This is a genomic window from Streptomyces sp. NPDC046379 (genome assembly GCF_055587785.1).
In genome coordinates this window covers 1-113,085 of the sequence record NZ_JBVJFP010000001.1, presented here as the reverse complement: position 1 = coordinate 113,085, position 113,085 = coordinate 1, and the positions used below count along the sequence as shown (strand labels likewise).

Sequence of the window (113,085 nt, the reverse complement as noted above, 5' to 3'; positions counted from 1 at the left end):
GTCGCGGCCGCCTGCACCACGGCCCCCGCAACCGCACCCACCCGACCACGTCTCCTTACGCATAGGACGCCATGAGCCAGCACTCCGCCGACCCGGCACCGAACTCCGCCGTCGCCACCGTCGCCAAGCGCCGCGACTGGTGGCGGGACGCGGTGATCTACCAGGTCTATCCGCGCAGCTTCGCCGACAGCAACGGCGACGGCATGGGCGACCTGGAGGGTGTACGTTCCCGACTCCCGTACCTGCGCGACCTCGGCGTGGACGCCGTGTGGCTGAGCCCCTTCTACGCCTCGCCGCAGGCCGACGCCGGCTACGACGTGGCCGACTACCGCGCCGTCGACCCGATGTTCGGCTCGCTGCTGGACGCCGACGCGCTGATCCGCGACGCCCACGCGCTCGGCCTGCGCATCATCGTCGACCTGGTCCCCAACCACTCCTCCGACCAGCACGAGTGGTTCAAGCGGGCGCTGCGCGAGGGCCCCGGCTCCCCGCTGCGGGACCGCTACCATTTCCGCCCCGGCAAGGGCGAGAACGGCGAACTGCCGCCCAACGACTGGGAGTCCATCTTCGGCGGGCCGGCCTGGACCCGGGTCACCGAGCCCGACGGCACCCCCGGCGAGTGGTACCTGCACCTGTTCGCCCCCGAGCAGCCCGACTTCAACTGGGAGCACCCGGCGGTCGGCGACGAGTTCCGCTCCATCCTGCGCTTCTGGCTCGACATGGGCGTCGACGGCTTCCGCATCGACGTCGCGCACGGCATGGTGAAGGCCGAGGGCCTGCCGGACCTTGGATCCCACGAGCAGTTGAAGCTGCTGGGCAACGATGTCATGCCGTTCTTCGACCAGGACGGCGTGCACGACATCTACCGGCAGTGGCGGCTCATCCTCGACGAGTACCCGGGTGAGCGCATCTTCGTCGCCGAGGCGTGGACCCCGACCGTCGAGCGCACCGCCAACTACGTGCGCCCCGACGAGCTGCACCAGGCGTTCAACTTCCAGTACCTCGGCTCCTACTGGGACGCCGAGGAGCTGCGGTCCGTCATCGACCGCACGCTGGAGTCGATGCGCCCGGTCGGCGCCCCGGCCACCTGGGTGCTGTCCAACCACGACGTCACCCGGCACGCCACCCGCTTCGCCAACCCGCCCGGCCTCGGCACCCAGATCCGCAGCGCCGGCGACCGCGAGCTGGGCCTGCGCCGCGCCCGCGCCGCCACTTTGCTGATGCTGGCGCTGCCCGGCTCGGCGTACATCTACCAGGGCGAGGAACTGGGCCTGCCGGACGTCGTCGACCTGCCCGACGAGGTGCGCCAGGACCCGGCGTACTTCCGCGGCGCCGGCCAGGACGGCTTCCGCGACGGCTGCCGGGTGCCGATCCCGTGGACCCGTGAGGGGTCGTCGTACGGCTTCGGCGGCGGGGGCAGCTGGCTGCCGCAGCCGCAGGGCTGGGGCGAGCTGAGCGTCGAGGCGCAGCAGGGCGTGCCCGGCTCCACGCTGGAGCTGTACCGCGCAGCGCTGGCCGTGCGGCGGGAGCGGCCCGACCTCGGTGCGGGCGACTCGGTGGAGTGGCTCAAGGCGCCCGAGGGCGTACTGGCCTTCCGTCGCGGAGAGTTCGTGTGCGTGGCGAACACCACCGGCGAGTCGGTGACGGCTCCGGTGGGCAGCGGGCGCGTCCTGATCGCCAGCGACGAGGTGGCGGAGGCGGACGGCGAGATCAAGGTGCCCGGCGACACCACGGTGTGGTGGGCGACGGCCTGACGGCCCACGGTCTGACGGGCCTCGTGGCCCACGGTCTGCCGGCCTGACGATTCACGGTCTGTCGGCCGCGGTCTGTCGGCCGCGGCCTGTCGATCCGCGGTCTGTCGGTCCGCGGTCTGTCGGCACCGCGAAAGTTTTTTTCTTGAAGTTGGTACGGCCCGCTGCCTTTTGGGCGGCGGGCCTTTAACATCTGCGTCACAAAGGCTTGCTGAAGCTTTCAGCAAGAGCCTTCATCCAAGCCTTCAACGGAGAAGGAACCCCACATGGCACGCAGAATCCTCTCCGGCGCGCTCGCCCTCGCGGCCGCCGCCCTTGTCATGAACCCATCCACCGCACAGGCCTCCCCGCCCGGGACCAAGGACGTCACGGCCGTCCTGTTCGAGTGGAACTTCGCCTCCGTGGCGAAGGAGTGCACCAACCGCCTGGGCCCCGCCGGCTACGGCTACGTCCAGGTCTCCCCGCCCGCCGAGCACATACAGGGCTCGCAGTGGTGGACCTCCTACCAGCCGGTCAGCTACAAGATCGCCGGTCGGCTGGGCGACCGGGCCGCCTTCCAGAACATGGTCAACACCTGTCACGCGGCCGGTGTGAAGGTCGTGGTCGACACGGTCATCAACCACATGTCCGCGGGCAGCGGCACCGGCACCGGCGGCTCGTCGTACACGAAGTACAACTACCCGGGCCTGTACAGCTCCTACGACTTCGACAACTGCACCGCGCAGATCACCAACTACGGTGACCGCGGCAACGTCCAGAACTGCGAACTGGTGGGCCTGGCCGACCTGGACACCGGTGAGGACTACGTCCGCTCGGCCATCGCCAAGTACATGAACGACCTGCTCTCCCTGGGCGTCGACGGCTTCCGCATCGACGCGGCCAAGCACATGCCGGCCGCCGACCTCGCCAACATCAAGTCCCGGCTGAGCAACCCGTCGGCCTACTGGAAGCAGGAGGTCATCCACGGCGCCGGAGAGGCCGTCCAGCCCACCGAGTACACGGGCAACGGCGACGTCCAGGAGTTCCGCTACGCCTACGACCTCAAGCGGGTCTTCAACAACGAGAACCTCGCCTACCTCAAGAACTACGGCGAGGGCTGGGGCTACATGAACAGCTCCGTCTCCGGCGTCTTCGTCGACAACCACGACACCGAGCGCAACGGATCCACCCTCAGCTACAAGGACAACGCCAACTACACCCTGGCGAACGTGTTCATGCTGGCCTGGCCCTACGGGGCGCCCGACATCAACTCCGGATACGAGTTCACCGACCACGACGCCGGGCCTCCGAACGGCGGCCAGGTCGGCGCCTGCTGGCAGAACGGCTGGAAGTGCCAGCACGCCTGGCGGGAGATCATGTCGATGGTCGGCTTCCGCAACGCCACCCGCGGCCAGGCGGTGACCAACTGGTGGGACAACGGCAACGACGCGATCGCGTTCGGCCGGGGCAGCAAGGGCTTCGTGGCCATCAACCACGAGTCCGGCTCCCTCACCCGCACCTACCAGACCTCGCTCCCCGCGGGCACCTACTGCAACGTCCAGAACAACACCACCGTGACCGTGAACGGCTCCGGCCAGCTCACGGCCACGCTGGGCGCCAACACCGCGCTCGCGGTGTACGCCGGCAAGTCCAGCTGCTGACGTAACGCCGTACCGGTGGATGGAAGTTCTTACCGAGGGTTTCAGAACTCTTGCAGTAAGGCTTTCGCCACCGGTACGGTCACGCGGACGCCCGGTGACGGAGCCGAGCCGTGGCGCACGGGGCCTGAGCACAGGCCCCCTCTTGAGCCGTAATCGCAAGGAGTCCACGCCTGTGATACCCAGATGGCCGGCGCGCCCGAAGCGCCGCACCGCGCATGTCAGACGGGTCGCGGCCGTCACCGTCGCCGCGCTCGCCGCGGCCGTGGTCCAGCCGCTCGCCGCACGCGCCGAGACCGCGCCCCCGCCGCCGTCCGACGCCTCGCTGGCCAAGGCGCCGGCCCGCCACGACCTCACCCGCGAGCAGTTCTACTTCGTCCTGCCGGACCGCTTCGCCAACGGCGACACCGGCAACGACAAGGGCGGCCTGACCGGCTCCCGCCTCGCCACCGGCCACGACCCCACCGACAAGGGCTTCTACCAGGGCGGCGACCTCAAGGGCCTGACCCAGCGCCTGGACTACATCAAGGGCCTCGGCACCACCGCCATCTGGCTCGCCCCCATTTTCAAGAACCGCCCGGTGCAGGGCGAGGGCGCGAGCGCCTCGGCCGGCTACCACGGCTACTGGATCACCGACTTCACCCAGGTCGACCCGCACTTCGGCTCCAACGCCGACCTCGAGACCCTCATCGACAAGGCCCACGCCAAGGGCATGAAGGTCTTCTTCGACGTCATCACCAACCACACCGCCGACGTCGTGGACTACGAGGAGAAGTCCTACGACTACCTCTCCAAGGGCGCGTTCCCGTACCTGACCAAGGACGGCGAGCCGTTCGACGACGCCGATTACGCGGACGGCGGGCGCGACTTCCCGGCCGTGGACTCCGGCTCCTTCCCGCGCACCCCGGTCGTCGCCGAGGACGAGAAGGACGTCAAGGTCCCCTCCTGGCTCAACGACCCGACGATGTACCACAACCGGGGTGACTCCACCTGGGCCGGCGAGTCCGCCACCTACGGCGACTTCGTGGGCCTGGACGACCTGTGGACCGAGCGTCCCGAGGTCGTCGAGGGCATGGAGAAGATCTACAAGAGGTGGGTCAGGGACTTCGACATCGACGGCTTCCGGATCGACACCGTGAAGCACGTCAACATGGAGTTCTGGACCCAGTGGGCCACCGCCCTGGACGCCTACGCGGCCAAGAAGGGCCGGGACGACTTCTTCATGTTCGGCGAGGTCTACTCCGCCGACACCTCCGTCACCGCCCCGTACGTCACCGAGGGCCGCCTGGACTCCACGCTCGACTTCCCCTTCCAGGACGCCGCCCGCGCCTACGCCTCCCAGGGCGGCAGCGCCAAGAAGCTCGCGGCCGTCTTCGGCGACGACTACAAGTACACGACCGGCCGGGCCAACGCCTACGAGCAGGTCACCTTCCTCGGCAACCACGACATGGGCCGCTTCGGCGCCTTCCTGAAGCAGGACGACGCGGACGCCTCGGACGCCGAACTGCTGCAGCGGGCCCGGCTCGCCAACGAGCTGATGTTCCTCAGCCGCGGCAACCCCGTCGTCTACTACGGTGACGAGCAGGGATTCACCGGCGCGGGCGGCGACAAGGACGCCCGCCAGACGATGTTCGCGTCGAAGACCGCCGACTACCTGGACGACGACCAACTCGGCACCGACCGCACCCACGCCGAGGACGCCTACGACACGCGTGCGCCGCTCTACCGGCAGATCAGTGCTCTCGCCAAGCTGCGCAAGGCCCACCCGGCCCTCGCCGACGGCGTCCAGACGGAGCGGTACGCCGCCGACGGCGCGGGCGTCTACGCCTTCTCCCGCACCGACGCGAGGACCGGCGTCGAGTACGTCGTCGCCTTCAACAACGCGGACGACGCCAGGCCGGCCACCTTCGCCACCGGCTCCGCCGGCATGACGTTCCGCGGCATCCACGGCACCGACGACTCGGTGCGCTCCGACGCCGACAAGAAGGTCACCGTCACCGTCCCGGCCGGCTCCGCCGTCGTCCTGCGGGCCACCGGCCCCGTGGACAGGGCGACCGCCGCCCCGACCGTCACGCTGAAGGCCCCCGATGCCGGAGCCACCGGCACCGTCGAGATCACCGCCGACGTCGACGGCGGCCGGCTCAACCGGGTCGTCTTCGCCGCCCAGACCGGCAACGGCGCCTGGCAGACCCTCGGCTCCGCCGACCACGCCCCCTACAAGGTCACCCACACCATCGGCGAGGACGTGCCGCCCGGCACCGCCCTGCGCTACAAGGCCGTCGTCGTCGACTCGGCCGGCCGCACCGCGAGCGCCCTGGCCGCCTCCTCGACCGGCGTCCCGCCCGCCGAGGAGGTTCCCACCGCGTCCTCCCGCGACTACGCGATCGTCCACTACAAGCGCGAGGACGGGAACTACGACGACTGGGGCCTGTACGCCTGGGGCGACCTCGCCGACGGCGAGGCCACCGACTGGCCCGACAGCCACCCCTTCATCGGCCGCGACGCCTACGGCGCCTTCGCCTACGTCAAGCTCAAGCCCGGCGCCACCGACGTCGGCTTCCTGGTCATCGACAAGCACGGCAACAAGGACGTCGCCGCCGACCGCACGATCGACGTGACGAAGACCGGCGAGGTCTGGATCGAACAGGGCAAGGAGACCCTGCGCACCGAACGGCCCGAGTACCCGGCGCAGGACACCACCAAGGCCGTCCTGCACTACCACCGCGCCGACGGGAACTACGACGGCTGGGGCCTGCACGTGTGGTCCGGCGCAGCGCAGCCCACCGAGTGGTCGAAGCCCCTCATGCCGGTGCGCACCGACTCCTACGGCGCGGTCTACGAGGTGCCGCTCACCGAGGGCGCCACCAGCCTCAGCTACATCCTCCACAAGGGCGACGAGAAGGACCTGCCCACCGACCAGGCCCTCGACCTCAAGGCCAGTGGCCACGAGGTGTGGCTGCTCAGCGGCCAGGAGGACCACCTGCTCCCGCAGCCGGCCGGCTCCGCCGCCGCGCTCGACCTGAGCACCTCCAGGGCCGTCTGGATCGACCGCGACACCGTCGCCTGGAACGGCTCCGACGCCGCCGCCTCCACCCAGCTCCTCGCCTCCCGCGACGGCTCCCTCAAGGTCGAGAACGGCACCCTGACCGGCGACGCCACCTGGCTGCGCCTGAAGAAGGGCACGCTCACCGACGCGCAGAAGGAGAAGTTCCCGCACCTGAAGGAGTACACCGCCTGGACGGTCGACCCGCGCGACCGCGACCGGGTCCGCGCCGCCCTGCGCGGCCAGCTCGTCGCCGCCCAGCGGGCCGCTAGCGGCGCCGTCCTCACCGCGACCGGCGTGCAGATCGCCGGCGTGCTCGACGACCTGTACGACGCCACCGACGCCGACCTCGGCCCGACCTTCCGGCACGGCCGGCCCACCCTGGCCGTCTGGGCGCCCACCGCGCAGAGCGTCGCCCTGGAGATCGGGGGCGGCACCGTCCCGATGAAGCGCGACGCCGCCACCGGCGTCTGGTCGGTCACCGGCCCGGCGTCCTGGAAGAACAAGCCGTACCGCTACGCCGTCAAGGTGTGGGCGCCCAGCGTCCGCGAGGTCGTCGTCAACAAGGTGACCGACCCCTACTCGGTGGCGCTGACCGCCGACTCCGAGCGCAGTCTGGTCGTGGACCTGCGCGACCGGTCCCTCGCCCCGAGCGGCTGGAACACCCTGAAGAAGCCGAAGGCCGTGCCGCTCAAGGACGCCCAGATCCAGGAGCTGCACATCCGGGACTTCTCCGTCGAGGACGACACGGCGAAGCACCGCGGCACCTACCGCGCCTTCGCCGACAAGGACAGCGACGGCTCGCAGCACCTGCGCAGGCTGGCCGAGGCCGGGACGTCGTACGTCCACCTGCTGCCCGCGTTCGACATCGCCACCATCCCCGAGAGGAAGGCCGACCAGACCACCGTCGACTGCGACCTCGCCTCCTTCGCCGCCGACTCCGACAAGCAGCAGGAGTGCGTGGCGAAGGCCGCCGCCAAGGACGCCTACAACTGGGGCTACGACCCCTACCACTACACGGTCCCCGAGGGCTCCTACGCCACCGACCCGGACGGCACCGAGCGCACGGTCGAGTTCCGCGAGATGGTCAAGGCGCTCAACGAGGACGGCCTGCGCGTCGTCATGGACGTCGTCTACAACCACACCGCGGCCGCCGGCCAGGCCGAGACCTCGGTCCTCGACCGGATCGTGCCCGGCTACTACCAGCGGCTCCTCGCCGACGGCTCGGTGGCCAACAGCACCTGCTGCGCCAACACGGCCACCGAAAACGCCATGATGGGCAAGCTCGTCGTGGACTCCGTCGTCACCTGGGCCAAGGACTACAAGGTCGACGGCTTCCGCTTCGACCTGATGGGCCACCACCCGAAGGCCAACATCCTCGCCGTCCGCAAGGCCCTCGACGCCCTCACCGTCGAAAAGGACGGCGTCGACGGCAAGAAGATCATTCTCTACGGCGAGGGCTGGAACTTCGGCGAGGTCGCCGACGACGCCCGCTTCACCCAGGCCACCCAGAAGAACATGGCCGGCACGGGCGTCGCGACCTTCTCCGACCGGGCCCGCGACGCGGTGCGCGGCGGCGGCCCCTTCGACGAGGACCCCGGCGTCCAGGGCTTCGCCTCCGGCCTCTACACCGAGCCCAACTCCTCGGCGGCCAACGGCACCGAGGCCCAGCAGCGGGCACGACTGCTGCACTACCAGGACCTGATCAAGGTCGGGCTCTCCGGCAACCTCGCCGACTACACCTTCACGGACACCAGCGGCAAGGAGGTCAAGGGCTCCCAGGTCGACTACAACGGCGCCCCCGCCGGATACGCCGAGGCCCCCGGTGACGCCCTCGCCTACGCCGACGCCCACGACAACGAGTCGCTGTTCGACGCCCTGGCGTTCAAGCTGCCGTCCTCGGTGAGCGCGGCCGACCGGGCCAGGATGCAGGTCCTGGCGATGGCCACGGCCACCCTCTCGCAGGGCCCGGCCCTCTCCCAGGCCGGCACCGACCTGCTGCGCTCCAAGTCGCTGGACCGCAACTCCTACGACAGCGGCGACTGGTTCAACGCCATCCACTGGAACTGCGCCGACGGCAACGGCTTCGGCCGCGGTCTGCCGCCGGCCGCCGACAACGCCGCCAAGTGGCCGTACGCCAAACCCCTGCTGACCTCGGTCGGCGTCGGCTGCCCGCAGATCCAGGGCGCCTCGGCCGCCTACCGGGACCTGCTCAGGATCCGTACGACGGAGAGCGCCTTCCGGCTCGACACGGCCGCGCAGGTGCAGAACGCGCTGTCCTTCCCGCTGTCCGGCAAGGACGAGACGCCGGGCGTGATCACCATGCGCCTCGGTGAGCTGGTCGTCGTCTTCAACGCGACGCCCGAGCGGCAGGAGCAGCGCGTCGAGGCGCTGTCCGGCGAGCGCTACCGGCTCCACCCGGTGCAGGCGTCCGGCGCGGACGAGGTCGTGAAGGAATCGGCCCACACGGCGGATTCGGGCACGTTCACCGTCCCGGCCCGCACTGTGGCCGTCTTCACCCCGGCCGGCTGACGGGACTGCGGTTAGGGTGCTCCTGCCTACCAGAACAGGAGCACCCATGCCGCAGATCACCGTCGACTACTCCGCCACGCTGGCGGACGACTTCGACCGCCCGGCCTTCGCGCGTGCCCTGCACGCCGCGGTGGTCGAGGTCGCCGCCGCCAAGCCGCACGCGTGCAAGACCCAGTTCCGGCGGACCGAGGACACCGCGGTCGGCGAGGACGCCGACGGGCACGCCATCGTGCACGTCTCGCTCGGGCTGCTGACCGGGCGCACCGAGGAGACCAAGGCCCGGCTCACCGAGGCGGTCCTGGACCTGCTGCGCCAGTACGTCAAGCCCGCCGGGGGAGTCGCCCTGCACGCCTCGGCGGAGGTGCGCGAACTCGACGCCTCCTACCGGAAGTTCGACGCCTGAGCGGTGCCGGGGTGATCCGGGCCCCGTCGTCTTCCGATCTCGTCGTTCAGGAGGCCAGGGCGACCAGCCGGGCGGCCAGGTCGGCGAACGGCCCCCGGCCCGGCTCGTCCTTGAGGACCCGGCGCATCAGGGAGGCCAGCTCCTCGTCCCGCGCGGCGCTCACGGCGGTGAGCGCCGCGAAGTCGTGCACCAGCTGGGTCTCCAGCTCGGCGCGGGGGATGTTCCGCCCGTCCAGCCAGATCAGCGCCGTCGACTCGGCCAGCGAGATCCAGGACCGGACGACCAACTCCAGCCGCGGGGGCGCCTTCTCGACGCCCAGGTGGACGAGGATCTGTTCGTACGCCGTCTGCCGTACGCCGTTGACGAGGGCGTTGGCGGTGGACGAGCCGACCGCGGGGCCGCCGCGCATCAGGGCCGAGAAACCGGGGCCGTGGTCGTCCACGAAGTCGAAGTAGCGGCGCATCACGCGCAGCAGCCGGGCCCCCAGCGGACCCTCCCGCGGCTCCACGAACCGGCTCGCCAGATCGTCCGACGCCCGCTGCAACGCGGCCTCGTACAGGCTGAGTTTGCCGGGGAAGTAGTGGTAGACCAGCGGGCGCGAGATGCCCGCGGCGGCGGCTATCTCATCGATGGAGACGTCGTCGGGGGAGCGCCGGCTGAACAGTTCCAGGGCGACGCCGATCAACTGCTGCCGTCGCTCCTCGACCGCCATCCTGCGGCGTACCCCGGTAGACATACGAACACCTTACCGATTAATTCCAGCCCCGAACGGTCAGGATCGGTCAGCGGTGTGACGAGCCCCGAGTCGCCTACTTGAGCGCGTCGATCGACCGTCCGTCCGTCAGGGTCCCCTCCAGCCCGGGCTTCGCGCCCGATTGCGCGGGCACGGCGAGCAGGTTGCCCTGCGCGGTGTGCTCCACGCCGCCGGTCGCGCTGATCGTCGCGGTGTCCCGGCCGCCCGCCGCCAGCAGGTACCAGGACCCGTCCTGCGACTTCCACAGCACGCCCGCGAGCACCTGGGGATCGCGCGCCCCGCACGCCGGCACGCTCCGCGCCTGCGCGGCGACCGCGCCGTCCGGTCCGCCCGGCGTGTGGAACTGGGCCAGCACCCGCTCGCCGCCGCCCCGCCAGGTCTCCGCCCGGGTGCACACCCACGCCGCGATGCCGCTCGCGTCGGGCAGCGGCTGCTCGGCGTACTGCCAGGCGTTCACCGAGCGCACGCCCCGCGCCCGCATCTGCGACAGCGAGCAGGCGAACGGCGCCCAGGTGCGCAGCGCCTCCGCACCCGCCGCGTCGTGCACCTCGCCGGGACGGCCGGTGGTGAGGCGGGCCGGGATCAGCTCCCCGAGGTCGGTGAGCAGCCGGGCGCCGGAGGAGTCGGTCAGCTGGAGGACGTTCCACGAGGTGCAGGCGCCGGTGCGCAGGGCGGGGCTGGCCAGGGGCGAGGTGATGCCGTCGGTGAGGGTGAGGTCCATGGTGCCGGAGTTGGGGTTGCGCAGATCCCGCTCGGCGGCCTGCCGCACCCAGGGCGCCGTCAGATAGCGGACGTTGCCGTCGGCGCGGTCCAGCACCACCGCGCCCGCCTCGGCCCGGCCGGCCGCGTCGGCGCGGGCGAGGTCGAGGGCGGCGCCGGCCGTGCCGTCGTTCGGCTCGGCGTAGCGGGTGATGCGCAGCCCGTCGTAGAAGATCACCACGCGGGCCGTGCCGACGTCCCCGGCGTACAGCAGCTGGGGCGGGCCGGGCGGGCCGCCCGTGGGGGTGCCGGCGGTCGCGGAGACCTGGACGGCGTCGTGGGGGCGGGCCCAGACGGCGAGGGCGCGGCGCAGCAGGGCGCGGTCGCCGGTGAGGCCGCCGCGCGCGGGCCAGACGGAGAAGTCGGTGCGGGCGGAGGACCGCCAGGCGGCGGCGGGCACCCTGACCAGCCTGTCCGGGTCGAGGGCGGCGCGGGCGGCCGGGTTCTGCGCGGATGCGGGGGAGACGGGACCGTCGCCGCCCCAGCCGCCGACGGGCAGCGCGAACAGAGTCCCGCCCACGGCCAGCGCCACCGCCGCGGCGAGCGCCGCCTTCAGATGCCGGCGGCGGCGCATCAGGTCGGTGGGCCGGGCGTGCAGCCAGGAAGGGTCGAACGCGGGGGACTCCAGCAGTGCGTACCGCGCGGGCACGGCGGCGGCCTCCGCCAGCGCCCGCATCGGGTCGACGGCGCCCGCGGCCGCCAGGACCCGCAGCACGTCCGCGTCCGGAAGCCGTTCCAGGCCGCGCAGCACGAACGCGGCACGCCCCTCCGTGGACAGACCCGCCATCCGCTGCTCCAGGGCCAGCTCGCCGGCGCCGCCCGCACGCGGGAAGAGGCTGAGCCCCCACACCTGCGGCATCAGGGGCGGCACGGTGGACCGGCGGGGCAGTGAGAGCCGCCTGCGGGGCCGGTCCGCCTCCAGCGCCGCGCGTACGATCCGCACCCGCACGAAGGCGTAGCCGGGGTCGCCGTCGGGACCGGTGGACTGGGCCGGGATCACCGGTGTCCGGGTCCGTCCCCGGGGCAGCGCGCGCTGGGTGAGGGCGTGCGCGGTCAGGACCCGCCGGCCGCGGCCCCGGTCCGGGGGCAGCATCAGGTAGGCGAGGCGGACCAGGCGCGGATAGTGCTCGACGAGCGCGGCCTCCGCCTGTGCCACGCCGACGACCGGGCCGGCGGGGGAGGAACCGTCTTTCCTGTGACGCGGGGCTGCTTCCTGTGACTGCACGTTGAGCAGAACGAGCCGGCCGGTGGTTGGTCACCGGGGCCTGCCGTCCCGGGGCTCCGGGCGGCCGTCCCGACCGCTTCGTCCGGGCCGCCGCCCGACGGTTCCGGCCGGGCCCGGGGTCAGGGTTCGACGAGCGCGCGGGCGTAGTTCGCCATCGATCGCTGGTAGCGGGGCAGATGGGGCGCGAGGGCGCCGAGGACGAGGGCGAGGCCCTCGCGGTCGCGGCCCAGGGAGGCCAGGCACAGGGCGAGCACGGCCCGCACCGCGTCGTCCAACTCGTCGGACGGGGCGTCCAGTTCCGGCGTCAGCAGCTCGACGCCCTCCTCGGGCCGGCCGACGTTCCGCAGGGAACTGGCCAGCTGGATCCGCGCCCGGCGGGCACGGTACGGGCTCACCTCGCCGAGCCCTTCGGCCAGCGCCTCCCGGTACAGCGGCACCGCCTCCTCGGGGTGCCCGGTCGAGTCCCAGGCGCAGGCCCGCTCGAACGGGCCGAGCGGGCTGTGCTCGGGCAGCTCGGCGACGAGCGTGTCGATCACGGCCCGGAAGCCGGCCGGGTCGGCCTCGAAGCGGTCGTCGAGGGCGGCCCAGGCGGCGGTCGCACGGTCTTCCCAGTCCTGGTTCACCGGCCCAGCCTCGCACGGGCGTACGGGCCGCGGTACCGGAATGCGAGCGCCGGTACCGCTCCCGGATTGAGCGCCGGGGCGTTCCCAGCCGTATCCGATCCGGGGGCGTGCGTGCCCGCCGGGCGATGCGGCGAGGTGGGGGACAGGGATGAGGAGGAGGAACGGATGAGGCGGAAGCGACCGGCGCTCGTGCCGGTGAGAGCCGTGCCGACGGGCGTCGTGCCGATCGGCGCCGTCGTGGCGGTGCTGGTGTTCGCGGGCTGCGGTTCCGGTGGGGCCGGACGTGAGGATGCCGTGCCGCCGACGGCGACCGGCAGTCTGGAGCACCTGGCCGCCGAGGCGCGCTGCGAGCCGGACGTGCAGACGGACGCCGACGAGATCCGGCAGGCCCTGTGCGAGAACCGCGACGGGCGGTTCGTGCTCGCCACCTTCGCCACCGACCGCGGCCAGCGGGAGTGGATCAACGAGGCGAAGGACTACGGCGGCCACTACCTCGTCGGCCGCAAGTGGGTGGCCGTGGGGGAGACGCGGGTGATGACCGCGCTGCGCGCCACGCTGGGCGGCACGATCGAGGAGGGCGAGAGGCACGGGTCCCATTGACGGTGCCCGGGTCACATTGACGGCGCACGGGGCCCACTGACGGTGGGCGGGCAGGGAGGAGCCGGCGGTGCGTGCGGGGCGCACCGCCGGCTTTCCCGCCCGGACCTCACTGGCACTTGCGGCCGGTGTTGATGCAGTTGACCATCTTGTTCATCAGGCTCTCGTCGAAGACGTTGATGAAGTCGTCGTGATCGGTGATCGGCTTGTGCAGCTGCTCCGGGAAGCCGTCCACCGCGTAGGCGTTGGTCACCTGCCCGTCCTCCACGACCGGCGTCGGCACGTCGTACACCAGCCGCATCCGCACCTGCGGGATGGCGACGAAGCCGTTCTGGCAGCGCCCGCTCGCGTCGGCGAAGGCCACATGGGTGCGGTGGTTGGCGCTGTCGATGTTCTGCCCGTCCCAACAGCTCTGGAAGGCGAACGAGCGGACCACGTCGCTGCCCTCGGGGCAGATCGGGTACTTGTCGGTCAGCTGCACCCGGTTCTCGAAGCCCGTGCAGGACCAGTGCGCGTTGGCGTTGGCCGGGCCGTTGGTGAACGCCTTGGCGTCGCCGGTGATGATGCGCAGGAACCGCGGCATCGCCACGACCTTGCTCCTCGGGCTGCCGACGAACTTGATCTCCGCCTGCTTCGCCGTCAGGATGCGGCCGACGTTGCCCTCGGCGCCGCCGCCCGCGTCGTTCTGGTCGAAGTCCTGCGTACCGTCCTGAACGCGCAGCACCGGCCAGTAGTACGACGACTTGTCGCCCTGGTTCTGGCACGAGGTCTCGGCGTTCGCGAAGGCGTCGTTGTCGGAGAACGCGTCGTTGTCCTGGTTGCCGACGTAGTCGTGCAGGTGGTGCGCGCCGTTGGTGACGCCGGGGGCCACGATGACGTTGTCGGTGTTGTGGTTCTCGTTCTCGTTGACACCGCAGCGGGTGACGAACCGTCCGGTGGAGGCGGACCGGCTTCTGCGCGGGGGCGCCTGGACGTTGGGCTCGACGGTGGTGATGTCGACGAAGTCGTCGGCGACCGGGCCGTTGCCGGCCTGCCCGCCGATGCCGCCGCCCTGCTGACCGTCCCCGTCCCGGCCGTCGCCCTCCCCGCCGTCCTGCCCGTCGCCGTCCTGCCGACCGTCCCCGTCCTGACCCTGGTCCCCGCCGCCCTGGTCTCCGCCCTGCCGGCCGTCGCCGTCCTGTTGACCGTCGTTGGTCCGGGGCTGCTCCGCCGGGGTGCCGGTGCAGCCGGAGAGGTCGTCCAGGTTCTCGGGGGCGCTGCCCCCGGCTCGGTTGATCTCCAGTTGGATACGGTCGATGATCGCCTGCCGCCGGTCCTTCAGCGGCTGCAGGATGGTGTTCCCGACGAAACCCGCGTCGCTCGCCTGCGCATCCCGCGTCGCCGCGAGGCGCTGGTAGGCCTCGGTGATCTGCTGGTCGAGGGTGGCCAGCTCGCCGTCGACCTCGCCCCGGGCCCCGTCCGGCACGTCGGACAGCTGCTGGCCGACGTCGGGGCAGTCGATCGTGGCGATCTGCGCCGCCGCTGCCCGGATCCCGTTCTGCCGGCGGTTCTCCTCGTGCGCAGAGGCGTGGACGTTCGCCCAGATCAGCCCGCCCCCACCGAGGGCTAGGGCCGCCGATGCGGCAATGACCTTGGTGGCCGGCGGCGTACGGCGTTTTCGTGTGTTGCGTCCCATGGAACTCCTCTGACTTCCTTGCGGGGCAGCATCGAGGCGCCCGACAGGAGTGAAGCGGCTCCCTTCCATACGCGGCCGTGGGCGGCAGTGTTCAGCCGTGGCCGGAACTGGTCCTCAACTCGGCGGTGGCCACAGGGGTTCGCCCGGCATTCAGCGGCCGTGGTCCAGATAGGCCAGTACGGCCAGGACGCGGCGGTTGTCGTCGTCCGACACCTCCAGCCCGAGCTTGGCGAAGATGTTGGAGGTGTGCTTGGCGATCGCCCGCTCCGTCACCACCAGCTGCGCCGCGATCGCCGCGTTGGACCGCCCCTGCGCCATCAGCTCCAGCACCTCCCGCTCGCGGGGCGTCAGCCGGGCCAGGGGACGATCGTCGGCCGCCCGCCGGGCCAGCAGCTGCTGGATGACCTGCGGGTCCATCGCCGTACCCCCCGCCGCGACCCGGCGCACCGCGTCCACGAACTGCTCCGCGTCGAACACCCGGTCCTTGAGCAGGTAGCCGACCCCGCCGCTGCCGTCGGCGAGCAGCTCGCGCGCGTACAGCTGCTCGACGTGCTGGGACAGCACCAGCACCGGAAAGCCCGGGCGGGCCCGGCGCGCCCGCAGCGCGCACTGCAGGCCCTCGTCGGTGAGCGTCGGCGGCAGCCTAACGTCCACCACCGCCACGTCCGGCTCCGACTCGGCCAGTGCCCGGTCCAGTTCGGGGCCGGTCTCGACGGCGGCGGCGATCTCGAAGTCGTAGGCCTCCAGCAGCCGGACCAGCCCGTCGCGGAGCAGGAACAGGTCTTCGGCTAGGACAACGCGCACGGAATCTCCATGGTGACCATGGTGGGGCCGCCGGCCGGGCTGCTGACGGCGAGGACGCCGTCGAATGTACCCAGCCGCCGCTCCACCCCGGCCAGCCCGGAGCCCGCCTCGATCACCGCGCCGCCCCTGCCGTCGTCGGTGACGCCGATGCGCAGCCGCCCGTCCGTGTGGTGCACGTCGATCCAGATCCGCTCGGCGTCCGCGTGCTTGACCGCGTTGGTGAGCACCTCGCTCACGGCGAAGTACGCGGCCGACTCGACCGGCGCCTGCGCCCGCCCGTCCAGGTCGACGGTCACCTCGGTGGCGATGGGCAGCCGCAGCGCCAAGGCCCGTATCGCATCGCCCAGTCCGCGTTCGGCGAGGACCGGGGGATGGATGCCGCGCACCAGGTCGCGCAGTTCGGCCAGGGCCTCGGCGGAGGAGCGGCGGGCCTGCGCGAGCAGCGCCTTCGCCTGCTGAGGGTCCTTGTCGAGCAGCATCTCGACGGTGCCGAGGTCCATGCCCATGGCGACCAGCCGGGCCTGCGCCCCGTCGTGCAGGTCGCGTTCTATGCGGCGCAGTTCGGCGGCGGAGGAGTCGACGGCGACCTGCCGTGTCTCGGTCAGGACCTTGACCCGCTCGGCCAGTTCACCCTGGTGCGAACCGAGCACCGCCCGGGTGAGCCGGAAGTGCCCGGTCAATACGGCGGGCGCGAACCGGTGGGCGAGGATCAGCACCGCCGCGCCGAGCCCCGCGGCGCCCAGCGCGCTCGCCTGTCCGGTCACCGGCACGAAGCCGTACCAGTACGGGTCGGGCAGCACCCGCCACAACCCCGCCGCTATCGCGAACCCCTCCAGCGGATAGAGGAACATCATCGCCGGGAGCAGCGCGGTGAAGAACCCGGCCGTCGTGTCCACCCACAGCCAGCCCAGGTCCCGCCAGGTCGCCGGGTCGCGCAGCATGGTGAAGGTGCGCGCCCACGGGTTGGCGTCCGGCGGCACCGGCCGGTACCGCGCCGGGATCCGCACGCCTGCCCACTCCGCGGCCAGCACCCGCCGCCAGTTGGCGAACGCCCGCACGCCCGTCAGGATCCAGGGGGTGGTGACGATGCCGACGCCGACCGGTATCAGCGCGATGGACACCAGCGACAGTGTCAGACAGAACACCGCCACCGGCAACGACACCAGCGCCAGGCCAAGCCCCCGTACGGCGGCCAGCGCGGCGGCCCGCGTGTCCCTGCGGGCCGTCGGCGCGCCGCCGTTGTTCTTCTCCGTGGTCATGACGCCAGTCTGGTCGAGCGGCCGGGACCGGTCACTGGGCCGGGCCACCGGTCACACGGTGGTGCCAGCCCCACCCCAGTCCGCGGCGTCGTCCCCGGCGGCGAGGATCTTGGCCTCCAGCTCCGGGTCCAGGCCCTTCACGGTCCGGTCCGGGCGCTGCGGGGCACGGCCGCCGAGAGCGCACAGCCAGCTCCAGGTGTCGGCGACGGTCTCGGCGGCCGGACGGCAGCGCAGTCCCGCCGCGAGGGCGCGGGAGACGTCCAACCGGTGCACGCCGTCGTGGAGTTCGCTGTCCGGCGGCACCCAGACCGGCAGCTGCGTCCACGGCTCGACGCCGGCCGCCAGCACGGCCTCGGGCGAGGTCCAGCGCAGCTCGGCCGCCGCGCCGGTCGCCCGCACGCAGGCCTCCAGCAGCTCGCCGGTCGTGGTGTGTCCCTGGGGTCCGGCGAGGTTGTACGGTCCGCTCAGCCCGCCCTCGACCGCGTCCAGGGTCCACTCGGCGAGGTCGCGGACGTCCACGAACTGCAGGGGCAGGTCACGCGGACCCGGCGCGAGCACCGGGCCGCCCCGGGCGATCCGGTTCAGCCACCACGGCAGCCGGCCGACGTTCTCGTACGGCCCGAGGAGCAGCCCCGCCCGCACCAGCAGCGAACGCTCCGCCCCGAAGGCCTCCACGGCGCCCAGCTCGCCGCCCAGCTTGTCGCGCGCGTAGTCGGTGGCCACGGCGTCGGCGGACGCGCCCTCCACCAGCGGAGCGTCCTCGTCGTACCCGGCGGGGCGTGGCCATGCGTACACCGAGCAGCTCGACACGTACGCGTACCGTCCGGCCCGGTCCCGCAGCAGCCGCGCCGTGTCCCGCACCGCGCGCGGCTCGGCCGACCAGGTGTCCACGACGGCGTCCCAGTCCCCGGCCCCGCCCGCCTCGTCGAGGGCGGCGAGCCCGCCGGGGGCGGTGCGGTCGCCGTGCAGCACGCGCACGCCGGGCGGCGCCTGGTGCCGTCCCCGGTGGAAGACGGTCACGTCCCAGCCCCGGGCCAGCGCCGCCTCCACGACGGCCCGCCCCGCGAACTCCGTCCCGCCCAGCATCAGAAGTCTCATGCGGGTGACTCTGCCCGGTGGGGGAGGGCCGGGGAACGGGGATCTGCCGTCAGCAGACGAACGGGCGGCCGGCGGACGACCGGGCTGCGGCCGGACGAATGACCGTGCCTCACCGAATGACTGGACCGCCACCGAATGACCGTGCCGTCACCGGAAGACCGGGCGGTCGGCGGACGAACGGGCCGTCATTGGGAGACCGGGCCGCCGCCCGTCGGACGAATGACCGGGCCGTCGGCGGCGGTCAGGCCGGCGGGGCGTACTTGTAGCCGACCCGGCGGACGGTGCGGATGGTGTCGCGGTGCTGTGCGCCCAGCTTGCGGCGGATGCGCGCGATGTGGACGTCGACCGTGCGGCCGTCGCCGACGTGGCCGTACCCCCACACCGTGCTCACCAGATGGTCGCGGGTGTGCACCCGGTGGGGGTGCGCGACGAGGTGGGCGAGCAGCTCGAACTCCAGGTAGGTGAGGTCGAGTTCACGCCCGTCGACCTCGGCGGTGCGGCGCACGGCGTCGATGCGGACGGGCGGTTCGCCGCCGTGCCGGAGGCCGTCGTCGTCATGGGCGGCCGGGGGAGCGGGCGCGGGCGCCGGTGCGGGTACGGCGACGGGCCGGAACGGCGGGGCCTGGTCCGCCGGCACGAGGACCAGGTAACCGACCATGGGCGGCCGGCCGGGAAGGGCGGGCAGGGCGTGCTGCGGGGCGGGGAACCAGGTGGCCCCGGGCGGCAGGAAGGACGCCGGGGAGGACGTCGTCTCCGGGACGGCAGCGGGAACGGAAGCGGGAGCGGGTACGGAGGACAGGGAACGGACGGTCGCCATGACGGGTCAGCTCTTTCGCGCGAGAGGTGCGTCGGATGTGGACGTACGTCGTGTCGCGCAGGCCGGGGGCCGGTGGAACGGCTTCAGAGGGCCGGCGCGGTCATCGCGCGGCAACACACCCGGTCGAAGTCGTGGTGCTGACGGGAAGGCCAGAAGGGCTCGAGGTCATGGCGACCCGTCGCGTCGTACTTCTGGAAACTGGCCATGCCCCCCATTGAAGCAGATCCTCGTCCCCGGGAATACGCCGAAGAGGCGTCCACCGCAAGGGCGGACGCCTCTTCGAAGGAGCTGTGCGGGGCCCGGATCAGACCTGGCCGGCCTTCTCCAGCGCGGAGCAGCAGGTGTCGACGAGCAGGCGGGTCACCACGTACGGGTCGACGTTGGCGTTCGGACGGCGGTCCTCGATGTAGCCCTTGCCGTCCTTCTCGACCTGCCACGGGATGCGGACCGAGGCGCCGCGGTTGGAGACGCCGTAGGAGTACTCGTTCCACGGGGCGGTCTCGTGCAGGCCCGTCAGACGGTCGTCGATGCCGGCGCCGTAGTTCTTGACGTGGTCCAGCGGCTTGGAGCCCTCGCCGAGCGACTCGCAGGCGGTGATGATGGCGTCGTAGCCCTCGCGCATCGCCTTGGTGGAGAAGTTGGTGTGCGCGCCGGCGCCGTTCCAGTCGCCCTTGACCGGCTTGGGGTCGAGGGTGGCGGAGATGCCGAAGTCCTCGGCGGTGCGGTAGAGCAGCCAGCGGGCGACCCACAGCTGGTCGGAGACCTCCAGCGGGGACAGCGGGCCGACCTGGAACTCCCACTGGCCCGGCATGACCTCGGCGTTGATGCCGGAGATGCCCAGACCCGCCTTCAGGCAGTTGTCGAGGTGGGCCTCGACGACCTCGCGGCCGAAGATCTCGTCGGCGCCGACGCCGCAGTAGTAGCCGCCCTGCGGGGCCGGGAAGCCGCCCTCGGGGAAGCCCAGCGGACGCGAACCGTCGAAGAAGGTGTACTCCTGCTCGATGCCGAAGATCGGCTCCTGCGCGGCGAACTTCTCGGCGACCTCGGTGAGCGCGGCACGGGTGTTGGACTCGTGCGGCGTCATGTCGATGTTGAGGACCTCGCACAGGACGAGGACGTCGTCGCCGCCGCGGATCGGGTCCGGGCAGGAGAAGACCGGCTTGAGGACACGGTCCGAGGCGTGGCCCTCGGCCTGGTTCGTGGAGGACCCGTCGAAGCCCCAGATCGGCAGCTCCGCGCCCTTGGCGTCGTCCGCCAGGATCTTCGTCTTGGAGCGGAGCTTGGCGGTCGGCTGGGTGCCGTCGATCCAGATGTACTCAGCCTTGAAGGTCACGGGCCACTTCCTTCGGGGGTGGGTCAGGGCTTGCGGGTGCTGCGGCGCTGCGGCACTGAGGCGCCGCGTTGTGTGCCCGGAAGCCTGTCAACAGGCGATTTCCCGGTCATTGCCCGAATGTGAACCCCGTGTTACCTGGTAGTCGTGTGGCGCGTTTCACGCTGTGAGGCGTCCGCCGGGTGCACGGACGCGCGGAAGACGCCCCCGCGCGCCGGCGGACGGGCGCGGGGCGGCGGCTCGTATGCGATGGGAATGAGCCGGGAACGAGCCGTCGCGCCGCACCGGTCTCAGCGGCCGGACGTCACCCCGCCTTCTCGATCACGGCCCGGCGGATCAGGAACTTACCGGGTTCGCGGACCTGTTCGAAGGCGGCGCCGTCACCGAGGGCGGCCGACTGGGACGGCTGGTCGGGCTGCTCGGGCTGGGGCGGGCTGCCCGGTCTGGGAGTCCTGAGCCGACCCTCCGGCCGCTCCACCCGCCCCGGTCGCTCCACCCGCTCCGCCCGTCCCCTCCGTCGTCCCTCCGACGGCCTCTTCGACCACGCACCCGGAAGCCTCTTGCTTGCGCTCGATCTCGGCGATCACCGCCTCGCGGTTGGCGATCCGCGCCGCGGACTGCGCGTCCGGAGCGGCCCGCTGGCCGTCGATGAACCGCTGGCTGTTGCCGAGGGCGGTGGCGAGCCCTCGGCAGACATCGGAGTCGTCGGCGGACTGCGCCGCGTTCGAGGTGCTCGCGATGACGAAGGCGCCGCTGCCGGCCACCGTCGCCGCGTCGGCCGGCAGCGCCGGCTTTTCCCGCGTACTGAGAGTTCTCCTGCGCGACATGCGCGCCTCCTGGGAGGTAGGCGAGCGTACACCGTGATGTACGAGATCCCGAACGAGGTGCTCGGCGGTCACGGAAGCGGCGGAGCATAACGTGCGTCACACGCGCCTTGCACGCCCGTACCTCCCGAGCCCGCGCTGCCTGCTTTGCCTGCTTGCCCGCGCTGCCTGGGCGGTGATCCCCGCTCCCTCACGCTCCCCCGGCACTCTCGTGCCCCCCGCCCTCCTCGTACGCCGCCACCCCGTCGTTGACGTACTGGAGCAGCCCTTGCGTCTGCCGGGTGATCGCGGCTTCGTCGCGCTCCGAGCCGTCGCCCCACTGCCCGTTGGCGAACACGACGGACCGCACGGTCATCAGCCGCCGGAACACCCCCGCCGACCCGGGCGGCGCCGTCGGCATCCCGGCCTCGGGCGGCGGATCGAGCGAGACCACCCGGTACGTCACCGGGTCCAGGGATGCCATGGCGAACACCGTCGAGGCGTCCTCGACGCGCCGCATGCTCAGCACGGTGACCGTCACCCGGGAGCGCCGTTCCACGTCGGTGAACAGGGCGGCGGTGAGCCGGGCGCAGCCCTCGCCCCGGTCCAGGAGGGAGGCCAGCCCGGGGGAGACGGCGCGGGCGCAGTCGGTGGTGGTGACGAGGTCGACCCGGTCGTACCGGGAACCGTCCGCCAGCCGCACGCCGCGCTGCGGAAAGGCCTGTTCGGGTCTGATCGCGGGGCGGGCGAGCAGCGAGGGAAGCGCGGAGGGCGTGCCGGAGAGTCCGTCGGAGGGCGCGCCGGACGGCGGGGAGGCGGTGACGGACGGAACCGCCGCGGGCGAGCCGCCGTCCGCCTCGCCGGTGTGGAGAACGCCGCCCGCGACGAGGGCGGCGAGCAGCAGGGCGCAGGTCGTGCCGACGACGGTCCGGGCCGTTCCATGATCACCAGAGTCCATGGCGGCGGAGGGTAACAGCAGTGACCGCCCCAACTCCCGCCGCCCGGCAAACAGTTGCGAACCCGGTGTTCCCCTGCCTACCGGGACAGAGCATCCCGTACGGCGTCGTCCGTGCGGGCGACGACGGCCGTACCGTCGTCCGCGGTGATGATGGGCCGCTGGATGAGCCGGGGATGCTCGGCGAGGGCCCTGATCCACCGGTCGCGCGCGCCGGCGTCCCGGGGCCAGTCCTTCACGCCCAGTTCCCTGGCCTCGGCCTCCTGGGTCCGGGCGATGTCCCACGGCTCCAGCCCGAGCCGCTCCAGCACGTCCCTGATCTCGTCCTCGCTCGGCACGTCCTCCAGGTACCGCCGGACGGTGTACTCGGCCCCCTCGGCGTCGAGCAGCTTGACGGCGCTGCGGCACTTGGAACATGCCGGGTTGATCCAGATCTCCATGCGCCCCACGGTACGCCACGGAGTCCTCGACAGCCCTTGTGGCCAGGGGCTTTGTCGGTGGCGAAGAGGTGTGCCGGAGCGCTCGGGGAAGGTCGCCGTGCCCCTTCCCCGAAGTCGTGCCCCTCCCCTCCGGGCCGGCGCCTAGACGGTGGTGGCGATCCAGCCGACGGTCTCGGAGGCGTGCATGCCGTCGGAGATCGCCTTGCCGCCGCCCACGAGTTCGTTCAGGCGGATCTTGAAGCCCGTGGGCGTGACGTCGGCGATGCGCAGGCCCGGGGTCTCCGGACCGTTGAAGGTCTGGACGAACGGCACGACGATCACCGCCGCGTTGTCGGGGAAGGGCGCGGGAAAGGCGACCTGGGTGAAGGTCGAGGTGTCCCCGCCCGTCACCACCGCGGCGCTCGTGGAGTTCAGCTGCAGCTTGCCTGTCTGGATCATGCTCATGACGTCCGTCTCTCGCTCGGTGGCCGGCGGTTCGACGCGGTCTGGCCCTGCTGTCGGGCCCCTGGTCCGCCGCGGTCTGATCGCCCCCCTGCTGAAGCGATCCCTGGAGCGAGTTGCCCAAGGTTATGAGCGTTTAGAGCGGAAGTCGCCGGTGTGTGGCGACTGTTCCGGTTCACGTTGACGGGGCGACGGCACCCGCCAGAGGCCCTCTGTTCGAATTTGGCACCACCTCGCACTCCCCTCTCCAACCCTGCGCAACCCCGTGACAGTTGGCCGCTGAACAGGCGTTTCGCTGGACGTCCTGGACCCCCTGATTGTCAGTGCCGGGCACTAAACTGGAAGCAGTGTTCGAGGGTGCCGCCGGGACTTCCGGGCGGTGCCCTGACCGCGACAGGAGGATGCCTGTGCCCGCTGCCGCCCTGAAGCAGAAGCCGTTGTTCGACCTGCCCCACGCCCCCGTGAAGAAGCGTCCGCTGCCGCCCGGCAGGCCGCGCGAGTGGTACGTGACGCACAACCGCCGGCTGAAGGCGATGCGCCTGGCCATAGCCCTGCTCGACGCGGGCGTCTACGTGCCGAACCAGGCCCGCGACGAGACGATCCGCTCCACCGCGGAAGAGATCGGCATCCACCCGCCGTCGGACACGACGTGCCACATGGTCCGGGCCCTGATGCGTTACTCCCGCTGACCGAGGACACCGGGCGCCCCGCACGGGGGCGCCCCCGTCTCAGCCCGCCGCCAACTCCCGCTCCAGCGGCGTCCGGAACCGCGGCGTGATCCTGGTCCCGCCGACCCAGGCGCGCAGCCGCTCAGCCTCGGCGGCGACCGCCGCCTCCGCATCCCGGCCCGCGCCCTCGCCGTCGAGCATCCGCCAGACGATCTCCCCGTCCGCCCGCTGGGCCCAGCCGCCCACCACGCGACCGTTCCACCACACGGTCGGCCCCACGTTGCCGCTGCGGTCGAACAGGGCCGCCCGGAGCCCGGGGGCGAGGAACCAGTCGCGGTGCTGTCGGGCCATCGGCGCGGGGTCGAGGGCGGGGAGCAGGGCCGCCCACGGTTCCTCGCACTCCACCGGCCCGGCGTCGCCCTCCAGGACGTACCCCGGCCCCTCGTCCAGCCGCACCTCCTCGGCCCCGATCGCGGCCAGCGCCCGCCGCACCTCGGTGACCCGCCACCCCGTCCACCACTTCAGGTCGGCCTCCGTCGCCGGGCCGGCCACCGCCAGCCAGCGGCGCAGCAGCGACGCCTGCGCCTCGGCGACATCCAGCTCCGGATGCTCGGGCGCGGGCGCCCACCGGAACTGGCTGGACGTCCAGGATCCGAGCGGACGCCCGCGTACGACCTTCCCCTCCACGCCCAGCACCTTCAGCAGCCGCGTGGAGACGGTGTGCACGCCCTCGTAGCTCTTGCCGGCCGCGTAGACGAACTGCTCCCTCAACCGCGGCTCGTCCTCGGCGAGTTCGCCCGCGGTCGCCTCGCCGCGCCGGACCAGCGCCGCCAGTGCCGACTCCTCGACCTCCTTCAGCCACACCGCGTCCGGCGCCCCGGCCTTCGCCATGTCCTTCAGGAGCGCGGCCCGTTCGCGTGCGGCGACCGCGAGGCCCGTCGAGGCGTGCACGACGGCGGTCAGCGCGGCAGGGAAGACGAACACGGTGTGCCGCATCCCGTGCATCCGCACCAGCGTCCGTTCGCCGTACAGCGCCCGCCCGGTCTCCGCGACGGTCTCCGCCGCGTCCTTCAGCCGCGCGCCCACCGACAGGTACACGCTCGCGGGGTCGGTGCCGTGCAGCGCGACGAGCGCCTCCGCGACCTCCTCCGGCCGCCCTGCCCGCGCCGAAGGCGCCAGCAGCTGCCGTACGCCCAGCCGCGCCCGGCGCTCCGCCGCCGCGATGTACCGAGGCTCACTCATGGAAGGCCCCCGCCCGCTCAGTACGGCGCCCGGAAATTGACGTACCCCAGCAGCAGGATCACCGCGACGACGCACCCCAGCACCACGACCGTCGACACCCACCCCGACCGCCGGTGAGCCACCGACTCCGGATCGGGCCGGAACGGCACGGGACCGGGCGGGTCGTGCTTCCATCGCGCCGCCAGCATCCGGGCCCGCGCCGAGGGCTCCTTGTGCTCGGCGGCATCGGCCCAGCGGAGATCGAACTCCCGCTCCCGGCCGTCCTCGTGCTCGCGCTCGGGCATGTCCGCTTCCCCCGGAGATCTCGTCGCCGTACGCCTGAATAGAACACTAGTCCCCATGGCGGGGGGCTGTCAGATCGGCCGCCGCCCGCTCACGCGCCTTCCCGCCGGTGCTCGACGGCCCAGGCGTCGAGCACCGCCGTGAGCGGCCGGACGACCGCCTGACGCAGCCAGTCGCGATGCTCGGCGCCGAATCCGCGGGGGACCGCCTCCACCCACATGATCAGATACAGATAGGCCCGGTACAGCGCCAGACGCTCCCGGGCCGCGGCGTCGATGACCGCCGGGCCGCCGCCCGACCGGTACCCGTCGAGGAAGGCGTCGTCCTCCTCGATGTCGCCGAAGAGCGCCAAGGACACGAACTCGGCCAGCGGATCGCCCCAGAACGCCCGCTCGGCGTCGATCAGCGCGCTCAGGCGCGGCCCGCCGTCGCCCCGGTCGACCAGGATGTTGCCGTCCCAGAGGTCGAAGTGGACCAGCACCGGGACGGTCACCTCGTCCAGCAGCGGGCCGCGCGAGGCGAACAGCCCCCGGATCTCCCGCGCCGGCCGGGGGAGCGGCACGCCGAACCGTCCGGCGTCGTCGAGCACCGCGCCGACCATCTCCAGGAACGCCTCCCGCCAGGTCGCGCGCAGCGGCCCCCACGGCTCGGCGGGGTAGCCGAACGCGTCCCCGGTGATCGTGTGCAGGGCGGCCGTCCACCGCCCCAGTTCCCTGCGCAGCGGGGCCCGCTCGATGGCGCCGATCCGGTCCCCGAGAGCGTGCCAGGGGGTCCCGGCGCACTCCGTCATCACCAGGTGATCAGGGGATACGCCGTCCCCGCCGGCCGACGGCAGCGCGGCCGGCGTCTCCACCCCCGCGACCTCGCCCGCCAGCGCGTAGAACCGGGCCTCGGTCGCGAGGATGCCCCGCTCGTACCGCAGCCCGGGGGAGCCGGAAGCCGGCGCGAGCTTCACCACCAGCCCCGGCCGGCCGGCCAGGCGCACCCGGAACACGGTGTTGTACGTGCCACCGCCCAGCTCCTCGTACCCCGCCACCTCGCCCCAGCCCACGCCCACGCCGTCCAGCGCCGCCCGCAGCCGCGCAAGCCCGTCGCCTTCACGCTGTCCCACGAGACCCACCCCCACTGTCCCCCTGACTGCTCGTCCCGGCACGCCGTCGCCGTGCGGGAATCGTCGGGCCCTCCGACGGCTCCACGGCCCGGACACGGCCGAGCGTAACCCGGGGGTCAGTCCCATGAGTCGAAGAGCAGTCCGCCCAGTGTGGTGATGCGGTGGCAGCGAATGCGGCGCCACTCGTCCCGGGTGAGGACCGAGGTGTCGACGTCCGAGAGCGGCAGAGTGAGCTGCGCACCACCGAGCACGGCGAACCCCAGGTCGGAAAAGGTGCGGGCCCACGGCGGCGGTGCGAGGAACTCCTCGGTGTACCAGTCCCGGCGTTCCTGGGCGACGGCGATCCAGGGGTGGTGGGCGTGGCACAGGACGACGCACTCGCCCGTGTCCTCGACGACCGACGCGGTGTGGAACGTGCGGGGGTACGCCCGGGTCTCCATCTCGCCTACCCGGCCTCCGGCCGCGCGGGCGGCCGCATGCAGCGCCGTCCGAAACGCCCGCAGGTCGGTTTCCGGCAGCGGCCCGCCCTTCGGCCCGACGAAGCCCGTGGCACCGCGCGGCAGCGCGAACGTCGCGGGCTGGTCTGCGGTCATGGGGCTCATTCTGCCGACGGAGATCCCGCCGGCGCACGGCCGAGCCCCTGCCGCTCGGGTGAGGAGCGGCAGGGGCTCGGTCAGTGCAGCGGCGATCCCGGTGCAGCGGTGTTGCGGCGTGTTCAGACGGTTTAGACGTCGAAGTACAGCTCGAACTCGTGCGGGTGCGGCCGCAGCTGCAGCGGAGCGATCTCGTTCGTGCGCTTGTAGTCGATCCACGTCTCGATCAGGTCGGACGTGAAGACGTCGCCCTGGAGGAGGAACTCGTGGTCGGCCTCGAGGGAGTCGAGGACCGCGCCGAGGGAGGTCGGGACCTGGGGGACGCCCGCGTGCTCCTCAGGAGCCAGCTCGTAGAGGTCCTTGTCGATCGGCTCGGCCGGCTCGATCTTGTTCTTGATGCCGTCCAGGCCCGCGAGCAGCAGCGCCGAGAAGGCCAGGTACGGGTTGCCGGAGGAGTCCGGCGCGCGGAACTCGACGCGCTTGGCCTTCGGGTTGGAGCCCGTGATCGGGATGCGCATGGCCGCGGAGCGGTTGCGCTGCGAGTACACGAGGTTCACCGGGGCCTCGAAGCCCGGGACCAGGCGGTGGTACGAGTTCACCGTCGGGTTGGTGAAGGCCAGCAGCGACGGGGCGTGCTTGAGGATGCCGCCGATGTAGTAGCGGGCGGTGTCCGACAGGCCGGCGTAGCCCTGCTCGTCGTAGAACAGCGGGTCGCCGTTGCTCCACAGCGACTGGTGGACGTGCATGCCCGAGCCGTTGTCGCCGAAGATCGGCTTCGGCATGAAGGTCGCGGTCTTGCCGTTGCGCCAGGCGACGTTCTTCACGATGTACTTGAAGAGCTGGAGGTCGTCGGCCGCGGCGAGCAGCGTGTTGAACTTGTAGTTGATCTCGGCCTGGCCGGCGGTGCCCACCTCGTGGTGCTGGCGCTCGACCTGCAGGCCGGCCTTCTCCAGCTCCAGGGAGATCTCGGCGCGCAGGTCGGCGAAGTGGTCGACCGGCGGGGCCGGGAAGTAGCCGCCCTTGTAGCGGACCTTGTAACCGCGGTTGTCCTCGAGCGCACCGGTGTTCCAGGCGCCGGCCTCCGAGTCGATGTGGTAGTACGACTCGTTCTCGGCGGTCTTGAAGCGCACGCTGTCGAAGACGTAGAACTCGGCCTCGGGGCCGAAGAACGCCGTGTCGGCGATGCCGGTCGACGCCAGGTAGGCCTCGGCCTTCTTCGCCACGTTCCGCGGGTCACGGGAGTACTGCTCGCCGGTGATCGGGTCGTGGATGAAGAAGTTGATGTTGACCGTCTTGTCCCGGCGGAACGGGTCCACGCGGGCGGTCGACAGGTCGGCGCGCAGCGCCATGTCGGACTCGTGGATGGCCTGGAAGCCGCGGATCGAGGATCCGTCGAAGGCCAGCTCCTCGTCCGGGTCGAACGCCGCAGCGGGGATCGTGAAGTGCTGCATGACGCCCGGCAGGTCGCAGAAGCGGACGTCGACGAACTTGACGTCCTCGTCCGCGATGAACTTCTTGGCCTCGTCGGCGTTCTGGAACATCCAGCTCCTCCTACTCCCGACCGTCCTGCCGGGGTGGTAGTTCGTTCGTGCTGCCAGTGCGGTGGCACACGCTGCCTCGACCCTAGGGACGCGTCATTTCTCGTGCGTGACCCATTTGTTTCGCAGAAGTTAACCAGCCCCGTTCCACGGTAACGCTTGCGCACCCCGGGGTGCCTCGGGCGGACTCGCCCGCAGTACCGTGGTCGGGTGGACAAGAGGCAAGCAATCGGATCATGGCTCTCCGGACCCCGCGCGGCCATGGAGGAAGCCGGTGCCGACGTCGGATACCGCGGTCAGCAACTGGGTCTCCCGGAGGACGGGCCGAACTCGATCGCCCGGCCGGGACGCAGGCTCGCCGCACTGGCCGTGGACTGGGGCCTGTGCCTCTTGATCGCATACGGTCTCATCACTGACGGCTACGGTCAGGCCACCTCCAACTGGACCCTGCTCATCTTCTTCGTGATGAGCGTCCTCACCGTCGGCACCATCGGCTGCACGCCGGGTAAGCGGATCCTCGGACTGCGCGTGGTCACCCTCGCCACCGGCATGGTCCACCCCGGCCGCGCCCTGCTGCGCACCGCCCTGCTGTGCCTGGCGATCCCCGCCCTCGTCTGGGACCGCGACGGCCGCGGCCTGCACGACCGGCTCGCCGGCACCGTGGAAGTCCGGATGTAGGCGCAGGAAGAAAGACCGGGAACAGCAACGGGAAAACAGGAAACAGGAAAGGGCGCCCGGTGCGGGCGCCCTTTCCTGTTGCTGTTCGTCGCCGGCCTCAGCGAGCCCGTGGTCCGCCCCGCGGCATCCGCATGCCCTTGGGCATCGGGCCCTTCGGCAGCGGCATGTTGCTCATCAGGTCGCCCAGCGCGCGCAGCCGGTCGTTGGTCGCGGTCACCTGGGGGCCGGTCAGCACCCGCGGCAGCTTCAGCATGGTCGTGCGCAGCTTCGTCAGCTCGACCGTGCCCTCGCCCTTGCCCACGATCAGGTCGTGCACCGGCACGTCCGCCACGATGCGGTTCATCTTCTTCTTCTCGGCCGCGAGCAGGCTCTTGACCCGGTTCGGGTTCCCCTCGGCGACCAGCACGATGCCGGCCTTGCCGACGGCCCGGTGCACCACGTCCTGGTTGCGGTTCATCGCCACCGCGGGCGTGGTCGTCCAGCCTCGGCCGATGTTGTCCAGCACGGCCGCTGCGGCGCCCGGCTGGCCCTCCATCTGCCCGAAGGCCGCCCGCTCGGCCCGGCGCCCGAAGACGATGGCCGTCGCGAGGAAGGCGACGAGCAGGCCCAGGATGCCGAGATAGATGGGGTGCCCGATCAAGAAACCGATCGCGAGGAAGACACCGAAGGTGACGATTCCGACAGCCGCGAGTACAAGACCGATCTTCTTGTCGGCCTTGCGGGTCATCTTGTAGGTCAGAGCGATCTGCTTCAGTCGCCCGGGGTTCGCAGCGTCCGCTGCGGTTTCCTTCCTCGCCATGCAATGAAGTCTACGTGTACCCCGGAGCGCCTACGACGGCAGTGTCCGGGCGGCGTCCGCCCGCTCCAGGATCCGCTGCGCCTCGACCCGGTCCTTGGCCCGGCGGCGGTCCTCCAGCACGGAGTTCCACGCGTTGCGGCGGGCGGTGCGCTGGCCGCCGGCGAGCAGCAGCGACTCGACGGCGCGCAGGGCGCCGGTGACGGACGGGATGGCGGTGGCGCGGACGGGTGCGGCCTGCATGGTGGAGGTCCCCCCTCGGTACGGCTCCGGGTGCGGAGGTACGTGGTGTGCGTCAAGGGTCACTCGTTGGTGTTACCAGGACGTGACCGACCGGTCAAACGGGCATGAAGGCCCGATTCGGGGGCCGTGAACGGCGGCGCGGCCCCGACCGGCGTCCCCAGCTGCGAGGACGGTCGGGGCCGCGTCGTATCGGCCACTACTGGTGGGTAGCGTCTTGTGCGCGAATTCACAGGGTGCCCGGATCGTTCAACCGCCCGTGGCGCGCCGGGGAAGTGACGGCTCGTCAGGCCGCCGCCGTCAGACCGCCTGGGTGGCGACGAACGCGCCCCGCTTCTCCACGGCCATCCGGTACAGCCGTCCGGCGCGGTACGAGGAGCGCACCAGCGGGCCGGACATCACACCGGAGAAGCCGAGCTGCTCGGCCTCCTCCTTCAGCTCCACGAACTCCTGCGGCTTCACCCAGCGCTCCACCGGGTGGTGGCGCACGGAGGGGCGCAGGTACTGGGTGATGGTGATCAGCTCGCAGCCGGCGTCGTGCAACTGCCGGAGCGCGTCGCTGACCTCCTCGCGGGTCTCGCCCATGCCGAGGATCAGGTTCGACTTGGTGACCAGGCCGAAGTCGCGGGCCTCGGTGATCACCTTCAGGGAGCGGTCGTAGCGGAAGCCGGGGCGGATGCGCTTGAAGATGCGCGGGACCGTCTCGACGTTGTGCGCGAAGACCTCGGGGCGGGACTCGAAGACCTCCCGCAGCAGCTCCGGGACGGCGTTGAAGTCGGGGGCGAGCAGCTCGACCTTGGTGCGGCCGGCCTCGCGGCCCGCCGTCTGCCGGTGGATCTGGCGCACGGTCTCGGCGTACAGCCACGCGCCGCCGTCCTCCAGGTCGTCGCGGGCGACGCCGGTGATGGTGGCGTAGTTCAGGTCCATGGTGACCACGGACTCGCCGACGCGGCGGGGCTCGTCGCGGTCGAGCGCCTCGGGCCTGCCGGTGTCGATCTGGCAGAAGTCGCAGCGCCGGGTGCACTGGTCGCCGCCGATGAGGAAGGTCGCCTCGCGGTCCTCCCAGCACTCGTAGATGTTGGGACAGCCGGCTTCCTGGCAGACCGTGTGCAGGCCCTCGCTTTTGACGAGGTTCTGCATCTTGGTGTACTCGGGGCCCATTTTCGCCCGGGTCTTGATCCACGCGGGCTTGCGCTCGATGGGGGTCTGGCTGTTGCGGACCTCCAGGCGCAGCATCTTGCGTCCGTCGGGTGCGACTGCGGACACATCGGCTCCCTGTGCTTCGATTCTTCGGCGTACACCAGGGTACGCCCGTGTTCGACGGGCCTTTCCGTCAGGCCAACCGCGGGATGCGGGGATGCATTCCGGGGCGGCCGCGGGCGGCGGGCTCAGGCGGTCGCGGGCTCGATCCGCCGCGGCTTGAGGTCCGCGTTCTCCAGGACGTCCCGCAGGTGCCGCTCGACGACCGGCAGCACCTCGTGGACGGTCACGTCGCGGCCGAGTTCGTTCGCCAGCGAGGTGACGCCCGCGTCGCGGATGCCGCACGGGATGATGCGGTCGAACCACGCGTTGTCCGGGTTCACGTTCAGCGCGAAGCCGTGCATGGTGACGCCCTTGGCGACCCGGATGCCGATCGCCGCGATCTTGCGGTCCTCGCGGCGCTGGCCGGCGTTGGAGGGCGCGTACTCGGGGCCGTTGAGCCGGGGGTCGAACTCCTCGTCCTGGAGGCGGGGGTCGAAGTCGAGGGAGAGGCCCCCGAGCGCGGGGCGCCGCTCGACCGGGTCGCCGAGGACCCAGACGCCGCTGCGGCCCTCCACCCGGGTGGTCTCCAGACCGAACTCCGCGCAGGCGCGGATCAGGGCCTCCTCCAGACGCCGTACGTGCGCCACCACGTCCACCGGGCGGGGCAGCTTCTGGATCGGGTAGCCGACGAGCTGGCCGGGGCCGTGCCAGGTGATCCTGCCGCCGCGGTCGACGTCCACGACCGGGGTGCCGTCCAGGGGGCGCTCGCTGTCCGCGGTGCGGCGGCCGGCGGTGTAGACCGGCGGGTGTTCCAGCAGCAGGACGGTGTCGGGGATCTCGTCGGCGAACCGGGCCGCGTGCACCCGGCGCTGCTCGTCCCACGCCTCCCGGTACTCCACGGCGTCCGCGCCGAATCCCATCCGGACGAACCGCAACTCACTCACGGCAAGCGCCTCCCTCGGTCGTCAGGCGCGAAAGGCGCCTACGCCACTGTACGACTGCGCACTGTGCGTCAGCCCCGGGGCCAATCCTCACACGATCGGATGAATGCACGTCGAAATGTGCGATCGGACGCTCACTCTCCGCTACATTCGCGCCGTTCACGAGGCCATCAGGGCTGCTCACAGGCAATCCGGGATCCGGGCGGTCCGCCGCCGGGTGACCGCAGGCAGGAGATCGCACCGCAGATGACGGAACGACCCGCGCAGCGCACTCCCAACCGCCGGCTCGCCGCGCTCATCGCGGAGGCGGGATTCTCCAACGCGGGTCTGGCTCGTCGTGTCGACCAGCTGGGCCTGGAGCACGGACTCGATCTCAGATACGACAAGACCTCGGTCACCCGGTGGCTGCGCGGTCAGCAGCCGAGAGGGGCCACGCCCGCGCTGATCGCCGAGGTGTTCACCCGGCGGCTGGGGCGCCGCCTCACGGCGCAGGACCTGGGCCTCGACGCCTGCGCGCCCGTGTACGCGGGGCTGGAGTTCGCGGCCGGGCCCGAGGAGGCCGTGGACATCGTCAGCGGGCTGTGGCGCAAGGACTCGGGCAGCCACGCCGAGCTGCGCAAGATCGCGTTCACGCCCGCCGGGCTGGTGGTGCCGAGCCGGGACTGGCTGATCGGGCGGGCCGACGAGAGGGTCGCGCGCGGCGAGCCGACCGCACGGGTGCCGGCGCAGGGGCGTCCGGGCGCGCCCCGGCCCCCGGCGCCGCTCGTGCCCGGCGTCCCGCGGGGCCGGGCCGACCACTCCGCCGCCCAGCGGGTCACCGCCGGGGACCTCGCCGCGCTGCGCTCGGTCGGCGAGCTGTTCCGCAGCCTGGACGACGCCTACGGCGGCGGCCACGCCCGCCAGGCCCTGGTGCGCTATCTGGAACACGAGTGCGAGCCGATGCTGCGCGGCGTCTACGGCGAGCAGACCGGCCGGCGCCTGTTCGCCGCCGCGGCCGACCTCACCCGGCTCGCCGGCTGGACGTCGTACGACATCGCCGCGCACGGCCTCGCGCAGCGGTACTTCGTCCAGGCGCTGCGGCTCTCCCAGGCGGCCGGCGACCGGGCGTACGGCGCGTACGTGCTGGTCACCATGAGCCGGCAGGCCGTCTACCTCGGGCACGGCCGGGAGGCGGTGCAGCTCGCCCGCGTCGCCCAGCAGGGCATCGGCGGCGCCGCGCCCCCCGCGGTGCTGGCGCTGCTGCACGCCGCGGAGGCCCGGGCGCACGGGGTGCTCGGCGAGGTGCGGGCGTGCACCGCGAGCCTGGCCCGCGCCGAGCGCGCGCTGGCCGCGGCCCGGCCCGGCGACGAGGTGCCGCACTGGGCCCGCTTCTTCGACGAGGCGCAACTCGCCGACGAGTTCGGCCACTGCCACCGGGACCTGCAGCAGTTCCGCGCCGCCGCACAGCACGCCGAGCGCTCCCTGCAACTGCGCGCGCCCGCGTACGCCCGCAGCCGCCTGTTCTGCCGCGTCGTCCTGGCCACCGCCCGCCTGGGTCTCGGTGAACTCGAACAGGCCTGCCGCCTCGCGGCCGAGGCGGCGGCCCAGGCGTCGGAGATGCGGTCCGTGCGGGCGGTGGAGTACGTCAGGGACTTCGAGCGCAGGCTGGAGCCGTACAAGGACGCGGCGCCGGTGCGGATGTACCGGGAGAAGGTGGCCGCGTTGGGGTGAGGGGCGGGGTGCCCTTGGCGGGGCGGGGCGGGGCGCGGGGGCCGGGGAGGGCGAGGGTCGGCTGGTGGCTGGTGGCTGGTGGCTGGTGGCTGGTGGCCAGGTGGTCCGGTGGGCAGGGCAGGTGCGGGCCGGCGGGCTTCGGTCGGCGGATGCCGGGGCTGTGCCGGTCCGTGCGGATGCGGTCGGGTGCGTCGGCAGGGCGGGGGCCGTGGTGTGTGGCCGGGTCTGGCCCGTGGACGTCCGGCCGGTGCGGGCGGCGATCCGGCGGCCCGGCCGGTGCGGTGGCATCCGGCCGGGTGCGGGTCGGCAGGGCGGGGGCCGTGGTGTGTGGCCGGGCCTGGCCCGTGGACGTCCGGCCGGTGCGGGGGCATCCGGCCGGGTGGGTCGGCAGGGGGCCCGCGGTGTCCGGCTGGCCCGGACGGGCCGCCGCCCGTCGGCCCGTCCGGGCCGACGGGCGGCGGTCAGGCCGCCCGTGCCCTCGGTGCCGGGTCCGCCAGGTGGAGGGAGCCCGACGCGCCCAGGTCCGTCAGGACGGCTCGCGCGGCGCGGTGGGCCGAGTGGAGGGCGCCCTGGAGGGTGCTGGTGGAGCGGTGGTCGCCGCAGACGTAGAGGCCCGCCATCAGACGCACCGGGCGGCGCAGGTCGTGGGGCGGGCGCATCGCGGGGACCGCCTCGGGGGAGTGGTGGACGGCGAGCGTCTCCCAGCGTGCGGTCGACGTGCCGTACAGCCGCGCCAGATGCGTCCGTACCGTCGTGTCCAGGTCCGGCGGCGCGGCGCCCAGGACCGTCGACGACACCAGCGCCCGGCCCGCCGGCGCGCGCGTCGGGTCCACCGCGCTGATCACCGCCGTGTGCGCCACCGGCCCGCCCCGGTCGGCGTCCAGCAGCAGCGACGCGCCCGTGGCCGGCGGTTCGTCCGTGGCGTGGTGGACCACTGTCACCGGGTGGAAGTCGGGCACCCGCAGCCCCGGCAGCAGCTCGGCGGCGGCCCGCGCGTCCGTCGCCAGCAGCACCGCACGGCACCGGAACTCCCCGTGCTCCGCCGTGGCCACCGACGTCGTCGACACCGACGTCACCCGCACCCCCGTGTGCACCGTGCCCGGCGGCAGCGCCCGCGCCAGCAACTCGGGCACCGCCTCGGCCCCGCCCTCCGGCAGGCACATCCGCCCCGCCGCGTACGCCCGCAGCGCGAGGTCGGCGCAGCGGCTGGAGGTGGTCAGTTCCGGGTCGCCGAGCAGCGCGGCGAGCAGCGGGCGCAGAAAGCCGTCCACCGTACGGGCGGGCAGCCCGCGCGTGACGAGGGACCGCCCGGCGGGCAGCTCCGGGCGGGACAGGAGCCGGGGGACGGGCGTCCCGGCCAGCCGGGCCAGCGCCGCGCCGAGCCGGGCCTGGTCCAGCGGGCCGCCCAGCGGTGCGGTTCCCGTGCGGGGCGGTCTGGGGGCGCTCGCAAGGGCGCGTACTGCGTACAGTGCGCCCCTCGCGCTACCACCGCGTGCGCCGACCTCTCGTGCGCCGACCCCGCGGGCACCGGCCCCGCGGCCGCCGCCTGCCCTCGGGCTCGGCACCCCCGCGAGCCGGCGGCTGCCGTCGGCGTGCACCAGGACGCCCGGCTCGAACGGCCGTAAGGCGAGCGCGTCCAGACCCGGCGTCAGGCCCAGTTCGGGATACGACGTGAACAGGAGGTGTCCGATGCGGTCGAGCCGGAAGCCGTCCACCTTCTCCGTCGCCATCCGCCCGCCCGGACAGGGCGCGGCCTCCAGCACCGTGGTCGTGACTCCTGCACTCGTCAGCCGATGCGCCGCGGCGAGTCCGGCGACCCCGGCTCCCACGACGACGACGTCCGCCTGAAACGCGGGCTCAAGCACGTGCCCCTCCTCGAGGTTGCGCGGCCGGTGCAGACGTCATGCCCTCAACCGGCTCCAGAAATACCCGAGTTCGTTTCGAGGTTAGGGCGGTATGCGGTCGCGGGAGGTCGCACGTCGGCAGGGAACGGTCGCACAGCGGTCGCATACGATCGCCGATGCTCGCGCGGTCGGGAGGCGGGCGGAAGGACGGCGGCGCGGGCGGCGTGGGCCGAGCGCCTCACGCCGCCCGGATCGCCTCCTCGATGCCCGGGAACGCGAAGACGAACCCCGACTCCAGCAGCCGCCGCGGCAGCACCCGCTGACTGCCCAGCACATCGCCGGACATCTCGCCCAGCACGGCCCGCAGCACCGGCGCCGGGACGGTGAACAGGGCCGGCCGGCGCAGTACCCTCGCCATCGCCGCCGTGATCTCACGGTTCGTCAGCGGCTGCGGGGCGGTGAGGTTGAACGGCCCCGACAGGTCGTCGCGGTCCAGGAGATGGCGGAGCGCGGCCACCTCGTCGTGCAGCGAGATGAACGGCCAGTACTGCCGCCCGTCCCCGAGCCGCCCGCCGAGCCCCGCCCGGAACAGCGGGAACAGCCGCCCCCACGCCCCGCCCTCGCGCGCCACCACCAGCCCGGTCCGGGCGAACACCGTCCGCACCCCCGCCTCACGGGCCGGCGCCGCGGCGGACTCCCACGCCACGCACACCTCCGGCAGGAACCCCGTCCCCGGCCCCGCGTCCTCGTCGACCCGACGGTCCCCGGTGTCCCCGTAGTAGCCGACGGCGCTGCCGCACACGAAGACCCGCGGCCGTTCCCCCGACGGCAGCGCGGCGATCGCCCCCGCCAGGGCCGCCGTACCCCGCACCCGGCTGTCGCGGATCCGCGCCTTGTACGCGTCGGTCCAGCGGCGGTCGCCCACCCCGGCCCCGGCCAGGTTCACCACCGCCTCGCACCCGGCGAGGCCGGCCGGGTCCAGGCCCTCGCCCTCCGGGTCCCAGCGGACCTCGTCCGCCGCTCTCGGCTCCCGGCGCACCAGGCGCACCACCTCGTGCCCGTCCGCCGTCAGGGACCGTGCCAACGCGCCGCCGATGAGACCGGACGCGCCGGCCACCACGATTCGGGAAGGTTGCATGCCTGTCATTGTCCCGGTGCGCGGCGGGACGCGGGGGAGGCGGTCAGGTCGTCGCTCGCGGGTTCGCCCGTGTCCACGGGCGTCCTCGTGTCCGTCGCCCGCCGGGGGCCGGCGGTGATCTCGGCCGCCGTCGGGAGGCGGTGCCCGTTTCGGCGTCGGAGGCGGCGGCGTGCGGGGGAAGCGGCCATGGGGGCGGCGGTCGGGGGAGCAGCGGTCACGTGGTCACCAGTTCGCCCGTGTCCACGGGCGCCGTCGCGTCCGCCGCGCGCTCGGCGTCGGCGGCGACCTCGGCGGCCGTCAGGACGTACCCGGTCTCCGCGTCGGAGGTGGAGCGGGCGAACACCACGCCGAACACCCGCCCCTGCGTGGTCAGCAGCGGGCCGCCGGAGTTGCCGGGGCGGACGGTGGAGCGGATCGAGCAGATCTCCCGCGTGACCGACGCGTCGCGGTAGATGTTCTGGCCGGTCGCCCGCACCCGGCCCGCCACCGTCGCCGCGCGGAGGTCGAGGCCGCCGCCCCGCGGATAACCGGCCACCACGGCCGCGTCGCCGTGCCCGGCCCCGTCGTCGAAGCTCAGCGCCGGGGCGCGCAGTCCGGGCACGTACAGCACCGCCACGTCCCGGTCCGGGTCGAAGAGCACCACCCGCGCCTCGTACGACGGCCCGACCCCGCCCACCCGCACGCTCGGCGCGTCGATGCCCGCCACCACATGGGCGTTGGTCAGCACCCGCTCCCGCGCGTACACGAACCCGCTGCCCTCGCGCCCCTGGTCGCCCGCCACACCCTCGACCCTCACCGTGCTGCGCTGCGCGGCGGCCGTCGCGCTCGCCGTGACGCTGTCCCCGGAGGGCCTGGCCACCTCGGCCGCCGACCGGCCCTCGAACGGGTCGAACCCCTGCGGAAAGCCCGCCTCCGTCAGCGCCGCCGTCGCCCGCGCGAACCACGCCGGGGTGGTGTCGGGCATCGTGCCCCGCACCGCCCCCAGCACCCGCGAGTCCCGGACGGCCGAGGTCAGCGGCGACGACGACGCGCCCAGCACGCTCGCCGCCACCCACGCCACCAGCAGCACGGCCACCGCGTTCGAGAGCGCTCCGCCCACCCCGCCGACGACCCGCAGCGGCCCCGGGGCCTTCTCATGGCGCAGGCGGGGTACGAGGCGTCCCGCCAGTGCGTGCCCCAGCGCCGCCGCGAGCAGCACCGTGAGCACCGCGGTCACCGCCGCCGCCGTCGAGCCCGGCGCCGCCACCAGCTCCGTGGTCCACGGCAGCAGCCACACGCCGACGAGCGCGCCGCCCACGAACCCGGCGAGCGAGACGCAGCCGGCCACCAGCCCTCGCCGGTAGCCGGAAACGGCGTACAGCACGATCGCCGGCACCAGCAGGATGTCGAGCACGTCCACTGAGCCGCCTTTCTGTCCGACCCGTCGGTACGCGTTCGCGTGCCCCAGGTACGCGGGAGTACGCGCCGGAGGGGCCGGAGATCAGCCGTGCCCGCGCGCCGAGCGGGAGCCGGCGCGCGACCGGCGGAATTGCGTCCTCCACCCGCGTCCGCACGCCGGAGCCGACGAACGGCAACGCGCGCACTCCCGCCGCGTCCGCACGCCGAGCCGCAACCGGAATGCGCCTGCTTCACCCGCGTCCGCACGCCGGAGCCGACGACCGGCAACGCGCGCCCTGCCGCCGCGTCCGCACGCCGGAGCCGGAACGCGCATGCCTCGGCCTCCCTCGCCCGAACGGCGAAGCCGCAACCGGTGCGCAACCGGCGACACGCGCTTACCGGAGAAGACGCCGTGGAGCGAGCGGGACGACGGTTCCACCGGCTGGCACAGCACACGTCGCGGACGGAGCACATCCGGTCGACAGTGGGACCATGTGTGCCTTTCCCCGCCGCTCCAGCGGTCGGTCCCGGGCGCGGCGGCGCCCCGTGCGCATACCGAGCGCCGCCGTCCCGCTGCTGTGCGCCCTGCCCGGGCTCGCCGCGGTCGCCGTGCTGGCGCTGTGCGCGCACGGCGTCGACCGCACGGTCACCCACCGCGCCGCGACCCGCGCGCTCACCGCCGAGCCCGCCCCGCGGCACACGGCTCCCAGGCCGCGCATCCTGCCGCGCTCGGTCTGGCTGAGCCAGGGCGGCCCGCCCCCCGGCCGGCAGCCGCCGCCGCGCTACGACGACCGGGTCGTCGCCGTCTTCGTCCACCACACCGACTCGCCCAACGGCTACGACTGCGCGGACGCGCCCCGCATCATCCACCACCTGTACGCGGGCCAGACGGGCGCTCGGGACTGGGACGACATCGGCTACAACTTCCTCGTCGACCGCTGCGGCACCGTCTACGAGGGCCGGGCGGGCGGCACCGACCGGGCCGTCACCGGCGCCCACACCCAGGGCTTCAACCACCGCACGGCCGGCGTCGCCGCCCTCGGCACCTTCACCGAGGGAGCCGAGGTGCCGAAGGCGATGACCGACGCCATCGCGGCGCTGGCCGCCTGGAAGCTGGGCCTGTCGGGCACCGACCCGCGCGTCCCGGTCCGGCTGGTCTCCAGCAACAGCCACAGCCGGTTCGCGGCCGGCACCGCCGTCGCCCTGCCCGCCGTGGCCGGCCACAGCGACGGCTACATGACCAACTGCCCCGGCGCCGCCCTGGCCGCCCGCCTGCCGGAGATCCGGGAACTGGCGGCCCGGCTCCAGGGCCGCAGCTGAGACCCACAGGTCCGCGGCACGGGCCCCCGGGCCCCCACGGCGACCCACAGGGCCGGCACCGCACAGGCGTACGTCCCGTCGGACAGCGGCCGGCGCCGGGCCACGGCGTGATCCGCGCGGCGGGCCTCACTCCTTGAAGCGGGCCCACAGCCGCGGGAAGCGCTCGGCCAGCCGCGCCCTGTCCTCGAAGTCGACCGGCGTGCCCTCCGGCTCCGCCGCGGCGGGCGGGATGCCGAGGTCGGGGGCGACGGTGCCGGTGAGCTGCTCGTAGGCCTCGTCGGCCGCGTAGCCCAGGTCCTCGCCGTCGCCGTCGATCTCCTCGTCGAAGTCGTCCAGCAGGTCGGCGAGCGCGTCCGGGTCGTGCACCGCGCCCTCGTACACCTCGCGTCCCTGGCCGATCAGCCAGCAGCGGAAGAAGTCGAAGGCGTCGTCGCTGGCCCCGTCCAGCAGCACCCAGGCGGCGCCCCACAGGTCCCAGGTGTAGGCGCGGTTGTAGCGCGCCTCGAAGTGACGGGCGAAGTCCAGCACCTGATCCGGGTCGAGCCGCAGCAGCCGTTCCACGAGCAGGTCGGCCTGTTCCTCGGGGTCGCCCCCGGCGGCCTCGCGCGTGCTGTCGACCAGTTCCCAGAACTCCGTCTCGTCCATCACGGGTCCAGCATCCTGCCTCGGCGGGGCCCCCGCACGCGGAGTGGGGCGGATCGTTATGCGCCGTACAACCGCGCGAGCCGCCGCGCGTCCGCCGCGAACCGCCGGCGCAGCGACTCCGGCGCCAGCACCTCCGCCTCCGGCCCGAGCGCGGTGAGCTGGGTGTGGGCGACGTCCTCCGACTCGACGCCCAGCGTCACGGTCACCCGGCCCTGGCCGTCCGGCTCCCCGGCGCTCCCGAGGGCGTCCCGCGCGGCGACCGGTTCGACGGCGTACGGCAGCCTGCGCACGCCGTCGGCGGTGAGCCGTACGACGACCCGGGCGCGCAGGAGGGAACGCGCGAACCGTTCCGCCTGAGCGTCCCAGAAGCCGGGCAGGTCGAAGTCCGCGTCGCGTGCGAACCGTTCCCCCAGGGGCTCCGCCGAGGCGAACCGCTCGATCCGGTACACCCGGAACGGCCCCTCGCCCGCGACCCGCGCGCACAGGTACCAGACCCCCGCCTTGAGCACGAGTCCGTACGGCTCCAGGGTCCGCTCGACCTCGCCGTCCCCGCGCCGGTAGCGGGCGGTGACGCACCGGTCGTCCCAGACGGCTTCGGCGACGGCGGGCAGCAGCTCGGGCGTGCGAGGCTCGGCGAACCAGGCGGGCGCGTCCAGGTGGAACCGCTGGGCCGCCGCCCGCGGCGCGTCCCGCAGCGAGGGCGTCAGCGCCGCCGACACCTTCAGCCGCGCCGCCGAGGCCGCGTCCTCCAGCCCCATCTCCCGCAGCGCCCCCGGCACGCCCGACAGGAACAGCGCCTCGGCCTCCCCCCGGTGCAGCCCCGTGAGCCCCGTCCGGTACCCCCCGACGAGCCGGTAGCCCCCGCCCCGCCCCCGATCGGCGTACACCGGCACCCCGGCCTCCGACAGCGCCTGCGCGTCCCGCGCGACGGTCCGCTCGGACACCTCCAGCTCCCGCGCCAGCTCCCCGGCGGTCATGGCGTGCCGAGCCTGCAACAACAGCACCATCCTGATCAGCCGAGCAGCCCGCACCCCCTCATCATGCCCCGCCTCGCCCGGCGCCCGGCCGACGCCCCCCAAGGGGCGCGGGGAACTGCGCGACCGGCCCTCACAACCCGCAGCCGAACGCATGCGCCCCGCTGCCCCACGACCCGCCCCCGAAGAGCACACGAACGAGGGGGGCCCGCCCGGCGGACCCCCCTCGGAACACGAACCCCGGACCTACAGCCCGTAGCGCTCGCGCGCCTCCTTCACCGCCGTCGCCTTCACCTCGCCGCGCCGCGCCAGCTGCGCCAGCGCCGCGACGACGATCGACTCCGCGTCGACCCCGAAGTGCCGGCGCGCGGCGTCGCGCGTGTCCGACAGGCCGAAGCCGTCCGCGCCCAGCGACGTGTAGTCCTGCTCGACCCACTGCGCGATCTGGTCCGGCACCTGCCGCATGTAGTCGGAGACGGCCAGCACCGGCCCCTGCGCGCCCTGCAGCGCCCGGCGCACGTACGGCACCCGCTCCTCGCCGCGCAGCAGCGCCGCGTCGGCCTCCAGAGCGTCGCGCCGCAGCTCGCCCCAGGACGTCGCGGACCACACGTCGGCGGCCACGCCCCACTCCTCGGACAGCATCCGCTGCGCCTTCAGCGCCCAGTGGATCGCCGTGCCCGAACCGAGCAGCTGGATCCGCGGGGCGTTCGCCGCCGGGCTCAGGCCCGCCGACTCCGCCGTGTTGAAGCGGTACAGGCCCTTGACGATGCCCTCGTCGATCCCGGCGACGGCCGGCTTCGCGGGCTGCGGCAGCGGCTCGTTGTAGACGGTCAGGTAGTAGAAGACGTCCTGGTCCTCGCCCGGCGCGGCCTCGCCGTACATCCGGCGCAGACCCTCCTTGACGATCGCCGCGACCTCGTACGCGAACGCCGGGTCGTACGTCAGCGCGGCCGGGTTCGTCGCCGCGATCACCGGCGAGTGACCGTCCGCGTGCTGCAGGCCCTCGCCCGTCAGCGTCGTGCGGCCCGCCGTCGCGCCGATGAGGAAGCCGCGGCCGAGCTGGTCGCCGAGCTGCCACATCTGGTCGGCCGTGCGCTGCCAGCCGAACATCGAGTAGAAGATGTAGAACGGGATCATCGGCTCGCCGTGCGTCGCGTACGACGTCGACGCGGCGATGAAGTCGGCCATCGAACCGGCCTCGGTGATCCCCTCGTTGAGGATCTGGCCGTTCTTGGCCTCCTTGTAGTACATCAGCTGGTCGCGGTCGACCGGCTCGTACGTCTGGCCCTTGGGCGAGTAGATGCCCAGCGACGGGAACAGCGACTCCATGCCGAACGTGCGCGCCTCGTCGGGGACGATCGGCACCCAGCGCCTGCCGGTCTCCTTGTCGCGGACCAGGTCCTTGATCAGCCGGACGAACGCCATCGTCGTCGCCACGTTCTGCGAGCCGGAGCCCTTGTCGAAGGAGGCGAACGCCTTCTCGGCCGGGGCCGGCAGCGGCGCGACCGGGTGGACCCGGCGGGCCGGGGCCGGGCCGCCGAGCGCCGCGCGCCGCTCCTGGAGGTAGCGCACCTCGGGGGAGTCCGCGCCGGGGTGGCCGTAGGGCACCACGCCGTCGACGAAGTCGCTGTCCTTGATCGGCAGGCCGAGGCGGTCGCGCATCGCCTTGAACTCGTCCACCGACAGCTTCTTCATCTGGTGGTTGGCGTTCTTCGACGCGAAGCCCTCGCCGAGCGTGTGGCCCTTGACCGTCTGGGCCAGGATCACGGTCGGCGCGCCCTTGTGCTCGACGGCGGCCTTGTACGCGGCGTACACCTTGCGCGGCTCGTGACCGCCGCGCGAGAAGTGGAAGCAGTCGAGGATCTTGTCGTCGCTCAGCAGCTTCGCCATCTCGGCGAGCGCGGGATCGGCGCCGAAGAAGTCCTGGCGGATGTAGGCGGCGTCGCGGGTCTGGTACGTCTGCACCTGCGCGTCCGGCACCTGGCGCAGCCGGCGTACCAGCGCGCCCGTGGTGTCCAGCCGGAACAGCTCGTCCCAGGCGGAGCCCCACAGCGTCTTGATCACGTTCCAGCCGGCGCCGCGGAACTGGGCCTCCAGCTCCTGCACGATCTTGAAGTTGGCGCGGACCGGACCGTCGAGGCGCTGGAGGTTGCAGTTGATGACGAAGGTGAGGTTGTCCAGCTCCTCACGGGCGGCGAGCGCGAGGGCCGCCGTCGACTCCGGCTCGTCCATCTCGCCGTCGCCGAGGAAGGCCCAGACGTGCGAGGCGGAGACGTCCTTGACGCCGCGGTTGGTCAGGTAGCGGTTGAACCGCGCCTGGTAGATCGCGGAGAGCGGGCCGAGGCCCATCGACACCGTCGGGAACTCCCACAGCCAGGGCAGCCGGCGCGGGTGCGGGTACGAGGGGATGCCGTTGCCGCCGGACTCGCGGCGGAAGTTGTCGAGGTGCGTCTCGTTCAGCCGGCCGTCGAGGAAGGCGCGGGCGTAGATGCCGGGGGAGGCGTGGCCCTGGATGTAGAGCTGGTCGCCCGAACCGTCGGCCTCCTTGCCCTTGAAGAAGTGGTTGAAGCCGGTCTCGTACAGCCAGGCGGCCGAGGCGAAGGTGGCGATGTGGCCGCCGACGCCGTATTTGCTGCCGCGGGTCACCATGGCCGCCGCGTTCCAGCGGTTCCAGGCGGTGATCCTGGCCTCCATCTCCGGGTCGCCGGGCATCGCGGGCTCGGCGGCGGTGGGGATGGTGTTGACGTAGTCGGTCTCGAGGAGCTTCGGCAGCGCGATGCCGGCGCCCTCGGCGCGCTCCAGCGTGCGGCGCATCAGGTACGCGGCACGGTGCGGCCCGGCCGCCTGGGCGACGGCGTCCAGGGAGGCCCGCCACTCGGCGGTCTCCTCGGGGTCGCGGTCGGGAAGCTGGTCGAGCGCGCTCGGCTGGATGGCGTTGGGGTCGGTCATGTCGCCGCCTTCCTCAGTCGAAGGGGGTTCCCTCATCGGTAAGGGTTCGGGGGTGCCCTTGGTCTTTGGCAGGACAGGGCGTCGGGGCTCCTGTGGAAGCCCGTCGGCGACTGTAACCCCCTGATCGATGATCGATCAAAGGGTGGAGCCGGAAAATCTCTCGAAATCGAGAAAGTCGGCACGCGGTGCCTCGGCCGCGGGCACGGCGTGCCGCATTTCGAAAGGTTTTCGCAGGTCGGACGACGTCTGAGCGAACCCGCGCTCAGCTCTCGTGACGCGGCGCGCAGCCCAGCACGTGGGCCTTCACCAACTCCGCGATCCGCGGGTCCCGCCGCCGGAACGCCTGCACCAGTTCCTCGTGCTCCTCGGCGTACGACTGCTGCACGGTGCCGAGCCACCGTATCGACAGCGCCGTGAACACCTCGATTCCGAGCCCTTCCCAGGTGTGCAGCAGCACGGAGTTGCCCGCGGCCCGCACCATCTCGCGGTGGAAGCCCACCGTGTGCCGCACCTGCGCCGTGCCGTCGGCCCTGCTGTCGGCCTCGTACAGCGCCGCGACGTGCGGCTCCAGCGCCGAGCAGTCCCGGGCCAGCCGCTCCGCCGCCAGCTCCGCCGCGATCGCCTCCAGGCCGGCCCGGACGGGGTACGACTCCTCCAGGTCGGCGGCCGTCAGATTGCGCACCCGCACGCCCTTGTTCGGCGCGGACTCGATCAGCCGCAGCGACTCCAGCTCGCGCAGCGCCTCCCGCACCGGCGTCTGGCTGACCTCCAGCTCGGTGGCGATCCGCCGCTCCACGATCCGCTCGCCCGGCTGCCAGCGTCCGCTGATGATCCCCTCGAGGATGTGCTCGCGGATCTGCTCGCGCAGCGAGTGGACGACGGGCGCGGTCATGAGGGCTCCTTAGCGGGAGGCGTTGGCTTAGACAATACGGCCGTCCAGGGCTGCTGGAGAGGCGCTTGAGGGGGCTTTCGCGCAGGTGAGACGAGACTTACACCTCCGGTGTGCGGCCGGTGGCGGCCGGTGGCGCCGCGCGGCACCGGGGCCGGGCCGGTGGCCGCGGCCGGCCGTGCCCCGCGGTCCCGCCTCCGCCTCCGGCCGTGCTCCGCGGCGCCGCGGCCCCGCCCCAGACGCCGGTGCCCCCGCCCGGAGCGTTCCGGGCGGGGGCACCGATGCGTGCGTGCGGAGCGGGATTACAGGCCGAGCTCGACCTCGAACTCGCCGGCCTCCAGGATCGCCTTGACCGCCGTCAGGTAACGGGCCGCGTCGGCGCCGTCCACCAGGCGGTGGTCGTAGGACAGGGTCAGGTACGTCATGTCGCGGACGCCGATCGCCGTGCCCTCCGCCGTCTCGACGACGGCCGGGCGCTTGACCGTGGCGCCGATGCCGAGGATGGCGACCTGGCCCGGCGGCACGATGATGGTGTCGAACAGCGCGCCGCGCGAACCGGTGTTGGAGATGGTGAAGGTCCCGCCGGACAGCTCGTCCGGGGTGATCTTGTTCGCCCGGACCTTGCCCGCCAGCTCCGCCGTGGCCTTGGCGATGCCGGCCAGGTTGAGGTCGCCGGCGTTCTTGATGACCGGGGTCATCAGGCCCTTCTCGGAGTCCACCGCGATACCGATGTTCTCGGTGTCGAAGTAGGTGATCGTGCCGTCGGCCTCGTTGATCTTCGCGTTGACGACCGGGTGGGCCTTCAGGGCCTGGGCCGCCGCCTTGACGAAGAACGGCATCGGGGAGAGCTTGACGCCCTCACGGGCCGCGAACGCGTCCTTGGCCCGGTTGCGCAGCGCCATCAGACGGGTGACGTCGACCTCGACGACCGTCGACAGCTGGGCCTGCTCCGTGAGCGCCTTGACCATGTTGTCGCCGATGACCTTGCGGATGCGCGGCATCTTGACGGTCTGGCCGCGCAGCGGAGAGGCCTCCAGGACGGGGGCCTGCTTCGCGGCGGACGGCGCGGCGGCGGGGGCGGGCGCCGGGGCAGCGGCGGCGGCCTTGGCGGCCTCCGCGGCGGCCAGGACGTCCTGCTTGCGGATCCGGCCGCCGACGCCGGTGCCCTTGACGGAGCCCAGGTCGACGCCGTTCTCGGCGGCGAGCTTGCGCACCAGCGGGGTGACGTAGGCGCCCTCGTCGGTCGGCTGCGCGGCGGCGGGCGCCGGAGCGGCCGGGGCGACCGGAGCGGGGGCGGCCGGAGCCGGAGCCGGGGCGGCGGGCTGCGCCGGAGCCGCGGGGGCGGCGGGCGCGGGAGCCGGTGCGGCAGCGGCGGGGGCCGGAGCCGGAGCGGCGGGAGCCTCCGGGGCGGGGGCCGGGGCGGCGGGTGCCTCCGGGGCGGCGGGAGCCTCCGGGGCCGGGGCCTCGGGGGCGGCGGGCGCCGGAGCGGCGGCCGGGGCCGCGCCCGGAGCGCCGATGACGGCCAGCTTGGCGCCGACCTCGGCGGTCTCGTCCTCGCCGACCGTGATCTCCAGCAGCACGCCGGAGGCGGGGGCGGGGATCTCGGTGTCGACCTTGTCGGTGGAGACCTCGAGCAGCGGCTCGTCGGCCTCGACGCTGTCGCCGACCGACTTCAGCCAGCGGGTGACGGTGCCCTCGGTGACGGACTCGCCGAGCGCGGGCAGGACGACGTCCGTGCCCTCGGCGGAACCGCCGCCGGAGGCGGCCTCGGCGGTGGGCGCCGGGGCCGGGGCGGACTGCTCGGTGGACGGCTGGGCGGCCGGGGCGGGCTCGGGGGCCGGCGGGGCGACCTCCTCGGCGGCCGGAGCCGGGGCCGCGGCGGGGGCGCCGGTGCCGTCGTCGATCACGGCCAGCTCGGCGCCGACCTCGACCGTCTCGTCCTCGGCGACCTTGATGGAGGCGAGGACACCGGAGGCCGGCGCGGGGATCTCGGTGTCGACCTTGTCGGTCGAGACCTCGAGCAGGGGCTCGTCGGCCTCGACGCGCTCACCCTCGGCCTTCAGCCAGCGGGTGACGGTGCCCTCGGTGACGCTCTCGCCGAGCGCCGGAAGGGTTACGGAAACCGCCATGGTTTCGGTTGCTCCTAACGAATTGCGGAAGTCTGGGTCGTCGCTTGTGACCGAGGGCGTCAGTCGTGCGCGTGCAGCGGCTTTCCGGCCAGCGCCAGGTGCGCCTCGCCGAGCGCCTCGTTCTGCGTCGGGTGGGCGTGGACCAGCTGGGCGACCTCGGACGGCAGCGCCTCCCAGTTGTAGATCAGCTGGGCCTCGCCGACCTGCTCGCCCATGCGGTCGCCGACCATGTGGACGCCGACCACCGCACCGTCCTTGACCTGGACGAGCTTGATCTCGCCCGCGGTCTTCAGGATCTTGCTCTTGCCGTTGCCCGCCAGGTTGTACTTCAGGGCGACGACCTTGTCCGCGCCGTAGATCTCCTTGGCCTTGGCCTCGGAGATGCCGACGGAGGCGACCTCGGGGTGGCAGTACGTCACCCGGGGCACGCCGTCGTAGTCGATGGGGACGACCTTCAGACCGGCCAGCCGCTCCGCCACCAGGATGCCCTCGGCGAAGCCGACGTGCGCGAGCTGGAGCGTGGGCACCAGGTCGCCGACCGCGGAGATGGTCGGGACGTTGGTGCGCATGTACTCGTCGACGAGGACGTGACCGCGGTCCATGGCGACCCCGGCCTCCTCGTAGCCCAGGCCCTGCGAGACCGGGCCGCGGCCGACGGCGACGAGGAGGATCTCGGCCTCGAACTCCTTGCCGTCGGCGAGGGTGACCTTGACCCCGTCGGCCGTGTACTCGGCCTTCTGGAAGAAGGTGCCGAGGTTGAACTTGATCCCGCGCTTGCGGAACGCCCGCTCCAGCAGCTTGGAGCTGTTCTCGTCCTCGGCCGGGACGAGGTGCTTCATCCCCTCGATGATGGTCACGTCCGCGCCGAAGGACTTCCAGGCGGAGGCGAACTCGACGCCGATGACGCCGCCGCCGAGGATGATGGCGGACTTCGGCACACGGTCCAGGACGAGGGCGTGGTCCGAGGAGATGATGCGGTTGCCGTCGATCTCCAGGCCCGGCAGCGACTTCGGCACGGAGCCGGTCGCCAGGAGCACGTGGCGGCCCTGGATGCGCTGTCCGTTGACGTCCACCGAGGTGGGGGAGGAGAGCCGGCCCGCGCCCTCGATGTACGTCACCTTGCGGGAGGCGATGAGCCCCTGCAGGCCCTTGTACAGGCCCGCGACCACGTCGTCCTTGTACTTGTGGACGGCCGGTACGTCGATGCCCTCGAACGTGGCCTTGACGCCGAACTGCTCGCTCTCGCGGGCCTGGTCGGCGATCTCGCCCGCGTGCAGCAGGGCCTTGGTGGGGATGCAACCCCGGTGCAGGCAGGTGCCGCCGACCTTGTCCTTCTCGATCAGGGCGACGTCCAGACCCAGCTGCGCCCCGCGCAGGGCCGCGGCGTAACCACCGCTGCCACCGCCGAGGATCACTAGGTCGAAAACGGTGCTGGCGTCGTTCGCCACGTCACGTCCTCCATGCATGTGCGCCGTACGCCGGTCTTCGCTGACCGGCAGGCGGCTGGTGTCCGGCCGCTCGTTCTTCGGCCCTTCGGTGGGGCCCTGTCCTGCCGGGCCCCATCTTCGCACTTGTCGCCCCCGGAGGAGACGCGGGGCCGGTGTGTGAGACGTCCCACGTTCCGCCCGCCCGGCGCGGGCCGTGCCGGTGCGCGGCCCGCGCCGGGCGGGCGCGGGCGAGGACGGGTCGCCGCGCCCGCCGGGCGGGAGGAAGGGCCGGACTCAGCGGGCGGACCTCACCCCAGGTCGCCCGCCGCCGTGAGCTCCGCCAGCCGCACCAGCGTCCGTACCGCGGTGCCCGTACCACCCTTCGGGGTGTACCCGAACGGACCGCCCTCGTTGAACGCGGGCCCCGCGATGTCCAGGTGCGCCCAGGTGATCCCCTCGCCCACGAACTCCCGCAGGAACAGCCCGGCGACCAGCCCGCCGCCCATCCGCTCGCCCATGTTGGCGATGTCGGCGACCGCGGAGTCCATGCCCTTGCGCAGGTGCTCCGGCAGCGGCATCGGCCACGCCGGCTCCCCGACCTCCTCGGCGGCCTCGAACACCGCGGTGCGGAACGCGTCGTCGTTGGCCATCACGCCGAACGTCCGGTTGCCCAGCGCCAGCATCATCGCGCCGGTGAGCGTGGCGACGTCCACGATGGCGTCCGGCTTCTCCTCGGAGGCCGCCCACAGCGCGTCGGCGAGGACCAGCCGGCCCTCGGCGTCGGTGTTGAGCACCTCCACGGTCTTGCCGCTGTACATGCGCAGCACGTCGCCGGGGCGGGTGGCGGAACCGGAGGGCATGTTCTCGGCCAGCGCCAGCCAGCCGGTGACGTTGACCTCCAGGCCGAGCCGCGCGGCGGCGATGACGGCGGCGAACACGGCGGCGGCGCCGCTCATGTCGCACTTCATCGTCTCGTTGTGCCCGGCCGGCTTGAGCGAGATGCCGCCCGAGTCGTAGGTGATGCCCTTGCCGACGAGGGCGAGGTGCTTCTTCGCCTTGGACGAGGTGTACGACAGCTTGACCAGGCGCGGGGCCGACGCGGAGCCGGAGCCGACGCCGAGGATGCCGCCGTAGCCGCCCTTGGTGAGGGCCTTCTCGTCGAGCACCTGCACCTTGACGCCGTGCTCCTTGGCCGCGGCCTGGGCGACGGCGGCGAAGGCCTCCGGGTTGAGGTCGTTCGGCGGGGTGTTGACGAGGTCGCGGGCGCGGTTCAGCTCCTCGGACACGGCGGTGGCGCGCTCGACGGCGGCCTTGTGGGCCTTGTCGCGGGGCTTGGCGCCGAGGACGACGGCCTCGCCCAGCGGGGCCTTGCGGTTCTTCTTGTCCTTGCCGGCCGAGGCGGTGTCCTTGTACGCGTCGAACGAGTACGCGCCGAGCAGCGCGCCCTCGCCGATCGCGCCGACGGCGGCGGCGTCCTCGACGGGCAGTGCGAACGCGGCCTTCTTGGCGCCGACCAGGGTGCGGGCGGCCACGCCGGCGGCGCGGCGCAGGGCTTCGGCGCCGAACGGGGCGTCCTGCTCGGGCAGTGCGCCCAGGCCCACCGCCACCACGAGCGGCGCCTTGAAGCCGGCCGGCGCCGGGAGCTTCGTCACCTCGCCCTCGGCCCCGGAGGCACCGAGGGTCTCCAGGACGCCGGCGAGCCCGCCGTCGTAGGCCTGGGTCACGGACTCGGCGCCCGGTGCGACGACCGGGCCCCTGTCGCCCTTGGCGACACCGATCACGATCGCGTCGGCCCGCAGGCCGGGCGCCGCGGCGGTGCTGAGAGTGAGAGCAGTCACGGTGGTGAATTCTCGCTTCCGATGTGAAGTTTCGTTGGCCGAGGGGGTGGGTCGGCCGGGCCCGACAGCCGACTTGAGGTTCCTCGGGCGGAGCGGGCTTCGCCCGGACAGGCGAAAGACCCGGGCACGAGCCTACGCCGGGTGCCCGCGCGATCGTTCGCCCGGGCGTTCACCTGCGAGTGGCGTCGTGGTCATTTTCCGCGGGCGACGACCGCCGGCGACCGTCCCGCACCCTCCGCAGCCCCCGGTGGAGCGTCCGTCGGGTCAGCCGAGGGTCAGCACGACGAGCGCGGTGGTCGCGGCCGTCTCGGCCAGACCGCCGAAGACGTCGCCGGTCACCCCGCCGAAGCGGCGGGTGCAGTGCCGCAGCAGCAGTTCGGCCGCGCCGGCCGCGGCGGCGAGGGCGAGGACGGCGCGCAGCACGCCGTACGGCCCGGACGGCGCCCCGCACGCCGCGGCGGCGACGGTCACCGCGAGGGCGACGCCCAGGGCGGCGCGCACCGGGACGACCCCGGCCACGGCCGCCCCCAGACCCTCGGGCCGGGCGGCCGGCACGCCCTCGCGGGCGGCCAGGGTCAGCGCCGTCCGGGCGGCGACGGCGGAGACGGCGGCGGCGTACGCGCCCGCGCCCCAGGAGCCGCCGTACAGCTCGCACAGGGCCGCCGTCTGGGCGGCCAGGACCAGGACCAGCGTGATCACGCCGAACGGGCCGATGTCCGACTGCTTCATGATCCGCAGCGCGTCCTCGGCGGGCCTGCCGCTGCCCAGCCCGTCGGCCGTGTCGGCCAGCCCGTCCAGGTGCAGGCCCCGGGTCAGCGCGGCGGGCACGGCGACCGTGGCGACGGCGGCGAGCAGTGGGCCCGCGCCGAGGAACAGCAGCAGGAGCCCGGCCCCGGCGGCCACGCCTCCGACGACCAGCCCGGCCAGCGGCGCGCAGAGCATCCCGCCCCGGGCGGCCGTGCGGTCCCAGCGGTCGACCCGCACCGGCAGCACGGTGAGCGTGCCGAACGCGAACCGGAGACCGTGCAGCGGCGGCATCCGCGAGATCATGGACATGGCGGGCACCTTATGCGACCGTCGGGGCGCACCTCGCGGCGGATCGGCCCAGACTGGGTCATATGGGGACCTGGCTCGAGCGCAACATCGTCGAACCCGGCAAGCTGCCCCTGCTGCTCGCCCTGTCGGCCTTCGTCGTCACCTTCCTGGTCACCCGCCTGATCACCCGGATGATCCGCGCGGGGAAGGGCCCATTCCGCGACGTCACACCGGGCGGACTGCACATTCACCACGTCGTCCCCGGCGTCGTCCTCACCCTGGCGGGCGGCTTCGGCGCGGTGGCGGGCGGGCAGCACGGGTTCGGCTCCGCGCTGGCGGCGGTCGTCTTCGGCGCGGGCGCGGGGCTGGTGCTGGACGAGTTCGCGCTGATCCTGCATCTGGACGACGTCTACTGGACCGAGGCCGGCCGCAAGAGCGTCGAGGCCGTGGTGCTCACGGCGGCCCTGGTGGGGCTGCTCCTCGTCGGGTTCGCGCCCTTCGGGGTGGACGACCTCGACGAGGACGAGCTGCAGAGCCGGGGGTCGGTCGTGTCGACCGTCGCCGTGAACTTCTTTTTCTCGCTGCTCGCGCTGAGCAAGGGCAAGGCCCGGACGGCGGTCTTCGGGGTGATCGTGCCGCTCGTCGCGCTCATCGGGGCGATCCGGCTGGCGCGGCCCGGGTCGCCGTGGGACAGGCGGCTCTACGCCCGCCGCCCGCGGGCGAGGGCGCGCGCCCAGCGTCGGGCGCGGCGCCACGACCGCCGCTGGGCGGGGCCCCGCCGCCGGCTCCAGGACTGGCTGGGGGGCCGCCCCGACGACGCCTAGACGGACTCCGGGCGGCTCGCCCGCTCCTGTGCCTGCGCGCCCTGAGCCGGCGCCTGCCCGCCCGCTGCCTCCGCCCGGCCCGGCTGCTCCGGCGACCCGTGCTCCTCCGGCGACTGCGGCTCCTCCGGCCCCTCCGGCTCCGCCTTCTCCGGCTGCCTTTTCTCCGGCAGCTCCGCCGCCAGTGCCGCCGCCGACCGGACCAGGGGCAGGGACAGCAGGGCGCCCAGGCCCTCGCCCACGCGGACGCCGTGGTCCAGCAGCGGCTCCAGGGCCATCCGGTCCAGCGCCTTGGCCTGGCCCGGCTCGCCGCTGTCGTGGCCCGCCAGCCACCAGTCGGGCGCGCGGAAGGCGACCCGCTGGGCCACCAGCGCGCACGCCGCCGACACCACGCCGTCCAGGATCACCGGCGTCTTGCGCACCGCGCTCTGCAGCAGGAACCCGGTCGTCGCCGCGAGGTCCGCGCCGCCCACCGCCGCCAGCAGCGCCAGCTGGTCGCCGAGCACCGGCCGGGCCCGCCGCAGCGCGTCCCGGATCGCCGCGCACTTGCGCATCCACGCCAGGTCGTCGATCGCCTGCCCGCCCCGCCCGGTCACCACCGACGCGTCGGTCCCGCACAGCGCCGCGATCAGCACGCCCGCCGCCGTCGTGCCGCCCACGCTGACGTCCCCGAGCACGACCAGGTCCGTGCCCGCGTCGGCCTCCTCGTCGGCCACCGCGACCCCGGCCCGGAACGCCGCCTCGGCCTCCTCGGGGGTGAGCGCGTCCTCGACGTCGATCCGGCCGCTGCCGCGCCGCACCCGGTGCCGTACGACGTCCTCGGGCAGCGTCGACGGATCGCAGTCCAGCGCCATGTCCACCACCCGCAGCGGCACCTCCAGCCGCCGCGCGAGCACCGCCACCGGACGGCCGCCCTCCAGGACCTCGCGCACCAGCTCGGCCGCGCTGCCCGCGGGGCGCGCCGAGACGCCCAGCCCGGCGACGCCGTGATCACCGGCGAAGAGCACCACGCGAGGCCGTTCGACCGGCCTGACCGGCGCCGCGCCCTGCGCCGAGGCCAGCCACTCACCCAGTTCGTCGAGCCGGCCCAGCGCGCCGGGGGGCACGTTCCGGCTCTCCCGGTGCGCCTCGGCGTCACGGCGCACCCCGGCGTCGGGGCGCTCGATCAGATCGGTGAAGTCGTCGAGATTCAGCGAGCTCATTCGCCGAACAGTACCGGCACCGGTCGAACAGGGGGCCGCCACCGGGTCACGGCGACCGGCCGACGTCGTTGCACCCAAGATCGGTATCCCATACGTTCCGGTTTGCAGCGGATTGTCGTATCCACCTTCCTGCGCCCGGGAGCCGCCCATGTCCGCATCCCCCGTGCCCTCGGCGCTGCCGTCGGCCGACCGGCGCCGCGCCGCCTACCTGGCCGAACTCGCCCTGGGCACCGACCGTTTCCATGAGCCGCCCCGCGCGGACTGCCCCTGGTGCGGCTCCCGGCAGCTGCGCACCCGGTTCACCGCGCCCGACCTCCTCCAGCACAAGCCGGGCCGGTTCACCCTCGACGAGTGCCGGGACTGCGCGCACGCCTTCCAGAACCCGCCGCTCACCCCGGAGGGCCTGGCCTTCCACGACCGGGACCGGTACGAGGGCGGCCTCGGCGTGCCCTCCCGGCGTCGGCTGCGCACGACCGCGCGGGTGGTGCTGCCGTACGGCGAGCCGGAGAGCTGGCTGGACGTCGGCACCGGGCGCGCGGACTTCCCGGCGGTGGCCCGGCGGTTCTTCCCCTACACCGCCTTCGACGGCTCCGACCCGACCCCGAGGGTGCTGGAGGCCCGTGCGGCCGGCCGGATCGAGGAGGCGCACGTCGGCCACCTCGCCACGCCCGGCCTCGCCGCCCGGCTGCGCGCCCGCTACGACGTCGTCACCGTCCTGCACCGCCTGGAGCACGCCCCCGACCCCCGCGCGGAACTCGACGCCGCCCTCACCGCGCTGCGCCCCGGCGGCATCCTGCTGCTCGAAGCGGCCGACCCGGACTGCGCGTTCGCCGCCATCCTCGGCAAGTGGTGGTTCCCGCACACCCAGCCCCGCCACCCGAACCTGCTGCCCCTGGCCAACGTCCGCGCGGAGCTGGAGTCCCGGGGCTGCACGGTGCTCGTCGCCGCGCACCGCCCGGCCCACCGCCCCCAGGACCTGTCCGCCGCCCTCGCCCTGGCCCTCGCGCACGCCGTCCCGGACCCCGACGAGCCCTGGCGGCCGTCGCCCCCGAGCGAGGTGCGGCGCACGGTCCGCACGGTCCTCGACCGGGCCTCGGCCCCACTGCTCGCCCTCGCCAGGGCGGCGGACCTGCTGCTGTACCCGCTGCTGCGCGAGGGCCCGTTCGCCAACTCCTACCGGATCGTCGCCCGCAAGGACGCCGCGTAAGGGCACCGCAGACGGGCCGCCCGCAGGGTCCGTGCGGGCCCAGCCGACGGCCGCCTGCAAGGGTCCGCGCGGGCGCACCGCCGATCGGTCTCGGTCGTGGGGTGCGCCGTGTGGGCGTGCTGCCGGCGGGTCTCGGTCGTGGGGTGCGCCGTGCGGGCGCACCGCCCACGGGCTACCCCCGCAGCACCAGCGCCTGCCCCGCCACCACCAGCAGCACCTGCTCGCACTCCCCGGCGAACGCGGCGTTCAGCCGCCCCAGCTCGTCCCGGTACCGCCGCCCCGACGCCGTGGCCGGCACGATCCCCGAGCCCACCTCGTTCGACACCGCGACGACCATCCGCCGCGCCCCGCGCACCGCGTTCGTCAGCTCCCGCACCCGTGCGCGCAGCGCCCGTTCGCCGCCCCCGGCCCACTCCGCGTCGTCCCACGCCCCGACCGAGTCCATCGCGTCCGTCAGCCACAGCGACAGACAGTCGATCAGCAGCGGCGGGCCCTCCTCCGTCAGCAGCGGCACCAGATCGCAGGTCTCCTTCGTGCGCCACGACCCCGGCCGGCGCTCCCGGTGCGCCGACACCCGCGCGGCCCACTCGCCGTCGCCGCCGCGCGTGCCCCCCGTCGCCACGTACAGCACGTCGGGGAACGCCTCCAGACGCCGCTCGGCCTCCACCGACTTGCCCGACCGGGCGCCCCCCAGCACCAGGGTCCGCCGCGGCACGTCGGGCGCGTCGGGCAGGTGCTCGTACCCGCCCGCCGTCAGCGTCGTCCCGTCCGGTACCGCCCGCGCCCCGGCCGCCGCGAGCCGCCGCCGCAACTCGGCGCCGGGCGGCACGTCGTGGTCCAGGTGCACGGCGACCACGTCCGTGGCCGGCCCCGCCGCGCCGACCGCCCGCAGCCGGGCCAGCGCGTCCGGCCGCCCCACCACGTCCGCGAGGACCAGGTCGTACGGCTGTGCCCCGCCGGTCCCCTCCTCCAGGCCGGCCGGCGCGCCCCCCGGCGGCAGATACAGCAGCCGGCGCCCGTCGGGGCCGGTCACCGCGTATCCGGTGCCCGGCGCGTCCATCGCGACCGCCCGCACCCGGTGTCCCGTCAGCAGGGCCAGCTCCCGCCCGTCCGGCACCCGCCCCGGTGCGGGCAGCCCGGCCGGCACTTCCACCGGCGGCCCGTCGTGCGGGTGGGACAGCAGCACCTGCCGCACCCCGGCCAGCGAACGCCCCGCCCGCGCCGCCGCGAACACCGCACCGGGCGTCAGGTCCAGCAGCAGCGCCCCGTCCACCAGCACGGAGGCGCCCGCCCGCGCGTCGGGTCCGTGCGCCCGCGCGCAGGCGGCGCAGGGACAGTCGGGGCGGGGCAGTCCCGCGGGGGCGCCGGTGCCGAGCAGAGTCAGTTCCACGCAGTGATTTTCCCGCGTCCCCGCAGCTCCTGCGCGCCCGGCCGGGCTCCGTCCGGCGGATCGGGACCGGGACCGGCCCCCGGTCCTCCGGTCCCGAGGCGTGCGAACCCCCGCGTCCGGGGCATGATCCGCCGGACAGGCCCTACGCTCGGGGCGGGAGCCGGATCAAGGTCCGGTCCCGTTCCGCATGGCCGGGTCCGCTCGGCTCGGGCTCACATCTGGGAGGCGTACATGGCGGCATGGACGTGGCGATTCGAGAAGGCCGACGGGACGGAGGTCCCGCCCGCGGTGGAGCCCGAGGAGTTCACCACGCAGGGCGACGCCGAATCCTGGCTCGGGGAGCACTGGAAGGAACTGCTCGCCGGCGGCGCGGACCAGGTGCGGCTGTTCGAGGACGCCACGGAGATCTACGGCCCGATGAGCCTGCACGCCGAAGAGGCGTAGGCCGGGGGGGGAGGGGGCCGGCCGGGAGGAAGCCGACCGGCCCCCTCCTCACTGCTCGCCCAGCGTCACGTCGACGGTGCGCTCCTCACCGTCGCGGGTGAACGTCACCCGCGTCCGGTCACCGGGCCGGGCCGCGGCGAGCGCCTCCGCCAGCGAGGTGATCGTCGTGATCTCCGTGGCGCCGACCCGGGTGAGGACGTCCCCGGCGCGCAGCCCCGCCCGCTCGGCGGCGCCCTCCTCCACCACGTCCACGACGGCGACGCCCGCGGCCCGGTAGTCCCGGTCCACCACCGTGCGGCCGGTGATGCCGAGGGCCGCCCGGCCGGAGTCGGTGACCCGGCCGTCCTTGATGATCTGGTCGGCGACCGTCCGCACCATCGACGCCGGGATCGCGAACCCGATGCCGGGCGCCGCGCCGTCCCCGAGCCCGGGGTCGGTCGCGGCGAGCGTCGGGATCCCGATCACCCGCCCGTCCAGGCCGACCAGGGCCCCGCCGCTGTTGCCGGGGTTGATGGCCGCCGACGTCTGCACCATGTTGCCGATCGTCGCGCCCGTGCCGCCGCTGCCGCCGCCCTCGGTGACGGTCCGCCCGGTCGCCGAGACGATGCCCTGCGTCACGCTGGACGACAGCCCGAGCGGGGAGCCCATCGCCAGCACGATCTGCCCCACCTCCACCCGGGACGAGTCCCCGAACCGCGCCGCGCGCAGCCCGTCCGGCGGGTCCTCCAGCCGGACGACGGCCAGGTCCTGCTCGGGGTAGGAGTGCACGAGCCGCGCGGTGAGCGGCTCCTGATGGTTCGCGAGGATCACCCGGAAGGTCTTCTCCTCCCCGATGACGTGCGCGTTGGTGACGATGTGGCCCCTGCCGTCGTAGACGACCCCCGAGCCGAGGTCCTCGCGGCCCTGGATCTGCACGACCGACGGCAGGACGTCCCTGATGACCTTCTGGTAGTCGTCCTCCAGGTCACGCGCCGCTGCCCGCGGCACGGCGGCGGGCAGCGCCGCCTGCGGGGCCCGCGTCGCCTGCCGGGGCGAGGCGTCCGCCCGCCGCTCCGGGGCGCCGGAGCCCACGCATCCCGCGACGAACGCCAGCGAACAGCACAGCGCGGCGACGGCGGGCGGCAGGGCGCGGCGGTACGGCGAGCGGCGGGAAGCGTCCATGCCCCGAGCATGACCTCGCCGGCCCCGCCCGGCCCCCGCTGCGCGCCCGAACGGCGGAACGGGAAGGAAGGGGAGGACGGGCGAGGAACGTGGAGCGACGGGCGCGACGAGCCCTCTCAGCCCCGTACGCCGCACGGAGCGACAGGCGCGCCGGGCCACGCCGGCCCGTACGCCGCACAGAGCGACAGGCGCGCTGGAGGGCCCCGGGTCAGCCCCGTACGCCGCGCAAAGCGACAGGGGCGCCGGAGGGCCCGTCAGCCCCGTACGCCGCACAGGTGCAGCAGCGCCGCGATCCCCCGGTACGGGTCCGTCCGGCCGGCCCGCTCCTCGACCGTCAGCAGCGTCTCCAGGTCGGTGGGGAGCTGCGCCCCGTCGGCGGCCGTGTCGGTGAACACCCGCACGCCGTACCAGGTGTGCAGCGGCGCCCCGATCCCGGCCAGCGTCGCCGTGAGCGCGCTCAGCCGGTCGGCGCGCACGTCGAGACCGAGGCGGTTGCGGTAGGCGGTGGTGTCGAAGGCGGCCAGCGCCGTGGCCCAGTCGCCGTACAGGCCCGGTCGCATCGCCAGCGCGTCGCCGTTGCGCACCAGCAGCGACAGCAGACCGCCGTGCGCCAGCACCCGTGCGAGCCCCGCCAGGAGCGGGTCGGGCTCCTCGACGTACATCAGCACGCCGTGGCAGAGCACCACGTCGAAGCTGCCCGGCGGAAAGTGCGCGCCGGTCTCCCGGCCGTCCCCCTCCACGAGCCGCACCCGCTCCCGGATCCCCTCCGGTTCGGCGGCCAGCGCCGCCCGCGCCGCGCCCAGCATCGTGGCGTCCTGCTCCATGCCGGTCACCTTGTGCCCGGCCCGGGCCAGCCGCAGCGCCTGCGTGCCCTGGCCCATCCCCACGTCGAGCACGCGCAGCCGCCGCCCGACGGGGAACCGCCCGGCTATCTGCTCGTCGAGCTGCCGGGCGACCAGTTCCTGCCGTACGACGTCCCGCAGGCCGCCCAGCCCGCTGAGCCAGGCGCGTGCCGCACCCCCGGAGAAGGAAGCGGCGCTCAGGGCCGCTCTCCGCGCTTGACCTGCGGCTTGGGCAGCCGGAGTCGGCGCATCTGGAGGGAGCGCATCAGCGCGTAGGCGACGGCGCCGCGCTTGTTCTCGTCGGGGAAGCGCTCGGCGAGCCGCTTCTTGAGCCGGTAACCGGTGGCGACGGAGTCGAGCACGATCAGCACGATCACGACCAGCCACAGCAGCAGCGAGGCGCTCTGCAGCGCCGGCACCTGCACCATGCTCAGCACCAGGATGACCACGGCCATCGGCAGGAAGAACTCCGCGATGTTGAACCGCGAGTCCACGAAGTCGCGGGCGAACCGGCGCACCGGGCCCTTGTCGCGCGCCGGGAGGTAGCGCTCGTCACCGCCCGCCAGCGCCTGGCGCTGCCGCTCCAGCGCGGCACGACGCTCCTCGCGCTGACGCTTGGCGGCCTCCTTGCGCGTCATCGTCGTATTGGCGACGCTGCGGCGCTGGGACTGGGCCTGGCTGCGCTTGGGCGTCGGCCGGCCCTTCGGGGCCTGCGGATCACGGGGCTGCTTGGAGTCGGTCTGCGTCGCCTTGGCGGCGACCGCGGCCTTCTCTTCCTTGGCACGGCTACGGAACACAAAAGCCAAGGGTACGTGCTGCACACGCATGGACCCCAGTGCGGTGGGGAACGATCCGGCAACACCGTGCGTCTGTAGGGGGCAGACGGGACGAAGGGTCGCACCGGACCCCGGGGCGTACCCGGAGATCCGCCTACTCCTCACGCCGGAGCAGAAGCGCACTCAGTCGTCCTTGGGGATGAGCGCATCCGTCCCCGAACAGTGCGGTAATGGAAGCAGGGCCCTTACTGTGGGTTCTGTCGCAGACCTGTGAGCCGGAGTCCGTCAGAAGGGGGCGCGCGAAGCCCATGAGCGGTGTCATGAAGCGTATGGGGATGATCTTCCGCGCGAAGGCGAACAAGGCCCTTGACCGGGCCGAGGACCCGCGCGAGACCCTCGACTACTCGTACCAGAAGCAGCTGGAGCTGCTCCAGAAGGTCCGCCGGGGCGTGGCCGACGTCGCCACCTCCCGCAAGCGGCTGGAGCTCCAGCTCAACCAGCTCCAGAGCCAGTCCGCCAAGCTGGAGGACCAGGGCCGCAAGGCGCTCGCCCTCGGCCGCGAGGACCTCGCCCGCGAGGCGCTGTCCCGGCGCGCGGCGCTCCAGCAGCAGGTGACGGACCTGGAGACCCAGCACTCCACGCTCCAGGGCGAGGAGGAGAAGCTCACTCTCGCGGCCCAGCGGCTTCAGGCCAAGGTCGACGCCTTCCGCACCAAGAAGGAGACGATCAAGGCGACGTACACCGCGGCCCAGGCGCAGACCCGGATCGGCGAGGCGTTCACCGGCATCTCCGAGGAGATGGGCGACGTCGGCCTGGCCATCCAGCGGGCCGAGGACAAGACCGCGCAGCTCCAGGCGCGGGCCGGCGCGATCGACGAACTGCTCGCCTCCGGCGCCCTCGACGACCCCACGGGCATGGCCAAGGACGACATCCAGGCCGAGCTGGACCGGCTCTCCGGTGGTACGGATGTAGAGCTGGAACTGCAGCGCATGAAGGCCGAGCTGGCCGGCGGCACGACCGGCGGGCAGCAGGCCATCGAAGGCGGCGACGGCCGGCAGAACCAGCAGCAGCAGCCGCAGGACACCCCCCGCTTCGACAAGCAGTAACGACGGACGGACGAGGCCGGGGCCCACGCCGAGGAGGGCGACATGATCGTACGGATCATGGGGGAGGGGCAGGTGAGGCTGGCCGACGGCCACCTCGCCGAACTCAGCGAGCTGGACGACGAACTCCTGGCGGAGATGGAGCAGGGCGACGGACCCGGCTTCCGCCGCACCCTGACCGCCCTCCTCACCAGGGTGCGGGAACTGGGCGAACCGCTCCCCGACGACTCCCTGGAGCCGTCGGAGCTGATCCTCCCGTCCCCGGACGCCACCCTGGACGAGGTCCGCGAACTCCTCAGCGACGACGGGCTGATCCCGGGCTGAGGCCCGGGCCCGCCGGCCCCTGACGGACGTCCCGCCGCACAGCCGCGCGCCGCAGGCCCGAACCTGGCGGCGATCGGGGCGCCGCAGCCCTGCCGCCGGGCGGCGTCCGCTTCGGGGACCGGCCCCGCCGCGCGGGCCCGGCCCTGCGGCACCTGTGGCACATCGCCGCGCCCGGCCGGGCGGAACCGGGCCCGGTCGCGATCGGGGTTGTCCGCCTGCCGTCCCGCGGCGTCCGCCGCCGGGCGGCGCGCCCCGCCGCGCGGGCTCGGCCCTGCGGCACGTATGGGACATCGCCGCGCGGGCCGGGCGGAACCGGGCCCGGTCGCGATCGGGGTTCTCCGCCTGTCGCCCTCGGCATCGTGCCGGGCCTCGGCCAGTGGCCGTCCGTGACCCTGCAGGCCCAGGAGAACGCCCGGCTGGAGCGCGGACTCCGTCCCGCGGCGTCCGCCGCCGGGCGGCGGCGCGTCCCGCCGCGCGGGCCCGGCCCGGCGCACCGGGCCTCCGCTCGCTGCCGTGCCGCGCCGGGCCGACCCCGGCCCGGCCGTGACCCGGGTGTCTCGGCCTGTGCCCCGCGGTGTCCGGTGACTCCAGGGCCGACAGGGGACTTCGCAGGACAGGGCTCCCGGGAATGGTGCCCGGCCGCGCGGGCTCGGTCCCGCGCCGGGCCGACGCGCCTCACCGACGCGACCGGACGCGGCCCGGCACCGAGGCCGACCGCCTCCCCGGGCCGGCCCCCGCAGGCACCCCGGCCCCCGCGCCACCCGGCGGTTTCCGTACCCCGCCCCCCGGCGTGCCCGTACCGTAAGCAGGCGTGAGCAATCTCGAGCTCGTCCGGCGGCAGTTGAAGGCGCATCCCATGGCGCTGGACGCGGCGCTCGCCGCCGGCGTCCTGGTCTGCATGGTGGCCGGCTCCTTCGTGGACCCGCACGGCGAGAACGGCGTCAGCTGGGGCCTGCGCACCCCCGACCCGACCAGCCTGGTGCTCATCGCGCTCGGCGCCGCCGCCCTGGTGTTCCGCCGCCGCGGCCCGAAGCGCGTCCTCGCCCTCACCGGCACCCTCTCCGTCGTCGAGTGCGTCACCGGCGACCCGCGCGCCCCGGTCGCCATGGCCGCCGTGGTCGCCCTCTACACCGTCGCCGCCTCCACCGACCGCCCCACCACCTGGCGGGTCGGCCTGCTCACCATGACCGTGCTGACCGGCGTCGCCATGCTCGTCGGCCCGCTGCCCTGGTACGCGCAGGAAAACGTCGGGATCTTCGCCTGGACCGGCATGGCCGCCGCCGCGGGGGACGCCGTGCGCAGCCGCCGCGCCTTCGTGCACGCCATCCGGGAACGCGCCGAACGCGCCGAGCGCACCCGCGAGGAGGAGGCCCGCCGCCGCGTCGCCGAGGAGCGGCTGCGCATCGCCCGCGACCTGCACGACGTCGTCGCCCACCACATCGCCCTGGTCAACGTCCAGGCCGGGGTCGCCGCGCACGTCATGGACCGACGGCCCGACCAGGCCAAGGAGGCCCTCGCCCACGTACGCGAGGCCAGCCGGTCGGCGCTGAACGAACTGCGCGCCACCGTCGGCCTGCTGCGCCAGTCCGACGACCCGGCGGCGCCCACCGAGCCCGCGCCGGGCCTCGACCGCCTCGACGAGCTCGTCGGCACCTTCCGCAACGCCGGCCTCCAGGTCCAGGTCGCCCGCGCCGACCAGGACACCACCCTGCCGGCCGCCGTCGACCTCGCCGCCTACCGGATCATCCAGGAGGCCCTGACCAATGTGCAGAAACACGCGGGCGCGGACGCCAAGGCCGAGGTGAGCGTCGTACGGGTGGGACCGAACGTCGAGATCACCGTCCTGGACGACGGCTCCGGCGACGACCCCTCCCCGAGCGGCGGCGGCCACGGGCTGCTCGGCATGCGCGAACGCGTCGGCGCCCTGCGCGGCACCCTCACCACCGGCCCCCGCTACGGGGGCGGCTTCCGCGTCCATGCGATCCTGCCCGTCAAGCCCCGCACCCGCCCAGGGGAGGACCCCGCATGACCATCCGTGTCCTGCTCGCCGACGACCAGGCCCTGCTGCGCAGCGCCTTTCGCGTCCTGGTCGACTCCGAGCCCGACATGGAGGTGGTGGGCGAGGCCGGCGACGGCGTGGAGGCGGTGCGGCTGGCCCGCGAACACCTCCCGGACGTGGTGCTGATGGACATCCGCATGCCCGGCGCCGACGGCCTGGCCGCCACCCGCGAGATCAGCTCCGACCCCGCCCTCGCGCACGTCCGGATCGTCATACTGACCACCTTCGAGGTGGACGACTACGTGGTGCAGTCGCTGCGCGCGGGCGCCTCCGGCTTCCTCGGCAAGGGCTCCGAACCGGAGGAACTGCTGAACGCCATCCGGGTCGCGGCGGGCGGCGACGCCCTGCTCTCGCCCGCCGCGACCAAGGGCCTCATCTCCCGCTTCCTCGCCCAGGGCGGCACCGGCGACGGCCCGGACCCGGCCCGCTCCGAGCGGCTCGACGCACTGACCGTGCGCGAACGGGAGGTGCTGGTGCAGGTCGCCGGCGGGCACTCCAACGACGAGATCGCCGAACGCCTCGAGGTCAGCCCGCTCACGGTGAAGACCCACGTCAACCGGGCCATGGCCAAGCTGGGCGCCCGCGACCGGGCGCAGCTCGTGGTGATCGCCTACGAGTCCGGGCTGGTACGCCCGAGGGTGGACTGATCCGTTCGCCCCTCTACTCCTCCCGCAGTATGCGCGGCGTAAGGAACGGGACCTGGGAGCTACCTTTCGGCCTCCGCCGATGGCTCAGGGTGTTGGGGCGGGCGCTCACGTGTGCGCCCACCGCTCCGCTCAGGCCACGGAAGAGAGACGCTGACCCATGTCCTGGCTGTCGAGATTCAGCCTCGCGCAACGGGCCCTGACAGGGCTGATGTCCATCATCGCGCTCGCCTTCGGCGCCATCGCGATCCCCCAGCTCAAGCAGCAACTGCTGCCCACCATCGAACTGCCCATGGTCTCGGTGCTCGCGCCGTACCAGGGCGCGTCCCCCGACGTGGTCGAGAAGCAGGTCGTCGAACCCATCGAGGACAACCTCGAGGCGGTCGACGGCGTCACCGGCGTCACCTCCACGGCCAGCGAGGGCAACGCCGTCATCATGGCGTCCTTCGACTACGGCCCCGACCCCCAGCAGCTCGTCGCCGACGTCCAGCAGGCCGTCAACCGGGCCCGCGTCCAGCTCCCGGACGACGTCGACCCGCAGGTCATCGCCGGTTCGACGGACGACATCCCCACCGTCGTGCTGGCCGTCACCTCCGACGAGGACCAGCAGGCCCTCGCCGACCGGGTGGACCGCACGGTCGTCCCGGACCTGAAGAACATCGACGGCGTCGGCCAGGTCACCGTCGACGGCGTCCGCGACCTCCAGGTCTCCGTCACGCCCGAGGACGCCGCGCTGGCCCGCGCCGGGCTGACCGCCCAGCACCTCGCCCAGGCCCTGCAGACCGGCGGCGTCACCGTCCCGGCCGGCTCCTTCGACGAGGACGGCGGCAACCGCACCGTCCAGGTCGGCGGCGCCTTCACCTCGCTGGAGCAGATCGAGGACCTGATGATCACCGGCGAGGGCGTGAAGAAGCCCGTCCGCCTCGGTGACGTCGCCGCGGTGGAGGAGGAGCAGGCCGCCGCCGACTCCCTCACCCGCACCAACGGCCGCCCCAGCCTCTCGGTCGCCCTCACCATGGACCGCGACGGCAGCGCGGTCGCCATCTCCGAGGCCGTCGAGGAGAGGCTGCCCGGCCTGCGCGCGGACCTCGGCTCCGGCGCCGAGGTCACGGTCGTCAGCGACCAGGGCCCGGCGGTGTCCAAGGCCATCGACGGTCTGACCACCGAGGGCGCACTGGGCCTCGTCTTCGCCGTCCTGGTGATCCTGGTCTTCCTCGCATCCATCCGCTCCACCCTGGTCACCGCGGTGTCCATCCCGCTGTCGGTGGTCCTCGCCCTGATCGTGCTGTGGACCCGCGACCTGTCCCTGAACATGCTCACGCTGGGCGCGCTGACCATCGCGATCGGCCGCGTCGTCGACGACTCGATCGTGGTCCTGGAGAACATCAAGCGTCACCTCGGCTACGGCGAGGAGCGCCAGGACGCCATCCTCAAGGCCGTCCGCGAGGTCGCCGGCGCCGTCACCTCCTCCACCCTCACCACGGTCGCCGTCTTCCTGCCCATCGGCCTGGTCGGCGGCATGGTCGGCGAGCTGTTCGGCTCGTTCTCGCTGACGGTGACCGCGGCGCTGCTGGCCTCCCTGCTGGTGTCGCTGACGGTCGTGCCGGTCCTGTCGTACTGGTTCCTGCGCGCGCCCAAGGGCACCCCCGAGGACGCCGAGGAGGCCCGCCGGAGGGCCGAGGAGAAGGAGGCCCGCAGCCGTCTGCAGCGCCTGTACGTCCCCGTGCTGCGCTTCGCCACCCGGCGCCGGCTGACCAGCGTGGCCATCGCCGTCGTCGTGCTGATCGGCACCTTCGGCATGGCGCCGCTGCTGAAGACCAACTTCTTCGACCAGGGCGAGCAGGAGGTGCTCACCGTCAGGCAGGAGCTGGAGCCCGGCACCAGCCTGGCGGCGACCGACGCGCAGGCGAAGAGGGTCGAGAAGCTGCTCGGCGACACCGAGGGCGTCAAGGACTACCAGGTCACCGTCGGCTCGTCCGGCTTCATGGCCGCCTTCGGCGGCGGCACCGACACCAACCAGGCGTCATACTCGGTGATGCTGGAGGACTCCGCGTCCTCCGACGACGTGCGCGACCGTATCGAGGAGGGTCTTGCCGGTCTCGACGGCATCGGCACGACCACCATCGCGGCCGGCGACGGCTTCGGCGCCCAGGACCTCAGTGTGGTCGTGAAGGCCGCCGACGCGAAGGTGCTGCGCACCGCCGCCGAGGAGGTCCGCAAGGCGGTGGCCGGTCTGGACGACGTCACCGACGTCACCAGCGACCTCTCGCAGAGCGTGCCCCGCATCTCCGTCGAGGCGGGCGACCGGGCCGCCGCGGCCGGCTTCACCGACCAGAGCCTCGGCGCGGCCGTCGCCCAGGCGGTGCGCGGCACGACCGCGGCCAGGGCGACGCTGGACGACACCGAGCGCGACGTCGTCGTCAAGTCAGCCCGGCCCGCCGACACCCTCGCCGAGCTGAAGCGGCTGCCGCTGGGCCGGGTCACCCTGGGCGACATCGCCATCGTGAAGCTGGTCGACGGACCGGTCTCCATGACCCGCATCGACGGGCAGCGCGCGGCGACCATCACCGCCAAGCCGACCGGCGACAACACCGGCGCGGTCAGCGCCGACCTCCAGTCCACGATCAACGGCCTGGACCTGCCGGCCGGCGCCACGGCCGAGATCGGCGGCGTCTCCGAGGACCAGGAGGAGGCGTTCGCCAACCTGGGCCTGGCGATGCTCGCGGCCATCGCGATCGTGTTCATGCTGCTGGTGGCGACGTTCCGCTCGCTGGCCCAGCCGTTGATCCTGCTGGTGTCGATCCCGTTCGCGGCGACAGGCGCGATCGGCCTGCTGGTGGCGACGGGCACCCCGATGGGCGTCCCCGCGATGATCGGCATGCTGATGCTGATCGGCATCGTCGTGACCAACGCGATCGTGCTGATCGACCTCGTCAACCAGTACCGGGCACAGGGGTACGGCGTGGTGGAGGCCGTGATCGAGGGCGGCCGGCACCGGCTGCGCCCGATCCTCATGACCGCCCTGGCGACGATCTTCGCCCTGCTCCCGATGGCGCTCGGCGTCACCGGCGAGGGCGGCTTCATAGCCCAGCCGCTGGCGGTCGTCGTGATCGGCGGTCTGATCACCTCCACCCTGCTGACGCTGCTCCTCGTCCCGACGCTCTACGCGATGCTGGAGCTGCGCAAGGAGCGCCGGGCGAAGAAGCGGGCGGCGAAGAAGGACGCACTTCCGCAGCAGGCCTCGCAGGAGCCGGCGTCGGCCGAGGTCTGACGCACGGTCCACGGCCGAGGGCCCACCCGGGAGACTCCGGGTGGGCCCTCGGTGCGCAGGGGAAGGTTCACGGCCGTCTGCGCGCACCCGGGAAGGGCCTGCGCGCCGGAAACGGCTACGGCAGCGCCAGCATCCGCTCCAGCGCCAGCTTGGCGAACGCCTCGGTCTCCTTGTCGACCTCGATGCGGTTGACCAGCTTGCCCTCGGCCAGCGACTCCAGGGCCCAGACCAGGTGCGGCAGGTCGATGCGGTTCATGGTCGAGCAGAAGCAGACCGTCCGGTCCAGGAAGACGATCTCCTTGCCCTCCGGAGCGAAACGGTTCGCCAGCCGGCGGACCAGGTTCAGCTCGGTGCCGATGGCCCACTTGGAGCCCGCCGGGGCGGCCTCCAGCGTCTTGATGATGTACTCCGTCGAGCCCACGTAGTCGGCGGCGGCCACGACCTCGTGCCGGCACTCGGGGTGGACCAGCACGTTCACGCCCGGTACGCGCGCCCGCACGTCCTCGACCGAGTCGAGGCTGAAACGGCCGTGCACCGAGCAGTGACCGCGCCACAGGATCATCTTCGCGGCGCGCAGCTGCTCGGCCGTCAGCCCGCCGTTCGGCTTGTGCGGGTTGTAGACGACGCAGTCCTCCAGGGACATGCCCATGTCGCGGACGGCGGTGTTGCGGCCCAGGTGCTGGTCGGGCAGGAACAGCACCTTCTCGCCCTGCGCGAAGGCCCACTCCAGGGCCCGCTGCGCGTTGGAGGAGGTGCAGATGGTGCCGCCGTGCTTGCCGGTGAAGGCCTTGATGTCGGCGGACGAGTTCATGTACGACACCGGCACGACCTGCTCGGCCACGCCGGCCTCGGTCAGCACGTCCCAGCACTCCGCGACCTGCTCGGCGGTGGCCATGTCGGCCATGGAACAGCCGGCCGCCAGGTCGGGCAGGACGACCTTCTGGTCGTCGGAGGTGAGGATGTCCGCGGACTCCGCCATGAAGTGCACACCGCAGAAGACGATGTACTCCGCCTCCGGGCGCGCGGCGGCGTCCCGGGCGAGCTTGAAGGAGTCGCCCGTGACGTCGGCGAACTGGATGACCTCGTCGCGCTGGTAGTGGTGACCCAGCACGAAGACCTTGTCGCCCAGCTTCTCCTTGGCCGCGCGGGCACGCTCGACCAGGTCCGGGTCGGACGGCGAGGGCAGGTCGCCGGGGCACTCCACACCGCGTTCGCTCTTCGGGTCGGCCTCACGGCCGAGGAGCAGCAGGGCGAGGGGCGTCGGCTGTACGTCGAGCTCCTGGGTCTGGGCGGTGGTCACTACGCACCACTTTCTGTTCAGCGGCCGGCTCTGCGGGGCGACTTTTCGTCTGTCTGACGCTATTTATCATAACCGCTTCACGTCACTTTGACGATGGCCATAGCGTCCATGTGACGTGAATCCCCCGAGCCCTCGATTCATTCCCGGAAGGCCCCACAAGGACCGTTTTCCGCTCGGTGGGGCGTGTGCGAGCATGAGGAGGGAGCCGAAAAGCGAGCGCCCGGCCCGGAATGAATCCGCGGCCCCCACGGTTGCAACCGTCGGCAAGCAGTCTCCGTACAACCCGGGAGAGATGTAGATGTCCGTATCGGACGAGACCACCACCGTCACCGACGGCATCATCCTGACCGACGCCGCCGCGTCCAAGGTCAAGGCGCTGCTCGACCAGGAAGGCCGCGACGACCTCGCGCTGCGCGTCGCCGTCCAGCCCGGAGGCTGCTCCGGCCTGCGTTACCAGCTCTTCTTCGACGAGCGCTCCCTCGACGGCGATGTCGTGAAGGACTTCGACGGAGTGAAGGTCGTCACCGACCGCATGAGCGCCCCGTACCTGGGCGGCGCGACGATCGACTTCGTCGACACCATCGAGAAGCAGGGCTTCACCATCGACAACCCCAACGCCACGGGCTCCTGCGCCTGCGGCGACTCCTTCAGCTGAGCACCGACGCGGAGCGCGGCCGGCCGGGCGCGGCTCGCTGAGCGCACGCTCGGCGCCGTGCCTGAGCAGGCACGCTGCGCCTGCGCGGCGGCTCTGTGCGCACGGCACGAAAAGGCGGCGGTCCCTTTGGGGCCGCCGCCTTTCTGCGCGCTCGCACCGGGGGTGTGCGCTCGCTTGACGGCGCCCGCGGGCCCGGGCGCCGTCGCCGCGCCGCACCCGGACGGCGGTCCGGGTCCGGGGCCGGGGCGTTCACACCGGGGAGGTGCGGTACCGCCGCAGAGGCGTGCTCGCATCGGGGAGGTGCGCTTCCGTCAGGGGAGCGCGCTCCCGCCCGGGGGCGCATCCGCCCCGCCCGGGGGCGGACCCCGCCGGGGTGAGGCGCGCTCCTACCGCGGAAGCCGCGCCCCCGGCTTCTCCAGCGGCACTCCCTCGCCGTCCGGGCCGACCACCTTCCGGTCGCCGAGCGGCTCCTCCAGCCGCACGGTCCGGTGGTGGATCTCGGCGATCGCGATGCAGACCGCGTCCGGCCAGGCCGTCTCGGTCACCTTCACGGTCACCCGGCCCCGGCCCTCCTCGGCCGTGACCTCGTAGTCGGAGCAGACACCGCCGGTGAAGCTCACGGTCAGCTCGCGCCCCTCGGTCGTGTAGCCCTCCACGGCCGGGTCCTGCGCGCCGGGGCGGGGGCTGGGACGCTCGTCCGGCGTCGCGGCCGGTTCCGGCGACTTCAGGAACCGCGGGTCGATCGCCGGATGCGCCACCGTGAAGGTCTCCTTCGCGCCGGGCGCCCGCACCTCGAACAGCCAGGACGGCACCAGCGTCTGCCGGGCCTCCACGAAGTGCGAGGCCAGCCCGAACACCGCGCCCTCGACCTCGGCAGGCTTCCCGGCCGGAGCCTTCCGCGTGGCGCAGGGCAGGTCGGACGGCTCGTCCAGCGGCACGGCACTGGCGCAGCCGCCGATCCCCACGGGCCCGTCCGGCGCCTGGGCCGCGTTGAGCAGCTCCAGCGTCCGCGCGGCGCCGAGCACGGGATACGTGTGCCCCTTAACCGGCGCCTTCAGCTGTCCGCTGCCGGCCACCACCTCGCCGCCCGCGCCCACCGTGACGCCGGTCGGCCAGCCGTGCGTGGGAAGTCCGCCGACCACGGGCCGGGCGTCGACCGTCCGCCCGGCGCCCGTGTCCGCGCCGACGACCACCCGGGCGCCCTCCTGCCCGGCCGCCTCCAGCACCGGCAGGGCCGCCTTCCTGGCCGCCTCCTCGCTCACCGCGCCCCCGCCGGACGGCTCGTCCGGGCAGGAGACGGCGCTCTTGCAGTCGTCGGAGCCGGGGGCGTACCGCTGGAACGTCCAGGTGCCCGGTACCTGCCGGTTCACCTGAAGGCTCGGGCCCTCGCCGTCGCGGGCGCTGCCGATCCGCCAGGCCTGGGCCTCGGCGACGGGCCTGCCCTCCAGGCCGAGCGCCCGGGCGAGCCTCGTCACCTCGGCCTCGGTGACCCGGCCGGCGCTTTGGTGGACCGGCGCCGAGTCCGGCCCGTCGGGCAGCCTGCCGGAGGCCCGGTAGGAGACGCCGCCGGAGCCGGGCTCGCCCGGGGCGATGCCGCCGACGTGTCCGTCGAGGACCAGCGGCGGGGGAGTGCCGTCGCCGCCGGGCGCCTCGGACGCCGTGGTCCCGCCGGAGCCGTCCCCGGCGGACGTGGCGAGGTACGCCCCGCCGCCGCCCGCGACCAGCACGGCGGCGGCGACGGAGGCGATCAGCACGGACGAACGCCGCCGCGCCGGGCCGGCCGTGCCGGTTCCCTCGGCGGCGCCCGCACCCTCGGGGCCCTCGGTGTGGTCGGGTCGCTCGGTGTCCACCGCATCGCTCCTTCGCCTGCCTGCGACCCGGCCGATACACGGGTCGCGTCCCGTTCCCCTGCGCGGGGACGGCGATGGGACGCGGCGGAGGCGCGAGCGGTTCCGCGGAGGCGCCGGATCAGTCGCCGTACTCCGGCATCGCGTCCACCAGTCGCGCCGAATCCGGCGGGACCCGCACGCCGTGGATCGCCGACGGGGAGACCGGGCGCGGGGCGCGGCGGTCGGGGGCCGTCCAGTGCGGAGCCATCCGGGCGCAGTCGCCGCGCAGCGAGGCGAGATCGCCCTCCGGGTCGGCGGGGGCGGGGGAGGTCGCTCGAAGGTTGGTCATGCTGCACCGTATGCACGGACCGGCCTGCCATGAAAGGTCTACTATCGGGTAGTTTTGCCCGCTTCAGCGACCTCGCCGGAACCCGGTAGCGTGAACCGTCAACGCCTTCCACCCGGGAGATTCCACGCCGTGCGCATCGCAGTCACCGGCTCCATCGCCACCGACCACCTCATGACCTTCCCCGGCCGCTTCGCCGACCAGCTCGTCGCGGACCAGTTGCACACGGTCTCGCTGTCGTTCCTGGTCGACCAGCTCGACGTACGCCGGGGCGGCGTGGGCGCCAACATCGCCTTCGGCATGGGCCAGCTCGGCACCCGGCCGATCCTGGTGGGCGCCGCGGGCGCCGACTTCGACGAGTACCGTGCCTGGCTCGACCGGCACGGCGTCGACACCGCCTCGGTCCGCATCTCCGAGACCCTGCACACCGCCCGCTTCGTGTGCACCACGGACGCCGACCACAACCAGATCGGCTCCTTCTACACCGGCGCCATGAGCGAGGCCCGCCTCATCGAGCTCAAGACCGTCGCCGACCGCGTCGGCGGCCTCGACCTCGTCCTCATCGGCGCCGACGACCCGGAGGCGATGCTCCGCCACACCGAGGAGTGCCGCTCGCGCGGCATCCCCTTCGCCGCCGACTTCTCCCAGCAGATCGCCCGGATGAACGGCGAGGAGATCCGCATCCTGCTGGACGGCGCCACCTACCTGTTCTCCAACGAGTACGAGAAGGGCCTCATCGAGTCCAAGACCGGCTGGACCGAGGAGGAGATCCTCGGCAAGGTCGGCCACCGCGTCACCACCCTCGGCAAGCGGGGCGTGCGCGTCGAGCGGGCCGGCGAGGAGCCGATCGAGGTCGGCTGCCCCGAGGAGGAGCGCAAGGCCGACCCCACCGGCGTCGGCGACGCCTTCCGCGCCGGCTTCCTGTCCGGCCTCGTCTGGGGCGTCTCCCTGGAGCGCGCCGCCCAGGTCGGCTGCATGCTGGCCACCCTCGTCATCGAGACCGTCGGCACCCAGGAGTACGCCCTGCGCCGCGCCCACTTCATGGACCGCTTCACCAAGGCGTACGGCCACGACGCCGCCGCCGAGGTCCAGGCCCACCTGGCCTGACCCCGCGCGACGTCAGGAGACCCGGCGGACCAGATAGGCCGAGCCCTGGTCCGCCGGCTCCTCGCCGACGTACTCCTGCCCGCGCATCTCGCACCACGCCGGGATGTCCAGCCGCGCCGCCTCGTCGTCGGCGAGTACCCGGACCGTGCCGCCCACCGGCACCTGCCCGATCACCTTCGCCAGCTCGATCACCGGGATCGGGCACAGCTTGCCCACCGCGTCCACCACCAGCGCGTCCCCGCGCACCACGGTGGCCGGCGCCGGCGTCCCGAGCTTCTCCCGCACCCCCGCCACCGCGCCCGGCAGCACCCGGAGGAACCGCTCCACGTCCTCGGCCGGCGTCCCCGGCGGCAGCGACACCCGCACGTTGCCCTCGCTCAGCACCCCCATCGCACGCAGCACATGGCTCGGCGTCAGCGTGCTGCTCGTACAGGACGAACCGGACGACACGGAGAAACCGGCGCGGTCCAGCTCGTGCAGCAGCGTCTCCCCGTCGACATAGAGACACGAGAAGGTGACGATCCCGGGCAGCCGGTCCACCGGATCGCCCACCACCTCCACGTCGGGCACCAGTTCGGGCACCCGGGCCCGGATCAGGTCCGTCAGCTCCCGCAGCCGCGCCGCCTCGGCCGTCGCCCCGGCCCGCACCGCGCGCAGCGAGGCCGCCGCCGCCACGATCGCCGGGATGTTCTCGAACCCGGCCGCCCGCCCCGACTCCCGCTCGTCCGCGGGCCCCTGCGGCGCGAACCGCACCCCCTTGCGCACGACCAGCAGCCCGACCCCGGACGGCCCGCCCCACTTGTGCGCGCTCGCCGTCAGCAGCGACCACTCGCCCGGCACCGGACCCCAGCCCAGCGACTGCGCCGCGTCCACCAGCAGCGGCACCCCCGCCTCCCGGCACCGCGCGGCCACCTCGGCCACCGGCTGGGCGGTCCCCACCTCGTGGTTGGCGGACTGCAGACACGCCAGCGCCGTGTCGGGGCGCAGCGCGGCGGCGTACGCGTCCGCCCGCACGGCGCCCTCCCGGCCCACCGCGACCTCGGTGACCGTCCCGCCGTCCGCCTCGTGCACCTCGGCCGCATGCAGGACGGAGGAGTGTTCGACGGCTGACACGATCAGGTGGCGTCCGGCGCGCCGCCGCCCCGCGAGCGCCCCGGCCACCCCCGAGTGCACCGCACGCGTCCCCGAGGACGTGAACACCAGCTCGTCCGCCCGGCACCCCACCGCCTCCGCGGCCGCCTCCCGCGCGGCGTCCAGCAGCATCCGGGCCCGCCGCCCCTCCCGGTACAGCCGCGCCGGGTCGGCCCACCCCTCGTCCAGGGAGGCCTGGAGGGCCTGCCGGGCGACGGGATGGAGGGGAGCGGCGGAAGCGGCGTCGAAGTAGGCCATACGGCAACGCTAAGCGCCCGGTGGCGGCGTGGGGAAACGCGCGATCGACCACATTCGGTCCGCAGCCGCCACAAAAACCGCACGTCGGGGCTCCGCGACGGACAAAACCCACCGTCAGAACCGGCCCAGAGCCGGACAACAGACCCCCGTCGAAGGACCCGCGGCGCGTTGCGCCCCCCTCCCCGCGCGACCCCAAATAGCGTCCAGTAGGGTTTGGTCCGCATAAACATCCAAACCCCTGCCCGACGCAGGGCGGCGACCTACCAGCGAGAAGGCCGCAGCCGACCGCGCGGGCGAGACTCTCGGGAAGGCGCTACGTGAGTCCCAACGGCTCCGACCGCTCGCCGCGGCGCCCGATGCGGCGGAAGCTGCTGCAGGCACTGACCGCGGGCCTGGTCCTGGCGACCGCTACCGGTTGCACATACGAGGACTTCCCCCGCCTTGGTATGCCCACCCCCACCACGGAAGAGGCGCCCATCGTCCTCTCCCTGTGGCAGGGTTCCTGGGCTGCCGCGCTCGCCGTCGGCGTGCTGGTGTGGGGCTTGATCCTGTGGAGTGCTTTCTTCCACCGGCGCAGCCGCACCAAGGTGGAGATCCCTCCGCAGACCCGGTACAACGTGCCGATCGAGGCGCTCTACACGGTGGTCCCGATCATCATCGTGTCGGTCCTCTTCTACTTCACGGCTCGCGACGAGTCGAAGCTGCTCGACATGGACAAGAAGCCGGACGTCACGGTCAACGTGGTCGGCTTCCAGTGGAGCTGGTGCTTCAACTACATCGAGAACGTCGAAGGCTCCACAGGCGACGCCAAGACCGCCAAGGAGCTGGACGCGGTCCCGCAGCGCTACAAGAAGGACTTCCCGGCGAACGCCGGCGGCGTCTACACCTGCGGCACGCCCGGTGAGCGCAACCCGCAGACCGGCAACCCCGGCCCCACGCTGTGGCTGCCCGAGGGCAAGACCGTCCGCTTCGTGCTCACCTCGCGTGACGTCATCCACTCCTTCTGGGTGGTGCCGTTCCTCATGAAGCAGGACGTCATCCCGGGCCACCCCAACGCCTTCCAGGTGACCCCGAACAAGCAGGGCACCTTCCTCGGCAAGTGCGCCGAGCTCTGCGGCGTCGACCACTCCCGGATGCTGTTCAACGTGAAGGTCGTCTCGCCGGAGCGCTACGAGCAGCACCTGAAGGACCTCGCCAAGAAGGGCCAGACCGGATACGTGCCCGCCGGTATCGAGCAGACGCAGCACGCGAAGGACCGGGAGGCGAACGTCCTGTGAGCATCGTCAACGAACCCGCAGGTGCCCCCGAGGCGGGCACCTACGAGAACGAGCACCCGGTCCGCCGCAGGCAGCCGGGCAACGTGGTGGTCAAGTGGCTGACGACCACCGACCACAAGACGATCGGCACCCTGTATCTGGTGACGTCGTTCGTGTTCTTCTGCGTCGGCGGCGTGATGGCGCTCTTCATGCGCGCCGAGCTGGCCCGCCCGGGCCTGCAGATCATGTCGAACGAGCAGTTCAACCAGGCGTTCACGATGCACGGCACGATCATGCTGCTGATGTTCGCGACGCCGCTGTTCGCCGGTTTCGCCAACTGGATCATGCCGCTGCAGATCGGCGCGCCCGACGTGGCGTTCCCGCGGCTGAACATGTTCGCCTACTGGCTCTACCTGTTCGGCTCGCTGATCGCGGTGGCCGGCTTCCTCACCCCGCAGGGCGCCGCCGACTTCGGCTGGTTCGCCTACGCCCCGCTGTCGGACGCGGTCCGCTCGCCGGGCATCGGCGCCGACATGTGGATCATGGGTCTGGCCTTCTCCGGCTTCGGCACCATCCTCGGCTCGGTCAACTTCATCACCACGATCATCTGCATGCGCGCCCCGGGCATGACGATGTTCCGCATGCCGATCTTCACCTGGAACGTGCTGCTGACCGGTGTCCTGGTCCTGCTAGCCTTCCCGGTCCTCGCGGCGGCCCTGTTCGCGCTGGAGGCGGACCGCAAGTTCGGCTCGCACATCTTCGACGCGGCCAACGGCGGTTCCCTGCTGTGGCAGCACCTCTTCTGGTTCTTCGGCCACCCCGAGGTGTACATCATCGCGCTGCCGTTCTTCGGCATCATCAGCGAGGTCATCCCGGTCTTCTCCCGCAAGCCGATGTTCGGCTACTCGGGCCTGATCGCGGCGACCATCGCCATCGCGGGTCTGTCCGTGACCGTGTGGGCGCACCACATGTACGTCACCGGCGGTGTGCTGCTGCCGTTCTTCTCCTTCATGACGTTCCTCATCGCGGTCCCGACCGGTGTGAAGTTCTTCAACTGGATCGGCACGATGTGGAAGGGCTCGCTGTCCTTCGAGACGCCGATGCTCTGGGCGACCGGCTTCCTGATCACCTTCACCTTCGGTGGTCTGACCGGTGTCATCCTGGCCTCGCCGCCGATGGACTTCCACGTGTCCGACTCCTACTTCGTGGTGGCGCACTTCCACTACGTCGTCTTCGGCACCGTCGTCTTCGCGATGTTCTCCGGCTTCCACTTCTGGTGGCCGAAGTGGACCGGCAAGATGCTGGACGAGCGCCTGGGCAAGATCACCTTCTGGACGCTGTTCATCGGCTTCCACGGCACCTTCCTGGTCCAGCACTGGCTGGGCGCCGAGGGCATGCCGCGCCGGTACGCCGACTACCTGGCGGCCGACGGCTTCACCGCCCTGAACACGATCTCCACCATCGCCTCGTTCGTGCTCGGCCTGTCGATCCTGCCGTTCTTCTACAACGTCTGGAAGACGGCCAAGTACGGCAAGCCGGTCGGCGTGGACGACCCGTGGGGCTACGGCCGCTCGCTGGAGTGGGCGACCTCCTGCCCGCCGCCGCGGCACAACTTCCTCACCCTGCCGCGGATCCGCAGCGAATCCCCGGCGTTCGACCTGCACCACCCGGACATCGCGGCGCTCGAGGAGCTCGGGCACGCCGGTCACGGGGCCAGCGCCCTCGCGGGTAGCAAGGAGGCCGGCAAGTGAAGATCCAGGGCAAGATGTTCATGTGGCTGAGCGTCTTCGTCCTCGCCATGGCGGTCGTCTATGGCGTGTGGTCGAAGGAGCCGGCCGGTACCACGGCCCTCTTCCTGGCCTTCGGCCTGTGCATCATGATCGGCTTCTACCTGGGCTTCACCGCCCGGCGGGTCGACGCGGGCGCGCAGGACAACAAGGAGGCCGACGTCGCGGACGACGCGGGCGAGCTGGGCTTCTTCAGCCCGCACAGCTGGCAGCCGCTGTCGCTGGCCATCGGCGGCGCCTTCGCGTTCCTCGCGGTCGCGGTGGGCTGGTGGCTGCTGTACTTCTCCGCCCCGCTGGTCCTGATCGGCATCTGGGGCTGGGTCTTCGAGTACTACCGCGGTGAGAACCGCACCCAGTAGCACGCGCCGAGCGCCAGGGAGCCCGGACACTCCGTCAGGAGGGTCCGGGCTCCCTCGTTCCGCCCAGCCCCGCTCGCCCGTCCGGCCTACCCGCCGTGCCGAGCCGGGCAAAGCTTCCTACGTTGAGGCCATGAGCCACTCCGTGTTCTCCCGGGGCACCGCAGCCGGCGTCCCGCGCACCTGCACCGCCGCCGGTTGCACGCTGGTCGTGATCGCCCTCGTCGCGGGCGCCACCTCCTGCGGGGGCGACGACGTGCCGCCCACCGCGGCGCCGTACGACGCGGCCCGGCAGATCTCCGTCAGCGGCCCCACGGGCGCCGGACGCAAGGCCGACCCCGACCGGCCCCTGCAGATCACCGCCGACGCCTCCGAGGGCCGTATCACGGACGTCACGGCCGTCGACGCGGCCGGCCGCCACCTGTCGGGCGAACTGTCCGCCGACGGCAGCCGCTGGCGCTCCACCTCCCCGCTGGCCGCGAGCGCCCGCTACACGGTCCGGGTCGGCACCGAGAACGAGGACGGCGCCCCCGGCCGCCGGGTCCTCACCGTGGAGACGGGCAAGCCCCGGTCCGACAAGCGCCTCACCGTCACCTTCGGCCCCGGGACGGGCCGCTACGGCGTGGGCCGGCCGATCACCGCCGAACTGAACCTGCCGGTGCGGGACAGGGCGCAGCGCGCGACCGTGGAGCGGGCCCTGAAGGTGCGCTCCACGCCCGCGGTGGAGGGCGCCTGGCACTGGGTGGACGACCGGAAGCTGCACTACCGGCCCCGGGAATACTGGCCCGCCGGCGCCACCGTCGAGGCGCGCAGCACCCTGGACGGCATCAAGGTCGGCGACCGGCTCCGGGGCGGCCCGGCCAGACCCGTGCGGATCACCATCGGCGACCACGTCGTCGCGGTCACGGACGCCGCCGCGCACCGGATGACGGTCTACCGCAACGGCGAGGAGATCAGGACCATCCCGGTCACCACGGGCAAGCCCGGCTTCGACACCCGCAACGGGGTCAAGGTCGTCATCGGCAAGGAGTACTTCGTACGCATGCGCGGCACCACCATCGGCATCGCCGAGGGCTCCGCCGAGTCGTACGACCTGCCGGTCTACTACGCGACCCGGGTGACCTGGAGCGGCGAGTACGTCCACGCCGCCCCCTGGTCGGTCGGCTCCCAGGGCTCCGCCAACGTCAGCCACGGCTGCACCGGCATGAGCACCGCGAACGCGCAGTGGTTCTTCGACACCGTCCGCGAGGGCGACCTGGTCAAGGTCGTCAACTCCGAGGGCCGCACGATGGAGCCCTTCGGCAACGGCTTCGGCGACTGGAACCTGGACTGGAAGGAGTGGAAACAGGGCAGCGCCCTGCACGGCACCGCGGCCCAGGGCCCGGCCACGGCGGAACGGGCCAGGCTCCGGCCGGCGGCGCTGTGAACCGGGGCGACGGCGCCCGCTAGGCGCTCAGCGCGGCCCGCTCCCGCAGCAGCGAGGCCAGCGCCGCGGCGAACTCGACCGGGTCCACCGGCAGCGTCACCGCCGCCTCGGCCCGGCTCCAGGTCGCCAGCCAGGCGTCCTGCGGGCGCCCGATGAGCAGCAGCACCGGCGGGCAGCGGAACACCTCGTCCTTGATCTGCCGGCACACGCCCATGCCCCCCATGGGCACGGCCTCGCCGTCCAGCACGCAGACGTCGATGCCGCCCTTGTCCAGTTCCTTGACGACGGCGGCGGGCGTCGCGCACTCGACGAACTCGACCACGGGAACGTCCGGAGCGGGCCGGCGGCCGGTCGCCAGGCGCACCTGCTCGCGGGTGTTGGAGTCGTCGCTGTAGACCAGCACCGTGGCGGTCGGCTGCATGGTTCCTCCGGGACGTCGGCGTCGTGAAAGGACAGGCCTGCTGCGGCGGATGCTACCCCTTCGACCCTCTCGTCAACAGTTGTGGGAACACCACTTCGATGGGCCATACGAGCAGTACACGGGGGCCGAACGCACCGAACGGCACCCCCCGGGGTGAGGGCGGGATAAGCGACCGACATAATGTCGGTCGTGGCGACAGCAACGACAGTAGATACCGGGCACGCGCACCCGTCGGTCAACCGGCCGAACCTCACCAGCGTCGGAACCATCATCTGGCTGAGTTCCGAGCTGATGTTCTTCGCGGCCCTCTTCGCGATGTACTTCACCCTGCGATCGGTGACCGGGCCCGATTTCTGGCACGAGAAGGCCGACGCCCTGAACTTCCCGTTCTCGGCGACGAACACCACGATCCTGGTGCTCTCCTCCCTCACCTGCCAGCTCGGCGTCTTCGCCGCCGAGCGCGGTGACGTGAAGAAGCTCAGGATGTGGTTCATCGTCACCTTCGTCATGGGTGCGATCTTCATCGGCGGCCAGGTGCTGGAGTACACCGAGCTGGTCAAGCACGAGGGCCTGTCGCTCTCGTCGGACCCGTACGGCTCGGTGTTCTACCTGACCACCGGCTTCCACGGCCTGCACGTGACGGGCGGCCTGATCGCCTTCCTGCTGGTCCTGGGCCGCACCTACGCGGCGCGGAGATTCACCCACGAGCAGGCGACCGCCGCCATCGTCGTGTCCTACTACTGGCACTTCGTCGATGTCGTCTGGATCGGCCTCTTCGCCACGATCTACATGATCAAGTAGTCGGGGCTCGTACCCGAGCGCCTCACCGAAGCGCACATCCCAGAAGCATCGACGCAGAAGATCCTGACACCGGGGTAATCCGTGAAAAAGCTCTCCGCACGACGACGCCATCCGCTGGCGGCAGTCGTCGTCCTACTCCTCGCGCTGGCGGCAACTGGGGGGCTGTACGCCGCGTTCGCGCCCGCGAGCAAGGCGCAGGCCGATGAAACCGCCCAGTCCCTCGCCATCGAAGAGGGCAAGAAGCTCTACGCCGTCGGCTGCGCCAGCTGCCACGGCACCGGCGGTCAGGGCACCTCCGACGGACCGAGCCTGGTCGGCGTCGGCGCCGCCGCCGTCGACTTCCAGGTCGGCACCGGCCGTATGCCGGCGGCGACCTCCCAGAGCGCTCAGGTCCCGCGCAAGAAGGTCGTCTACACCCAGGCCGAGATCGACCAGCTCGCCGCCTACATCTCCTCCCTCGGCGCCGGCCCGGCGATCCCGACCGAGGAGCAGTACGGCACGGAGGGCGCGGACATCGCCAAGGGCGGTGAGCTGTTCCGCACCAACTGCGCGCAGTGCCACAACTTCACCGGCAAGGGCGGCGCCCTCACCAAGGGCAAGTACGCGCCGGGCCTGGAGGGCGTCGACCCCAAGCACATCTACGAGGCCATGCAGACCGGCCCGCAGAACATGCCCTCCTTCCCCGACACCGTCCTGTCGGAGCAGAATAAGAAGGACATCATCGCGTACCTCGAAGAGGTCAACGGCGACGAGGCCAAGAGCCCCGGCGGCCTTCAGCTGGGCGGCCTCGGGCCGGTCAGCGAGGGTCTGTTCGGCTGGATCTTCGGTCTCGGTGGCCTGATCGCCATCGCCGTGTGGGTCGCCGCCCGGACCGCAAAGGCCAAGAAGTCATGAGCAGCCACGACATTCCCGAAGAGAAGCTCCCTGCCGAGCAGGGCCACGCGCACGGCACGGCGGTGGGCGTCGCGGACGAGGAGAACCCGTTCGCCGACCCCGGCCTGCCGCCGCACGAGCACCGCATCCAGGACATCGACGAGCGGGCCGCCAAGCGGTCCGAGCGCGCGGTCGCCCTGCTGTTCACGCTCTCGATGCTGGCCACCATCGGCTTCATCGCTGCGTTCGTCACCATCCCCGTGGACAGGTCGGTCTACGTCTGGACCCTCGGCCACGTCAGCGCGCTCAACCTCGCGCTGGGCCTGACCCTCGGCATCGCGCTGTTCACCATCGGCGCCGGCGCGATCCACTGGGCGCGCACGCTGATGGCGGACGTCGAGATGGCCGACGAGCGCCACCCGATCGAGGCGTCGCCCGAGCTGAACGCCAAGATCAAGGAAGAGTGGAAGCAGGGTGTCGAGGAGTCCGCGTTCGGACGGCGCAAGCTGATCCGCAACACGATGCTCGGCGCGCTCACCCTCGTGCCGCTCACCAGCCTGGTCCTGCTGCGCGACCTCGGTCCGCTGCCCGGCACCTCGCTGCGCCACACCATGTGGTCCAAGGGCCTGCTCCTGGTCAACATGAACACGAACGAGCCGCTGCGTCCCTCGGACATCTCCGTCGGCTCGCTCACCTTCGCCAAGCCCGAGGGCCTGGAGGAGCACGACCACTCGTACCAGAACGAGATCGCCAAGGCCGCCCTGATGATCGTCCGGATCGAGCCGGAGGACATCAAGGACAAGCGCGAGCTGGAGTGGTCGCACGAGGGCATCGTGGCGTACTCCAAGATCTGCACCCACGTCGGCTGCCCGATCTCGCTGTACGAGCAGCAGACGCACCACGTGCTGTGCCCCTGCCACCAGTCCACCTTCGACCTCTCCGACGGAGCCAGGGTCATCTTCGGCCCCGCCGGCCACGCCCTGCCGCAGCTGCGCATCGGCGTGAACGACGAGGGGTACCTCGAGGCGCTCGGCGACTTCGAGGAGCCCGTCGGCCCTGCATTCTGGGAGCGCGGATGAGCACCACCAGCACCACCAGCACCGAATCCCGCGCCCGCGGGAAGGCTCCGGCCGGCGAGCGCCTCGCCGACTGGGCCGACGGCCGGCTGGGGATCTACTCCCTGGCCAAGGCCAACATGCGCAAGATCTTTCCCGACCACTGGTCGTTCATGCTGGGCGAGATCTGCCTGTACAGCTTCATCATCATCATCCTCACGGGTGTGTACCTGACGCTGTTCTTCCACCCGTCGATGAACGAGGTGGAGTACCACGGCAGCTACGTCCCGCTGCAGGGCGTGCTGATGAGCGAGGCGTACGCCTCCACGCTGGACATCAGCTTCGACGTGCGCGGTGGTCTGCTGATCCGGCAGATCCACCACTGGGCGGCGATCATCTTCCTCGCCGGCATGTTCGTGCACATGATGCGCGTCTTCTTCACCGGCGCGTTCCGCAAGCCGCGCGAGGTCAACTGGCTGTTCGGCTTCCTGCTGTTCGTCCTGGGCATGTTCACCGGGTTCACCGGCTACTCGCTCCCGGACGACCTGCTCTCGGGCACCGGTGTCCGCTTCACCCAGGGCGCGATCCTGTCCGTGCCGATCGTCGGCACGTACATCTCGATGTTCCTGTTCGGCGGGGAGTTCCCCGGCACGGACTTCGTGGCCCGGTTCTACTCGATCCACATCCTGCTGCTGCCGGGCATCATGCTGGCGCTGGTGAGCGCCCACCTGATCCTGGTCTTCTACCACAAGCACACCCAGTTCCCGGGCCCCGGCCGGACCAACAAGAACGTCGTCGGCATGCCGCTGCTGCCGGTCTACACGGCCAAGGCCGGAGGCTTCTTCTTCCTGGTCTTCGGTGTGACCGCGGCCCTCGCCGGCATCGCGTCGGTCAACCCGATCTGGGTCCTCGGCCCCTACCGGGCGGACCAGGTGTCCACGGGCGCCCAGCCCGACTGGTACATGGGCTTCGCCGAGGGCCTGGTGCGCGCCATGCCGGGCTGGGAGATCAACTTCTGGGGTCACACGCTCGTCCTGGGCGTGTTCGTCCCGCTGGTGATCTTCGGTCTGTTCCTCGCGGTGATCGCCCTGTACCCGTTCATCGAGGCCTGGGTCACCGGGGACAAGCGGGAGCACCACCTGCTGGACCGCCCGCGCAACGCCCCGACCCGCACCGCCTTCGGCGTGGCCTGGATCACCGCGTACATGATCATGCTGATCGGCGGTGGCAACGACATCGTCGCGACCCACTTCCATCTGTCGATCAACGCGGTCACGTGGTTCGTCCGGATCGGGTTCTTCGTCGGACCGGTCATCGCGTTCGTCGTGACCAAGCGGATCTGCCTCGGCCTCCAGCGCCGGGACCGGGACAAGGTGCTGCACGGCCGGGAGACCGGCACCATCAAGCGCCTGCCGCACGGTGAGTTCATCGAGGTGCACGAGCCGCTCAGCCAGGAGCAGCTGCACACGCTCACGGCGCACGAGCAGTACAAGCCGCTGGCCATCGGCCAGACGGTCGACGAGAACGGCGTCAAGCGCAAGGTGAAGGGCTCCGAGAAGCTGCGCGTCAAGCTCAGCAACGCCTACTTCGGCGAGGAGTCGCAGATCCCGAAGCCCACCGTCGAGGAGTACAAGGAGATCACGAGCGGCCACGGCCACCACTGATCGCTGCGTTCGCCACAGCCACGGCCGAGGGCCCCGTCCGGTGTACGGACGGGGCCCTCCGTCTTGTCCGGCGGCTGGATAGGGTGGAGCCCGTCCGAGACACCCGTCCCGACATCCGGGACCGAGCCAGGAGCGGCTTATGAGCGCTGTGACCCCCGCTGGAGGCGACACCGCGGCGGGCCGCACCTGGCCCGCCCTGCTGAACGGCCTGCTCGACGGCCGCGACCTGAGCGCGGACGACACGGCCTGGGCGATGGACGTGATCATGCGGGGCGAGGCGACGGACGCCCAGATCGCCGGTTTCGCGGTGGCCCTGCGGGCCAAGGGCGAGACCGTCGAGGAGATCGCCGGCATGGTCCGCACCATGTACGAGCACGCCAACGTGATCGAGGTGCCGGGGGAGACGGTCGACATCGTCGGCACCGGCGGCGACGGCGCCAAGACGGTGAACATCTCCACCATGTCCGCCGTGGTGATCGCCGGCACCGGCGCCAAGGTCGTCAAGCACGGCAACCGCGCCGCCTCCTCCGCGTCCGGCGCGTCCGACGTGCTGGAGAAGCTCGGGGTCAATCTGGAGCTGACGCCGCGGCGGGTCGCCGAGGTGGCCGAGGAGGCCGGGATCACCTTCTGCTTCGCGGTCAGGTTCCACCCGGCGCTGCGCCATGTGGCTGCGGCGCGCGGCCAGCTGGGCATCCGGACCACCTTCAACTTCCTCGGCCCGCTGACCAACCCGGCGCGGGTGCGGGCCCAGGCGGTGGGCGTCGCCGACGCGCGCATGGCCCCGATCGTCGCCGGCGTGCTCGCCGAACGCGGCAACTCCTCGCTGGTCTTCCGCGGCGACGACGGCCTCGACGAGCTGACGGTCACCGCCACCTCCCGGGTGTGGGTGGTCCGCGACGGCAAGGTGACCGAGGAGGTCTTCGACCCGCGGGACGTCGGCATCGAGCCGGTCCCGCTGGAGGCACTGCGCGGCGCCGACGCCTCCTACAACGCCGAGGTGGCCCGTCGGCTGCTCGACGGCGAGCGGGGTCCCGTACGGGACGCGGTGCTGCTGAACTCGGCGGCGGCCCTGGTGGCGCTGGAGCCGGGCACGGGACCGCTCGCGGAGCAGCTCCGGGACGGCATGGCGAAGGCGGCCGAGTCCATCGACTCCGGGGCGGCCGGGCGGGTCCTGGAGCGCTGGGTGGCGGTCAGCAACGCCTGAACGGCCGCGTGGGCAAAGGCAGATGGCGCAGGGGCGCGGTCCGGGATGCGGACCGCGCCCTTGCGCGTATCCGACAGTGTGGCAAGATGTGGGACCAGGTCATGAGCGACAGCCATCAGGCCCCGGCCGGCTGTCCGGCAACCCTCCGTCCGTGGCGGGGTGCCCCGGGTGAAGACCAGGCCGCAGACAGCAAGGTCTGCGGCAAGCGCGGACCCCTCGCGAGACCAGGGGTCCTGGGTCGTTCGAGGGAGCCTTCCGTGAGCAAACGAATGCGCTAGGTCTGTCGGCCGTTTTCCAGCCGTGCCCCGGGTGCGCCGTCGACGCGCGCGCCTTCCGCACCGGTCGCCTCGGCGCACCCCCTTTCTTCTCGTCCCCCGCGCTGCTGCCCAGCGCTCGACTCACGGGAGTCCTCGTCATGCCGGTTTCCGTATCCTCCGCTGCCTCCGCCCCGGTCATTTGCCCCCCGCTGCCCGTTCTGGGGCGGGATGTCACCGTGCCGCTCGTGACCGGCGGCGAGGCCGTCTACGCCGCGCTCGACTACGCGGCCAGCGCGCCCGCGCTCCAGCGGGTGTGGGACGACGTGGCGGCGTACGCGCCGTACTACGGCAGCGTGCACCGCGGTGCCGGGTACCTCTCGCAGCTGTCCACCGACCTGTTCGAGAAGGCCCGCGCCACGGTCGCGGGCTTCCTCGACTGCCGGGCCGACGACCAGGTCGTCTTCACCCGCTCCACCACCGACTCCCTGAACCTCCTGGCCGGGGCGCTGCCCGCCGGATGCCGGGTCTTCGTCTTCGAGACCGAGCACCATGCCGCGCTGCTGCCCTGGCCGGAGGACGCGGTCACCTGGCTCGACGCGCCGCGCAGCCCGGGCGAGGCCGTGGCGGCCCTGGAGCGGGCCCTCGCCGACCGGGACCCGTACGGCCCCGCGCTGGTCTGCGTCACCGGGGCGTCCAACGTCACCGGCGAGCTGTGGCCGGTACGGGAACTGGCCGCCGCCGCGCACGCGCACGGCGCCCGGATCGTCCTGGACGCCGCCCAGCTCGCCCCGCACCGCCCCGTGTCGGTGCGCGACCTGGACGTCGACTGGGTCGCCTTCTCCGGGCACAAGCTCTACGCCCCCTTCGGCGCCGGCGTCCTCGCCGGCCGCGCCGACTGGCTGGGCGCCGCCGACCCGTACCTCGCCGGCGGCGGGGCCAGCCGCAGGGTCGCCCGGCGGGCGGACGGCGGCGTGGAGGTGGAGTGGCACGACGGCGCGGCCCGGCACGAGGCGGGGTCCCCGAACGTCATCGGCGCCCACGCCGTCGCGTCGGCCTGCCAGGCGCTCACCGAGGCCGGCTTCGAGTCCCTGGTCGCCCGCGAGGAGTACCTGCTGCGCAAGGTGCGCGAGGGACTGGCCGGGCTGCCGCAGGTGCGGGTGCTGTCCCTGTTCGGCGAGGACGCGCCGCGGGTCGGCGTCCTGTCCTTCGTGGTGGACGGCTGGAACGGCTCGCACTTCGCCGCGGCACTGTCCGCGGAGTACGGCATCGGGGTGCGGGACGGGCTGTTCTGCGCCCATCCGCTGCTGCGCACGCTGCTGGACGGCGCGGCCGGGACGTCGGGGACGTCTCAGGAGTGCGGGACGCCCGGGACCGCCGGCGCCGTCCGGGTCAGCTTCGGCGCCGGGACTCCCGAGGAGCATGTGGACCGGTTCCTGCGGGCGACGCGGGAGCTGCTCGGGAACGGGTCGCGGTGGTCCTACCGGACGGAGGGCGGGCGGTGCGTGCCGGTGCCTGGGCCGGCGGCTTGAGGTCGTCGGGGGCGAGGGCGTGGTGTTCGGGTGAGGGTGTCGGGGGCCGGTCGCGCAGTTCCCCGCGCCCTTGGGGTGTTGCCCGGACGTCGGCTGTGAGGGGCCGTGTCCGAGGGGCGTGTGCTTCGGGTGCGGGTTGTGGAGGGCCGGTCGCGCAGTTCCCCGCGCCCCCCGGGGCGTCGCCTGGGCCGGGGGCGGTGGTGACCGTCCCCGGCGGCCGGCCGGTCAGCCCGGCCTCAATTGTCCAGGCCGATGGCGAAGGCCGCCTCCAGGTCGTGCTGGGAGTAGGTGCGGAACGCCACATGGGTGTCCGTCGCCTCCACGCCCGGGATCTTGCTGATGCGGCCGGGGATGACCTCCGCCAGGTCCTCGTGGTGGCGGACCCGGACCATCGCGATCAGGTCGTACGTGCCGGTGACCGAGAAGACCTCGCTGACGGAGTCCAGCGCCGCGATCCGCTCGGCGATCTCGGGGATCCGGTCCACGCTGGTCTTGATCAGGACGATCGCGGTGATCACGGCTGGTTCTCTCCCTCGGGGGCCGGAGCTGGGGCGGGTTTCACTCTAGTCCTCCGGCCGAACCGGGCCCACGCGTAGCCGAAGCCCAGGGCGAAGCCCACCAGGTGGGCCAGGTACGCCACCCCCGGCCCGCCGTCGGAGCGGCCCGCCGCCAGCCACTGCAGGGCCGCCCAGAAGGGCAGCACCACCCACGCCGGGAAGCGCAGCGGCAGGAAGAAGAGGAACGGCAGCAGACTGGTCACCCGCGCGGTCGGGAAGAGGAACAGGAACGCCCCGAGCACCGCCGAGATCGCCCCGGACGCGCCGACCAGCGACTGCTCGGAGCCCGCGTTGGCCGCCGCGTACGCCAGCAGCGCGAGGCAGCCGCAGCCGACGTAGAAGAGGGTGAACCCGGCCCGGCCCATGCGTTCCTCGGTCATCGCGCCGAAGACGTGCAGGAACAGCATGTTGCCGAGCAGATGCACCCAGCTGCCGTGCACGAACAGTGCCGTCGCCGGGGTGAGGAGGGCCCCGGGGGAGCCGCCGAACAGCTCTGCGGGGATCACGCCCCAGCGGCGGAAATAGGCCCGCTGCACCGCGAGCAGCTCCTCCCCCGTGCCGTAGGCGGGGCCGAGCCCCGACGCGGGCCCGATCAGGAAGATCACGCAGCACAGGCCGATCAGCCCGTACGTCACCGGCGCCGGCGGCCTCCGCCGGGCTCTCAGGGCCACCGCCCTCCAGTCGCTGACCATGAACACAGAGCATGACGCAACGGGACGTATCCGCACGGACCGCCTCGCCGCCGTGGACGGACGGGCGTCGGGCACCCGGCAGGCCGTAGGGTTACGAGCCACACGCTCCAGGCACGCTGGCGCGCCGGGAAACCAGAAGGGAAGGGACCAGGCACGATGACGGTTCCCCTGCCGACCGCCTCGACGCGGTGGCGCTGCAAGCTGTGCGGCAACCTCACCCGCTTCGACGTGACCCGTTCCTCCAAGGTGGTCGAGTACGTGCACCTCGACCTGGCCGGTGAGCCGAACGTGGAGGAGCGCGAGGTCGTCAGTGAGACCATCGAGTCGGTGCGGTGCCGCTGGTGCAACGCCGTGGATCAGGTGGAACTCGTGGAGAGGCCCGGCGTCGGCTCCTGACGGGAGCGGGCTCCTGGGCCGGTGATCCCGTGACCGGGGTCGCGTACAGGCATTGGGGTGAGGATGGTGGAGACCACAGGCGGGGAGCCGGACGACGGCGCCGCTGAGGTGCTCGACCGTCCGCTGCCCGAGGGTGTGCGCCGCCGCGTCGTGCAGATCGTCGCCGACGGCTTCGGCGGACTGACCATGGCCGAACTGCCCGCCCAGTTGCGGCAGTACGCCCGTTTCGCCCCCAACCGCCGTGCCAAGTTCGCCGGGAACGCCATGGCCGCGGCCCTGGAGACCGACCCGCTGTTCCGGCAGCGCATCGGCGAGAAGTTCCGGGAGGTCCAGCCCGAGCTGTGCGGCGCCCTCGACTCGGGCGCGCCCCCGCCCGCCGCCGACCCGCTGGACGTCGCCGCCGCGGCGTACGTGCTGCGTACGGCCGGCTGGGTGAAGCTCGTGACCGCCGCCGGCGAGGAGGCCCAGCGCGCGGACGCCGAGCGCGCCGACGAGGAGAACCGCGCCGAACTGGAGCGTCTGCGCGCCGAACTCGCCGCCGCGCGTGAGCACACCCGCGCCGAGACCGAGCGGCTGCGCACCGAACTGGACGCCGCCCGCAAGGAAGCCGAATCGCTTCACCGCAAGCTGCGCTCCGCCCTGAGCGACGTCAAGCGCGGCGAGGCGGCGCTGCGCAAGGCCCACGGAGAGATGGAGGCCGTGCGCGCCGAGAGCCACGCGCAGGTGTCCGCCGCGGAGAGCGAGACCCGGCGTCTCAAGGCCCGGCTGGGCGAGGCGGAGGCCGCCCTGGAGGCCACCCGCCGGGCGGCCCGCGAGGGCCGCAGCGTCGAGGACATGCGGGTGCGGCTGCTGCTCGACACCGTGCTGGACGCCGCCCAGGGCCTGCGCCGCGAACTGGCGCTGCCGCCCGTGTCGGTGCGGCCCGCCGACACCGTCGACGCGGTCGAGCCGGGGCGGATGACGCCGAAGGACATCGCCGCCCGCGCCCTGTCCGAGGACGACCCCGCGATCCTCGACCAGCTGCTGGCGCTGCCGCAGGCCCATCTCCTGGTCGACGGCTACAACGTCACCAAGACCGGCTATCCCCAGATGCCGCTGGAGAAGCAGCGGCTGCGGCTGCTCGGCCAGCTCTCCCAGCTCGCCGCGCAGACCGGAGCCGAGGTCACCTGCGTCTTCGACGGGGCCGAGCTGGCCGCGCCGGTGCTGCTGGCGCCGCCGCGCGGGGTACGGGTGCTGTTCTCCAAGCCCGGTGTCACCGCCGACGAGCTGATCCGGCAGCTGGTGCGCGCCGAGCCGCCGGGCCGGCCGGTCATCGTCGCCTCCACCGACCGCGAGGTCGCCGACGGGGTGGCACGGGCCGGCGCCCGGCCCGTCGCCTCCGCCGTGCTCCTCAAACGCTTCTCGCGGGGCTGACCTCCGGTCGACCCGCAATGGGACTCAATGGGAGCCGATGGCCGTCAATGGCGTCAATGGCGTCCAACGCACCAATGTCCGCCGCTCGGCTCCTATGGCCGCAATGGCAAAAACGAAGGCCAATGCCCGAATTGGGCGGAAGATCGCGCGACGTAGTGTCAGTCGCTCATCACCTCGGGTGAGTTGTGTGTAAAGAATGCTGGATGGGGCGAGATTTTTCAGCTGAGGATTTGAACTGATCACAGACAGGTCACTAGGGTCATGCCTCGAACCCTCGCTCGGGTGATCACTCACAAGGGGTGAGTGACGGCGGGGGAACCGCCCGCCGGCGTGTCGGTAGGCGGCTGAAGGAAGAAGGAGATCGCCCCCGTGGCGTCCCACCGTCGACCCAAGCAGCCGAGCCGCGCACGTGTGACCGTGCTGACCACCGCGGCAGCCGCTGCCGTCGCCCTGAGCTCGCAGGCCGCCAACGCCGCGCCCAGCGAGAAGCCCACCAAGGACGAGGTCAAGGCCAAGGTCGACAAGCTCTACCAGGAGGCGGAGCAGGCCACCGAGAAGTACAACGGGGCCAAGGAGAAGCAGGAGAAGCTCCAGAAGGAGATCTCCACCATCCAGGACAACGTCGCCCGCGGCCAGGAAGAGGTCAACGAGCTGCGCGACGGCCTCGGCTCCATGGCCAGCGCCCAGTACCGCTCGGGCGGCATAGACCCCTCGGTCCAGCTCTTCCTCTCCGCGGACCCGGACGACTACCTCGACAAGGCCTCCACGCTCGACCAGTTGAGCAGCCAGCAGGTCGACGCGCTGAAGAAGATCCAGGAGAAGCAGCGCGAACTCGCCCAGGACCGCGCCGAGGCGTCCGACAAGCTCAAGGACCTCGCCTCCACCCGCACCGAGCTGGGCAAGAAGAAGCAGGAAGTCCAGGCGAAGCTCGCCGAGGCGCAGAAGCTGCTCAACACCCTGACCGCGGCCGAGAAGGCCGCGCTCGCCGCCGAGGAGGAGCGCGCCAGCCGCGACAGCGGACGCAGCGCCCTCGCCGCCTCCGCGTCCGGCAGCGCCGCCCCGGCCACCGGCCGCGCCTCGTCCGCCTACGCCGCCGCCCAGAGCAAGATCGGCTCGCCGTACGTGTACGGCGCCTCCGGCCCGTCGTCCTTCGACTGCTCCGGCCTCACCTCCTGGGCCTTCGCCCAGGCCGGCGTCCAGATCCCGCGCACCTCGCAGGCGCAGGCGAGCTACGGCACCCGCATCTACTCGCAGAGCGACCTCCGGGTCGGCGACCTGGTGATCTTCTACAGCGACCTGCACCACGTCGGCTTCTACGCCGGCAACGGCCAGGTGCTGCACGCCCCGCGCAGCGGCACGGTCGTGCGCTACGAGTCGATCAACAACATGCCGTACCAGTTCGGCGTCCGCATCTGACCCGTTGGCATCGGACCCGGTTTCCGCGGGCCATGCCGCCCGAACGGGCGAATTACGACACCGGGCCGCGCCCCACGCCCCGCCGATGACCTGCGTCAGCGGCGGGGCGTCACGTTGCGTGGCCACCGGGGTCGTTGGTCGCCGCCCCGTCGCGGGGTTACTGTCTGCCGCGTTTCCAGTCCGCCAGTGGAAGGAGCGCGGCCACCCGTGGGGTCCCATCGCCGTCTCGCACCGTCCGGTCCCGTCCGGAGCGCCGGCGCCGCGCGCGTCGCCATGGGCGCGCTGTCGGCCGCCGCCGCGGCCCTCGCCGCCGTACCGGACACGCCGGCGCTCGCCGCGCCGCGCGACGACACCCGTGCCGAGGTGGACCGGCTCTACACGGAGGCCGAGAAGGCCACCGAGGCGTACAACGCGGCCGACGAGCGCGCCGACCGGCTGCGGGGGCAGGTGAACGACGCCCAGGACCGCGTCGCCCGCCAGCAGGAACGCGTCAACTCCCTGCGGGACGCCCTGGGTTCGCTGGCCGGCGCGCAGTACCGCACCGGCGGCCTCGACCCCTCCCTCGCCCTGCTGTTCTCCGCCGACCCCGACGACTACCTCGACCGGGCCGCCGTCCTGCACCGCATCGGCGTCCAGCAGGCCGGCCGGCTCGGGCAGCTCCAGGACGCCCTGCGCGATCTGGGCCGGGAACGCGCCGAGGCGGCCGGCCGCCTCACCGAACTGGAGAAGAACCGCCGGGCCGCCGCCGCCCACAAACGCGCCGTCGAGGACAAGCTCGCCCGCGCCCGCCGACTGCTCGCCGCCCTCCCCGACGCCGAGCGCGCCGCCTTCGAGCGGGCCTCCCGCTTCGCCCGCCAGGACCTGCCCGACCTCGCCGACCTGCCGCCCGCCTCGCCCCGCGCCGCCGTCGCGGTGGCCGCCGCCCGCTCCGCGCTCGGCAAGCCCTACGCCTGGGGCGCCACCGGCCCCGGCGCCTTCGACTGCTCCGGCCTGATGCAGTGGTCGTACGCGCACGCCGGGGTCGCCCTCCCACGCACCTCGCAGGCCCAGCGGGCGGCCGGCCGGCGGATCCCGCTGTCCGAGGCCCGGCCCGGCGACCTCGTCACCTACCGGTCCGACGCCAGCCACATCGGGATGTACGTGGGCGGCGGCCAGGTGATCCACGCCCCCTACCCGGGCGCGCCCGTGCGCCACGACCCGGTCGGGATGATGCCGATCTCCGGGGTCACCAGGGTCTGACCGGCCGCCCGCACTGCCCGTACGATCGGGAGGGTGGCCGGTCGAGGGCGGGCGTCGGGACGCGGAGCCGCAGCAGTGCGTCTGCTGCTGCTCGGCGCGCTGCTCGCGCCCCTGACCGGCTGCGGCCCGGGACCGGCTCCCGCCCCCTCCCACGCCCTGCGCGGCGAGGTGCAGCGCCTGCTCGACCGGCGCGCGGACGCCGTCCTGGACCGCGACGCCGAGCGCTACCGGCGCACCGGACCGGCCCCCGACTACGCCGACCTGCGGGCGCTGCCCTTCGCGGAGTGGTCGTACGAGGTCACCGCCGTGCGGCGGACCGGCGCCACCGCCACCGCCGAGGCCGACCTGCGCTACCGCCTCGACGGCTACGACCCGGCGCCCGTGACGGCGGGCCGCACCCTGCGGCTGGCCCGCAACGCCGGGGGCCGCTGGACCGTCGTCTCCGACCGGCCGCGGGGAGGGTCCGCCGAGCAGCTGTGGGACCAGGGCACGGTGAGCGTGGTCCGGGGCGCGCACGGCATCGTGCTCGGCGTCGGGCAGTCCCGCGCCGAGCTGCGCGCCTACGCCGGGCTCGGGGACCGCGCGGTGCCCGCCGTGTCCGAGGCGTGGGGCACGCGCTGGAGCGGGCTGGTCGTGGTGCTCGTGCCCGGCTCGCTGGACGACATGGCCGCCCTGCTCGGCTCGCCCGCCGCCCACTACCGGGGCATCGCCGCCGTCACCACCGGCGAGACGGGCGGGTCCGGCCGGTCGCCCGCCGACCGGATCATCGTCAACCCCGACGCGTACGGCGTCCTCGGCCCCGTCGGCAGACAGGTCGTCCTCACCCACGAGACCGTCCACGTCGCCACCCGCGCCCACACCAACGCCGCCACGCCGCTGTGGCTGTCCGAGGGATACGCCGACTGGATCGGCTACCGCGACAGCGGGCGCGCCCCGGCCGAGGCCGCGCCCGAACTGGCCCGCGCGGTGGCCGAGGGGGACCTTCCGGACGCCCTGCCCGCCGACGCCGACTTCCGCTTCACCGGTCACTCCACGGCGCTCGCGCGCGCCTACGAGGGCGGGTTCACGGCCTGCGGGCTGATCGCGCGACGCTGGGGCGAGGAGCGGCTCGGCGCGTTCTACCGGGCGGTGGGCGCGCACGGGGAGCGGCGGGGTGCGGTCGAGGGGGCGATGGCGCAGGTGCTGGGGACGACGCCGGAGCGGTTCACGGCGCTGTGGCGGGAGCATCTGCGGGCGGAATTCGGCTGACGGGGCCGCGGGCCGGGAACACGGGGACGACGCCGGAGCGGTTGACCGCGCTGTGGCGGGCTCACCCGAGAAACCCGAGAAACGGGCGTGCGGGGCCGGTCGGGGGCACGGGGCTCAGGACGAGACCGGGGTCTCCTCGCCGCGGGGCGCCCGGCCGGGGGCGGGCGCGGCGGCCGGGGCGGGGGCCGTCGCGCGCCACAGGGCGCGGGCCGCGACCACGGTGGCCAGGACCAGCAGGCCGTTGCGGACGACCAGGAGGGTGACGCCGAGGGTGTCGCTCGCCACGACGTGGGCGAACCAGATCGGGAACTCCAGCACCGTCACCGCCGACGCCGCCAGGACCAGCAACGCCGGCAGGCGCATCGCGCTGCGCCGGAAGGACAGGCACACCGCCGCCACCCCGACGAGCCACACCATGTACTGCGGGCTGATCACCCGGCTCGTCGTCGTGAACAGCAGCACCGCCACGAACGCCGCGTCCGCCGCCGTGTGCGGCGCGAACCGCCTCGCCGCCAGCCGCCACGCCAGCAGCCAGCCGAAGGCGACCCCGGTCAGCGCCAGGGCCGCCGTGCTGACCAGGCCGACGTACGGGCCGAGGAACTCCACCGAGCCGTAGTTCAGCAGCACCTGGCCGTCCCAGCCGTACTGCCGCGCCACATGGAAGACCAGCGCGCCCAGCGACTCCACCTCCGTGCCCCGGTCCCGCTGGAAGGTGAGGAAGGCGAACGCGCCCGGCATCGCCAGCGCGAACCCCGCCGCCAGCGCCGCCGCCGACACCGCCGCCGCCCCCCACACCCGCCGCCGCACCACGCCGGCCAGCAGCAGCGCGGGCCACACCTTCAGCATCGCCCCGAACCCGATCAGCGCCCCCATCAGTTGGGGCCGCCGGCTGCCCGCCAGGAGCGCCGCCACCGCGACGGCCGTGACCATCACGTCGTAGCGCGCGTACACCGTCGGCCCCAGCAGCGGCGCCCCCACGACCCACAGCCACGCGCCGCGCATCGTCCGGCCCGGCCGCGGACCGGCGTACAGCAGCAGGGCGAGGACGGCGAAGTCGGCCAGGAACGCCAGCACGAAGAACGCCTGCGCGTAGTCGAGGAACGACAGCAGCGCGGGGGAGAGGATCGCGAGGGCGGCGGCGGGCGGGTACTGCCAGGTGACGTCCTCGCGGGGGAACGCACCGCCGCTGAGCACCTCGTACCAGCCGTGGTAGATCACCGAGACGTCCGTGGTGACGTCCGGTCCGGGGAAGACGACGACCTTCAGGACGAAGAACAGCAGGAACAGCCGGGTCGCCGACCAGAGGGCGACCAGCCCGATCAGCGACGGTGTCCCGTTGGTCCTGTCCACGCGCGCCCCTGTCCGGTCGTCGGTCCGTCGCCCGCGCCGCCGGGGCGGACGCCAGCGTGAGTTTACGTTGGGTAGGGTCGGCGTCGATGCGCAAGACCCTCATCGTGACCAACGACTTTCCGCCCCGGCCGGGCGGCATCCAGGCGTTCCTGCACAACATGGCGCTCCGCCTGGACCCCGAGCGGCTGGTCGTCTACGCCTCCACCTGGAAGCGGGGGCGCGAGGGCGCCGGAGCCACGGCCGCGTTCGACGCCGAGCAGCCCTTCACCGTCGTACGCGACACCACGACGATGCTGCTGCCGACGCCCGCGGTCACCCGGCGGGCCGTCGGGCTGCTGCGCGAACACGGGTGCGCGGCGGTGTGGTTCGGGGCTGCGGCGCCGCTCGGGCTGATGGCGCCGGCGCTGCGCAGGGCGGGCGCCGAGCGGCTGGTGGCCACCACCCACGGGCACGAGGCCGGCTGGGCCCAGCTGCCCGCCGCGCGGCAACTGCTGCGCCGCATCGGGGAGTCCACCGACGCCCTCACCTACCTCGGCGAGTACACGCGCTCCCGGATCGCCGCCGCGCTCACCCCGGACGCCGCCGCCAGGATGGCCCAACTGCCGCCGGGCGTCGACGAGAAGACGTTCCATCCGGACTCCGGAGGCGCCGAGGTGCGCGCCCGGCTCGGCCTCGTCGACCGGCCGGTCGTCGTGTGCGTCTCCCGGCTCGTGCCGCGCAAGGGGCAGGACACCCTCATCCTCGCCCTGCCGCGGATTCTCGCCGCACAGCCCGATGCCGTGCTGTTGATCGTCGGCGGGGGGCCGTACGAGAAGGAGCTGCGCAAGCTGGCCCGCGAGACGCGGGTGGAGAAGTCGGTGGTGTTCACCGGGGCGGTGCCCTGGTCGCAGCTGCCCGCCCACTACGGCGCCGGCGACGTCTTCGCGATGCCCTGCCGCACCCGGCGCGGCGGCCTCGACGTCGAAGGGCTCGGCATCGTCTACCTGGAGGCCTCCGCGACCGGACTGCCCGTCGTCGCCGGGGACTCCGGCGGGGCGCCCGACGCCGTGCTCGACGGCGAGACCGGCTGGGTCGTGCGCGGCGGCTCCGCCGAGGAGGCCGCCGACCGGATCACCGCCCTGCTCGGCGACGACGAACTGCGCCGCCGGATGGGGGAGCGGGGGCGGCGCTGGGTCGAGGAGAAGTGGCGCTGGGACCTGCTGGCCGAGCGGCTGAAGGAACTGCTGTAGCCGGCCGGACGAGAGATCTCGCGGTGGCCGGGGGCGCCGCCCCTCGCCGTGACCGGGCGTGCGGCCTCGACGCTGCAGGGCGTACGACCTTGCCGCGGCCGGACATGGGACGGCGCGGGTCCCCTCGTCGGGGCCCGCGCCTTTGCGCTCCTCGCGCCCGCTACTTCGCGTACAGCGCCTCGATCTCGGCCGCGTAGTCCTTCGCGACCACGTTCCGCTTCAGCTTCAGCGACGGCGTCAGATGGCCCGACTCCTCGGTGAACTGCGAGTCCAGGATGCGGAACTTGCGCACCGACTCCGCCTTCGACACCGCCGCGTTGCCGTCGTCGATCGCGCCCTGCACCGCGGCGAGCAGGTCCGGGTCGTCGCGCAGCGAGGCCGCCGTGGAACCGGCCGGCTTGCCGTGCTCGGCGGCCCAGCGGCCGAGGAACTCCTCGTCCAGGGTGATCAGCGCGGCCACGAACGGACGGGCGTCGCCCACCACCATGCACTCGGCGACCAGCGCGTGCGCGCGGATGCGGTCCTCGATCACGGCCGGGGCGACGTTCTTGCCGCCCGCGGTGACCAGGATCTCCTTCTTGCGGCCGGTGATCCGCAGATAGCCGTCCTCGTCCAGGGTGCCGATGTCGCCCGTGTGGAACCAGCCGTCCGCCAGCGCCTCCGCCGTCGCCGCCGGGTTGTTCCAGTACCCCTGGAAGATGTGCTCGCCGTGCAGCAGCACCTCGCCGTCGTCGGCGATGCGCACCACCGAGCCGGGCAGCGGCTGGCCGACCGTGCCGATCTTCTGCCGGTCCCACGGGTTGAAGGCGGTGGCCGCACAGGACTCGGTCAGGCCGTAGCCCTCCAGCACGGTGAAGCCGATGCCGCGGAAGAAGTGGCCCAGGCGCTCGCCGAGCGGCGCGCCGCCGGAGATGGCGGCCTCGCCCCGGCCGCCGAGGACCGCGCGGAGCTTGCCGTAGACCAGCTTGTCGAAGACCTTGTGCTTGATCCGCAGACCGAGGGACGGGCCCGACGGGGCGTCCAGCGCCCGGCTGTAGGCGATCGCGGTGTCGGCTGCCTTGTCGAAGATCCTGCCCTTGCCGTCCGCCTGCGCCTTCGCCCGCGCCGAGTTGTACACCTTCTCGAAGACGCGCGGCACGCCCAGGATCAGCGTCGGCCGGAACGAGGCCAGCTCGTCGGTGAGGTTCTTGACGTCCGGGACGCAGCCCAGCTTGATCGGCGCCATCATCGGCGCCACCTGCACCAGCCGCCCGAAGACATGGGCGAGCGGCAGGAACAGCAGCACACTGCACTCGCCGGTGCGGAACAGCGGGCGCAGCCGCTCCACGACGTTGCCGCACTCGGCGAAGAAGTTGCGGTGGGTGAGCACACAGCCCTTGGGGCGGCCGGTCGTGCCGGAGGTGTAGACGATGGTCGCCGGGTCGTCGGCCTTCGCCAGGGAGCTGCGCTCCTCGACCGTCTCGTCGCTGACGTCCCGCCCGGCGCGGCCCAGTTCCTCGACGCCCCCGCCGTCGATCTGCCAGACGTGCTTCAGCGCCGGCAGCCCTTCGCGCACCGACTCCACCGCGGCGGCGTGGACGCCGGTCTCCACGATGCACGCGGTCGCGCCGGAGTCGCCGAGGATCCACTGCACCTGCTCCGGCGAACTGGTCTCGTACACCGGCACGGTCACCGCGCCCGCGCACCAGATCGCGAAGTCCAGCAGCGTCCACTCGTAGCGCGTGCGCGACATCAGGCCCACCCGGTCGCCCGGCTGCACCCCGGAGGCGATGAGCCCCTTGGCGGCGGCGTGCACCTCGGCGAGGAACTCGGTGGCCGTCACGTCCTGCCAGGAGCTGCCGGCCTTGCGGGCGATGACGGCGACGTCGGGGTGCTGCGCGGCGTTCCTGCGGACGATGTCCGTCAGGTTGCCGTCCGAGGGGACCTCGTACAAAGCCGGAAGGCTGAACTCGCGCAAGACTGCTGCTCCTCTGGGGCGCCGGCGCCACGACGTTGTGTGATGCGACGGTCCGGTCCAAGGCTCGGGCAGGTGCTCGCGGATTCATCTGTTGAAACCTGAGCACAACTGGACTGCCCGGACGTTACCCGCCGGTATGGCGTCTACGACAGGGGGGTCCGGCGAGATGTTCGCTGCGTCACACGGGTAGGTGTTCCTTCGCGCACAGTAGTCCACCGATGAATCGGCCAGCCAGTAATCGCAGGTCCGGCCGCCACTGTTCACGCATGCCGCACACGCCTACGCTTGATCGTCATGGCATCCACACCGGCCCCCGGCCGCACGACACGCGTGCACGTGGTGAGCGACGTGCACGGCAACGCCCGCGACCTCGCCCGGGCCGGCGACGGCGCGGACGCCCTCATCTGCCTGGGCGACCTGGTCCTCTTCCTCGACTACGCGGACCACTCGCGCGGCATCTTCCCCGACCTCTTCGGCGTGGAGAACGCCGACCGCCTGGTCGAGCTGCGCACCGCCCGCCGCTTCGACGAGGCCCGGGAGCTGGGCCGCCGGCTGTGGGCCGGGATCGGCGAGGACCGGGCGACGGTGATCGAGCGGGCGGTGCGCAGGCAGTACGCCGAGCTGTTCGCCGCGTTCCCCACCCCGACGTACGCCACCTACGGCAACGTCGACATGCCGCCCCTGTGGTCCGAGTACGCCCGCCCCGGCACGACCGTGCTGGACGGGGAGCGGGTGGAGATCGCCGGCCGGGTCTTCGGCTTCGTCGGCGGCGGTCTGCGCACCCCCATGCGGACCCCGTACGAGATCAGCGACGAGGAGTACGCCGCCAAGGTCGAGGCCGTCGGCGAGGTGGACGTGCTCTGCTCGCACATCCCGCCGGAGGTGCCCGAACTCGTGTACGACACCGTGGCCCGGCGCTTCGAGCGCGGCAGCCGCGCCCTGCTGGACGCCATCCGCCGCACCCGGCCCCGCTACGCCCTCTTCGGCCACGTCCACCAGCCCCTCGCGCGGCGCATGCGGATCGGCGCCACCGAGTGCGTGAACGTCGGGCACTTCGCCGGCACCGGACGGCCCTGGGCGCTGGAGTGGTGAGGCCCGCAGTCGGCGCAGGTGGGGGTGGCAGCGGGCCGGTCGCCGCGCGGTAGCCTTCACACCGCACCCACGCGCGCTGCACGACGCGTACCGGCACGATCCGGAGGAGCCACGGCGATGGCGGAACACACCAGCTCGAGCATCGAGATCCAGGCGGCCCCGGCCGAGGTCATGGCGGTGATCGCCGACTTCGAGCGGTACCCCGACTGGACCGGTGAGGTCAAGGAGGCCGAGATCCTCGAGACCGACGGGCAGGGCCGCGCCGAGCAGGTCCGGCTGGTCATGGACGCCGGCGCGATCAAGGACGACCAGACCCTCGCCTACACCTGGACCGGCGACCACGAGGTCTCCTGGACGCTGGTGAAGTCCCAGATGCTGCGCTCCCTCGACGGCTCCTACGTGCTCAGGCCGGCCGGCCCCGGCGCCACCGAGGTGACCTACCGGCTGACCGTCGACGTCAAGATCCCCATGCTCGGCATGATCAAGCGCAAGGCCGAGAAGGTCATCACCGACCGGGCGCTCGCCGGACTGAAGAAGCGCGTGGAAGCCGGCCGCTAGCCTCCCGGAGCCGGAGCCGGAGCCGGAGCCGGAGCCGGAGGCAGAGCCCCGTCCGAACCGGAGCCGAGGTGGAGCCGGCCTCCCGGAGGCTCCCGGGATCCACGGAACCGGGGTGATCCGGACCTCCCGGTACCGTTCCCCCTCATGCGCACCCTCCTGATCACCGGCCCCGGCGGCAGTGGCCGTACGACCGTCGCCGCCGCCACCGCGCTCGCCGCCGCCCGCGAGGGCGCCCGGACCCTGCTGCTCGGCACCGACCCCGCCGACACCCTCGGCGCGGTCCTCGGCACCGCGACCGGCCCGGCCCCGGTGACCGTCGCCCCTCGCCTCACCGTCCTGCGCCCCGACGCCGCCGCCGGCTTCCGCGACGGCCTCACCGCCCTCCAGGACCGGGCCACCGCCGCCCTCGACCTGCTCGGCGCGGTCCGGCTGGACGCCGAGGAACTCACCCCGCTGCCCGGCGCCGGCGAACTCGCCGCCCTGCGCGCCCTGCGCGACGCCGCCCTCTCCGGCGACCACGACCTCGTCGTGGCCGACCTCCCGCCCACCCCGGCCGCCCTCGCCCTGCTCGCCCTGCCCGAGCAACTGCGCCGCTATCTGCGCCGGCTGCTGCCGCCCGAACGACAGGCCGCCCGCGCCCTGCGCCCCGTCCTCGGCCGCCTCGCCGGCGTCCCCCTGCCCGCCGAGGCGCTCTACGAGGCCGCCGCCCGCTGGGACGTCGAACTGGCCGCGACCGAGGCCGTCCTCGCCGACCCGGACACCTCCGTGCGGCTGGTCGCCGAGCCCACCTGGGCCGGTGCCGACGCCGTGCACACCGCCCGCCTCGGCCTCGCCCTGCGCGGCCTGCGCGCCGACGCCCTGGTCGCCGGCCGCGTCCTGCCCGAGGACACCGCCGACCCCTGGCTCGCCGGCCCCGTCGCCCAGCAGCGCAAGATCCTCGACGAGTGGCGCGCCTGCCACGACGTGCACACCGTCCCCCACCTCGGCCGCGACCCGCGCGGCGTCGACGACCTCGCCGCCCTGCCCGTGCCGCCGCCCGGCGCGGCGTCCTCCGCGGTCGCCTGGCCCGTCACGGACCGCCTCGCCGAGGACGGCGTGCTGGTCTGGAGCATCCCCCTGCCCGGCGCCGTCCGCGACGACCTCGACCTCGTCCGGCGCGGCGACGAACTCGTCGTCACCGCGGGCCCGTTCCGCCGGATCGTCCCCCTTCCCTCCGCCCTGCGCCGCTGCACCGTCCAGGGCGCGGGACTGCACGAGGGCGAGCTGCGGGTGCGCTGCGCGCCGGACCCGCGACTGTGGCCCACGAGCCGGTGAAAGCGCCGCGCCCGTTCGGGTACCGTCGTAGGAACGGCCGCCCGCCGCGCGAGAACGCAGTCAGGAGCCCGCCATGAGCGAAGAGCGTCCCCCGTCCGACCCCGCCGAGGAGCGCACGGACCACGCCCCGCGCCCCACGGCGGACGCCGACGCCTGGGCGACCGCCTGCGCCGAGGACCTGGAGGCCGAGAAGGCCCGTCGCCGCGCCGAGCAGGGCCGCGCGCCCGGCTCCGCCGCCGAGGAACTGCGCCGGCTCGTCGACACCGTCGCGGACCGGCTGACCGCACTGCAGAACCCGTTGCTCGGCGCCGTCGCCGGACCCGCCGCCCAGCAGGTGGTGCAGCAGGTCGTCCAGCAGGCCAGGGCCGCCGTCGAACCGGTCATCGAACGCAACCCGCGCGTCTTCGACCACCTCGCCGCCGCCGGCCAGGAACTGCTCGCCGCCTACCGCTCCGCCGTCGAGACCCAGGAGCAGCGCTGGACCGCCCGCGACGCCGGCCCGGGCCCCGACCTCGACGTCCCCGGCGACGAGGACGGCCCGGCCCCCGGTCACCGCATCGACCTGGACTGACCGTGTGTGATCGACCCTGCCCGGGGAGTGGACGACGGCAGCCCCGACGGCAGGGCCTCGGGTACGGTTGGCCGTAGCGGGGCTCGACCGAAACTGAGGGATTCATGGGACTCACCATCGGCGTCGACATCGGCGGCACGAAGATCGCGGCCGGCGTGGTCGACGAGGAAGGCAACATCCTCTCGACCCACAAGGTGCCGACCCCGGGCACGCCCGAGGCGATCGTGGACGCCATCGCCTCGGCGGTGGAGGGCGCGCGTGCCGGGCACGAGATCGTCGGCGTGGGCATCGGCGCCGCCGGGTACGTCAACCGCCAGCGTTCCGAGGTCTACTTCGCGCCGAACATCGACTGGCGCAACGAACCGCTCAAGGACAAGGTCGAGGCCCGCGTGGGCCTGCCGGTCGTCGTCGAGAACGACGCCAACGCGGCCGCCTGGGGCGAGTACAAGTTCGGCGCGGGCAAGGGCCACCGCAACGTCATCTGCATCACGCTCGGCACCGGCCTCGGCGGCGGCATCATCATCGGCAACAAGCTGCGCCGCGGGCACTTCGGCGTGGCCGCGGAGTTCGGCCACATCCGCATGGTGCCGGACGGACTGCTGTGCGGCTGCGGTTCGCAGGGCTGCTGGGAGCAGTACGCCTCCGGCCGCGCCCTCGTCCGGTACGCCAAGCAGCGCGCCAACGCCACCCCCGAGCGCGCCGAGGTGCTGCTCGCGCTCGGCGACGGCACCCCGGACGGCATCGAGGGCAAGCACATCTCCATGGCCGCCCGCCAGGGCTGCCCGGTCGCCGTCGACTCCTACCGCGAGCTGGCCCGCTGGGCCGGCGCCGGCCTGGCCGACCTGGCCTCCCTGTTCGACCCGTCGGCGTTCATCGTCGGCGGCGGCCTCTCCGACGAGGGCGACCTGGTGCTCGACCCGATCCGCAAGTCGTACAAGCGCTGGCTGGTCGGCGGCAACTGGCGTCCCGTCGCCGACGTGATCGCCGCCCAGCTCGGCAACAAGGCCGGCCTCGTCGGCGCGGCGGACCTGGCCCGGGAGCCCGACCCGATCATGTGACGGCCGCTTCGGTCCGTGCCGCGACCCTGCCCGCCGAGCCCTGTCCGGGCGCGGCGGGCAACGTCGTATCTTGATCCGCATGGCGACGAGTCCCCTGCCCGACTCCCGTACCGAGGACGACGGCTCCGCCGTCGTGCGGGTCCTCGGCTACAACGTCCGCTCCCTGCGCGACGACACCGACGCGCTCGCCCGGGTGATCCGCGCGTGCGCCCCCGACCTGGTCCTCGTCCAGGAGGCGCCCCGGTTCTTCCGGTGGCGCAAGAAACTCGCCCGGCTCGCCGCCGCCACCGGCCTGGTCACCCTCTCCGGCGGCGGCACTGCCGCGGGACCCGCGCTGCTGTGCTCCCTGCGCACGACCGTCGAGCGCACCGAGGACGTCCTGCTGCCCCTCACCCCCGGACAGCACCGGCGCGGCCTGGCCACCGCCGTGGTCCGCTTCGGCGCCGTCCGGCTCGGGGTCGTCAGCTGCCATCTGTCGCTGGAGCGGCAGGAGCGGCACGAGCAGGGCGGGATGCTGCTGGACCGGCTCGCCGCGCTCGGCGTCCCGCACGCGATCGCCGGTGGCGACCTCAACGAGCGGCCGGACGGGCCCACGTTCCGGCGGCTGGCCGACGAACTGCAGGACTGCTGGGCCACCGCGCCCTGGGGCGGCGAGCACACCTTCCCCGCGACCGCGCCCGACCGCCGCATCGACGCCGTCTTCGCCACCAAGGGCGTCGAGGTGCTGGGCTGCGGCGTGCCCACCGGCCTGCCCGGCGTCGGCCCGCACGAGCTGAGGGCGGCCACGGACCACCTGCCCGTCCTGGCCGCCCTCCGCGTGCCCGCCGCCTGACGCGGCGCACGCCCGCTCACACCACGGCGCCGCGCCCCGGGTCGTCCTCGTCCTCGTCGTCCGTGCGCATCCGCATCACCAGCGTGGCGAAGCCGCCGAGGAAGCCGCCGATGGCCAGCGTGCTCAGCCACCACGTCATGTGCCAGCCGAGCAGCACCGCCAGCAGAAGCAGCAGCGGCCCGCCCAGCACGCCGAGCCAGGCGAACTTGGCGGTGGCGTCGGCGGCGGGCAGCGGCGGCGGCTCCGGCGGCACGAAGTGGCCCTCGTCGTCCGGGCCGAGGTCCTCCTCCGCGGGCTCGGCCACGGAGTAGTCCCGCGGGCCCGCGCCGCCGACGCCGGGGGCGAAGGTGACGGAGCTGCCGAGCGGCTGCGGGGCGTCCTTCTTCGGCTCGGGACGGGTGGCCGTGTCGCCGTCGCCGTCGTTGGTCTCCGCCTCCAGCAGCGCCAGGTCCTCTATGGACTTGAACGGCTTGGCGCCCGGCGGGTCCGCCGGCTCGTCGCCGTACCCCGCGACGATCGCGGCCCAGGCGGCGTCCTCGTCGAAGGGCACCTTCTGCTCCGCGCCCTCCCCGCCCGCCGGTGACATGCCGCCCTCCCGCCTCTCCCGCTCTTCCCGCTCCTCACGGTCCTCGCGCTCCGAGTCGAACTCAGCCACCTGCGGCCGTCCCTTCCTTGCCGACGCTGGGTGCGAGCCGGCCGATGAACGCGAGGCTCTCCTCGAAAATCCGGTCCGCGTCATGGTCCAACGTCGCCACGTGGTAGCTCTGTTCCAGCAGCAGCTCGGTCACGTCGGAGGACGAGACACGGCTGAGGATGCGGGCCGAGTCGGCCGGCGGCACCACGTGGTCCTGCGGGCTGCGCAGGAGCAGCAGCGGCTGGGTCACCCGCGGCAGCTCGGCGTCGACCACCCGGAAGAAGTTCCGCAGCGAGTGGGCCGCGTGCAGCGGGACCCGGTCGTATCCCACCTCGACGACGCCGGGCCTGGCGATGTCCCCGGCGACGCCGGGCGTGGTGCGGACCAGGTGCCGGGCGACGGGAAGGGCGTACGCCGACAGGCCGTGGACCTTGTTGGCCGGGTTGACCACCACCACGCCGCCGACCGCGTCCCCGTGCCGGGCCGCGAGCCGCAGGGCGAGGGCGCCGCCCATGGACAGACCGCACACGAACACCCGCGCGCAGCGCTCGCGCAGGGCGCGCAGCTCCCGGTCCACCTCCGCGTACCAGTCCTGCCAGCCGGTGAGCTGCATGTCCTCCCAGCGCGTGCCGTGCCCGGGCAGCAGCGGCACGGAGACGGTCAGGTCGTGCGCGGCGAGGTACTCCGCCCAGGGGCGCATCGACTGGGGGGAACCGGTGAAGCCGTGGCACAGCAGGACGCCGACCTCTCCGCCGTCGTGGCGGTAGGGCTCGGCTCCGGGGAGGACCGGCACCTTCGGTCTCCTGTTCATGAGAGGGCGGGCGGGAACGAGTCCGGGTGTGCATCACCGTACGCGACCGCACTGACACCGACCAGGGCCGTCGGGTCCGCCGGCCGGCGGCCGGGTTAAGGTCTGATCCACAGACACAGGAGGCACTCGGTTGTTGTACGGCGCGATGAAGGTTTCCATCGGGGGACCGCTGAAGCTCGTCTTCCGGCCCTGGGTGGAGGGCCTGGAGAACGTGCCCGCCGAGGGACCCGCGATCCTCGCGAGCAACCACCTGTCCTTCTCCGACTCGTTCTTCCTGCCCGCGGTCCTCGACCGCAAGGTCACCTTCATCGCGAAGGCCGAGTACTTCACCACCCCCGGCGTCAAGGGCAAGCTCACCGCCGCCTTCTTCAAGGGCGTCGGCCAGCTCCCGGTGGACCGCTCCGGGGCCCGCGGCGCCGGCGAGGCCGCCGTCAGGAGCGGCATCGAGGTCGTCGAGCGCGGTGAGCTGTTCGGCATCTACCCCGAGGGCACCCGCTCGCCCGACGGCCGCCTCTACCGCGGCAAGCCCGGCGGCCTCGCGCGCGTCGCCCTCGCCACCGGCGCCCCCGTCATCCCGGTCGCGATGATCGACACCGAGAAGATCCAGCCGCCCGGCAAGGTACTCCCGAAGGTCATGCGCCCCGGCATCCGCATCGGCCGGCCCCTGGACTTCAGCCGCTACCACGGCATGGAGCACGACCGCTTCGTGCTGCGCGCGGTGACCGACGAGGTCATGTACGAGATCATGAAGCTCTCCGGCCAGGAGTACGTCGACATGTACGCGACCGCCGCCAAGCGGGAGATCGCGGAGGCGGCCAAGGCCGAGAAGGAAGCGGCGAAGGCGGCCCGGGCGGCCCTCGCGCAGGCGGAGAAGGAACAGGCCGACAAGGAACAGCAGGCACGGCGGGACCACGCCGAATAGGCGGTCCGGCACGGGGCGGGGGGACATGGCCAGGCGCGAGCGTGTGATGAGGATGTCGGTCGAACTGCCGCTGTGGCGCGCCCTGACCGCGTACCGGGTGCTGACCCTCGCCTACGCGATCGGCCTGTTCTGCACCGCCTACGACGAGTTCGCCCGCCCCTGGGTCGCCGTCGCCTTCTACGCCGTCCTCGCCGCGTGGACCCTGGCCACCCTGCCCAAGGTCGCCAGTGCGGCGAGCTGCACCAGGCGCTTCCTCGCCGTCGACCTCGCCCTCGCCCTCACCGGCATCCTGCTCACCCTGGCCGCCGACTCCCCGGAGCGGATCGAGGCCGGCGGGCCCACCCTGCCGTCGATCTGGACCGCCGGCTCCGTGCTGGCGTTCGCGCTCAAGGGCGGCTGGCGCTGGGCGGCCGTCGCCTCCACCCTGGTCGCCGTCGCCAACCTGATCGAGCGCGGCAATCCGGCCCGCGACACCGTGCACAACGTCATCCTCGTCTGGGTCGCCGCCATCGCCATCGGCTACGTCGTCGAGGTCGCCCGCGCCTCCGAGCGCACCCTCGCCCGCGCCCTGGAGATCGAGGCCGCGACCAGGGAGCGCGAGCGGCTGGCCCGGGACATCCACGACAGCGTGCTCCAGGTGCTGGCCATGGTGCAGCGGCGCGGCGCGGTCATCGGCGGCGAGGCCGCGGAGCTGGGCCGCATGGCGGGCGAGCAGGAGGTCGCCCTGCGCACCCTGGTCTCCGGCGGCCTCTCCCCGGTCTCCCGGGTGTCGGAGGACAGCGCCGAGGGGGCGGTCGTCCGGGCCGTGGAGGAGCCGGAGGACGCCGGCGCCCCCGTCGACCTGCGCGGGCTGCTCGCCCCGTACGCCGGCGCCCGGGTGAGCCTGGCCGAGCCAGGCGCCCCGGTGCCGCTGCCGCCGCCCGCCGCCCGTGAACTGGCCGCGGCCGTCGGGGCGGCCCTGGACAACGTCCGCCGGCACGCCGGGGAGGGCGCCCGGGCCTGGATCCTGGTCGAGGACGAGCCCGGCGAGGTGATCGTGACGGTACGGGACGACGGGCCAGGCATCCCCGAGGGTCGGCTCGCGCAGGCCGAGGGCGAGGGACGGATGGGCGTGGCCCTGTCCATCCGCGGCCGGCTGCGCGACCTCGGCGGCACGGCGGAGGTGATCTCGGTGCCGGGGCAGGGCACGGAGGTCGAACTGAGGGTTCCGAAGGAACGGCAGGACAAGCGGACGGCACGGGGGAAGGCGGAACGGCGATGAGTGAGCAGGGCCCGATCAAGGTGATGGTCGTGGACGACCACCCGATGTGGCGCGACGCCGTCGCCCGCGACCTGGGCGAGTCCGGCTTCGACGTGGTCGCCACAGCGGGCGACGGCGAGCAGGCCGTCCGCCGCGCCAAGGCCGCCGCTCCCGACGTCCTCGTCCTCGACCTGAACCTGCCGGTCAAGCCCGGCGTCCAGGTCTGCAAGGAGCTGGTCGCCCACAACCCGGCGCTGCGGGTGCTGGTGCTCTCCGCGAGCGGCGAGCACGCCGACGTGCTGGAGGCCGTCAAGTCGGGCGCCACCGGCTACCTGCTGAAGTCGGCGTCCACCGAGGAACTGCTGGACGCGGTGCGCCGCACGGCCGCGGGCGACCCGGTGTTCACCCCGGGCCTGGCCGGACTGGTCCTCGGCGAGTACCGCAGGCTGGCCTCCGACCCCGCCCCCGGCGGCGCGGGCCCGGACGCCGACGACCCGAACACGCCCCGGCTGACCGACCGGGAGACCGAGGTGCTGCGCCTGGTCGCCAAGGGCCTGAGCTACAAGCAGATCGCCGAACGGCTGGTCATCTCCCACCGCACCGTCCAGAACCACGTCCAGAACACGCTCGGCAAGCTCCAGCTGCACAACCGGGTGGAGCTGGTGCGGTACGCGATAGAGCGCGGTCTCGACGACGAGTGAGGCATTCGCCGCTAGCGTGAAGGACACCCGACGAAGGGATCTGTCATGCGAGTGGGAGTACTGACCGGCGGCGGCGACTGCCCGGGGCTCAACGCCGTCATCCGGGCCGTCGTCCGCAAGGGCGTCCAGGAGTACGGCTACGAGTTCGTCGGCTTCCGGGACGGCTGGCGCGGTCCGCTCGACGGCGACGTCACGCGCCTGGACATCCCCGCCGTCCGCGGCACCCTGCCCCGCGGCGGCACCATCCTCGGCTCCTCGCGCCTGGACCCGCTCCAGCGGGAGAACGGCCCCGCGCTGATCCGGGAGAACCTCGCCAAGCACGAGGTGGAGGCCCTCATCGTCGTCGGCGGCTCCCGCACCCTCGGCGCAGCCGCCCGCCTCGCCGACGACCACGGCCTGCCGATCGTCGGCGTCCCCAAGACGATCGACAACGACCTGTCCGCCACCGACTACACCTTCGGTTTCGACACCGCCGTCGGCATCGCCACCGAGGCCATCGACCGGCTGCACACCACCGCCGAGTCCCACATGCGGGTCCTCGTCGTCGAGGTCATGGGCCGCAGCACCGGCTGGATAGCCCTCCACTCCGGCCTGGCCGGCGGCGCCAACGTCATCCTCATCCCCGAGCAGCGCTTCGACGTCGACCAGGTGTGCGCCTGGGTGACGTCCCGGTTCCGGGCTTCGTACGCCCCGATCGTGGTGGTCGCGGAGGGGGCGCTGCCCAAGGACGACACGACGCTGCTCACGGAGATCTCCCCCGACCCCTCGGGGCGGGTGCGGCTGTCCGGGGTGGGGGAGTGGCTGGCCGGCGAGATCGAGCGGCGTACCGGCAAGGAGGCCCGCACCACGGTCCTCGGCCACATCCAGCGCGGCGGCAGCCCCAGCCCGTACGACCGCTGGCTCGCCACCCGCTTCGGACTGCACGCCATCGACTGCGTCCGCGACGGCGACTTCGGCACCATGGTCGCCCTGCGCGGCACCGACATCGTCCGCACGCCGATCTCGGCGGCGACGGCCCGGCTGAAGACGGTGGATCCAAAGCTGTACGCGGAAGTGGGGGTCTTCTTCGGCTGAGGGTGTTCCCCGGCCGGCGGCCGGGAACCCAGCACAGGAAGTCACCCGAGCACCCCGGAGGGCCACCTTGGAGATTCTCGCGTTCGGCGTCCAGGCCGACGAGAGGCCGCTGATCGAGGACGCCTTCCGGGACCACCACCCGGTCCGCTGCCTCGACGTCTTCCTCAACCAGGACACCGCCCCCATCGCCGCCGGCCACGAGATCGTCTCAAGCAGCGTCAACGCCGACCTCGGCGGGCCCGTCCTGGAGATCCTCGCGGCCGGCGGGACGCGGATGATCGCCCAGCGCTCCACCGGCTTCAACAACATCGACCTGAAGACCGCCGAGCGCCTCGGCCTGACCGTGGCCCGGGTGTCGTACTACTCGCCGTACTCGGTCGCCGAGTTCGCCTGGACCCTCGCCATGGCCGTCAACCGGCGGGTCGTCCGCGCCTCGAACCGCACCCGCGACTTCGACTTCCGGCTCGACGGGCTGATGGGCCGCGACCTGCACGGCCGCACCGCGGGCGTCCTCGGCACCGGCAAGATCGGCGAGGCGTTCGCCCGGATCGCCCACGGCTTCGGCATGAGGCTGCTCGGCTGGGACATCGCCGAGAACCCCGCCTGCCTGGAGCTGGGCATGACGTACGTGCCCAAGGAGCGGCTCCTCGCCGAGTCCGACCTGGTCAGCCTGAACGTGCCGCTGATGCCGCAGACGCTGCACCTGATCGACGCCGCCGCGCTGCGGACCATGAAGGACGACGCGATCCTGGTCAACTCCAGCCGCGGCGGCCTCGTCGACACCGCCGCCCTGGTCCACGAACTGCGCGCCGGCCGCTTCACCGGCGTCGGCCTCGACGTGTACGAGGCGGAGGCAGGGCTGTTCTTCCTGGACAAGTCCCTGGAAGCCGTCGAGGACGACACCCTGGCCCGCCTCGTCACGTTCCCCAACGTCCTGGTCACCTCCCACCAGGCGTACTACACCCGGGAGGCGGTCGGCCAGATCGTAAAGACCACGGTGCGCAACGTCCTCGACTACACGGCGGGCCGCCGCTCGGAGAACGTGCTGGCGCCGCGCAGCTGACCCACCAGCTTCCGGACCAGGCCGGCGCCGTTGAGCGTCAGCACCGACTCGGGGTGGAACTGCACCCCGGCGAACCCGGGCCCGCGCAGGGCGTGCACCTCGTACGCCCCGCTCCGGCTGACCTCCACCCCGCGCGCCGCCAGCTCACCGGCCGCCCCGTCGTCGCAGCGGGCCACGAAGCTGTTGTAGAAGCCGACGGTCTCGCCGCGCCCGAACAGGTCGATCTCCACCTGCGCCCCCTGGTACGGCACCTCCTTGCGCACGATGTCCAGCCCCAGTTCGGCCGCGATCAGCTCGTGCCCGAGACAGACGCCGAGCACGCCGTGCGGGTGGGCGCCCAGCACCTCGGCGGTCAGCGCGCGCAGGAACCGCATCTTCGGGTCGTCCCGGTCGGACGGGTCGCCGGGGCCGGGGCCCAGCACGAGCGGACCCTCGTGGGCGAGGGCCGCTTCCCGCAGCCCCGGCTCGTCGTACCGCCGCACGGTCACCTCCAGGCCCGCCGAGCGCAGCACATGACCCAGCATCGCCGTGAAGGTGTCCTCGCCGTCGACGACCAGCGCGTGCCCGGTCACCGCGTCGGCCGGCTCCTGCATCCGCAGCCAGAACGGCGCCAGCGACGCCCGCCGCCCGTCCAGCGCCGCCCGCACCCGGGGATCGTCCGCCAGCCGGGGCCGCGCCCCCTGCGCGTGCGACCGGGACGGGCGCACGCCGAGGGCGGAGAGCACCCCGGCCGCCTTGGCGTGGGTCTCGGCCACCTCGCCCGCCGGGTCCGAGCCGCGCACGAGGGTGGCCCCGACCGGGACGCGCAGCCGGCCGGACGCGTCGATGTCGGCGGTGCGGATGAGGATCGGCGAGTCGAGGGTCTGCGCGCCGCCCGGGTCCCGGCCGATCAGCGCGAGGGCGCCGGCGTAGTAGCCGCGCCCGCCGTTCTCGTGCCGCTCGATCACCCGGCAGGCGTTCTGCACCGGCGAGCCGGTGACCGTCGCCGCGAACATCGTCTCCTTCAGCACCTCGCGCACGTCCAGCGAGGACCTGCCGCGCAGCTCGTACTCGGTGTGCGCGAGGTGCGCCATCTCCTTGAGCCGGGGCCCGACGACGACGCCGCCCCGGTCGCCGACGGTGCACATCATCTTCAGTTCCTCGTCCACGACCATCGACAGCTCCTCGATCTCCTTGCCGTCGGCGAGGAAGTCGAGCAGGTGTTCCGGGGTGGGTCCCTCGGCGGGATAGCGGTACGTGCCGCTGATCGGGTTCATCACGACGGTGCCGCCCGTCATCCGCACGTGCACCTCGGGGCTGGCCCCGACCAGCGTCCGGTCGCCGGTGTGCACCACGAACGTCCAGTACGCGCCCCGCTCGCCGTCCAGCAGCCGCCGGAACAGCGCGAGCGCGTCGGCCCGCCCGAACCCGGGGATCGCCCCCTCGTACGTCCGCCGGATGACGAAGTTGGCCCCCTCGCCCCGCCCGATCTCCTCGCGCAGCACCCGCCCCACGATCCGGGCGTACTCCTCGTCCCCGACGTCGAAGCCGCCGCCCTCGACGCGCACCTCGTGCGCCGGAAGGGCGTCCAGCGCCTCGGCGAGCGGGATCTCGTGGCGCTCCTCGGGGATCAGCACGGTCAGGGGGGTGCCGTCGTCGCGGACGTCGAACCCGCGCTCGCGGATCTGGCGGAAGGGGATCAGGGCGAGGCCCTCGTCGGGCAGGTCGGCGAGCCGCTCGCGCACGGCGACCGGGCCGACCAGCAGCTCCACGACGTCGTGGTCGTGACCGGGGGTGCGGCGGCGCAGCAGAGCGAACGGACGGGGGTCGTCCAGCAGATCGAGCAGATGCATCGGTCGTGTCCTTCTCTCGGTGAGGAGGAGCGACCCGCGTCCGCAAACGCCGAAGGCCGCCCCTCCGGGCGGCCTTCGCGAAGTCGTGCGTACGCGCAGTCAGTGGGCCGCCGGAGAAGCGGTCCACCACCAGTTCTGGGTCGAGTGCGCGAACATGGGGCCGACCCTACCGCACCCTTCGCGGCGGCGTCCGCGGGACGTATCCGGCGTCTCATTTCCTGGGCAAGGGGGCGGAGCCGGGGACATCACCCCGTAATGTTGAGGTCGTGACCGTGAACGCTAAGACCAGCCACAGTGCCGGCAACACCTGGCGAAACCTGCCCGCGGCGCAGCAGCCCGAATACCCGGACCCCGAGGCTCTGCGCGCAGTGATCGCGGACCTCGAGTCGTATCCGCCCCTGGTCTTCGCGGGCGAGTGCGACCAGCTGCGCGCCCGCATGGCGGCCGTCGCCAAGGGAGAGGCGTTCCTTCTCCAGGGCGGCGACTGCGCCGAGGCGTTCGACGCGGTGTCCGCCGACCAGATCCGCAACAAGCTCAAGACCCTCCTCCAGATGGGCGCCGTCCTCACGTACGCCGCCTCCGTCCCGGTCGTGAAGGTGGGCCGGATCGCGGGGCAGTACTCCAAGCCGCGCTCCAAGTCGACCGAGACACGCGACGGCGTCACGCTGCCCTCGTACCGGGGCGACTCCGTCAACGGCTTCGCCTTCACGGAAGAGGCCCGGATCCCGGACCCCGAGCGGCTGAAGCGGATGTACCACGCGTCCGCCTCCACGCTGAACCTGGTCCGCGCCTTCACCACCGGCGGCTACGCCGACCTGCGCCAGGTGCACGCCTGGAACCAGGACTTCGTCAAGTCGTCCCCCTCCGGCCAGCGCTACGAACAGCTCGCCCGCGAGATCGACAACGCGCTCCACTTCATGCACGCCTGCGGGGCGGACCCGGAGGAGTTCAAGACCGTCGAGTTCTACTCCTCGCACGAGGCGCTGCTGCTCGACTACGAGTCCGCGCTGACCCGTGTCGACTCCCGCACCGGTGAGCTGTACGACGTCTCCGCGCACATGGTGTGGATCGGCGAGCGCACCCGGCAGCTGGACCACGCGCACATCGAGTTCGCGTCCCGCATCCGCAACCCGATCGGCATCAAGCTCGGCCCGACGACCACGGCCGAGGAGGCGCTCCAGTACATCGAGCGCCTCGACCCGGATCGCGACCCGGGCCGGCTGACCTTCATCGTCCGGATGGGCGCCGACAAGATCCGCGACCGGCTCCCCGAGCTGGTCGAGAAGGTCACGGCGTCCGGCGCGGCGGTGGCCTGGGTGACCGATCCGATGCACGGCAACACCTTCGAGGCGGCCTCCGGCCACAAGACCCGCCGCTTCGACGACGTGCTCGACGAGGTCAAGGGCTTCTTCGAGGTGCACAAGGCGCTCGGCACCCACCCCGGCGGCATCCACGTCGAGCTGACCGGCGACGACGTCACCGAGTGCGTGGGCGGCGGCGACGAGATCTTCGTCGACGACCTGCACCAGCGCTACGAGACCGCCTGCGACCCGCGGCTGAACCGCAGCCAGTCGCTGGACCTGGCGTTCCTGGTGGCGGAGATGTACCGCGACCAGTAGTCGGACGTACGGCGACCAGTAGTCGGACGTGCGGCGATCAGTACGAGGGGCGTCGCCTTCCGTTGCGGGGGCGTGCGCGTGCAGAGCGCGGTGGGGGGGGGGGGGAACAACGCCCCCCCCCCCCCCCCCCCCCCTCCCCCCCCCAAAGGAGGGGAAGCAGTGTCCCTCCCCAACAACCCCCCGAGGAAGAAGAAAACCCCCCACCCCCCCAAAAGA

General features: G+C 73.0%; 99 protein-coding genes and 1 riboswitch. Of the genes, 47 read left to right on the top strand and 52 right to left on the bottom strand.

Going from position 1 to position 113,085, the window contains the following annotated elements:
* Positions 1–71 precede the first annotated feature (71 nt).
* The 4 genes from ACZ6KF_RS00495 to ACZ6KF_RS00480 all read left to right on the top strand — a co-directional run bounded on the left by ACZ6KF_RS00495 (position 72) and on the right by ACZ6KF_RS00480 (position 9,366).
* Positions 72–1,754: a glycoside hydrolase family 13 protein gene (locus ACZ6KF_RS00495; protein WP_469158071.1), complete on the top strand. Its 1,683-nt coding sequence runs from the start codon at positions 72–74 to the stop codon at positions 1,752–1,754.
* 263 nt (positions 1,755–2,017) lie between these two features.
* Complete coding sequence (locus ACZ6KF_RS00490) at positions 2,018–3,391, top strand: alpha-amylase (RefSeq protein WP_356631836.1); 1,374 nt, start codon at positions 2,018–2,020, stop codon at positions 3,389–3,391.
* Between the two features lie 172 nt (positions 3,392–3,563).
* Complete coding sequence (gene pulA / locus ACZ6KF_RS00485; RefSeq protein ID WP_469236556.1) at positions 3,564–8,963, top strand: pullulanase-type alpha-1,6-glucosidase; 5,400 nt, start codon at positions 3,564–3,566, stop codon at positions 8,961–8,963.
* A 46-nt stretch (positions 8,964–9,009) separates the two neighbouring features.
* Positions 9,010–9,366: a 5-carboxymethyl-2-hydroxymuconate Delta-isomerase gene (locus tag ACZ6KF_RS00480; RefSeq protein ID WP_356631832.1), complete on the top strand. Its 357-nt coding sequence runs from the start codon at positions 9,010–9,012 to the stop codon at positions 9,364–9,366.
* A 46-nt stretch (positions 9,367–9,412) separates the two neighbouring features.
* On the opposite strand, the gene ACZ6KF_RS00475 is transcribed toward ACZ6KF_RS00480, so the two are convergent.
* The 3 genes from ACZ6KF_RS00475 to ACZ6KF_RS00465 form a co-directional block, all read right to left on the bottom strand.
* The gene (locus ACZ6KF_RS00475) at positions 9,413–10,102 is read right to left on the bottom strand and encodes a TetR/AcrR family transcriptional regulator (RefSeq protein WP_469236554.1); all 690 of its coding nucleotides are present in this window, start codon (positions 10,100–10,102) and stop codon (positions 9,413–9,415) included.
* 73 nt (positions 10,103–10,175) lie between these two features.
* Positions 10,176–12,104 carry a hypothetical protein gene (locus ACZ6KF_RS00470; protein WP_469236552.1) on the bottom strand — a complete coding sequence of 643 codons (1,929 nt, stop codon included), beginning with the start codon at positions 12,102–12,104 and terminating at the stop codon, positions 10,176–10,178.
* A 119-nt stretch (positions 12,105–12,223) separates the two neighbouring features.
* Positions 12,224–12,727: a tetratricopeptide repeat protein gene (locus ACZ6KF_RS00465; protein WP_469236550.1), complete on the bottom strand. Its 504-nt coding sequence runs from the start codon at positions 12,725–12,727 to the stop codon at positions 12,224–12,226.
* A gap of 165 nt (positions 12,728–12,892) precedes the next feature.
* Here ACZ6KF_RS00465 and ACZ6KF_RS00460 point away from each other — a divergent pair, with 165 nt between their 5' ends.
* Positions 12,893–13,327 carry a hypothetical protein gene (locus ACZ6KF_RS00460; RefSeq protein WP_469174267.1) on the top strand — a complete coding sequence of 145 codons (435 nt, stop codon included), beginning with the start codon at positions 12,893–12,895 and terminating at the stop codon, positions 13,325–13,327.
* A 106-nt stretch (positions 13,328–13,433) separates the two neighbouring features.
* Here ACZ6KF_RS00460 and ACZ6KF_RS00455 read toward each other — a convergent pair whose 3' ends face one another.
* The 11 genes from ACZ6KF_RS00455 to ACZ6KF_RS00405 all read right to left on the bottom strand — a co-directional run bounded on the left by ACZ6KF_RS00455 (position 13,434) and on the right by ACZ6KF_RS00405 (position 22,949).
* Complete coding sequence (locus tag ACZ6KF_RS00455; RefSeq protein WP_469236548.1) at positions 13,434–14,999, bottom strand: DUF1996 domain-containing protein; 1,566 nt, start codon at positions 14,997–14,999, stop codon at positions 13,434–13,436.
* 150 nt (positions 15,000–15,149) lie between these two features.
* Positions 15,150–15,803, bottom strand: coding sequence for a response regulator transcription factor (locus ACZ6KF_RS00450; protein ID WP_356631820.1), 654 nt, complete (start codon positions 15,801–15,803; stop codon positions 15,150–15,152).
* Positions 15,788–17,062, bottom strand: a complete 1,275-nt coding sequence (locus tag ACZ6KF_RS00445; RefSeq protein WP_469158078.1) for a sensor histidine kinase — start codon at positions 17,060–17,062, stop codon at positions 15,788–15,790. Before ACZ6KF_RS00445 ends, ACZ6KF_RS00450 begins: the two co-directional genes overlap by 16 nt.
* Before the next feature lie 51 nt (positions 17,063–17,113).
* On the bottom strand, positions 17,114–18,160 hold the full coding sequence (locus ACZ6KF_RS00440) for an NAD-dependent epimerase/dehydratase family protein (RefSeq protein ID WP_469174261.1): 1,047 nt from the start codon (positions 18,158–18,160) through the stop codon (positions 17,114–17,116).
* 241 nt (positions 18,161–18,401) lie between these two features.
* Positions 18,402–18,977 (bottom strand): winged helix-turn-helix domain-containing protein, encoded by a 576-nt coding sequence (locus tag ACZ6KF_RS00435; RefSeq protein WP_469158080.1) that lies wholly within the window; start codon positions 18,975–18,977, stop codon positions 18,402–18,404.
* An 83-nt stretch (positions 18,978–19,060) separates the two neighbouring features.
* On the bottom strand, positions 19,061–19,183 hold the full coding sequence (locus ACZ6KF_RS00430) for a hypothetical protein (protein ID WP_356631812.1): 123 nt from the start codon (positions 19,181–19,183) through the stop codon (positions 19,061–19,063).
* 98 nt (positions 19,184–19,281) lie between these two features.
* On the bottom strand, positions 19,282–20,310 hold the full coding sequence (glnII, locus tag ACZ6KF_RS00425) for a glutamine synthetase (RefSeq protein WP_356631810.1): 1,029 nt from the start codon (positions 20,308–20,310) through the stop codon (positions 19,282–19,284).
* A gap of 377 nt (positions 20,311–20,687) precedes the next feature.
* Entirely contained in the window at positions 20,688–21,134 is a 447-nt protein-coding gene (locus ACZ6KF_RS00420; protein ID WP_469236546.1) for a hypothetical protein, read from the bottom strand.
* 187 nt (positions 21,135–21,321) lie between these two features.
* Entirely contained in the window at positions 21,322–22,068 is a 747-nt protein-coding gene (locus ACZ6KF_RS00415; protein WP_469236544.1) for a hypothetical protein, read from the bottom strand.
* Between the two features lie 77 nt (positions 22,069–22,145).
* Positions 22,146–22,505: an ArsC/Spx/MgsR family protein gene (locus ACZ6KF_RS00410; protein ID WP_469158083.1), complete on the bottom strand. Its 360-nt coding sequence runs from the start codon at positions 22,503–22,505 to the stop codon at positions 22,146–22,148.
* A 141-nt stretch (positions 22,506–22,646) separates the two neighbouring features.
* Positions 22,647–22,949 (bottom strand): hypothetical protein, encoded by a 303-nt coding sequence (locus ACZ6KF_RS00405; protein WP_469174258.1) that lies wholly within the window; start codon positions 22,947–22,949, stop codon positions 22,647–22,649.
* Between the two features lie 404 nt (positions 22,950–23,353).
* Between ACZ6KF_RS00405 and ACZ6KF_RS00400 the strand changes: the two genes are divergently transcribed.
* A complete protein-coding gene (locus tag ACZ6KF_RS00400; RefSeq protein ID WP_469174256.1) occupies positions 23,354–23,635 on the top strand; it encodes a hypothetical protein in 282 nt (93 codons plus the stop codon).
* A gap of 39 nt (positions 23,636–23,674) precedes the next feature.
* Here the strand turns inward: ACZ6KF_RS00400 and ACZ6KF_RS00395 are convergent, their stop codons facing one another.
* From ACZ6KF_RS00395 to glnA, 5 genes are all read right to left on the bottom strand, one after another.
* On the bottom strand, positions 23,675–24,856 hold the full coding sequence (locus ACZ6KF_RS00395; protein WP_469174254.1) for a winged helix DNA-binding domain-containing protein: 1,182 nt from the start codon (positions 24,854–24,856) through the stop codon (positions 23,675–23,677).
* Between the two features lie 17 nt (positions 24,857–24,873).
* Positions 24,874–25,140: an SCO2583/SCO2584 N-terminal domain-containing protein gene (locus ACZ6KF_RS00390; protein WP_356631798.1), complete on the bottom strand. Its 267-nt coding sequence runs from the start codon at positions 25,138–25,140 to the stop codon at positions 24,874–24,876.
* 89 nt (positions 25,141–25,229) lie between these two features.
* Positions 25,230–26,249, bottom strand: a complete 1,020-nt coding sequence (locus ACZ6KF_RS00385; RefSeq protein WP_469236542.1) for a phosphotransferase family protein — start codon at positions 26,247–26,249, stop codon at positions 25,230–25,232.
* A 116-nt stretch (positions 26,250–26,365) separates the two neighbouring features.
* Positions 26,366–26,842, bottom strand: coding sequence for a hypothetical protein (locus tag ACZ6KF_RS00380; protein WP_469236540.1), 477 nt, complete (start codon positions 26,840–26,842; stop codon positions 26,366–26,368).
* Between the two features lie 131 nt (positions 26,843–26,973).
* Positions 26,974–28,383, bottom strand: a complete 1,410-nt coding sequence (glnA, locus tag ACZ6KF_RS00375; RefSeq protein WP_356631792.1) for a type I glutamate--ammonia ligase — start codon at positions 28,381–28,383, stop codon at positions 26,974–26,976.
* A 207-nt stretch (positions 28,384–28,590) separates the two neighbouring features.
* On the opposite strand from glnA, the gene ACZ6KF_RS00370 reads away from it, so the two are divergent.
* Positions 28,591–29,058: an RDD family protein gene (locus ACZ6KF_RS00370; protein WP_356631790.1), complete on the top strand. Its 468-nt coding sequence runs from the start codon at positions 28,591–28,593 to the stop codon at positions 29,056–29,058.
* A 97-nt stretch (positions 29,059–29,155) separates the two neighbouring features.
* Here the strand turns inward: ACZ6KF_RS00370 and ACZ6KF_RS00365 are convergent, their stop codons facing one another.
* The 4 genes from ACZ6KF_RS00365 to lipB all read right to left on the bottom strand — a co-directional run bounded on the left by ACZ6KF_RS00365 (position 29,156) and on the right by lipB (position 32,280).
* Positions 29,156–29,857, bottom strand: coding sequence for a DUF4191 domain-containing protein (locus ACZ6KF_RS00365; protein WP_356631788.1), 702 nt, complete (start codon positions 29,855–29,857; stop codon positions 29,156–29,158).
* Positions 29,858–29,887: 30 nt separating this feature from the next.
* On the bottom strand, positions 29,888–30,097 hold the full coding sequence (locus ACZ6KF_RS00360) for an SCO2195 family GlnR-regulated protein (protein WP_356631786.1): 210 nt from the start codon (positions 30,095–30,097) through the stop codon (positions 29,888–29,890).
* A gap of 297 nt (positions 30,098–30,394) precedes the next feature.
* A complete protein-coding gene (gene lipA, locus ACZ6KF_RS00355) occupies positions 30,395–31,360 on the bottom strand; it encodes a lipoyl synthase (protein WP_469236538.1) in 966 nt (321 codons plus the stop codon).
* A 122-nt stretch (positions 31,361–31,482) separates the two neighbouring features.
* Entirely contained in the window at positions 31,483–32,280 is a 798-nt protein-coding gene (lipB, locus tag ACZ6KF_RS00350) for a lipoyl(octanoyl) transferase LipB (protein ID WP_356631782.1), read from the bottom strand.
* Positions 32,281–32,523: 243 nt separating this feature from the next.
* On the opposite strand from lipB, the gene ACZ6KF_RS00345 reads away from it, so the two are divergent.
* The gene (locus tag ACZ6KF_RS00345) at positions 32,524–33,987 is read left to right on the top strand and encodes a regulator (protein ID WP_356631780.1); all 1,464 of its coding nucleotides are present in this window, start codon (positions 32,524–32,526) and stop codon (positions 33,985–33,987) included.
* A gap of 461 nt (positions 33,988–34,448) precedes the next feature.
* On the opposite strand, the gene ACZ6KF_RS00340 is transcribed toward ACZ6KF_RS00345, so the two are convergent.
* The 3 genes from ACZ6KF_RS00340 to ACZ6KF_RS00330 form a co-directional block, all read right to left on the bottom strand.
* Positions 34,449–35,852, bottom strand: a complete 1,404-nt coding sequence (locus tag ACZ6KF_RS00340; protein ID WP_469174246.1) for an NAD(P)/FAD-dependent oxidoreductase — start codon at positions 35,850–35,852, stop codon at positions 34,449–34,451.
* Between the two features lie 217 nt (positions 35,853–36,069).
* Entirely contained in the window at positions 36,070–36,969 is a 900-nt protein-coding gene (locus ACZ6KF_RS00335) for a TIGR01777 family oxidoreductase (protein WP_356631776.1), read from the bottom strand.
* Positions 36,970–37,183: 214 nt separating this feature from the next.
* A complete protein-coding gene (locus ACZ6KF_RS00330) occupies positions 37,184–38,368 on the bottom strand; it encodes a MarP family serine protease (RefSeq protein WP_469236536.1) in 1,185 nt (394 codons plus the stop codon).
* Positions 38,369–38,892: 524 nt separating this feature from the next.
* On the opposite strand from ACZ6KF_RS00330, the gene ACZ6KF_RS00325 reads away from it, so the two are divergent.
* Positions 38,893–39,666 carry a peptidoglycan recognition protein family protein gene (locus tag ACZ6KF_RS00325; protein WP_356631772.1) on the top strand — a complete coding sequence of 258 codons (774 nt, stop codon included), beginning with the start codon at positions 38,893–38,895 and terminating at the stop codon, positions 39,664–39,666.
* Between the two features lie 126 nt (positions 39,667–39,792).
* Here the strand turns inward: ACZ6KF_RS00325 and ACZ6KF_RS00320 are convergent, their stop codons facing one another.
* The 8 genes from ACZ6KF_RS00320 to ACZ6KF_RS00285 form a co-directional block, all read right to left on the bottom strand.
* Positions 39,793–40,311, bottom strand: coding sequence for a DUF4240 domain-containing protein (locus tag ACZ6KF_RS00320; protein ID WP_469237186.1), 519 nt, complete (start codon positions 40,309–40,311; stop codon positions 39,793–39,795).
* Positions 40,312–40,367: 56 nt separating this feature from the next.
* Positions 40,368–41,342, bottom strand: coding sequence for a helix-turn-helix transcriptional regulator (locus ACZ6KF_RS00315; RefSeq protein ID WP_469236534.1), 975 nt, complete (start codon positions 41,340–41,342; stop codon positions 40,368–40,370).
* Between the two features lie 189 nt (positions 41,343–41,531).
* Entirely contained in the window at positions 41,532–44,234 is a 2,703-nt protein-coding gene (gene aceE, locus ACZ6KF_RS00310) for a pyruvate dehydrogenase (acetyl-transferring), homodimeric type (RefSeq protein ID WP_356631768.1), read from the bottom strand.
* Between the two features lie 262 nt (positions 44,235–44,496).
* Positions 44,497–45,126, bottom strand: a complete 630-nt coding sequence (locus ACZ6KF_RS00305) for a GntR family transcriptional regulator (protein ID WP_356631766.1) — start codon at positions 45,124–45,126, stop codon at positions 44,497–44,499.
* Between the two features lie 299 nt (positions 45,127–45,425).
* The gene (gene sucB, locus ACZ6KF_RS00300; protein WP_469236532.1) at positions 45,426–47,252 is read right to left on the bottom strand and encodes a 2-oxoglutarate dehydrogenase, E2 component, dihydrolipoamide succinyltransferase; all 1,827 of its coding nucleotides are present in this window, start codon (positions 47,250–47,252) and stop codon (positions 45,426–45,428) included.
* 59 nt (positions 47,253–47,311) lie between these two features.
* The gene (gene lpdA / locus ACZ6KF_RS00295; protein WP_356631762.1) at positions 47,312–48,700 is read right to left on the bottom strand and encodes a dihydrolipoyl dehydrogenase; all 1,389 of its coding nucleotides are present in this window, start codon (positions 48,698–48,700) and stop codon (positions 47,312–47,314) included.
* A 287-nt stretch (positions 48,701–48,987) separates the two neighbouring features.
* Entirely contained in the window at positions 48,988–50,517 is a 1,530-nt protein-coding gene (locus tag ACZ6KF_RS00290) for a leucyl aminopeptidase (RefSeq protein ID WP_469236530.1), read from the bottom strand.
* 264 nt (positions 50,518–50,781) lie between these two features.
* A complete protein-coding gene (locus tag ACZ6KF_RS00285; protein WP_356631758.1) occupies positions 50,782–51,573 on the bottom strand; it encodes an adenosylcobinamide-GDP ribazoletransferase in 792 nt (263 codons plus the stop codon).
* A 62-nt stretch (positions 51,574–51,635) separates the two neighbouring features.
* Between ACZ6KF_RS00285 and ACZ6KF_RS00280 the strand changes: the two genes are divergently transcribed.
* Positions 51,636–52,376 carry a hypothetical protein gene (locus tag ACZ6KF_RS00280; RefSeq protein ID WP_356631756.1) on the top strand — a complete coding sequence of 247 codons (741 nt, stop codon included), beginning with the start codon at positions 51,636–51,638 and terminating at the stop codon, positions 52,374–52,376.
* Here the strand turns inward: ACZ6KF_RS00280 and cobT are convergent.
* Positions 52,373–53,575, bottom strand: a complete 1,203-nt coding sequence (gene cobT, locus ACZ6KF_RS00275) for a nicotinate-nucleotide--dimethylbenzimidazole phosphoribosyltransferase (RefSeq protein ID WP_469174232.1) — start codon at positions 53,573–53,575, stop codon at positions 52,373–52,375. The genes ACZ6KF_RS00280 and cobT overlap by 4 nt on opposite strands.
* A 148-nt stretch (positions 53,576–53,723) precedes the next feature.
* Between cobT and ACZ6KF_RS00270 the strand changes: the two genes are divergently transcribed.
* Positions 53,724–54,782, top strand: a complete 1,059-nt coding sequence (locus ACZ6KF_RS00270; RefSeq protein WP_469236528.1) for a class I SAM-dependent methyltransferase — start codon at positions 53,724–53,726, stop codon at positions 54,780–54,782.
* 172 nt (positions 54,783–54,954) lie between these two features.
* Here ACZ6KF_RS00270 and ACZ6KF_RS00265 read toward each other — a convergent pair whose 3' ends face one another.
* Entirely contained in the window at positions 54,955–56,172 is a 1,218-nt protein-coding gene (locus ACZ6KF_RS00265) for a bifunctional adenosylcobinamide kinase/adenosylcobinamide-phosphate guanylyltransferase (RefSeq protein WP_469236526.1), read from the bottom strand.
* Positions 56,173–56,403: 231 nt separating this feature from the next.
* On the opposite strand from ACZ6KF_RS00265, the gene ACZ6KF_RS00260 reads away from it, so the two are divergent.
* Positions 56,404–56,616, top strand: a complete 213-nt coding sequence (locus tag ACZ6KF_RS00260) for a hypothetical protein (RefSeq protein WP_356631748.1) — start codon at positions 56,404–56,406, stop codon at positions 56,614–56,616.
* Between the two features lie 48 nt (positions 56,617–56,664).
* Here the strand turns inward: ACZ6KF_RS00260 and ACZ6KF_RS00255 are convergent, their stop codons facing one another.
* The 3 genes from ACZ6KF_RS00255 to ACZ6KF_RS00245 all read right to left on the bottom strand — a co-directional run bounded on the left by ACZ6KF_RS00255 (position 56,665) and on the right by ACZ6KF_RS00245 (position 59,446).
* Positions 56,665–57,777, bottom strand: coding sequence for a S1C family serine protease (locus ACZ6KF_RS00255; RefSeq protein ID WP_469236524.1), 1,113 nt, complete (start codon positions 57,775–57,777; stop codon positions 56,665–56,667).
* Positions 57,778–58,031: 254 nt separating this feature from the next.
* Complete coding sequence (locus tag ACZ6KF_RS00250; protein WP_469237185.1) at positions 58,032–58,736, bottom strand: class I SAM-dependent methyltransferase; 705 nt, start codon at positions 58,734–58,736, stop codon at positions 58,032–58,034.
* 80 nt (positions 58,737–58,816) lie between these two features.
* A complete protein-coding gene (locus ACZ6KF_RS00245; RefSeq protein WP_469174227.1) occupies positions 58,817–59,446 on the bottom strand; it encodes a DUF3043 domain-containing protein in 630 nt (209 codons plus the stop codon).
* A 257-nt stretch (positions 59,447–59,703) separates the two neighbouring features.
* Between ACZ6KF_RS00245 and ACZ6KF_RS00240 the strand changes: the two genes are divergently transcribed.
* From ACZ6KF_RS00240 to ACZ6KF_RS00220, 5 genes are all read left to right on the top strand, one after another.
* Positions 59,704–60,501 (top strand): PspA/IM30 family protein, encoded by a 798-nt coding sequence (locus ACZ6KF_RS00240; RefSeq protein ID WP_356631742.1) that lies wholly within the window; start codon positions 59,704–59,706, stop codon positions 60,499–60,501.
* Positions 60,502–60,543: 42 nt separating this feature from the next.
* On the top strand, positions 60,544–60,822 hold the full coding sequence (gene pspAA / locus ACZ6KF_RS00235; protein WP_469236522.1) for a PspA-associated protein PspAA: 279 nt from the start codon (positions 60,544–60,546) through the stop codon (positions 60,820–60,822).
* 811 nt (positions 60,823–61,633) lie between these two features.
* On the top strand, positions 61,634–62,851 hold the full coding sequence (locus ACZ6KF_RS00230) for a sensor histidine kinase (RefSeq protein WP_469236520.1): 1,218 nt from the start codon (positions 61,634–61,636) through the stop codon (positions 62,849–62,851).
* Positions 62,848–63,528 carry a response regulator gene (locus ACZ6KF_RS00225; protein WP_469236518.1) on the top strand — a complete coding sequence of 227 codons (681 nt, stop codon included), beginning with the start codon at positions 62,848–62,850 and terminating at the stop codon, positions 63,526–63,528. The genes ACZ6KF_RS00230 and ACZ6KF_RS00225 overlap by 4 nt, the downstream gene beginning before the upstream one ends.
* 157 nt (positions 63,529–63,685) lie before the next feature.
* Complete coding sequence (locus tag ACZ6KF_RS00220; RefSeq protein ID WP_469236516.1) at positions 63,686–66,796, top strand: efflux RND transporter permease subunit; 3,111 nt, start codon at positions 63,686–63,688, stop codon at positions 66,794–66,796.
* Positions 66,797–66,911: 115 nt separating this feature from the next.
* Here the strand turns inward: ACZ6KF_RS00220 and nadA are convergent, their stop codons facing one another.
* Positions 66,912–68,096, bottom strand: a complete 1,185-nt coding sequence (gene nadA / locus ACZ6KF_RS00215; protein ID WP_356631732.1) for a quinolinate synthase NadA — start codon at positions 68,094–68,096, stop codon at positions 66,912–66,914.
* A 298-nt stretch (positions 68,097–68,394) separates the two neighbouring features.
* Between nadA and erpA the strand changes: the two genes are divergently transcribed.
* On the top strand, positions 68,395–68,751 hold the full coding sequence (gene erpA, locus ACZ6KF_RS00210; RefSeq protein ID WP_356193288.1) for an iron-sulfur cluster insertion protein ErpA: 357 nt from the start codon (positions 68,395–68,397) through the stop codon (positions 68,749–68,751).
* A gap of 386 nt (positions 68,752–69,137) precedes the next feature.
* On the opposite strand, the gene ACZ6KF_RS00205 is transcribed toward erpA, so the two are convergent.
* Entirely contained in the window at positions 69,138–70,601 is a 1,464-nt protein-coding gene (locus tag ACZ6KF_RS00205) for a hypothetical protein (RefSeq protein WP_469236514.1), read from the bottom strand.
* A gap of 118 nt (positions 70,602–70,719) precedes the next feature.
* On the bottom strand, positions 70,720–70,929 hold the full coding sequence (locus ACZ6KF_RS00200) for a hypothetical protein (protein ID WP_356631728.1): 210 nt from the start codon (positions 70,927–70,929) through the stop codon (positions 70,720–70,722).
* Between the two features lie 129 nt (positions 70,930–71,058).
* On the opposite strand from ACZ6KF_RS00200, the gene ACZ6KF_RS00195 reads away from it, so the two are divergent.
* Positions 71,059–72,033, top strand: a complete 975-nt coding sequence (locus ACZ6KF_RS00195) for a carbohydrate kinase family protein (protein WP_356631726.1) — start codon at positions 71,059–71,061, stop codon at positions 72,031–72,033.
* 12 nt (positions 72,034–72,045) lie between these two features.
* Here the strand turns inward: ACZ6KF_RS00195 and ACZ6KF_RS00190 are convergent, their stop codons facing one another.
* The gene (locus ACZ6KF_RS00190) at positions 72,046–73,422 is read right to left on the bottom strand and encodes a cysteine desulfurase/sulfurtransferase TusA family protein (protein ID WP_356631724.1); all 1,377 of its coding nucleotides are present in this window, start codon (positions 73,420–73,422) and stop codon (positions 72,046–72,048) included.
* A gap of 317 nt (positions 73,423–73,739) precedes the next feature.
* Here ACZ6KF_RS00190 and ctaC point away from each other — a divergent pair, with 317 nt between their 5' ends.
* From ctaC to ACZ6KF_RS00170, 4 genes are all read left to right on the top strand, one after another.
* A complete protein-coding gene (gene ctaC, locus ACZ6KF_RS00185) occupies positions 73,740–74,699 on the top strand; it encodes an aa3-type cytochrome oxidase subunit II (protein WP_469158103.1) in 960 nt (319 codons plus the stop codon).
* Positions 74,696–76,429: an aa3-type cytochrome oxidase subunit I gene (gene ctaD, locus ACZ6KF_RS00180; RefSeq protein WP_356631720.1), complete on the top strand. Its 1,734-nt coding sequence runs from the start codon at positions 74,696–74,698 to the stop codon at positions 76,427–76,429. The genes ctaC and ctaD overlap by 4 nt, the downstream gene beginning before the upstream one ends.
* The gene (locus ACZ6KF_RS00175; RefSeq protein ID WP_356631718.1) at positions 76,426–76,824 is read left to right on the top strand and encodes a cytochrome c oxidase subunit 4; all 399 of its coding nucleotides are present in this window, start codon (positions 76,426–76,428) and stop codon (positions 76,822–76,824) included. The genes ctaD and ACZ6KF_RS00175 overlap by 4 nt, the downstream gene beginning before the upstream one ends.
* A gap of 130 nt (positions 76,825–76,954) precedes the next feature.
* Complete coding sequence (locus tag ACZ6KF_RS00170) at positions 76,955–78,247, top strand: L,D-transpeptidase (RefSeq protein WP_356631716.1); 1,293 nt, start codon at positions 76,955–76,957, stop codon at positions 78,245–78,247.
* 19 nt (positions 78,248–78,266) lie between these two features.
* Here ACZ6KF_RS00170 and ACZ6KF_RS00165 read toward each other — a convergent pair whose 3' ends face one another.
* Positions 78,267–78,668: a response regulator gene (locus ACZ6KF_RS00165; protein WP_356631714.1), complete on the bottom strand. Its 402-nt coding sequence runs from the start codon at positions 78,666–78,668 to the stop codon at positions 78,267–78,269.
* Between the two features lie 180 nt (positions 78,669–78,848).
* Between ACZ6KF_RS00165 and ctaE the strand changes: the two genes are divergently transcribed.
* The 6 genes from ctaE (at position 78,849) to ACZ6KF_RS00135 (ending at position 86,051) form a co-directional block, all read left to right on the top strand.
* Positions 78,849–79,469, top strand: coding sequence for an aa3-type cytochrome oxidase subunit III (ctaE, locus tag ACZ6KF_RS00160; protein ID WP_356631712.1), 621 nt, complete (start codon positions 78,849–78,851; stop codon positions 79,467–79,469).
* Between the two features lie 81 nt (positions 79,470–79,550).
* Positions 79,551–80,363: a cytochrome bc1 complex diheme cytochrome c subunit gene (gene qcrC / locus ACZ6KF_RS00155; protein WP_356631710.1), complete on the top strand. Its 813-nt coding sequence runs from the start codon at positions 79,551–79,553 to the stop codon at positions 80,361–80,363.
* Entirely contained in the window at positions 80,360–81,421 is a 1,062-nt protein-coding gene (qcrA, locus tag ACZ6KF_RS00150) for a cytochrome bc1 complex Rieske iron-sulfur subunit (RefSeq protein WP_356631708.1), read from the top strand. The genes qcrC and qcrA overlap by 4 nt, the downstream gene beginning before the upstream one ends.
* Complete coding sequence (qcrB, locus tag ACZ6KF_RS00145; RefSeq protein ID WP_356631706.1) at positions 81,418–83,061, top strand: cytochrome bc1 complex cytochrome b subunit; 1,644 nt, start codon at positions 81,418–81,420, stop codon at positions 83,059–83,061. The genes qcrA and qcrB overlap by 4 nt, the downstream gene beginning before the upstream one ends.
* Before the next feature lie 139 nt (positions 83,062–83,200).
* Positions 83,201–84,265: an anthranilate phosphoribosyltransferase gene (gene trpD / locus ACZ6KF_RS00140; RefSeq protein ID WP_356631704.1), complete on the top strand. Its 1,065-nt coding sequence runs from the start codon at positions 83,201–83,203 to the stop codon at positions 84,263–84,265.
* Positions 84,266–84,362: 97 nt separating this feature from the next.
* Positions 84,363–84,479, top strand: a riboswitch (SAM riboswitch).
* A 201-nt stretch (positions 84,480–84,680) separates the two neighbouring features.
* Positions 84,681–86,051 carry an aminotransferase class V-fold PLP-dependent enzyme gene (locus ACZ6KF_RS00135; protein ID WP_469236512.1) on the top strand — a complete coding sequence of 457 codons (1,371 nt, stop codon included), beginning with the start codon at positions 84,681–84,683 and terminating at the stop codon, positions 86,049–86,051.
* 236 nt (positions 86,052–86,287) lie between these two features.
* On the opposite strand, the gene ACZ6KF_RS00130 is transcribed toward ACZ6KF_RS00135, so the two are convergent.
* Entirely contained in the window at positions 86,288–86,569 is a 282-nt protein-coding gene (locus tag ACZ6KF_RS00130; RefSeq protein WP_356631701.1) for an Lrp/AsnC family transcriptional regulator, read from the bottom strand.
* Positions 86,566–87,300 (bottom strand): rhomboid family intramembrane serine protease, encoded by a 735-nt coding sequence (locus tag ACZ6KF_RS00125; protein ID WP_356631699.1) that lies wholly within the window; start codon positions 87,298–87,300, stop codon positions 86,566–86,568. The genes ACZ6KF_RS00130 and ACZ6KF_RS00125 overlap by 4 nt, the downstream gene beginning before the upstream one ends.
* 156 nt (positions 87,301–87,456) lie before the next feature.
* On the opposite strand from ACZ6KF_RS00125, the gene ACZ6KF_RS00120 reads away from it, so the two are divergent.
* From ACZ6KF_RS00120 to ACZ6KF_RS00100, 5 genes are all read left to right on the top strand, one after another.
* The gene (locus ACZ6KF_RS00120; protein WP_356631697.1) at positions 87,457–87,696 is read left to right on the top strand and encodes a hypothetical protein; all 240 of its coding nucleotides are present in this window, start codon (positions 87,457–87,459) and stop codon (positions 87,694–87,696) included.
* A 63-nt stretch (positions 87,697–87,759) separates the two neighbouring features.
* The gene (locus ACZ6KF_RS00115; protein ID WP_356631695.1) at positions 87,760–89,109 is read left to right on the top strand and encodes an NYN domain-containing protein; all 1,350 of its coding nucleotides are present in this window, start codon (positions 87,760–87,762) and stop codon (positions 89,107–89,109) included.
* Between the two features lie 369 nt (positions 89,110–89,478).
* Positions 89,479–90,525, top strand: a complete 1,047-nt coding sequence (locus ACZ6KF_RS00110) for a C40 family peptidase (protein ID WP_356631693.1) — start codon at positions 89,479–89,481, stop codon at positions 90,523–90,525.
* Positions 90,526–90,732: 207 nt separating this feature from the next.
* Entirely contained in the window at positions 90,733–91,764 is a 1,032-nt protein-coding gene (locus ACZ6KF_RS00105; protein ID WP_469158106.1) for a C40 family peptidase, read from the top strand.
* A gap of 81 nt (positions 91,765–91,845) precedes the next feature.
* Positions 91,846–93,012: a hypothetical protein gene (locus ACZ6KF_RS00100; protein ID WP_469237184.1), complete on the top strand. Its 1,167-nt coding sequence runs from the start codon at positions 91,846–91,848 to the stop codon at positions 93,010–93,012.
* A 114-nt stretch (positions 93,013–93,126) separates the two neighbouring features.
* Here the strand turns inward: ACZ6KF_RS00100 and ACZ6KF_RS00095 are convergent, their stop codons facing one another.
* A complete protein-coding gene (locus tag ACZ6KF_RS00095; protein ID WP_469236510.1) occupies positions 93,127–94,362 on the bottom strand; it encodes a glycosyltransferase 87 family protein in 1,236 nt (411 codons plus the stop codon).
* A gap of 86 nt (positions 94,363–94,448) precedes the next feature.
* Between ACZ6KF_RS00095 and ACZ6KF_RS00090 the strand changes: the two genes are divergently transcribed.
* A complete protein-coding gene (locus ACZ6KF_RS00090) occupies positions 94,449–95,591 on the top strand; it encodes a glycosyltransferase family 4 protein (protein ID WP_356631687.1) in 1,143 nt (380 codons plus the stop codon).
* 160 nt (positions 95,592–95,751) lie between these two features.
* Here ACZ6KF_RS00090 and ACZ6KF_RS00085 read toward each other — a convergent pair whose 3' ends face one another.
* Positions 95,752–97,548, bottom strand: coding sequence for an AMP-dependent synthetase/ligase (locus tag ACZ6KF_RS00085; RefSeq protein ID WP_356631685.1), 1,797 nt, complete (start codon positions 97,546–97,548; stop codon positions 95,752–95,754).
* Positions 97,549–97,842: 294 nt separating this feature from the next.
* On the opposite strand from ACZ6KF_RS00085, the gene ACZ6KF_RS00080 reads away from it, so the two are divergent.
* The 6 genes from ACZ6KF_RS00080 (at position 97,843) to ACZ6KF_RS00055 (ending at position 102,973) form a co-directional block, all read left to right on the top strand.
* Positions 97,843–98,640, top strand: coding sequence for a metallophosphoesterase family protein (locus tag ACZ6KF_RS00080; protein ID WP_356631684.1), 798 nt, complete (start codon positions 97,843–97,845; stop codon positions 98,638–98,640).
* 117 nt (positions 98,641–98,757) lie between these two features.
* Positions 98,758–99,198 (top strand): SRPBCC family protein, encoded by a 441-nt coding sequence (locus tag ACZ6KF_RS00075; RefSeq protein ID WP_356631682.1) that lies wholly within the window; start codon positions 98,758–98,760, stop codon positions 99,196–99,198.
* A 144-nt stretch (positions 99,199–99,342) separates the two neighbouring features.
* On the top strand, positions 99,343–100,512 hold the full coding sequence (locus ACZ6KF_RS00070) for an ArsA family ATPase (RefSeq protein ID WP_469158108.1): 1,170 nt from the start codon (positions 99,343–99,345) through the stop codon (positions 100,510–100,512).
* Positions 100,513–100,585: 73 nt separating this feature from the next.
* Positions 100,586–101,083: a DUF5304 domain-containing protein gene (locus ACZ6KF_RS00065; RefSeq protein WP_356631678.1), complete on the top strand. Its 498-nt coding sequence runs from the start codon at positions 100,586–100,588 to the stop codon at positions 101,081–101,083.
* Positions 101,084–101,187: 104 nt separating this feature from the next.
* Positions 101,188–102,141, top strand: a complete 954-nt coding sequence (locus tag ACZ6KF_RS00060) for an ROK family glucokinase (protein WP_356631676.1) — start codon at positions 101,188–101,190, stop codon at positions 102,139–102,141.
* A gap of 79 nt (positions 102,142–102,220) precedes the next feature.
* Positions 102,221–102,973 (top strand): endonuclease/exonuclease/phosphatase family protein, encoded by a 753-nt coding sequence (locus tag ACZ6KF_RS00055; protein WP_356631674.1) that lies wholly within the window; start codon positions 102,221–102,223, stop codon positions 102,971–102,973.
* A gap of 16 nt (positions 102,974–102,989) precedes the next feature.
* Here the strand turns inward: ACZ6KF_RS00055 and ACZ6KF_RS00050 are convergent, their stop codons facing one another.
* Complete coding sequence (locus ACZ6KF_RS00050; RefSeq protein ID WP_469158110.1) at positions 102,990–103,628, bottom strand: hypothetical protein; 639 nt, start codon at positions 103,626–103,628, stop codon at positions 102,990–102,992.
* Positions 103,621–104,400 (bottom strand): alpha/beta hydrolase, encoded by a 780-nt coding sequence (locus tag ACZ6KF_RS00045; protein WP_356631670.1) that lies wholly within the window; start codon positions 104,398–104,400, stop codon positions 103,621–103,623. The genes ACZ6KF_RS00050 and ACZ6KF_RS00045 overlap by 8 nt, the downstream gene beginning before the upstream one ends.
* A gap of 163 nt (positions 104,401–104,563) precedes the next feature.
* Here ACZ6KF_RS00045 and ACZ6KF_RS00040 point away from each other — a divergent pair, with 163 nt between their 5' ends.
* The 5 genes from ACZ6KF_RS00040 to ACZ6KF_RS00020 all read left to right on the top strand — a co-directional run bounded on the left by ACZ6KF_RS00040 (position 104,564) and on the right by ACZ6KF_RS00020 (position 109,418).
* Positions 104,564–105,340, top strand: a complete 777-nt coding sequence (locus ACZ6KF_RS00040) for a lysophospholipid acyltransferase family protein (protein WP_356631668.1) — start codon at positions 104,564–104,566, stop codon at positions 105,338–105,340.
* Between the two features lie 25 nt (positions 105,341–105,365).
* Positions 105,366–106,601, top strand: a complete 1,236-nt coding sequence (macS, locus tag ACZ6KF_RS00035; protein ID WP_356631666.1) for a MacS family sensor histidine kinase — start codon at positions 105,366–105,368, stop codon at positions 106,599–106,601.
* Complete coding sequence (locus tag ACZ6KF_RS00030) at positions 106,598–107,281, top strand: response regulator transcription factor (protein WP_356631664.1); 684 nt, start codon at positions 106,598–106,600, stop codon at positions 107,279–107,281. The genes macS and ACZ6KF_RS00030 overlap by 4 nt, the downstream gene beginning before the upstream one ends.
* Positions 107,282–107,326: 45 nt before the next feature.
* Positions 107,327–108,355 (top strand): 6-phosphofructokinase, encoded by a 1,029-nt coding sequence (locus tag ACZ6KF_RS00025; RefSeq protein WP_356631662.1) that lies wholly within the window; start codon positions 107,327–107,329, stop codon positions 108,353–108,355.
* Between the two features lie 67 nt (positions 108,356–108,422).
* Positions 108,423–109,418, top strand: a complete 996-nt coding sequence (locus tag ACZ6KF_RS00020; protein WP_469236508.1) for a 2-hydroxyacid dehydrogenase — start codon at positions 108,423–108,425, stop codon at positions 109,416–109,418.
* Here the strand turns inward: ACZ6KF_RS00020 and ACZ6KF_RS00015 are convergent.
* Positions 109,370–111,250, bottom strand: a complete 1,881-nt coding sequence (locus tag ACZ6KF_RS00015; protein WP_469236506.1) for an anthranilate synthase family protein — start codon at positions 111,248–111,250, stop codon at positions 109,370–109,372. The two genes, ACZ6KF_RS00020 and ACZ6KF_RS00015, sit on opposite strands and share 49 nt — an antisense overlap.
* A gap of 99 nt (positions 111,251–111,349) precedes the next feature.
* On the bottom strand, positions 111,350–111,406 hold the full coding sequence (locus ACZ6KF_RS00010) for a trp operon leader peptide (RefSeq protein WP_071659820.1): 57 nt from the start codon (positions 111,404–111,406) through the stop codon (positions 111,350–111,352).
* 110 nt (positions 111,407–111,516) lie between these two features.
* Between ACZ6KF_RS00010 and ACZ6KF_RS00005 the strand changes: the two genes are divergently transcribed.
* Positions 111,517–112,869 (top strand): class II 3-deoxy-7-phosphoheptulonate synthase, encoded by a 1,353-nt coding sequence (locus ACZ6KF_RS00005; protein ID WP_356631658.1) that lies wholly within the window; start codon positions 111,517–111,519, stop codon positions 112,867–112,869.
* Positions 112,870–113,085: the final 216 nt, after the last annotated feature.

What these genes read in the sequence shown, in the direction of transcription:
- trpD (WP_356631704.1), top strand. Translation starts at nt 83,201, where the DNA reads ATGAGCGCTGTGACCCCCGCTGGAGGCGACACCGCGGCGGGCCGCACC.
- ACZ6KF_RS00420 (WP_469236546.1), bottom strand. Translation starts at nt 21,134, where the DNA reads ATGTCGCGCAGGAGAACTCTCAGTACGCGGGAAAAGCCGGCGCTGCCG.
- ACZ6KF_RS00090 (WP_356631687.1), top strand. Translation starts at nt 94,449, where the DNA reads ATGCGCAAGACCCTCATCGTGACCAACGACTTTCCGCCCCGGCCGGGC.
- ACZ6KF_RS00475 (WP_469236554.1), bottom strand. Translation starts at nt 10,102, where the DNA reads ATGTCTACCGGGGTACGCCGCAGGATGGCGGTCGAGGAGCGACGGCAG.
- ACZ6KF_RS00055 (WP_356631674.1), top strand. Translation starts at nt 102,221, where the DNA reads ATGGCGACGAGTCCCCTGCCCGACTCCCGTACCGAGGACGACGGCTCC.
- ACZ6KF_RS00025 (WP_356631662.1), top strand. Translation starts at nt 107,327, where the DNA reads ATGCGAGTGGGAGTACTGACCGGCGGCGGCGACTGCCCGGGGCTCAAC.
- erpA (WP_356193288.1), top strand. Translation starts at nt 68,395, where the DNA reads ATGTCCGTATCGGACGAGACCACCACCGTCACCGACGGCATCATCCTG.
- ACZ6KF_RS00490 (WP_356631836.1), top strand. Translation starts at nt 2,018, where the DNA reads ATGGCACGCAGAATCCTCTCCGGCGCGCTCGCCCTCGCGGCCGCCGCC.
- ACZ6KF_RS00380 (WP_469236540.1), bottom strand. Translation starts at nt 26,842, where the DNA reads ATGACCGCAGACCAGCCCGCGACGTTCGCGCTGCCGCGCGGTGCCACG.
- macS (WP_356631666.1), top strand. Translation starts at nt 105,366, where the DNA reads ATGGCCAGGCGCGAGCGTGTGATGAGGATGTCGGTCGAACTGCCGCTG.
- ACZ6KF_RS00015 (WP_469236506.1), bottom strand. Translation starts at nt 111,250, where the DNA reads ATGCATCTGCTCGATCTGCTGGACGACCCCCGTCCGTTCGCTCTGCTG.
- ACZ6KF_RS00440 (WP_469174261.1), bottom strand. Translation starts at nt 18,160, where the DNA reads ATGAGACTTCTGATGCTGGGCGGGACGGAGTTCGCGGGGCGGGCCGTC.
- ACZ6KF_RS00260 (WP_356631748.1), top strand. Translation starts at nt 56,404, where the DNA reads ATGGCGGCATGGACGTGGCGATTCGAGAAGGCCGACGGGACGGAGGTC.
- ACZ6KF_RS00065 (WP_356631678.1), top strand. Translation starts at nt 100,586, where the DNA reads ATGAGCGAAGAGCGTCCCCCGTCCGACCCCGCCGAGGAGCGCACGGAC.
- ACZ6KF_RS00435 (WP_469158080.1), bottom strand. Translation starts at nt 18,977, where the DNA reads ATGGCGACCGTCCGTTCCCTGTCCTCCGTACCCGCTCCCGCTTCCGTT.
- ACZ6KF_RS00270 (WP_469236528.1), top strand. Translation starts at nt 53,724, where the DNA reads ATGTCCGCATCCCCCGTGCCCTCGGCGCTGCCGTCGGCCGACCGGCGC.
- ACZ6KF_RS00280 (WP_356631756.1), top strand. Translation starts at nt 51,636, where the DNA reads ATGGGGACCTGGCTCGAGCGCAACATCGTCGAACCCGGCAAGCTGCCC.
- aceE (WP_356631768.1), bottom strand. Translation starts at nt 44,234, where the DNA reads ATGACCGACCCCAACGCCATCCAGCCGAGCGCGCTCGACCAGCTTCCC.
- ACZ6KF_RS00445 (WP_469158078.1), bottom strand. Translation starts at nt 17,062, where the DNA reads ATGACCACGGAGAAGAACAACGGCGGCGCGCCGACGGCCCGCAGGGAC.
- ACZ6KF_RS00285 (WP_356631758.1), bottom strand. Translation starts at nt 51,573, where the DNA reads ATGTCCATGATCTCGCGGATGCCGCCGCTGCACGGTCTCCGGTTCGCG.
- ACZ6KF_RS00075 (WP_356631682.1), top strand. Translation starts at nt 98,758, where the DNA reads ATGGCGGAACACACCAGCTCGAGCATCGAGATCCAGGCGGCCCCGGCC.
- ACZ6KF_RS00360 (WP_356631786.1), bottom strand. Translation starts at nt 30,097, where the DNA reads ATGCAGGCCGCACCCGTCCGCGCCACCGCCATCCCGTCCGTCACCGGC.
- ACZ6KF_RS00240 (WP_356631742.1), top strand. Translation starts at nt 59,704, where the DNA reads ATGAGCGGTGTCATGAAGCGTATGGGGATGATCTTCCGCGCGAAGGCG.
- ACZ6KF_RS00390 (WP_356631798.1), bottom strand. Translation starts at nt 25,140, where the DNA reads ATGCCCGAGCGCGAGCACGAGGACGGCCGGGAGCGGGAGTTCGATCTC.
- sucB (WP_469236532.1), bottom strand. Translation starts at nt 47,252, where the DNA reads ATGGCGGTTTCCGTAACCCTTCCGGCGCTCGGCGAGAGCGTCACCGAG.
- ACZ6KF_RS00415 (WP_469236544.1), bottom strand. Translation starts at nt 22,068, where the DNA reads ATGGACTCTGGTGATCATGGAACGGCCCGGACCGTCGTCGGCACGACC.
- ACZ6KF_RS00255 (WP_469236524.1), bottom strand. Translation starts at nt 57,777, where the DNA reads ATGGACGCTTCCCGCCGCTCGCCGTACCGCCGCGCCCTGCCGCCCGCC.
- ACZ6KF_RS00455 (WP_469236548.1), bottom strand. Translation starts at nt 14,999, where the DNA reads ATGGGACGCAACACACGAAAACGCCGTACGCCGCCGGCCACCAAGGTC.
- ACZ6KF_RS00220 (WP_469236516.1), top strand. Translation starts at nt 63,686, where the DNA reads ATGTCCTGGCTGTCGAGATTCAGCCTCGCGCAACGGGCCCTGACAGGG.
- ACZ6KF_RS00395 (WP_469174254.1), bottom strand. Translation starts at nt 24,856, where the DNA reads ATGAGTGAGCCTCGGTACATCGCGGCGGCGGAGCGCCGGGCGCGGCTG.
- ctaE (WP_356631712.1), top strand. Translation starts at nt 78,849, where the DNA reads ATGTCGGTCGTGGCGACAGCAACGACAGTAGATACCGGGCACGCGCAC.
- ACZ6KF_RS00165 (WP_356631714.1), bottom strand. Translation starts at nt 78,668, where the DNA reads ATGCAGCCGACCGCCACGGTGCTGGTCTACAGCGACGACTCCAACACC.
- ACZ6KF_RS00225 (WP_469236518.1), top strand. Translation starts at nt 62,848, where the DNA reads ATGACCATCCGTGTCCTGCTCGCCGACGACCAGGCCCTGCTGCGCAGC.
- ACZ6KF_RS00430 (WP_356631812.1), bottom strand. Translation starts at nt 19,183, where the DNA reads ATGGCCAGTTTCCAGAAGTACGACGCGACGGGTCGCCATGACCTCGAG.
- ACZ6KF_RS00495 (WP_469158071.1), top strand. Translation starts at nt 72, where the DNA reads ATGAGCCAGCACTCCGCCGACCCGGCACCGAACTCCGCCGTCGCCACC.
- ACZ6KF_RS00060 (WP_356631676.1), top strand. Translation starts at nt 101,188, where the DNA reads ATGGGACTCACCATCGGCGTCGACATCGGCGGCACGAAGATCGCGGCC.
- cobT (WP_469174232.1), bottom strand. Translation starts at nt 53,575, where the DNA reads ATGAGCTCGCTGAATCTCGACGACTTCACCGATCTGATCGAGCGCCCC.
- ACZ6KF_RS00120 (WP_356631697.1), top strand. Translation starts at nt 87,457, where the DNA reads ATGACGGTTCCCCTGCCGACCGCCTCGACGCGGTGGCGCTGCAAGCTG.
- ACZ6KF_RS00080 (WP_356631684.1), top strand. Translation starts at nt 97,843, where the DNA reads ATGGCATCCACACCGGCCCCCGGCCGCACGACACGCGTGCACGTGGTG.
- ACZ6KF_RS00115 (WP_356631695.1), top strand. Translation starts at nt 87,760, where the DNA reads ATGGTGGAGACCACAGGCGGGGAGCCGGACGACGGCGCCGCTGAGGTG.
- ACZ6KF_RS00135 (WP_469236512.1), top strand. Translation starts at nt 84,681, where the DNA reads ATGCCGGTTTCCGTATCCTCCGCTGCCTCCGCCCCGGTCATTTGCCCC.
- qcrA (WP_356631708.1), top strand. Translation starts at nt 80,360, where the DNA reads ATGAGCAGCCACGACATTCCCGAAGAGAAGCTCCCTGCCGAGCAGGGC.
- ACZ6KF_RS00460 (WP_469174267.1), top strand. Translation starts at nt 12,893, where the DNA reads ATGAGGCGGAAGCGACCGGCGCTCGTGCCGGTGAGAGCCGTGCCGACG.
- ACZ6KF_RS00305 (WP_356631766.1), bottom strand. Translation starts at nt 45,126, where the DNA reads ATGACCGCGCCCGTCGTCCACTCGCTGCGCGAGCAGATCCGCGAGCAC.
- ACZ6KF_RS00335 (WP_356631776.1), bottom strand. Translation starts at nt 36,969, where the DNA reads ATGCAACCTTCCCGAATCGTGGTGGCCGGCGCGTCCGGTCTCATCGGC.
- glnA (WP_356631792.1), bottom strand. Translation starts at nt 28,383, where the DNA reads ATGTTCCAGAACGCCGACGAGGCCAAGAAGTTCATCGCGGACGAGGAC.
- ACZ6KF_RS00245 (WP_469174227.1), bottom strand. Translation starts at nt 59,446, where the DNA reads ATGCGTGTGCAGCACGTACCCTTGGCTTTTGTGTTCCGTAGCCGTGCC.
- ACZ6KF_RS00480 (WP_356631832.1), top strand. Translation starts at nt 9,010, where the DNA reads ATGCCGCAGATCACCGTCGACTACTCCGCCACGCTGGCGGACGACTTC.
- ACZ6KF_RS00365 (WP_356631788.1), bottom strand. Translation starts at nt 29,857, where the DNA reads ATGGCGAGGAAGGAAACCGCAGCGGACGCTGCGAACCCCGGGCGACTG.
- ACZ6KF_RS00190 (WP_356631724.1), bottom strand. Translation starts at nt 73,422, where the DNA reads ATGGCCTACTTCGACGCCGCTTCCGCCGCTCCCCTCCATCCCGTCGCC.
- ACZ6KF_RS00320 (WP_469237186.1), bottom strand. Translation starts at nt 40,311, where the DNA reads ATGGACGAGACGGAGTTCTGGGAACTGGTCGACAGCACGCGCGAGGCC.
- ACZ6KF_RS00345 (WP_356631780.1), top strand. Translation starts at nt 32,524, where the DNA reads ATGACGGAACGACCCGCGCAGCGCACTCCCAACCGCCGGCTCGCCGCG.
- ACZ6KF_RS00070 (WP_469158108.1), top strand. Translation starts at nt 99,343, where the DNA reads ATGCGCACCCTCCTGATCACCGGCCCCGGCGGCAGTGGCCGTACGACC.
- ACZ6KF_RS00410 (WP_469158083.1), bottom strand. Translation starts at nt 22,505, where the DNA reads ATGGAGATCTGGATCAACCCGGCATGTTCCAAGTGCCGCAGCGCCGTC.
- ACZ6KF_RS00125 (WP_356631699.1), bottom strand. Translation starts at nt 87,300, where the DNA reads ATGGTCAGCGACTGGAGGGCGGTGGCCCTGAGAGCCCGGCGGAGGCCG.
- ACZ6KF_RS00030 (WP_356631664.1), top strand. Translation starts at nt 106,598, where the DNA reads ATGAGTGAGCAGGGCCCGATCAAGGTGATGGTCGTGGACGACCACCCG.
- ACZ6KF_RS00040 (WP_356631668.1), top strand. Translation starts at nt 104,564, where the DNA reads ATGAAGGTTTCCATCGGGGGACCGCTGAAGCTCGTCTTCCGGCCCTGG.
- pspAA (WP_469236522.1), top strand. Translation starts at nt 60,544, where the DNA reads ATGATCGTACGGATCATGGGGGAGGGGCAGGTGAGGCTGGCCGACGGC.
- ACZ6KF_RS00170 (WP_356631716.1), top strand. Translation starts at nt 76,955, where the DNA reads ATGAGCCACTCCGTGTTCTCCCGGGGCACCGCAGCCGGCGTCCCGCGC.
- ACZ6KF_RS00200 (WP_356631728.1), bottom strand. Translation starts at nt 70,929, where the DNA reads ATGACCAACCTTCGAGCGACCTCCCCCGCCCCCGCCGACCCGGAGGGC.
- ACZ6KF_RS00405 (WP_469174258.1), bottom strand. Translation starts at nt 22,949, where the DNA reads ATGAGCATGATCCAGACAGGCAAGCTGCAGCTGAACTCCACGAGCGCC.
- qcrB (WP_356631706.1), top strand. Translation starts at nt 81,418, where the DNA reads ATGAGCACCACCAGCACCACCAGCACCGAATCCCGCGCCCGCGGGAAG.